Origin of the sequence: Nonomuraea sp. NPDC050663, assembly GCF_044456985.1 — a bacterium.
Taxonomy (GTDB): domain Bacteria; phylum Actinomycetota; class Actinomycetes; order Streptosporangiales; family Streptosporangiaceae; genus Nonomuraea.
Genome location: NZ_JBITGL010000001.1, coordinates 164,783 through 274,595, shown reverse-complemented (window position 1 = coordinate 274,595; position 109,813 = coordinate 164,783). Strand labels below are relative to the sequence as shown.

Annotated in this window: 126 protein-coding genes, 1 tRNA gene and 1 pseudogene (2 of these 128 cut by a window edge); 26 read left to right on the top strand and 102 right to left on the bottom strand. The window is 69.0% G+C overall.

Annotated elements, in window-relative coordinates; translation table 11 throughout:
- On the top strand, positions 1-430 hold the 3' end of the coding sequence (locus ACIBH1_RS01500) for a 1-phosphofructokinase family hexose kinase (RefSeq protein WP_397311571.1). It extends 536 nt beyond the left edge of the window; 430 of the gene's 966 nt are visible here — the last part of the coding sequence; the start codon falls outside the window, past its left edge; its stop codon occupies positions 428-430.
- A 1-nt stretch (position 431) separates the two neighbouring features.
- Positions 432-1,247 (top strand): class II fructose-bisphosphate aldolase, encoded by an 816-nt coding sequence (locus ACIBH1_RS01495; RefSeq protein WP_397311570.1) that lies wholly within the window; start codon positions 432-434, stop codon positions 1,245-1,247.
- Here ACIBH1_RS01495 and ACIBH1_RS01490 read toward each other — a convergent pair.
- The gene (locus ACIBH1_RS01490) at positions 1,244-1,810 is read right to left on the bottom strand and encodes a TetR/AcrR family transcriptional regulator (RefSeq protein ID WP_397311569.1); all 567 of its coding nucleotides are present in this window, start codon (positions 1,808-1,810) and stop codon (positions 1,244-1,246) included. The genes ACIBH1_RS01495 and ACIBH1_RS01490 overlap by 4 nt on opposite strands.
- A 73-nt stretch (positions 1,811-1,883) precedes the next feature.
- On the opposite strand from ACIBH1_RS01490, the gene ACIBH1_RS01485 reads away from it, so the two are divergent.
- Both ACIBH1_RS01485 and ACIBH1_RS01480 read left to right on the top strand, forming a co-directional pair.
- Positions 1,884-2,450, top strand: coding sequence for a dihydrofolate reductase family protein (locus ACIBH1_RS01485; RefSeq protein WP_397311568.1), 567 nt, complete (start codon positions 1,884-1,886; stop codon positions 2,448-2,450).
- 31 nt (positions 2,451-2,481) lie between these two features.
- Entirely contained in the window at positions 2,482-3,216 is a 735-nt protein-coding gene (locus tag ACIBH1_RS01480) for a hypothetical protein (RefSeq protein WP_397311567.1), read from the top strand.
- Here the strand turns inward: ACIBH1_RS01480 and ACIBH1_RS01475 are convergent.
- Genes ACIBH1_RS01475 through guaB form a run of 4 tightly spaced genes read right to left on the bottom strand, consistent with a single transcriptional unit; the run spans position 3,127 to position 6,731 of the window.
- On the bottom strand, positions 3,127-3,849 hold the full coding sequence (locus ACIBH1_RS01475; RefSeq protein ID WP_397311566.1) for a tRNA-dependent cyclodipeptide synthase: 723 nt from the start codon (positions 3,847-3,849) through the stop codon (positions 3,127-3,129). The two genes, ACIBH1_RS01480 and ACIBH1_RS01475, sit on opposite strands and share 90 nt — an antisense overlap.
- Positions 3,777-4,046: a 2Fe-2S iron-sulfur cluster-binding protein gene (locus tag ACIBH1_RS01470; protein WP_397312177.1), complete on the bottom strand. Its 270-nt coding sequence runs from the start codon at positions 4,044-4,046 to the stop codon at positions 3,777-3,779. The genes ACIBH1_RS01475 and ACIBH1_RS01470 overlap by 73 nt, the downstream gene beginning before the upstream one ends.
- A gap of 27 nt (positions 4,047-4,073) precedes the next feature.
- Positions 4,074-5,195 (bottom strand): GuaB3 family IMP dehydrogenase-related protein, encoded by a 1,122-nt coding sequence (locus ACIBH1_RS01465; RefSeq protein WP_397311565.1) that lies wholly within the window; start codon positions 5,193-5,195, stop codon positions 4,074-4,076.
- A 54-nt stretch (positions 5,196-5,249) separates the two neighbouring features.
- Positions 5,250-6,731: an IMP dehydrogenase gene (gene guaB / locus ACIBH1_RS01460; protein WP_397311564.1), complete on the bottom strand. Its 1,482-nt coding sequence runs from the start codon at positions 6,729-6,731 to the stop codon at positions 5,250-5,252.
- A gap of 484 nt (positions 6,732-7,215) precedes the next feature.
- Here guaB and ACIBH1_RS01455 point away from each other — a divergent pair, with 484 nt between their 5' ends.
- Together ACIBH1_RS01455 and ACIBH1_RS01450 are read left to right on the top strand one after the other, a co-directional pair.
- On the top strand, positions 7,216-8,229 hold the full coding sequence (locus ACIBH1_RS01455) for a helix-turn-helix domain-containing protein (protein ID WP_397311563.1): 1,014 nt from the start codon (positions 7,216-7,218) through the stop codon (positions 8,227-8,229).
- A 91-nt stretch (positions 8,230-8,320) separates the two neighbouring features.
- On the top strand, positions 8,321-8,698 hold the full coding sequence (locus ACIBH1_RS01450) for a DUF5319 family protein (protein WP_397311562.1): 378 nt from the start codon (positions 8,321-8,323) through the stop codon (positions 8,696-8,698).
- A gap of 10 nt (positions 8,699-8,708) precedes the next feature.
- Here the strand turns inward: ACIBH1_RS01450 and ACIBH1_RS01445 are convergent, their stop codons facing one another.
- The 5 genes from ACIBH1_RS01445 to ACIBH1_RS01425 all read right to left on the bottom strand — a co-directional run bounded on the left by ACIBH1_RS01445 (position 8,709) and on the right by ACIBH1_RS01425 (position 12,965).
- Positions 8,709-8,972 carry a hypothetical protein gene (locus ACIBH1_RS01445; RefSeq protein ID WP_397311561.1) on the bottom strand — a complete coding sequence of 88 codons (264 nt, stop codon included), beginning with the start codon at positions 8,970-8,972 and terminating at the stop codon, positions 8,709-8,711.
- Complete coding sequence (locus ACIBH1_RS01440; protein ID WP_181616023.1) at positions 8,969-9,604, bottom strand: sigma-70 family RNA polymerase sigma factor; 636 nt, start codon at positions 9,602-9,604, stop codon at positions 8,969-8,971. The genes ACIBH1_RS01445 and ACIBH1_RS01440 overlap by 4 nt, the downstream gene beginning before the upstream one ends.
- A gap of 395 nt (positions 9,605-9,999) precedes the next feature.
- Positions 10,000-11,622, bottom strand: a complete 1,623-nt coding sequence (gene groL, locus ACIBH1_RS01435) for a chaperonin GroEL (protein ID WP_181615928.1) — start codon at positions 11,620-11,622, stop codon at positions 10,000-10,002.
- A gap of 70 nt (positions 11,623-11,692) precedes the next feature.
- The gene (gene groES, locus ACIBH1_RS01430) at positions 11,693-12,007 is read right to left on the bottom strand and encodes a co-chaperone GroES (RefSeq protein WP_206184850.1); all 315 of its coding nucleotides are present in this window, start codon (positions 12,005-12,007) and stop codon (positions 11,693-11,695) included.
- 157 nt (positions 12,008-12,164) lie between these two features.
- Positions 12,165-12,965: an NAD-dependent epimerase/dehydratase family protein gene (locus ACIBH1_RS01425; protein ID WP_397311560.1), complete on the bottom strand. Its 801-nt coding sequence runs from the start codon at positions 12,963-12,965 to the stop codon at positions 12,165-12,167.
- A 94-nt stretch (positions 12,966-13,059) separates the two neighbouring features.
- Between ACIBH1_RS01425 and ACIBH1_RS01420 the strand changes: the two genes are divergently transcribed.
- The 5 genes from ACIBH1_RS01420 to ACIBH1_RS01400 all read left to right on the top strand — a co-directional run bounded on the left by ACIBH1_RS01420 (position 13,060) and on the right by ACIBH1_RS01400 (position 17,640).
- Complete coding sequence (locus ACIBH1_RS01420) at positions 13,060-13,551, top strand: MarR family winged helix-turn-helix transcriptional regulator (protein ID WP_397311559.1); 492 nt, start codon at positions 13,060-13,062, stop codon at positions 13,549-13,551.
- 56 nt (positions 13,552-13,607) lie between these two features.
- Positions 13,608-13,955 (top strand): DUF1801 domain-containing protein, encoded by a 348-nt coding sequence (locus ACIBH1_RS01415; RefSeq protein ID WP_397311558.1) that lies wholly within the window; start codon positions 13,608-13,610, stop codon positions 13,953-13,955.
- A 38-nt stretch (positions 13,956-13,993) separates the two neighbouring features.
- Positions 13,994-14,608, top strand: coding sequence for a Uma2 family endonuclease (locus ACIBH1_RS01410; protein WP_397311557.1), 615 nt, complete (start codon positions 13,994-13,996; stop codon positions 14,606-14,608).
- 11 nt (positions 14,609-14,619) lie between these two features.
- Positions 14,620-15,816, top strand: a complete 1,197-nt coding sequence (locus tag ACIBH1_RS01405; protein ID WP_397311556.1) for a methyltransferase domain-containing protein — start codon at positions 14,620-14,622, stop codon at positions 15,814-15,816.
- 144 nt (positions 15,817-15,960) lie between these two features.
- Entirely contained in the window at positions 15,961-17,640 is a 1,680-nt protein-coding gene (locus tag ACIBH1_RS01400; protein WP_397311555.1) for a hypothetical protein, read from the top strand.
- Positions 17,641-17,719: 79 nt separating this feature from the next.
- Here the strand turns inward: ACIBH1_RS01400 and tsaD are convergent, their stop codons facing one another.
- The 16 genes from tsaD to ACIBH1_RS01320 all read right to left on the bottom strand — a co-directional run bounded on the left by tsaD (position 17,720) and on the right by ACIBH1_RS01320 (position 30,787).
- Positions 17,720-18,751 carry a tRNA (adenosine(37)-N6)-threonylcarbamoyltransferase complex transferase subunit TsaD gene (gene tsaD / locus ACIBH1_RS01395; RefSeq protein WP_397311554.1) on the bottom strand — a complete coding sequence of 344 codons (1,032 nt, stop codon included), beginning with the start codon at positions 18,749-18,751 and terminating at the stop codon, positions 17,720-17,722.
- Positions 18,744-19,175: a ribosomal protein S18-alanine N-acetyltransferase gene (rimI, locus tag ACIBH1_RS01390; RefSeq protein ID WP_181616021.1), complete on the bottom strand. Its 432-nt coding sequence runs from the start codon at positions 19,173-19,175 to the stop codon at positions 18,744-18,746. Before rimI ends, tsaD begins: the two co-directional genes overlap by 8 nt.
- An 11-nt stretch (positions 19,176-19,186) precedes the next feature.
- Positions 19,187-19,825 (bottom strand): tRNA (adenosine(37)-N6)-threonylcarbamoyltransferase complex dimerization subunit type 1 TsaB, encoded by a 639-nt coding sequence (gene tsaB / locus ACIBH1_RS01385; protein ID WP_397311553.1) that lies wholly within the window; start codon positions 19,823-19,825, stop codon positions 19,187-19,189.
- An 11-nt stretch (positions 19,826-19,836) separates the two neighbouring features.
- Positions 19,837-20,760, bottom strand: coding sequence for a phosphotransferase family protein (locus tag ACIBH1_RS01380; RefSeq protein ID WP_397311552.1), 924 nt, complete (start codon positions 20,758-20,760; stop codon positions 19,837-19,839).
- A complete protein-coding gene (locus tag ACIBH1_RS01375) occupies positions 20,757-21,308 on the bottom strand; it encodes a class F sortase (protein WP_397311551.1) in 552 nt (183 codons plus the stop codon). The genes ACIBH1_RS01380 and ACIBH1_RS01375 overlap by 4 nt, the downstream gene beginning before the upstream one ends.
- A gap of 3 nt (positions 21,309-21,311) precedes the next feature.
- On the bottom strand, positions 21,312-21,878 hold the full coding sequence (locus ACIBH1_RS01370; protein WP_181615919.1) for a hypothetical protein: 567 nt from the start codon (positions 21,876-21,878) through the stop codon (positions 21,312-21,314).
- 266 nt (positions 21,879-22,144) lie between these two features.
- Positions 22,145-22,576, bottom strand: coding sequence for a tRNA (adenosine(37)-N6)-threonylcarbamoyltransferase complex ATPase subunit type 1 TsaE (gene tsaE, locus ACIBH1_RS01365; RefSeq protein WP_397311550.1), 432 nt, complete (start codon positions 22,574-22,576; stop codon positions 22,145-22,147).
- Entirely contained in the window at positions 22,573-23,622 is a 1,050-nt protein-coding gene (locus ACIBH1_RS01360; RefSeq protein WP_397311549.1) for an alpha/beta fold hydrolase, read from the bottom strand. Before ACIBH1_RS01360 ends, tsaE begins: the two co-directional genes overlap by 4 nt.
- Entirely contained in the window at positions 23,619-24,734 is a 1,116-nt protein-coding gene (alr, locus tag ACIBH1_RS01355) for an alanine racemase (RefSeq protein WP_397311548.1), read from the bottom strand. The genes ACIBH1_RS01360 and alr overlap by 4 nt, the downstream gene beginning before the upstream one ends.
- A gap of 17 nt (positions 24,735-24,751) precedes the next feature.
- Positions 24,752-26,188 carry an NAD(P)H-hydrate dehydratase gene (locus ACIBH1_RS01350; RefSeq protein ID WP_397311547.1) on the bottom strand — a complete coding sequence of 479 codons (1,437 nt, stop codon included), beginning with the start codon at positions 26,186-26,188 and terminating at the stop codon, positions 24,752-24,754.
- A 10-nt stretch (positions 26,189-26,198) separates the two neighbouring features.
- A complete protein-coding gene (locus tag ACIBH1_RS01345; protein WP_397311546.1) occupies positions 26,199-26,549 on the bottom strand; it encodes a holo-ACP synthase in 351 nt (116 codons plus the stop codon).
- Positions 26,550-26,657: 108 nt separating this feature from the next.
- Entirely contained in the window at positions 26,658-28,076 is a 1,419-nt protein-coding gene (locus tag ACIBH1_RS01340) for an alkaline phosphatase PhoX (protein WP_397311545.1), read from the bottom strand.
- A gap of 82 nt (positions 28,077-28,158) precedes the next feature.
- Positions 28,159-28,518 (bottom strand): hypothetical protein, encoded by a 360-nt coding sequence (locus ACIBH1_RS01335; protein WP_397311544.1) that lies wholly within the window; start codon positions 28,516-28,518, stop codon positions 28,159-28,161.
- A 2-nt stretch (positions 28,519-28,520) separates the two neighbouring features.
- Positions 28,521-29,318 carry a heavy metal-binding domain-containing protein gene (locus ACIBH1_RS01330; protein WP_397311543.1) on the bottom strand — a complete coding sequence of 266 codons (798 nt, stop codon included), beginning with the start codon at positions 29,316-29,318 and terminating at the stop codon, positions 28,521-28,523.
- On the bottom strand, positions 29,315-29,977 hold the full coding sequence (locus ACIBH1_RS01325) for a hypothetical protein (protein ID WP_397311542.1): 663 nt from the start codon (positions 29,975-29,977) through the stop codon (positions 29,315-29,317). Before ACIBH1_RS01325 ends, ACIBH1_RS01330 begins: the two co-directional genes overlap by 4 nt.
- Before the next feature lie 72 nt (positions 29,978-30,049).
- Positions 30,050-30,787: a heavy metal-binding domain-containing protein gene (locus ACIBH1_RS01320; RefSeq protein ID WP_397311541.1), complete on the bottom strand. Its 738-nt coding sequence runs from the start codon at positions 30,785-30,787 to the stop codon at positions 30,050-30,052.
- Between the two features lie 45 nt (positions 30,788-30,832).
- On the opposite strand from ACIBH1_RS01320, the gene coaA reads away from it, so the two are divergent.
- A complete protein-coding gene (coaA, locus tag ACIBH1_RS01315; protein WP_397312176.1) occupies positions 30,833-31,735 on the top strand; it encodes a type I pantothenate kinase in 903 nt (300 codons plus the stop codon).
- Here coaA and ACIBH1_RS01310 read toward each other — a convergent pair.
- Entirely contained in the window at positions 31,707-31,835 is a 129-nt protein-coding gene (locus ACIBH1_RS01310; protein WP_281389969.1) for a hypothetical protein, read from the bottom strand. The genes coaA and ACIBH1_RS01310 overlap by 29 nt on opposite strands.
- Positions 31,836-31,906: 71 nt before the next feature.
- Between ACIBH1_RS01310 and ACIBH1_RS01305 the strand changes: the two genes are divergently transcribed.
- From ACIBH1_RS01305 to ACIBH1_RS01285, 5 genes are read left to right on the top strand one after another with little or no spacing between them, the layout of a single operon-like run.
- Positions 31,907-32,842 (top strand): DUF389 domain-containing protein, encoded by a 936-nt coding sequence (locus ACIBH1_RS01305; RefSeq protein WP_397312175.1) that lies wholly within the window; start codon positions 31,907-31,909, stop codon positions 32,840-32,842.
- Positions 32,843-32,882: 40 nt separating this feature from the next.
- The gene (locus ACIBH1_RS01300; RefSeq protein WP_397311540.1) at positions 32,883-33,791 is read left to right on the top strand and encodes an ABC transporter ATP-binding protein; all 909 of its coding nucleotides are present in this window, start codon (positions 32,883-32,885) and stop codon (positions 33,789-33,791) included.
- Complete coding sequence (locus tag ACIBH1_RS01295; protein ID WP_397311539.1) at positions 33,784-34,647, top strand: ABC transporter permease; 864 nt, start codon at positions 33,784-33,786, stop codon at positions 34,645-34,647. Before ACIBH1_RS01300 ends, ACIBH1_RS01295 begins: the two co-directional genes overlap by 8 nt.
- Entirely contained in the window at positions 34,644-35,558 is a 915-nt protein-coding gene (locus ACIBH1_RS01290) for an ABC transporter ATP-binding protein (protein ID WP_397311538.1), read from the top strand. Before ACIBH1_RS01295 ends, ACIBH1_RS01290 begins: the two co-directional genes overlap by 4 nt.
- On the top strand, positions 35,558-36,274 hold the full coding sequence (locus tag ACIBH1_RS01285; RefSeq protein ID WP_397311537.1) for an ABC transporter permease: 717 nt from the start codon (positions 35,558-35,560) through the stop codon (positions 36,272-36,274). The genes ACIBH1_RS01290 and ACIBH1_RS01285 overlap by 1 nt, the downstream gene beginning before the upstream one ends.
- A 415-nt stretch (positions 36,275-36,689) precedes the next feature.
- Here the strand turns inward: ACIBH1_RS01285 and ACIBH1_RS01280 are convergent, their stop codons facing one another.
- The 7 genes from ACIBH1_RS01280 to rplM all read right to left on the bottom strand — a co-directional run bounded on the left by ACIBH1_RS01280 (position 36,690) and on the right by rplM (position 43,437).
- Complete coding sequence (locus tag ACIBH1_RS01280; protein WP_397311536.1) at positions 36,690-37,190, bottom strand: hypothetical protein; 501 nt, start codon at positions 37,188-37,190, stop codon at positions 36,690-36,692.
- 32 nt (positions 37,191-37,222) lie between these two features.
- A complete protein-coding gene (locus tag ACIBH1_RS01275; protein ID WP_397311535.1) occupies positions 37,223-38,845 on the bottom strand; it encodes a class I adenylate-forming enzyme family protein in 1,623 nt (540 codons plus the stop codon).
- Positions 38,842-39,798 (bottom strand): hypothetical protein, encoded by a 957-nt coding sequence (locus ACIBH1_RS01270; protein WP_397311534.1) that lies wholly within the window; start codon positions 39,796-39,798, stop codon positions 38,842-38,844. Before ACIBH1_RS01270 ends, ACIBH1_RS01275 begins: the two co-directional genes overlap by 4 nt.
- Positions 39,799-39,911: 113 nt before the next feature.
- A complete protein-coding gene (locus tag ACIBH1_RS01265) occupies positions 39,912-41,003 on the bottom strand; it encodes a hypothetical protein (protein WP_397311533.1) in 1,092 nt (363 codons plus the stop codon).
- Positions 41,004-41,115: 112 nt separating this feature from the next.
- Entirely contained in the window at positions 41,116-42,450 is a 1,335-nt protein-coding gene (gene glmM, locus ACIBH1_RS01260) for a phosphoglucosamine mutase (protein ID WP_397311532.1), read from the bottom strand.
- 2 nt (positions 42,451-42,452) lie between these two features.
- Positions 42,453-42,974 (bottom strand): 30S ribosomal protein S9, encoded by a 522-nt coding sequence (rpsI, locus tag ACIBH1_RS01255; RefSeq protein ID WP_181615901.1) that lies wholly within the window; start codon positions 42,972-42,974, stop codon positions 42,453-42,455.
- A 19-nt stretch (positions 42,975-42,993) separates the two neighbouring features.
- A complete protein-coding gene (rplM, locus tag ACIBH1_RS01250) occupies positions 42,994-43,437 on the bottom strand; it encodes a 50S ribosomal protein L13 (protein ID WP_397311531.1) in 444 nt (147 codons plus the stop codon).
- 379 nt (positions 43,438-43,816) lie between these two features.
- Here rplM and ACIBH1_RS01245 point away from each other — a divergent pair, with 379 nt between their 5' ends.
- From ACIBH1_RS01245 to ACIBH1_RS01235, 3 genes are all read left to right on the top strand, one after another.
- Complete coding sequence (locus ACIBH1_RS01245; RefSeq protein WP_397311530.1) at positions 43,817-44,467, top strand: CAP domain-containing protein; 651 nt, start codon at positions 43,817-43,819, stop codon at positions 44,465-44,467.
- Between the two features lie 35 nt (positions 44,468-44,502).
- Positions 44,503-45,336: a hypothetical protein gene (locus tag ACIBH1_RS01240; RefSeq protein WP_397311529.1), complete on the top strand. Its 834-nt coding sequence runs from the start codon at positions 44,503-44,505 to the stop codon at positions 45,334-45,336.
- A 449-nt stretch (positions 45,337-45,785) separates the two neighbouring features.
- Positions 45,786-48,284, top strand: coding sequence for a hypothetical protein (locus ACIBH1_RS01235; protein WP_397311528.1), 2,499 nt, complete (start codon positions 45,786-45,788; stop codon positions 48,282-48,284).
- Between the two features lie 138 nt (positions 48,285-48,422).
- Here ACIBH1_RS01235 and truA read toward each other — a convergent pair whose 3' ends face one another.
- From truA to ACIBH1_RS01030, 41 genes are all read right to left on the bottom strand, one after another.
- Entirely contained in the window at positions 48,423-49,274 is an 852-nt protein-coding gene (truA, locus tag ACIBH1_RS01230) for a tRNA pseudouridine(38-40) synthase TruA (RefSeq protein WP_397311527.1), read from the bottom strand.
- Between the two features lie 83 nt (positions 49,275-49,357).
- On the bottom strand, positions 49,358-49,903 hold the full coding sequence (rplQ, locus tag ACIBH1_RS01225; RefSeq protein WP_397311526.1) for a 50S ribosomal protein L17: 546 nt from the start codon (positions 49,901-49,903) through the stop codon (positions 49,358-49,360).
- Between the two features lie 148 nt (positions 49,904-50,051).
- The gene (locus tag ACIBH1_RS01220; protein ID WP_181615895.1) at positions 50,052-51,068 is read right to left on the bottom strand and encodes a DNA-directed RNA polymerase subunit alpha; all 1,017 of its coding nucleotides are present in this window, start codon (positions 51,066-51,068) and stop codon (positions 50,052-50,054) included.
- Between the two features lie 123 nt (positions 51,069-51,191).
- Positions 51,192-51,818 (bottom strand): 30S ribosomal protein S4, encoded by a 627-nt coding sequence (rpsD, locus tag ACIBH1_RS01215; RefSeq protein ID WP_397311525.1) that lies wholly within the window; start codon positions 51,816-51,818, stop codon positions 51,192-51,194.
- Between the two features lie 17 nt (positions 51,819-51,835).
- Positions 51,836-52,240, bottom strand: coding sequence for a 30S ribosomal protein S11 (gene rpsK, locus ACIBH1_RS01210; RefSeq protein WP_020542285.1), 405 nt, complete (start codon positions 52,238-52,240; stop codon positions 51,836-51,838).
- 45 nt (positions 52,241-52,285) lie between these two features.
- On the bottom strand, positions 52,286-52,666 hold the full coding sequence (gene rpsM / locus ACIBH1_RS01205) for a 30S ribosomal protein S13 (protein ID WP_397311524.1): 381 nt from the start codon (positions 52,664-52,666) through the stop codon (positions 52,286-52,288).
- Between the two features lie 190 nt (positions 52,667-52,856).
- Positions 52,857-52,970 (bottom strand): 50S ribosomal protein L36, encoded by a 114-nt coding sequence (gene rpmJ / locus ACIBH1_RS01200; RefSeq protein ID WP_003956441.1) that lies wholly within the window; start codon positions 52,968-52,970, stop codon positions 52,857-52,859.
- Positions 52,971-52,994: 24 nt separating this feature from the next.
- Entirely contained in the window at positions 52,995-53,216 is a 222-nt protein-coding gene (gene infA / locus ACIBH1_RS01195) for a translation initiation factor IF-1 (RefSeq protein ID WP_030508344.1), read from the bottom strand.
- A gap of 198 nt (positions 53,217-53,414) precedes the next feature.
- Complete coding sequence (locus ACIBH1_RS01190; protein WP_397311523.1) at positions 53,415-53,942, bottom strand: class F sortase; 528 nt, start codon at positions 53,940-53,942, stop codon at positions 53,415-53,417.
- A 274-nt stretch (positions 53,943-54,216) separates the two neighbouring features.
- On the bottom strand, positions 54,217-54,720 hold the full coding sequence (locus tag ACIBH1_RS01185; RefSeq protein ID WP_397311522.1) for a hypothetical protein: 504 nt from the start codon (positions 54,718-54,720) through the stop codon (positions 54,217-54,219).
- Positions 54,721-54,906: 186 nt separating this feature from the next.
- A complete protein-coding gene (locus ACIBH1_RS01180) occupies positions 54,907-55,311 on the bottom strand; it encodes a hypothetical protein (protein ID WP_397311521.1) in 405 nt (134 codons plus the stop codon).
- A 104-nt stretch (positions 55,312-55,415) separates the two neighbouring features.
- Positions 55,416-55,820 carry a DUF1707 domain-containing protein gene (locus ACIBH1_RS01175; RefSeq protein WP_397311520.1) on the bottom strand — a complete coding sequence of 135 codons (405 nt, stop codon included), beginning with the start codon at positions 55,818-55,820 and terminating at the stop codon, positions 55,416-55,418.
- A 38-nt stretch (positions 55,821-55,858) separates the two neighbouring features.
- A complete protein-coding gene (map, locus tag ACIBH1_RS01170; protein WP_397311519.1) occupies positions 55,859-56,668 on the bottom strand; it encodes a type I methionyl aminopeptidase in 810 nt (269 codons plus the stop codon).
- 102 nt (positions 56,669-56,770) lie between these two features.
- Positions 56,771-57,421, bottom strand: a complete 651-nt coding sequence (locus ACIBH1_RS01165; RefSeq protein ID WP_181615888.1) for an adenylate kinase — start codon at positions 57,419-57,421, stop codon at positions 56,771-56,773.
- Entirely contained in the window at positions 57,422-58,732 is a 1,311-nt protein-coding gene (gene secY, locus ACIBH1_RS01160; protein ID WP_397311517.1) for a preprotein translocase subunit SecY, read from the bottom strand.
- 224 nt (positions 58,733-58,956) lie between these two features.
- Entirely contained in the window at positions 58,957-59,412 is a 456-nt protein-coding gene (gene rplO, locus ACIBH1_RS01155) for a 50S ribosomal protein L15 (protein ID WP_397311516.1), read from the bottom strand.
- Between the two features lie 2 nt (positions 59,413-59,414).
- On the bottom strand, positions 59,415-59,597 hold the full coding sequence (gene rpmD, locus ACIBH1_RS01150; RefSeq protein WP_181615885.1) for a 50S ribosomal protein L30: 183 nt from the start codon (positions 59,595-59,597) through the stop codon (positions 59,415-59,417).
- Between the two features lie 2 nt (positions 59,598-59,599).
- On the bottom strand, positions 59,600-60,232 hold the full coding sequence (gene rpsE, locus ACIBH1_RS01145) for a 30S ribosomal protein S5 (protein WP_181615884.1): 633 nt from the start codon (positions 60,230-60,232) through the stop codon (positions 59,600-59,602).
- Between the two features lie 25 nt (positions 60,233-60,257).
- Positions 60,258-60,641 carry a 50S ribosomal protein L18 gene (gene rplR, locus ACIBH1_RS01140; protein ID WP_181615883.1) on the bottom strand — a complete coding sequence of 128 codons (384 nt, stop codon included), beginning with the start codon at positions 60,639-60,641 and terminating at the stop codon, positions 60,258-60,260.
- A gap of 2 nt (positions 60,642-60,643) precedes the next feature.
- Entirely contained in the window at positions 60,644-61,183 is a 540-nt protein-coding gene (rplF, locus tag ACIBH1_RS01135; protein ID WP_397311515.1) for a 50S ribosomal protein L6, read from the bottom strand.
- 18 nt (positions 61,184-61,201) lie between these two features.
- On the bottom strand, positions 61,202-61,600 hold the full coding sequence (gene rpsH, locus ACIBH1_RS01130) for a 30S ribosomal protein S8 (protein WP_181615881.1): 399 nt from the start codon (positions 61,598-61,600) through the stop codon (positions 61,202-61,204).
- Between the two features lie 165 nt (positions 61,601-61,765).
- A complete protein-coding gene (locus tag ACIBH1_RS01125; protein ID WP_181615880.1) occupies positions 61,766-61,951 on the bottom strand; it encodes a type Z 30S ribosomal protein S14 in 186 nt (61 codons plus the stop codon).
- 2 nt (positions 61,952-61,953) lie between these two features.
- Positions 61,954-62,523: a 50S ribosomal protein L5 gene (gene rplE / locus ACIBH1_RS01120; RefSeq protein ID WP_181615879.1), complete on the bottom strand. Its 570-nt coding sequence runs from the start codon at positions 62,521-62,523 to the stop codon at positions 61,954-61,956.
- On the bottom strand, positions 62,523-62,816 hold the full coding sequence (gene rplX, locus ACIBH1_RS01115) for a 50S ribosomal protein L24 (RefSeq protein ID WP_312895050.1): 294 nt from the start codon (positions 62,814-62,816) through the stop codon (positions 62,523-62,525). Before rplX ends, rplE begins: the two co-directional genes overlap by 1 nt.
- Positions 62,817-62,827: 11 nt before the next feature.
- A complete protein-coding gene (gene rplN / locus ACIBH1_RS01110) occupies positions 62,828-63,199 on the bottom strand; it encodes a 50S ribosomal protein L14 (protein ID WP_132617254.1) in 372 nt (123 codons plus the stop codon).
- Positions 63,200-63,478: 279 nt separating this feature from the next.
- Positions 63,479-63,754: a 30S ribosomal protein S17 gene (gene rpsQ, locus ACIBH1_RS01105; RefSeq protein ID WP_181615877.1), complete on the bottom strand. Its 276-nt coding sequence runs from the start codon at positions 63,752-63,754 to the stop codon at positions 63,479-63,481.
- Positions 63,747-63,986, bottom strand: a complete 240-nt coding sequence (gene rpmC, locus ACIBH1_RS01100; RefSeq protein ID WP_181615876.1) for a 50S ribosomal protein L29 — start codon at positions 63,984-63,986, stop codon at positions 63,747-63,749. The genes rpsQ and rpmC overlap by 8 nt, the downstream gene beginning before the upstream one ends.
- Positions 63,986-64,405, bottom strand: a complete 420-nt coding sequence (gene rplP / locus ACIBH1_RS01095; protein ID WP_397311514.1) for a 50S ribosomal protein L16 — start codon at positions 64,403-64,405, stop codon at positions 63,986-63,988. The genes rpmC and rplP overlap by 1 nt, the downstream gene beginning before the upstream one ends.
- 2 nt (positions 64,406-64,407) lie before the next feature.
- Positions 64,408-65,244 carry a 30S ribosomal protein S3 gene (gene rpsC, locus ACIBH1_RS01090; RefSeq protein ID WP_181615874.1) on the bottom strand — a complete coding sequence of 279 codons (837 nt, stop codon included), beginning with the start codon at positions 65,242-65,244 and terminating at the stop codon, positions 64,408-64,410.
- Positions 65,244-65,597, bottom strand: coding sequence for a 50S ribosomal protein L22 (rplV, locus tag ACIBH1_RS01085; RefSeq protein WP_397311513.1), 354 nt, complete (start codon positions 65,595-65,597; stop codon positions 65,244-65,246). Before rplV ends, rpsC begins: the two co-directional genes overlap by 1 nt.
- 22 nt (positions 65,598-65,619) lie before the next feature.
- Positions 65,620-65,898, bottom strand: coding sequence for a 30S ribosomal protein S19 (gene rpsS / locus ACIBH1_RS01080; RefSeq protein WP_181615872.1), 279 nt, complete (start codon positions 65,896-65,898; stop codon positions 65,620-65,622).
- A gap of 11 nt (positions 65,899-65,909) precedes the next feature.
- Positions 65,910-66,746 (bottom strand): 50S ribosomal protein L2, encoded by an 837-nt coding sequence (rplB, locus tag ACIBH1_RS01075; protein WP_397311512.1) that lies wholly within the window; start codon positions 66,744-66,746, stop codon positions 65,910-65,912.
- 241 nt (positions 66,747-66,987) lie between these two features.
- Entirely contained in the window at positions 66,988-67,290 is a 303-nt protein-coding gene (gene rplW, locus ACIBH1_RS01070) for a 50S ribosomal protein L23 (RefSeq protein WP_397311511.1), read from the bottom strand.
- A complete protein-coding gene (rplD, locus tag ACIBH1_RS01065; RefSeq protein WP_397311510.1) occupies positions 67,290-67,940 on the bottom strand; it encodes a 50S ribosomal protein L4 in 651 nt (216 codons plus the stop codon). Before rplD ends, rplW begins: the two co-directional genes overlap by 1 nt.
- Entirely contained in the window at positions 67,937-68,587 is a 651-nt protein-coding gene (rplC, locus tag ACIBH1_RS01060; RefSeq protein WP_397311509.1) for a 50S ribosomal protein L3, read from the bottom strand. The genes rplD and rplC overlap by 4 nt, the downstream gene beginning before the upstream one ends.
- Positions 68,588-68,600: 13 nt before the next feature.
- Positions 68,601-68,909, bottom strand: a complete 309-nt coding sequence (gene rpsJ / locus ACIBH1_RS01055; protein WP_012887830.1) for a 30S ribosomal protein S10 — start codon at positions 68,907-68,909, stop codon at positions 68,601-68,603.
- Between the two features lie 270 nt (positions 68,910-69,179).
- The gene (tuf, locus tag ACIBH1_RS01050) at positions 69,180-70,373 is read right to left on the bottom strand and encodes an elongation factor Tu (RefSeq protein ID WP_397311508.1); all 1,194 of its coding nucleotides are present in this window, start codon (positions 70,371-70,373) and stop codon (positions 69,180-69,182) included.
- A 132-nt stretch (positions 70,374-70,505) separates the two neighbouring features.
- On the bottom strand, positions 70,506-72,605 hold the full coding sequence (gene fusA, locus ACIBH1_RS01045; protein WP_397311507.1) for an elongation factor G: 2,100 nt from the start codon (positions 72,603-72,605) through the stop codon (positions 70,506-70,508).
- Between the two features lie 36 nt (positions 72,606-72,641).
- Positions 72,642-73,112: a 30S ribosomal protein S7 gene (gene rpsG, locus ACIBH1_RS01040; RefSeq protein WP_181615865.1), complete on the bottom strand. Its 471-nt coding sequence runs from the start codon at positions 73,110-73,112 to the stop codon at positions 72,642-72,644.
- Entirely contained in the window at positions 73,112-73,489 is a 378-nt protein-coding gene (gene rpsL, locus ACIBH1_RS01035) for a 30S ribosomal protein S12 (RefSeq protein WP_181615864.1), read from the bottom strand. Before rpsL ends, rpsG begins: the two co-directional genes overlap by 1 nt.
- A gap of 354 nt (positions 73,490-73,843) precedes the next feature.
- Positions 73,844-74,491: a TetR/AcrR family transcriptional regulator gene (locus ACIBH1_RS01030; protein ID WP_397311506.1), complete on the bottom strand. Its 648-nt coding sequence runs from the start codon at positions 74,489-74,491 to the stop codon at positions 73,844-73,846.
- A 41-nt stretch (positions 74,492-74,532) separates the two neighbouring features.
- Between ACIBH1_RS01030 and ACIBH1_RS01025 the strand changes: the two genes are divergently transcribed.
- Positions 74,533-76,680 carry an excinuclease ABC subunit UvrA gene (locus tag ACIBH1_RS01025; protein WP_397311505.1) on the top strand — a complete coding sequence of 716 codons (2,148 nt, stop codon included), beginning with the start codon at positions 74,533-74,535 and terminating at the stop codon, positions 76,678-76,680.
- A 100-nt stretch (positions 76,681-76,780) separates the two neighbouring features.
- Positions 76,781-77,877, top strand: a pseudogene (locus ACIBH1_RS01020) (IS630 family transposase).
- On the opposite strand, the gene ACIBH1_RS01015 reads toward ACIBH1_RS01020, so the two are convergent.
- Together ACIBH1_RS01015 and ACIBH1_RS01010 are read right to left on the bottom strand one after the other, a co-directional pair.
- Positions 77,874-78,677 (bottom strand): endonuclease/exonuclease/phosphatase family protein, encoded by an 804-nt coding sequence (locus ACIBH1_RS01015; protein WP_397311504.1) that lies wholly within the window; start codon positions 78,675-78,677, stop codon positions 77,874-77,876. The pseudogene ACIBH1_RS01020 and the gene ACIBH1_RS01015 overlap by 4 nt on opposite strands.
- Positions 78,674-79,651: a sigma-70 family RNA polymerase sigma factor gene (locus tag ACIBH1_RS01010; RefSeq protein ID WP_397311503.1), complete on the bottom strand. Its 978-nt coding sequence runs from the start codon at positions 79,649-79,651 to the stop codon at positions 78,674-78,676. The genes ACIBH1_RS01015 and ACIBH1_RS01010 overlap by 4 nt, the downstream gene beginning before the upstream one ends.
- A 38-nt stretch (positions 79,652-79,689) precedes the next feature.
- Between ACIBH1_RS01010 and ACIBH1_RS01005 the strand changes: the two genes are divergently transcribed.
- Positions 79,690-79,962 carry a DUF1905 domain-containing protein gene (locus tag ACIBH1_RS01005; protein ID WP_397311502.1) on the top strand — a complete coding sequence of 91 codons (273 nt, stop codon included), beginning with the start codon at positions 79,690-79,692 and terminating at the stop codon, positions 79,960-79,962.
- A gap of 12 nt (positions 79,963-79,974) precedes the next feature.
- Here the strand turns inward: ACIBH1_RS01005 and ACIBH1_RS01000 are convergent, their stop codons facing one another.
- A complete protein-coding gene (locus ACIBH1_RS01000) occupies positions 79,975-80,571 on the bottom strand; it encodes a TetR/AcrR family transcriptional regulator (protein WP_397311501.1) in 597 nt (198 codons plus the stop codon).
- Positions 80,572-80,654: 83 nt separating this feature from the next.
- On the opposite strand from ACIBH1_RS01000, the gene ACIBH1_RS00995 reads away from it, so the two are divergent.
- Positions 80,655-81,446, top strand: coding sequence for a class I SAM-dependent methyltransferase (locus tag ACIBH1_RS00995; protein ID WP_397311500.1), 792 nt, complete (start codon positions 80,655-80,657; stop codon positions 81,444-81,446).
- A gap of 3 nt (positions 81,447-81,449) precedes the next feature.
- On the opposite strand, the gene ACIBH1_RS00990 is transcribed toward ACIBH1_RS00995, so the two are convergent.
- The gene (locus ACIBH1_RS00990) at positions 81,450-82,553 is read right to left on the bottom strand and encodes an acyltransferase (RefSeq protein WP_397312174.1); all 1,104 of its coding nucleotides are present in this window, start codon (positions 82,551-82,553) and stop codon (positions 81,450-81,452) included.
- Positions 82,554-82,579: 26 nt separating this feature from the next.
- Entirely contained in the window at positions 82,580-84,346 is a 1,767-nt protein-coding gene (locus tag ACIBH1_RS00985) for an AMP-dependent synthetase/ligase (RefSeq protein ID WP_397311499.1), read from the bottom strand.
- Positions 84,347-84,579: 233 nt separating this feature from the next.
- On the opposite strand from ACIBH1_RS00985, the gene ACIBH1_RS00980 reads away from it, so the two are divergent.
- Complete coding sequence (locus ACIBH1_RS00980) at positions 84,580-85,110, top strand: hypothetical protein (RefSeq protein ID WP_397311498.1); 531 nt, start codon at positions 84,580-84,582, stop codon at positions 85,108-85,110.
- 518 nt (positions 85,111-85,628) lie between these two features.
- Here ACIBH1_RS00980 and ACIBH1_RS00975 read toward each other — a convergent pair.
- From ACIBH1_RS00975 to ACIBH1_RS00875, 21 genes are all read right to left on the bottom strand, one after another.
- On the bottom strand, positions 85,629-89,504 hold the full coding sequence (locus tag ACIBH1_RS00975; protein ID WP_397311497.1) for a DNA-directed RNA polymerase subunit beta': 3,876 nt from the start codon (positions 89,502-89,504) through the stop codon (positions 85,629-85,631).
- A 16-nt stretch (positions 89,505-89,520) separates the two neighbouring features.
- Positions 89,521-92,997 carry a DNA-directed RNA polymerase subunit beta gene (rpoB, locus tag ACIBH1_RS00970; protein WP_397311496.1) on the bottom strand — a complete coding sequence of 1,159 codons (3,477 nt, stop codon included), beginning with the start codon at positions 92,995-92,997 and terminating at the stop codon, positions 89,521-89,523.
- A 422-nt stretch (positions 92,998-93,419) separates the two neighbouring features.
- Positions 93,420-93,890: a hypothetical protein gene (locus tag ACIBH1_RS00965; protein WP_397312172.1), complete on the bottom strand. Its 471-nt coding sequence runs from the start codon at positions 93,888-93,890 to the stop codon at positions 93,420-93,422.
- Between the two features lie 5 nt (positions 93,891-93,895).
- A complete protein-coding gene (locus tag ACIBH1_RS00960; protein WP_397311495.1) occupies positions 93,896-94,378 on the bottom strand; it encodes a hypothetical protein in 483 nt (160 codons plus the stop codon).
- Positions 94,360-95,490, bottom strand: a complete 1,131-nt coding sequence (locus ACIBH1_RS00955; protein WP_397311494.1) for an MCE family protein — start codon at positions 95,488-95,490, stop codon at positions 94,360-94,362. The genes ACIBH1_RS00960 and ACIBH1_RS00955 overlap by 19 nt, the downstream gene beginning before the upstream one ends.
- Positions 95,472-96,431, bottom strand: a complete 960-nt coding sequence (locus ACIBH1_RS00950; RefSeq protein ID WP_397311493.1) for an MCE family protein — start codon at positions 96,429-96,431, stop codon at positions 95,472-95,474. The genes ACIBH1_RS00955 and ACIBH1_RS00950 overlap by 19 nt, the downstream gene beginning before the upstream one ends.
- Positions 96,428-97,387: an MCE family protein gene (locus ACIBH1_RS00945; protein ID WP_397311492.1), complete on the bottom strand. Its 960-nt coding sequence runs from the start codon at positions 97,385-97,387 to the stop codon at positions 96,428-96,430. The genes ACIBH1_RS00950 and ACIBH1_RS00945 overlap by 4 nt, the downstream gene beginning before the upstream one ends.
- A complete protein-coding gene (locus ACIBH1_RS00940) occupies positions 97,384-98,355 on the bottom strand; it encodes an MCE family protein (protein WP_397311490.1) in 972 nt (323 codons plus the stop codon). Before ACIBH1_RS00940 ends, ACIBH1_RS00945 begins: the two co-directional genes overlap by 4 nt.
- Complete coding sequence (locus ACIBH1_RS00935; protein WP_397311489.1) at positions 98,352-99,383, bottom strand: MCE family protein; 1,032 nt, start codon at positions 99,381-99,383, stop codon at positions 98,352-98,354. The genes ACIBH1_RS00940 and ACIBH1_RS00935 overlap by 4 nt, the downstream gene beginning before the upstream one ends.
- A complete protein-coding gene (locus ACIBH1_RS00930) occupies positions 99,380-100,156 on the bottom strand; it encodes an MlaE family ABC transporter permease (protein WP_397311488.1) in 777 nt (258 codons plus the stop codon). Before ACIBH1_RS00930 ends, ACIBH1_RS00935 begins: the two co-directional genes overlap by 4 nt.
- Positions 100,153-100,929 (bottom strand): MlaE family ABC transporter permease, encoded by a 777-nt coding sequence (locus tag ACIBH1_RS00925; RefSeq protein ID WP_397311487.1) that lies wholly within the window; start codon positions 100,927-100,929, stop codon positions 100,153-100,155. Before ACIBH1_RS00925 ends, ACIBH1_RS00930 begins: the two co-directional genes overlap by 4 nt.
- Positions 100,930-100,937: 8 nt before the next feature.
- Positions 100,938-101,939 (bottom strand): ABC transporter ATP-binding protein, encoded by a 1,002-nt coding sequence (locus tag ACIBH1_RS00920; protein ID WP_397311486.1) that lies wholly within the window; start codon positions 101,937-101,939, stop codon positions 100,938-100,940.
- A 39-nt stretch (positions 101,940-101,978) separates the two neighbouring features.
- Positions 101,979-102,665: a GNAT family N-acetyltransferase gene (locus tag ACIBH1_RS00915; protein WP_397311485.1), complete on the bottom strand. Its 687-nt coding sequence runs from the start codon at positions 102,663-102,665 to the stop codon at positions 101,979-101,981.
- An 81-nt stretch (positions 102,666-102,746) separates the two neighbouring features.
- Positions 102,747-103,136, bottom strand: coding sequence for a 50S ribosomal protein L7/L12 (gene rplL, locus ACIBH1_RS00910; RefSeq protein ID WP_397311484.1), 390 nt, complete (start codon positions 103,134-103,136; stop codon positions 102,747-102,749).
- A 53-nt stretch (positions 103,137-103,189) separates the two neighbouring features.
- On the bottom strand, positions 103,190-103,714 hold the full coding sequence (gene rplJ / locus ACIBH1_RS00905) for a 50S ribosomal protein L10 (protein WP_397311483.1): 525 nt from the start codon (positions 103,712-103,714) through the stop codon (positions 103,190-103,192).
- Between the two features lie 230 nt (positions 103,715-103,944).
- Positions 103,945-104,787: a DUF1396 domain-containing protein gene (locus tag ACIBH1_RS00900; protein ID WP_397311482.1), complete on the bottom strand. Its 843-nt coding sequence runs from the start codon at positions 104,785-104,787 to the stop codon at positions 103,945-103,947.
- Positions 104,788-104,972: 185 nt separating this feature from the next.
- Entirely contained in the window at positions 104,973-105,692 is a 720-nt protein-coding gene (rplA, locus tag ACIBH1_RS00895) for a 50S ribosomal protein L1 (protein ID WP_181615843.1), read from the bottom strand.
- A gap of 62 nt (positions 105,693-105,754) precedes the next feature.
- A complete protein-coding gene (rplK, locus tag ACIBH1_RS00890; protein WP_181615842.1) occupies positions 105,755-106,186 on the bottom strand; it encodes a 50S ribosomal protein L11 in 432 nt (143 codons plus the stop codon).
- 87 nt (positions 106,187-106,273) lie between these two features.
- On the bottom strand, positions 106,274-107,065 hold the full coding sequence (nusG, locus tag ACIBH1_RS00885) for a transcription termination/antitermination protein NusG (RefSeq protein ID WP_397311481.1): 792 nt from the start codon (positions 107,063-107,065) through the stop codon (positions 106,274-106,276).
- Between the two features lie 60 nt (positions 107,066-107,125).
- Complete coding sequence (secE, locus tag ACIBH1_RS00880; protein WP_312895035.1) at positions 107,126-107,365, bottom strand: preprotein translocase subunit SecE; 240 nt, start codon at positions 107,363-107,365, stop codon at positions 107,126-107,128.
- A 77-nt stretch (positions 107,366-107,442) separates the two neighbouring features.
- Positions 107,443-107,515, bottom strand: a tRNA-Trp gene (locus ACIBH1_RS00875).
- Between the two features lie 159 nt (positions 107,516-107,674).
- On the opposite strand from ACIBH1_RS00875, the gene ACIBH1_RS00870 reads away from it, so the two are divergent.
- The gene (locus tag ACIBH1_RS00870) at positions 107,675-108,877 is read left to right on the top strand and encodes a pyridoxal phosphate-dependent aminotransferase (RefSeq protein WP_397311479.1); all 1,203 of its coding nucleotides are present in this window, start codon (positions 107,675-107,677) and stop codon (positions 108,875-108,877) included.
- A gap of 41 nt (positions 108,878-108,918) precedes the next feature.
- On the opposite strand, the gene ACIBH1_RS00865 is transcribed toward ACIBH1_RS00870, so the two are convergent.
- A protein-coding gene (locus tag ACIBH1_RS00865; RefSeq protein WP_397311478.1) for a hypothetical protein crosses the window boundary here: on the bottom strand, positions 108,919-109,813 show its 3' portion. 257 nt of this gene lie beyond the right edge of the window; the window shows 895 of its 1,152 coding nt (coding positions 258-1,152); its start codon lies beyond the right edge, outside the window — the gene reads right to left on this strand; it ends in the stop codon at positions 108,919-108,921.

Sequence of the window (109,813 nt, the reverse complement as noted above, 5' to 3'; positions counted from 1 at the left end):
CACGATCGTCAAGCCCAACGCCTCCGAGCTCGCCGGAGCCCTGCCGGAGCTCCCCGACCCGCCCTCCCCCACGTCCTCGCGCGTCCCGGCCGATCTGCTCGGCCATCTCCACCGCGCCGAGCACCTCCGCGATCGAGGTGCCGGCTCCGTCGTCGTCTCCCTCGGCGCCGAGGGCCTGCTCGCGGTCACCGGCGAGGGCGTGCTGCGCGCCCGCCTGCCGTACCGGGTCGAAGGCAACGCCACCGGCGCGGGTGACGCCCTGGTCGCGGGGCTGGCCCTGGGGCTGGCCGAGGGTACGGCCTGGCCGGAACGGCTGCGCAGGGCCGCCGCCCTGGGCGCGGCGGCGGTGGCGGCTCCGGTCGCCGGAGGGTTTGACGAGGCGGTCTACGCCGAAATTTCACCGGAAATCGTGATTGAAGGAGCCTCCTGACATGCCCCTGGTCGGAACCGGCGAGATCCTCGCTTCCAGCACGAACGGCGTCGGCGCGTTCAACGTGATCCTGCTGGAGCACGCCACCGCGATCGTCGCCGGCGCCGAGGCCGCGGGCCTGCCGGTGATCCTGCAGATCAGCGAGAACTGCGTGCGCTACCACGGCGCCCTCGAACCCATCGCGCTCGCCTCCCTGGCCGTCGCCCGCGCGGCCAAGGTGCCGGTGTCGGTGCACCTCGACCACGCGACCGACCGCGCTCTCGTCGAGGAGGCCGTCGAGCTCGGCGTCGGCTCGGTGATGTTCGACGCCTCCAAGCTCTCCGACGCCGACAACGTCGGCCAGACCGCGTCGGTCGCCGCCTGGTGCCACGATCGCGGCGTCTGGGTCGAAGCCGAGCTGGGCGAGGTCGGCGGCAAGGACGGCGTGCACGCCCCCGGCGCGCGCACCAAGCCGCACGAGGCCGTCGCCTACGTCGCCGAGACCGGCGTCGACGCGCTGGCCGTCGCGGTGGGCACCTCGCACGCGATGACGACCAAGGACGCCGTGCTCGACCTCGACCTGATCGCCGAGCTGCGCGCCGCCGTCGCGGTGCCGCTGGTGCTGCACGGCTCGTCGGGGGTGCCCGACGACATGCTGGGCCAGGCCGTACGGCACGGCATGAAGAAGATCAACATCGCCACGCACCTGAACAAGGCCTTCACCGGCGCGGTCCGCGAGCACGTCGGCAGCTCGGTCGACCCGCGCAAGTACATCAAGCCGGGCCGCGAGGCCGTCGCCCGCGAGGTCGCCCACCTGCTCGGTGTCCTGGCCGGTTAGATCACCCGGTCCACCGCCTCCTCGACGAGGCGGTGGATCTCCTGCTCGTCATACAGATCAGGCAGCGTCAGCCGCTCCAGGATGAGCCAGTTGAGCGCCAGCATCAGCAGCTTCACCGACGTGTCGTCACCCGGCAGTCCGGACTCCCGGTGGTTGGCGACGTTGAAGTCGACGTCGGCCCTGATCCGCTGGGTGAGCACCGCGCGCAGCTCCGGCCGGCGGGTGGCCTCCAGCCGCAGCTCCAGCAGGGCCACGAAACCGGTGGGGAACGCGGAGACCCGCCCCACCACCTCGTGCATGAGCTCCTTCAGCCGCGCGGCGTCTCGCGCGCCCTCGTGCACCGACTCCAGCGTGTCGTCACCCGGGGTCAGCCGCTCGTAGATGCGCCCTCCCACCTGCGTGAACAGGTCGTCGCGGCTGGAGAAGTAGTTGGAGGCGGTGCCCGTCGGCACCTTGGCCTGCGTGTCCACCGCCCGGAAGGTCAGACCCCGCGCGCCCTCGCGCGCCAGCACCTCGATCGCGGCGTCGATGAGCGCCTGCCGCCGTTCCGGATTCGTCCGCATGTTGACACCACTCCGTCTGTAGTACTAAGTTGAGAGCACTGCAAACACAGTACTACATACGGAGCAAATACAGATGCGAAAGCTTGTCTACTACGTCGGCGTCTCGATCGACGGCTACATCGCCGGTCCCGACCACGACATCTCGTTCTACCCGGTCGAGCACATGCTGCCGTGGATCGCGGCGGAATACCCCGAGACCCTGCCCGTCATGGCCCGGCCGCACCTGGGCATCGCCGATGCGCCCAACAAGCACTTCGACACCCTCGTGATGGGCCGCGGCACCTACGAGCCCGCCATGCTCGCCGGCATCGCCAGCCCCTACCCGCACGTCAAGCAGTACATCGTGTCCAACTCCATCGCCGGGATCGACGACCCCGACGTCACCCTCGTCAAGGGCGACCCCCTGGAGCTGGTGCGCTCGCTCAAGCAGGAGGACGGCATGGACATCTGGCTCGCCGGCGGCGGCAACCTGGCCGGGCAGCTGCTGCCGGAGATCGACGAGCTCGTGGTCAAGAGCTACCCCGTGGTGGCCGCCAAGGGCACCCGCGCCTTCGACGGCGACTTCCAGCCCACCGCCTTCACCGTCACCGACACCCACGCCCTGCCCGACGGGTGCCGCATCACCTGGTTCAAGCGTTGAACCGAACGGATCAGTCCCGCGTCGTAGGGTCATGAGACTGCTCGCAGTCCTCGCTTTCGTCGCGGGGCTGATCCTCGTTCCGGCCGGCGCCGCGTGCGCCTGCTCCTGCGCACCCTTCGAAGCCCGCCGCGCGGTCGCCGAGGCCGAGGCGATCGTCGCCGGCACCGTCGTCGACGTCCGCAGCACCGGCGGCCAGTGGGACCCGGTCGTGGCGACCATCCGCCCCGACCAGATCTACAAGGGAGCGCCGCCCCGCGACACGTACGAGATCTCCACCTCGTCGAACAGCGCCGCCTGCGGCTTCGAGTTCGTCAAGGGCACCCGCTACCTGCTCTTCGCCCACGCCAACACCGGCGAGGACCACCCGTACTACGCCAAGGGCATCGACCTGGCGACCCTGCTCTGCTCGGGCAACCAGGTGCTCAAGGCGGGCACCGCCCCGATCACCAAGGCGGACCTCCCTGCCGACCTCAAGGACGCCGACACCCTCCTCACCGCCCTCGGCACCCCCACTGCCCCGCCGTCACCCAACGCCTCACCGTCGGTCAGCGCCTCACCGTCGGTTAACGCCTCGCCATCGGCCAACGCTTCGCCGCCGCCCAACGCTTCGCCGCCGCCCAACGCCTCGCCATCGGCCAGCGCCAGCCCGGTGCCCGTGGCGCCGGTCTCCAGCGAATCACCCCTGCCCGCCATGGGCATCGGCATCGGCATCGGCGCCGCGATCCTGCTCGCCCTGATCCTCGTCCTGCGGCTGCGCAGGTCCTAGCCGCCTGCGGAAGTCGACCTGGACGCTCCGCCGCGCCAGGAGGCCAGGCGGAGCGCCGTCGAGGACGCGACAACCCTCCATCGCCAGGCCCAGCGAGCCCGGATACACCTCCGCCGCCTGCAGCACCAGCGAGAACAACTCCATGCAGGCCAGCTCCTCCACCAGGTAAGCGGTGTAACCCGCACGGTCCCCCGCCCTCACACCCCTGGACGCCAGCCGGTTCACGATCGTGGTGACGTGCCGGTCGACCAGCTCGGCGAAGAGCAGCTGGTCGGCGAGGAACCGGTCGATGCGGCGACGGGCCTCCGCGTAGCCGGGGTGGGCCAGCCAGTCGTCCCATCGGTGGATCGTCGCCGCCCCGAGCACGACGCGATTGCGCTCCAGCCACGCGTCGCCACGTCGCCGGGTCTCGGCCACCTCTCCCCCGCCCAGCTCGCGGCCGTTGTGGCGGTAGAGAGTGTCGGCGACGGTCACATGCACGCCGGCGAACCGCGCCTCCACCCAGCCAAGCAGCGCACCCAGCTTGTCACCCTCGTGGTACGGCTGGCCGACCGAGATGATCAGGTGACAGGAGTCGCACTGCCGCCAGTCGGGCCCCTCCTGACGGGCGACCCGCACCCGGTGGCGGACCATGCCGCCCACCGCACCACACGCCAGGGCGCTACGAGATCACGAGACACCCATCCTTCGACCAAGCGCCCGGCGCATTTGGCACAACGCCCACGCCCACACGACGCACGAGCCCCGATGCCCTTGAATCCCGATGCTCGATCTCCGAGCGGCCCCGAACGCCGACGCCCGAACGCCGAAGTGGCGGGGTCGTTTCGCACGACGCCCGCCACCCCCTCGTGACTCCTCTACCGCTGCGGAGGCGCCACGACGACCTCGACCCGCTGGAACTCCTTGATGTCGGAGTACCCCGTCGAAGCCATCGTCCGACGCAGCGCGCCCATGAGGTTCATCGACCCGTCCGCCGCGCTCGACGGTCCGTGCAGGATCTGCGCCAGGGTCCCCACCGTGCCGAAGTGCACCCGCTTGCCGCGCGGCAGGTCGGCGTGGTGTGCCTCGGAGCCCCAGTGGAAGCCGTGGCCCGGAGCCTCGACGGCGCGGGCCAGGGGGGAGCCGACCATGACGGCGTCGGCGCCGCAGGCGATGGCCTTGGCGATGTCGCCCGAGGTGCCCATGCCGCCGTCGGCGATCACGTGGACGTAGCGGCCGCCTGACTCGTCCATGTAGTCGCGGCGGGCCGCGGCCACGTCGGAGATCGCGGTGGCCATCGGCACCGCGACGCCCAGCACGTTGCGGGTGGTGTGGGAGGCGCCGCCGCCGAAGCCGACGAGCACGCCCGCGGCGCCGGTGCGCATGAGGTGGAGCGCGGCGGTGTAGGTGGCGCAGCCGCCGACGATCACCGGGACGTCGAGCTCGTAGATGAACTGCTTGAGGTTGAGCGGCTCGGCGTTGGACGACACGTGCTCGGCCGAGACGGTGGTGCCGCGGATGACGAAGATGTCGACGCCCGCGTCGATGACGGCCTTGTAGTACTGCACGGTCTTCTGCGGCGACAGCCGTACGGCGGTCGTCACCCCGGACTCGCGGATCTCCTGGATGCGCCGCCCGATCAGCTCCTCCTGGATGGGGGCGCTGTAGATCTCCTGCAGCCGCCTGGTGGCCGCGGCGTCGTCGAGGGTCGAGCACTCCTCCAGCAGCGGCAGCGGGTCTTCGTAGCGGGTCCACAGGCCTTCGAGGTCGAGCGGGGCCAGCCCGCCGAGGCGGCCGATCTCGATGGCGGTGGCCGGCGAGACGACGCTGTCCATGGGCGCCACGACGACCGGCGACTCGAAGCGGTAGGCGTCGATCTGCCAGTTGATCGAGACCTCTTCGGGGTCGCGGGTGCGGCGAGAGGGCACCAGGCCGATCTCGTCGAGGGCGTAGGCACGGCGCCCGGACTTGCCGCGGCCGATCTCCACCTGCTGAGTCATCTGTCTTGCCTATCTTCCGTGGTGCCTGCTGGAGCGCTGGGGTGCCTCGACCGGTCAGCGGCCGTGGTAGTTGGGGGCCTCGACGGTCATCTGGATGTCGTGGGGGTGGCTCTCCTTGAGCCCGGCCGCCGTGATGGGCATGAGCTGGCCCTTCTCGTGCAGCTCGGCGATCGTGCGGGAGCCGGTGTACCACATGCCCTGGTGGAGGCCGCCGACCAGCTGGTGCACCACGGCGGAGACGGGGCCGCGGTAGGGCACCTGGCCCTCGATGCCCTCGGGGATGTACTTCTCCTCGCTGGAGACCTCGGCCTGGCCGTAGCGGTCCTTGCTGAAGGAGGCGCCGCCGCGCTCGCGGTTGCGCACCGCGCCGAGCGAGCCCATGCCCCGGTAGGACTTGAACTGCTTGCCGTTGATGAAGATGAGCAGGCCGGGCGACTCTTCGCAGCCGGCGAGCAGGGAGCCGAGCATCACGGTGTCGGCGCCCGCGGCGATGGCCTTGGCGATGTCGCCGGAGTATTGCAGGCCGCCGTCGCCGATCACCGGGACGCCGGCGGGCGCGCAGGCGAGGGAGGCCTGGTGGATGGCGGTGATCTGCGGAGCGCCGACTCCTGCGACCACGCGGGTGGTGCAGATCGAGCCGGGACCGACGCCGACCTTGACGGCGTCGGCGCCCGCGTCGACGATCATCTGGGCGCCCGCGCGGGTGGCGATGTTGCCGCCGATGACCTGGACCTTGCTGTTGGCCTTGAGCTTGCCGATCATGTCGGCCAGGCCCTTGGAGTGGCCCTGGGCGACGTCGACGACGATCACGTCGACCCCGGCGTCGATGAGCGCCTTGGCGCGCTCCTCCGCGTCGCCCGCCACGCCGATCGCCGCGCCGACCATGAGGCGGCCGTCGGCGTCCTTGGTGGACAGGGGGTACTTCTCGCTCTTGGTGAAGTCTTTCACCGTGATGAGGCCGCGCAGCCGGCCCTCGGAGTCGACCAGCGGAAGCTTCTCGATCTTGTTCTTGCGCAGCAGGTCGAACGCGCCGTCGCTGGAGACCCCGACGGGGGCGGTGACCAGCGGCATCGGCGTCATGACCTCGCGCACCGGCCGGTTCTGGTCGGTCTCGAAGCGCATGTCGCGGTTGGTGACGATGCCGACGAGCCTGCCGTCGGCGTCGGTGACCGGGACGCCGGAGATGCGGTAGGTCGCGCACAGCCGCTCGACGTCGGCCAGGGTGTCGTCGGGGGTGCAGGTGACCGGGTTGGTGACCATCCCGGCCTCGGAGCGCTTGACCAGGTCGGCGTGGGTGGCCTGCTCCTCGATCGACAGGTTGCGGTGGAGGATGCCGATGCCGCCCTGGCGGGCCATCGCCACCGCCATGCGCGCCTCGGTCACGGTGTCCATGGCCGCGGAGACCAGCGGGATGTTGAGGGTGATGCCGCGCGACAGGCGGCTCTGGGTGCTCGCCTCGCCCGGTTGCATGTCCGAATACGCGGGCACCAGAAGCACGTCATCGAACGTGAGACCGGTTTCGGTGAATTTGGACATGCGGGCTGACCCCTCCCCGACGCTGATGATGCTTCTCAGTTTAGGGGCGGCCCGCTCGTGCCCGAGGGGCGGCTGCGCACTTTGTGGATAACCGGAGGCAGGCGCGTGCCGTACACACCCATGGCGAGGGCGGCGACCCCCACGATGCGCCGCCGCCCTCCCGAAGGCCCGCAGGCCCATGAGTGCCAGGGGATCGGCCGGCCGGTGATCCGGCCGATCCCCCAGCCACCGGCACTCGCGCGGGGCGCGATCGGGCCACCGAACCCCCCTCCGCGTCCTGATGGCCACGCCACTCGCGTCCGAATGCCGACGCTGGGTTAAGCCTGCGTTACGCGGAGAGACACCGCAATGTCAAAAGGTGCAAGTGCACGAAGTTGCACCCCAGTCCTCTCAACACGCGGACAGCGCGCCATGACCGGGTTATCCTCGCGGCACGCCCGTTGGGCGGGCCCCTGGCCTGCCCCGACCCCCAACGGAGCTACGCATGCGCAACGAGTTCACCACCGCGACGGACGACCCGCTGGAAACACTGGGCCTCGACCACGCGCAGGCCGCCTTGTACACAGCGGTCCTGCGGTTGCACCGGGCGACGCTCAACGAGCTCGCGGAAGCCATGGACGGACCGGTCGACAAGGTCGGCCGCCAACTGCAAGAGCTCGTACGGCTCGGCGTGGTCGACGAGCGCTCGGGCGAATACCTGGCCCGCCATCCCGCCGCCGCGCTCGGCCGGCTCATCGCCGAGCGGCTCGACCGCCTGGCCGAGGAGAGCCGCCGCATCGACTCGGCGCTCGGCTCCATCCGCGGCCTGATCCGCGACTACGACGCCGGACGCGACTACCAGGACGGACCGTTCCCCGTCGAGCTCGTCAGCGGCGCCGACATCCTCTACGAGAGCGTCGTCGGCATGGCCGTCCAGGCGCCGCGGATGGACATCTGCACCGTGGTCCCCGACGAGCGCACCATGAACGACTTCGTCAGGAAGTTCGCCGATCCGTGGATCGACGCCCAGGAGCGCGACCTGCTGACGGTGCACGTGCTCATCCCCGTCGCCACCCTGGCCCTGCCCGGCGTGCGCGCGCAGCTCCAGCGCCTGGTCACCACCGGCGGCAGGGTGCGCACCATGGACCGGCTGCCGAGCTGGTTCATGACCGCGGGCACCAGCGTGGCGGGCCTGCCCGCGCAGTGGGGCGGCAACCTGCCCGACCACGCGTACAACTTCTACCTCGTGCGCGCGCACATCGTCGTGGGGGTGCTGCGCTCCCTCTTCGACGAGTTGTGGAACCGGGCGGTGCCGCTGCCGTGGGGCCGCAGGGGCGACGGCATGATGCAGGTCATCCGGCTGGCCGCCCAGGGCATGTGCGACGAGTCGATCGCCCGCCAGCTGGGCGTCTCGGTGCGCACGGTGCGCGCCAGGTTCGCCGACGCGATGACCGAGCTGAGCGCGCAGTCACGCTTCCACGCGGGCGTCGAGGCGGCCCGCCGGGGCTGGCTGGGCTGAAACAGGGCCGAGATCGGGTCTTTGTCGGCCACATGCGCACGGCGACACGCTTATTGGTGCCCTCAGGTCGTTGGGTCACTATGGTGGAAAGGTGCTGGAAGATGTCCCACGCGACCCGTTCGCGGACGATCCCGATGACCCGGCCGCCGAGCTGGGTGAACTCGACGACCCCGTCCCGCTGACCGCGTCCGAGCGCGATGAGGCGATCACGGATCTGGCCGACGTCGAGGTCTTCCGGTCGCTGCTCGAACCCCAGGGAGTGCTGGGTCTGGTCCTCGACTGCCCGGAGTGTGGCGAACAGCACTATTTCGACTGGGAGCTGCTGCGCGGCAACCTGCGCCAGATGATCGACAACGGGCGCCCGCAGATGCACGAGCCCGCCTTCCACCCCGACCCGTCCGACTACGTGAGCTGGGAGTACGCCAGGGGATACGTCGACGGGGTCATCGACACGGAAGAGCGCAACTGAGCCACCGGCTCTACACGAGCGCGTGAGGCGGACCGCCCAGCTGCTCGCACGACTGTCTCCCGCGGCCCTCGGAGGCCGCCTTCGGTTCCCCTCGCCTCACGTCGGCCGCCAGCGCGGCCAGCAGCCGCACCGCGGCATCGCCGTCGCCGGCGGACTCACCGGCCGCCAGCGCCGTGAGCAGGTCGTCGGTCTGGGCCAGATCTTCCAGATAGGCCACCTTGCGGCCGCTCTCGGTGGTCGCGGCCGCCCGCCCTCGCCGGAGCTCCGGCGTCAAGCCGACTCCAGCTCGGCCATCTGCCGCAGTCTGGCCAGCGCTCGATGCTGGGCCACGCGGACCGCTCCTGGTGACATGCCAAGTACATTACCGGTCTCCTCGGCCGACAGGCCCGACACGACCCGCAGCAGGAGCAGCTCCCGCTGGTTGTCGGGCAGCCGGCTGAGCAGCATGCGGGCGTGCTCGACCTCGATGTAGCGCACCACGGTCTCCTCCGGCCCCGGGCCCTCGTCGGGCCCGTCGGGGAGGTCTTGAGTGGGTACGGCGGAGCGCACGGAGCTGCGCAGCGCGTCGGCGACCTTGTGGGCGGCGATCCCGAAGACGAAGGACGCGAACGGCCTACCCATATCCCGATATCTGGGCAAAGCGGACAGAACCGCAATGCATACCTCTTGGGCCACGTCGTCGGCTATGTGATATTGCCCGGAAACGCGCCCCAGCCTGGCGCGGCAATAGCGCACGACCATCGGACGCAACTCACCGAGCAGGGATTCGATCGCACTGCGATCTCCCTGGACGGCCAGGTTGGTCAGTTCCCTTAGCTCGGAGTCATCCGTTCGTGCCGGAAGTCTCGACGCGAGCCTTACCCCAATTTTGGCGTCGGCGACGCTTCCCTCGCTCACGATAGGCATGATGCCCGCGCTGATCCGCCCTGTCGTCATAGCGAACGGCTACGGATTGGTCACATTGAGGAGACGATAACGCGCCGTAATCAAATGGCCACACTAAGCCTTTCAGCCTCGTCCATTATTTCACGAGATATGCTGAAATTGCGGGCAATTGTCAGATCGGCTAGACGCTTTACGACCACGTTTGGTTTACCGGAGAAAACACTTTTCAGTCCTACGAGGCTAGCTGCCGCTCTCCTCCACGAATCAGCGGGGGCTCCCCGAGCGTTACAGCGCCTCAGACGGCGCCTGCCGTACACCGACCCGGTCACGCGCGCCCAGCCCGCCCGGCGGCCCCTCAGACGACGAGAGGCCCGCCCCCGCGCGGCGGGGACGGGCCTCTACGGAGAGCGCGAGGCTCAGTGGCCGTGGCCGTGACCGTGGCCGTGACCACCGGCGGCCGGGGCCTCCTCCTCGGGCTTGTCGACGACAAGCGCCTCGGTGGTGAGCAGCATGCCGGCGATGGACGCGGCGTTCTGCACGGCCGAGCGGGTGACCTTGACCGGGTCGATGACGCCCTGGGCGATCAGGTCGCCGTACTCGCCGGTCGCGGCGTTGAGGCCGTGGCCGACGGGCAGCTCGGTCACCTTGGAGGTGATGACGTAGCCCTCGAGGCCGGCGTTCTCGGCGATCCAGCGGGCCGGCTCGACCAGCGCGCGGCGGACGACGCCCACGCCAGTGGCCTCGTCGCCGGACAGGCCGAGGTCGTCGATCTCCTTGGCGACGTGGATCAGGGCGGAGCCACCGCCGGAGACGATGCCCTCCTCGATCGCGGCGCGGGTCGCGGAGATGGCGTCCTCGAGACGGTGCTTCTTCTCCTTGAGCTCGACCTCGGTGGCCGCGCCCACACGGAGCACGCACACGCCGCCGGCGAGCTTGGCCAGGCGCTCCTGGAGCTTCTCGCGGTCCCAGTCGGAGTCGCTCTGCTCGATGGCGAGCTTGATCTCGCGGACGCGGTCCTCGATCGCCTTGGCGTCACCGGCGCCGTCGACGACGGTCGTGGTGTCCTTGGTGACGACGACACGGCGGGCGGTGCCCAGCACCTCGAGGCCGACGTGCTCCAGCTTGAGGCCGATCTCCTCGGAGACGACGGTGCCGCCGGTGAGGATGGCCATGTCCTGCAGCATCGCCTTGCGGCGGTCGCCGAAGCCCGGCGCCTTGACGGCGACGGAGGTGAAGGTGCCGCGGATCTTGTTGGTCACCAGGACGGCCAGGGCCTCGCCCTCGACGTCCTCGGCCACCACGACGAGCGGCTTCTTGGTCTGGGCGACCTTCTCCAGCAGCGGCAGGAAGTCGGCGATGGAGCCGATCTTGCTCTGCGTGAGCAGGATGTAGGCGTCCTCGAGGACGGCCTCCATGCGGTCGGGGTCGGTGACCATGTAGGCCGACAGGTAGCCCTTGTCGAACTGCAGGCCCTCGGTGAACTCGAGCTCCATGCCCATGGCGTTGGACTCTTCGACGGTCAGCACGCCGTCCTTGCCCACCTTGTCGAACGCCTCGGCGATGAGCTCGCCGATCTTGGCGTCCTGGGCGGAGATGGTGGCGACGCTGGCGATCGACTTCTTGTCCTCGACCGGCTTGGCGGAGGCCAGCAGCTTCTCGCTGATGCTCTTGGCGGCCTTGTCGATGCCCCGCTTGAGGTCCATCGGGTTGGCGCCGGCGGCGACGTTGCGCAGGCCTTCCTTGACCATGGCCTGGGCCAGGACGGTCGCGGTGGTGGTGCCGTCACCCGCGATGTCGTTGGTCTTGGTGGCGACTTCCTTGGCGAGCTGGGCGCCGAGGTTCTCGTAGCGGCCCTCGAGCTCGATCTCGCGGGCGATGGTGACACCGTCGTTGGTGATGGTCGGCGCACCGAACTTCTTGTCGATGACCACGTTGCGGCCGCGCGGGCCCAGGGTCACCTTGACGGCGTCCGCGAGTGCGTTGACGCCCCGCTCAAGTGCGCGGCGGGCGCCCTCGTCGAACTCCAGAATCTTCGGCATTGCAGATAAGTCCTCTCCAGGCGTCGAAAGCCCCGGGCGCTAGAGCGACCCGGGGCCCGACATATCCGACTTACTTCTCGATGATGGCGAGAACGTCGCGGGCGGAGAGCACCAGGTACTCCTCGCCGCCGTACTTGACCTCGGTGCCGCCGTACTTGCTGTAGAGGACGATGTCGCCCTCCTTGACGTCAAGCGGAATCCGCTTGTCGCCGTCCTCATCCCAGTTGCCCGGGCCCACAGCGAGGACCTTGCCCTCCTGCGGCTTCTCCTTGGCGGTGTCAGGGATGACAAGCCCGGAAGCGGTCGTCTGCTCAGCCTCAAGCGGCTGAACCACGATGCGGTCGCCGAGCGGCTTAACGGGAACCTTGGTGGCGGTCGTCACGATCGGACCTCCCCTTCAGATTTGACTGATCTAGAAGAGGCGACCAGCGGCCTGCCGTCGCGGGTGTCAGACCTGCCTCGTCGCTTTATTGGCACTCTCAAGGGGAGAGTGCCAACAGGAAACATATGCAAGAGGGGCTTGACAGTCAACACGAACGGCTTCAGGCCGTGTACGAGCCTTCTTCCAGGTCGGACAGGATGCCAGGCCGGTTCGGGTGCCATCCGAGGGTGGTGCGTGTTCGCGCGGAGCTGACACGCTGGCTCAGCGCGAGCGCTTCGGCGAACGCGGCGCCCACGACCTGGGCCGCCTCGGAGACCGGCCAGGGCCGGGGATCCGGCGCGATCGCACCGGCCACCACGTCCAGGGAGACCGCCTCGCTCACCCCATGGAACACCTGACCGGAAGCCTTATGTTCCACTGCGGCCACAATCAGGTCCACCAGATCGTCGACGTGCACGAACGACCAGGTCGGCACCCGCCCGTCCGCGCTCACGTAGACGCCGTGACCACGCTCGGCCGCCCAGGCCCTGAGCAGCGCGGGGATGCCCTGTCCCCGCCCGTGCACCACGCCGGGGCGGATCACCGAGCCGCCGCCGTCGAGCACCAGCCGCTCCACCGTCGGCCGGTAGCCGACGATCGCGATCGGGTTCACGGGGCTGTCCTCGGCGCCGTCCTCGGTGTCGCCCAGGACCCAGACCCCGCTGACGTAGTGCACCCGGCCCAGCTTCCCGATCGTGGCCACGTCGGTCGGCTCGTCGCCGGTGAGCTGCCCGGCGTGCACGATCGCGTCGAACTCCTCCGACGGAAGGCTCGCCGGGTCACCCAGATCCCCCACCCGCTCCTCGTACGGCACGCGGCCCGCCTGCCGTACGAGGGCCACCACCTGGTGCCCGCGTCCCGCCAGCCGCTCGGCCACCACCGAGCCGATGTATCCCGTCGCGCCCACAACCAAGATCTTCATGACCCAACCTTTCGACATCGAATCTTTCGACGTCGCAGACGTTAGCCCTTCCCATCGAAAAGTTCAACCTCGAAATGTTTGGTATCGTCGCACCATGCGTGACGCAGTCGACGGCATCAGCGACCAGTGGGCCCAGGCCCTCCCCGACCTGGACGTCACCCCCATGCACGTGGTCGGCCGCCTCTCCCGCGCCTCCCGCCTGCTGGAGCGCGGCATCAAGGAACACCTCGCCACCCGCGACCTGGAGCCCTGGGAGTTCGACTCCCTGCTGACGCTCCTGCGCAGCAACCCCGAGCACACCATGTGCATGAAGGACGTCACCGCGGCCATGCTCGTCAGCCCCGCGACGCTCACCAATCGCATGGACCGCCTGGTCGAGCGCGGCCTCGTCACCCGCTCCCAGGCGCCGGGCAACCGCCGCATGGTCCTGGTCACCCTCACCGACGAGGGCGCCCGCCTGGCCACCGAGATCGTCTACAGCCACGTCGACAACGAGCAGCGCATGCTCGCCGCCCTCGACCCGGCCGAGCAGGACCTGCTGGCCGGACTCCTGCGCAAGCTCCTGCACTCCCTGGGCGACGGCTGAGGTTCCGTGGTTTCCACGGATGCCGCTCCGTGGAGCGCGTCGGCAGACTCACTGCCATGGACAACGCCATCGAGCAGTACATCGCCCAGCTCCCCGCCCACCAGCAGGAGATCGTCGAGGCCCTGCGCACCGTCGCCGCCTCGGCCGCGCCCAGCGCGTCGGAGGTGATCCACTACGGCTCGCCCGCGTGGCGCATCACCAAGGGCCACATCGCGATCGTGCGGCCCTCCAAGGCCCACGTGCTGCTCGCCTTCGACCGCGGCGCCGACTTCACCGACGGCCACGGGCTGCTGGAGGGATCGGGGTCGCGCTCGCGCCACGTCAAGCTCAGGAGCCTGGACGATGTCGACGAGAGGGCGTTGCGCGACTACTTCACCCAGGCGGTGGAGAATGTGGTTCGATGACTACGAACGGTGATCAGACCGACGCTACAGTGAGTGATGTGACCAGCACGATGGAGCACACCCGAGACGTTCTGAAGAACTGGCCCTTTCCCCCCGAGGGCGGCTGGGAAGCCGACGACCTGGACCTCCTCCCCCCGGACGGCCCGAACGGCGAGCTCGACATCTTCAAGCGCGTGGAACTCATCGATGGAGCCCTCATCCTCATGTCCCCCCAGCGTCGTTTCCACGATCGAGCGATCAGGGGCCTGGCCAATCTCTTGGACAGCCAGGCTCCTGAAGAATTCGGCATCGCAACCCAGATGACCGTGACGATCGCCAAACACCAGCGGCCCGATCCCGATCTGATCGTCATCAACGCGGCGGTCGACGACGACAACCGCACTTCCTACGTGCCCAGAGAGGTGTTCTTGGTGGTCGAGGTGGTCTCCCCGGAATCCGTCTACCGCGACCGCAAGGTGAAGCCGCGGATCTACGCGTCCGCGGGCATCAAGCACTACTGGATCATCGACGACGAGGACGGCAAGCCAGTCGTCACCACCCTCGAACTCGACCCCGACACCGGCACCTACGACCACACCGGCACCTACCACGACTCCTTCTCCCAGAACGAGCCGTTCCCCCTGGAAATCCACTTCGCGGAGCTGCTGCAGTAACGTCGGATGGCGTGGACCTCGACGCCTTCCTCGCCCTGCTGACGCCTCTCGGACAGAAGGCGCTGGCCGAGGCGTCGGAGCTGGCCGGCGCCGATCCGGTCGCCGCCGCCACGCGGCTGCGCCGCACCTACGACGCCTCGCTCACCTCCGCCGCCCTCACCCAGGCCGGGCTGCGCGCCCGTGCGAAGGTCAAGTTCGGCGCCGACGCCGAGCTCATGTACTTCACCCCTCACGGCCTCGAGCAGTCGACCCACGCCGACGTCGCGGCCCATCGCGCCGCGCGGCTGACCGGCTCGCTGCGCGTCGTGGACGTCTGCTGCGGCGTCGGGGGCGACTTCCTGGCGCTGGCCCGCGCCGGGCACACGATCGACGCCGTCGACCTCGATCCGCTGACCGCCGCCGTGGCCGCCGCCAACGCCGACGCGCTGGGGTTGTCGTCGCGGGTCACGGTGCGCACGGGCGACGCGGCCGACGTCGATCCCTCGGGTCACGACGTGCTCTTCGCCGATCCCGCGCGCCGTACGTCGCGGGGGCGCACCTTCGACCCGCAGTCGTACTCTCCGCCGTGGCCGGTGGTGCTCGGCCTGCTGGAGCGCTCGCGGGCGGCCTGCCTGAAGGTGGCGCCCGGGCTGCCGTACGAGTTCATCCCCGAGGACGCCGAGGCCGAGTGGGTGTCGCACCGGGGCGAGGTCAAGGAGGCCGCCCTGTGGACCGGCGCCCTCGCCCGCCGTACGGCGCAGCGGACCTCGGACGAGCACCCGTGGCGGCGGGCCACCCTGTTGCCCGGCGGGCACACGCTCACCCCCACCGGCGCCACGGCGGCGGTCGGCCCGATGGCGCGCTACGTCTACGAGCCCGACGGTGCGGCGATCAGGGCGCACCTGGTCGCCGAGGTGGCCGACCTCGTCCAGGGCCATCTCGCTGACCCGATGATCGCCTACATCACCTCCGACGCCGCGGTGGGCACTCCGTGGGCGGCGCGCTACGAGGTGCACGAAACGCTCCCCTTCTCCCTCAAGCGCCTGAGATCGACGCTCAGAACGCGCCAAATAGGAAATGTCACCATCAAGAAGCGCGGGTCTGCCGTCGATATCGAGCGTTTGCGCAGCGACCTCCGACTTTCCGGCGACAAATCGGCGGTTGTCATCCTGACGCGGATTATGGACAAGCCATTCGCCCTGCTCTGCTCCCCCTGTCCACCTGCGTAAACAGGAATATCGACATCTTTTATCGTCGCCCAGAAGTATCTTGATCCACTGGCTAAGGTGGACGTGCGGGAGTTTTCCTCCCATGCGAACCGGACCAATCCCACCGCCGCGCAGAAAGCCGTAGGCGAGTGCAAGGAGTTTTCGGTGGATCATTCCAACCACACGGCCCTTCTGCAGGCTAGCGGCCAGGCAGCCATCTCCGACCGGATGCGGGAGCTCCTGGCGCGCGCCGCCCAGGATCACGTCTACGAGCAGCGCACCCAGGGGGCCGTGCTCGACGAGATCCGCCAGCGTCTCGAAGGCATGGAGTGGCTGCTGCGCGAGGTCCGCGAGCGCGAGCTCGGCGGCCTCAGCGGCGCCCTCGACACCGTCAGCGGCCGGCTCGACGACATCACCACCCGCCCGCCGTCGTGGGCCGAGAGCCTCGCCGAGCACGTCGAGGCGGTCCGCGACCGCGTCGGCCTCGTCGGCGACCAGGTCGGCACGGTCGGCGAGCGTGTCACCCCCATCGGGGAGCTGCCCAGCCTGTGGGCCGACGTCGGCACCATGGGCGAGAACGTCGACGAGGCCCTGCGCCGCCTCCAGGCCGTCGTCGACGGCACCGAGGGCATCGCCAAGCGCGTCACCGACGTCGTCACCCACCTCGGCCAGCTCGGCAACCAGATGGAGGCCGCGGCCAACCGCTTCTCGCGCCTCGACAAGTCACTCGGCGAGCTGGCCGGCCGCACCGACCGCATCGAGGGCGGCCTGATCGAGCTGTCCGAGCGGCTCGACGAGAAGGTCGACGCGGCCGCGGCCCAGGTCGAGCAGAAGGTCGAGCAGAAGGCGACCCAGCTCGATCAGCGGGTCACCCAGCTCGACCAGAGGCTGGGCTCGGCCGCCGACCGCCTCGACCAGCAGCTGGCCGCCACGACCGAGCAGCTCGACGACAAGGTCGGCGCCACGGCCGAGCGGCTCGAAGGCAACCTCGCCGCCGCCACCGAGCTCCTGTCGGCCGCGGTCGAGCAGGTCAACGCCAGGGTCGACGCCGGCGAGCAGTCCCTGTCCGGCCGCCTCGACCTTCTCGACAGCCGGGTCGACCGCGTCGACGGCCGCCTGGTCGCCGTCGACAACCGGCTCGGCAGCGTCGACAGCCGCATCGAGACCGCCGACGAGTGCCTGGCCGACATCGACACCCGTCTCGACGGCGTCGACACCCGCCTGGGCGCCCTCGACGGCCGCTCGGCCTCCCTCGACAAGCGCCTGGCCGTCGTCGACGGTCACCTGCGCCGCCACGACGACCGCTTCGACTCGCTCGACGGCCGGGTCGACAGCCGCTTCACCTCGCTCGACGAGCGGGTCGGCAACGCCGACGGCCGCCACGAGGCCCGGTTCAACAACCTCGACTCCCACCTCGGCGCGCTCGACGAGCGGCTCGTGGAGGTCGAGGAGCACATGGTCAGCCGCTTCGACGGCGTCGACCTGCGCGCCGAGCAGGCGCGCGAGCAGCTGGAGTCGGTCGACGACCACGTCGAGGCCGTCAACCAGCGCATCGGCCAGCTGCCCGCCACGCTCGGCGTCGGCCAGCAGGTCGGCGAGCTCCTCGACGGGGTCACCACCGAGCACGTCAAGCGGCTCGACGCGATCGACGAGCGGCTGTCGACGGCGGCCACGACTCTGGCCGAGATCGTTCAGGCCCGGCCCGACCGCGACGAGGTCAGCGAGACGGTGACGGGCATCGTGGAGCCCGCCACGAGCGACCTGACCAAGCGGCTGAGCGCGCTCGAGGAGACGATGCTGGCGCTGGCCGAGGCGCTGCTGCGGCCGTCGCGCCCGAAGGACTGAGCCGCCGCACGACCGCCGTGCCCCCTGGTTCACCGCCAGGGGGCACGCGCATGTCAGGGGAAGCGCGGCAGGACCGGCCTCAGACGTGCACGGTGGTGATCGGCATCGACGAGTCGGCCGGGATCTCCAGCGTCGACGGCGTGACGCCCGCCGCCACCAGGTCGGACCCCAGCGCCGCCACCATGGCCCCGTTGTCGGTGCACAGCCCCGGCCGGGGCACCCGCAGCCGGACCCCCGCCGCGTCGCACCGCTCCTGGGCCAGCGCCCGCAGCCGGGAGTTGGCCGCCACGCCCCCGCCGATCAGCAGGTCGTCGACCCCGTACTTCTTGCACGCCTGCAGCGCCTTGCGCGTCAGCACGTCGACCACGGCCTCCTGGAAGGACGCCGCCACATCGGGCACGTGGATGGACTCCCCGGCGGAGGTGCGGGCCTCCACCCAGCGGGCGACGGCGGTCTTGAGCCCCGAGAAGGAGAAGTCGAGCGTGCCGTCGTCGATCTTCCCGCGCGGGAAGGCGATGGCGGTGCCGGACCCGGAGGTGGCGGCGCGGTCGATGTACGGGCCGCCGGGGAAGGGCAGCCCGAGCACGCGGGCGACCTTGTCGAAGGCCTCGCCCGCGGCGTCGTCGACGGTCGATCCGAGAGAGATCACGTCGGCGGCCACGTCGGGCACGAGCAGCAGCGACGAGTGCCCGCCGGAGACGAGCATGGCGATGCACGGCTTGGGCAGCGGCCCGTGTTCGAGCTGGTCGACGGCGACGTGCGCGGCGAGGTGGTTGACGCCGTAGAGGGGCACGCCGAGCCCGAGGGAGTACGACTTGGCCGCGGCCACGCCCACGAGCAAAGCGCCCGCCAGGCCGGGCCCGGCGGTGACCGCGATGGCGTCGATGTCGGAGAACTTCAGCCCGGCGTCGGCCAGGGCGCGCTCGACGGTGGGCGTCATGGCTTCGAGGTGGGCGCGGGAGGCGACCTCGGGCACGACGCCGCCGAAGCGGGCGTGCTCCTCGACGCTGGAGGCGATCGTGTTGGCCAGCAGGGTGTGCCCGCGCACGATGCCCACGCCGGTCTCGTCGCAGGAGGTCTCGATGCCCAGCACCAAGGGTTCGTCAGCCATGGAGCTTCCTCTTCATCACGACGGCGTCGGTGCCGTCGTCGTAGTAGCGGCGGCGCATGCCGATCTCCTCGAAGCCGAAGCGTTCGTAGACCGACCTGGCGCCGGGGTTGTCGGAGCGGACCTCGAGGAAGATCTCGATCGCGCCGCGTTTGCGCGCCTCGTCGAGCAGCACGGTGAGCATGGCGCTGCCGATGCCGCGGGTGCGGTGGGCGGCCAGCACGGCGATGGTCTGCACGTCGGCCTGGTCGGCGGCGGCGGCCATCCCGGCGTAGCCGACGATCTCGGAGTCGACCTCGGCCACGACGTAGTGCCTGGTGCGCGGCTGCTCGGCCAGCTCGCCGCGCATCATGCCCTCGCTCCAGGCGTCGAGCGGGAAGGTCTCGCGCTCGATGGCCATGACCGCGGGCAGGTCGTCGAAGGTCATCTGCCGGATGTTCACTGGATGACCTTCTTGGGCGCTCCCGGTTCCACCGCGTCGGGCCTGCGCAGGTAGATCGGGCGCGGCTCGTCGAGCCGCTCTCCCGCCGCGAGGCGCCCGGCCGCCAGGGCGGCCAGGAAACCGGCCAGGGGGTACGGCGGAGCCTGGGGTTCGCCCAGGATCTCGGGATACAGCGAGGGGCCGACGACCGGCAGCCCGTTGACGGGCACGTCGGCGGGCTTGTCGACGTGGGGCCCGTCGAGGCGGTCGTCGAAGGAGGAGTAGCGCGCCCAGAAGACCTCCTTGCGCCGCGCGTCGGTGGCGACGAGGAACTCCTCCCGCAGGCCGGAGCCGTAGGCGAGGGCGTCGAGGGTGCAGACGCCGTAGGCGGGCACCCCGAGCGAGGTGGCCAGGCCCTGAGCGGTCACCAGGCCGACGCGCAGGCCCGTGTAGGGCCCGGGGCCGGTGCCGGCGACCAGGGCGGTGACGTCGCGGATGGAGGCCCCGGCGTGGGCCAGGGTCTTCTCGATGAGGGGGGCGAGCAGCTCACCGTGCCGCCGGGCGTCGATGGTGGTGGACTCGGCGAGCACCCGCTCACCGTCGTGCAACGCGGCGGTGACGGCAGGCGTCGCGGTGTCAAAGGCCAGGAGCAGCACGAATAGTTAGCCTACTGCCACCCGGTGCGGTGCTTCAGCCACTCGATCGCGACAGCGCCCTGGGCACGCTGGAATGCTCGCAGGGTGGGCAGGCCGGGAGGGTCGGGCAGGCGGCCCTGCCGTACGAAATAGCCGGCCAGGGCGACGAGCCCGACGGTGATGTCGTGGGAGGGGTCGGGCAGCAGTTCCTGCGGTGGCGGACCGCCCTGCATGCGCACCGAGGGCAGCATGGCCAGGAGGTCGAACCAGGCCGCCCCGATGCAGGCGTGCGGCCAGTCGACGACGTAGACGCGGTCGCCCGCCAGCAGGATGTTGTCGGCGCGCAGGTCTGATTGGAGCAGGGTGTCGCCCTTGGTCGCCTCGGCCCAGCCCGCTTCGAGCGCGGCGAGCCGCTCCAGCCACCGCAGCGCCCACGGGTCGAGCCCGGTGGTGTCCTCGGTGACGAGCCGGCGCCAGCCTCGGAAGTTCTCGTCGTAGTAGTCGGCCATGGCGGGCGCCTCGACCGGGGAGGGGGTCAGGGCGGTGTTCATCGCCCGTACGGCCTCCACGATGCGGTCGAGTTCGTCGCGCTCCCATGGCGTCGCCGGGTGCCTGCCCTCGATGTCCTCGAAGACGAGCGCCACCCAGCCGTCGTGCTCGAAGGTCGTCAGCAGCCGCGGGGCGGGCACCGAGGCGGGCAGCCGGGAGGCGATCCTGGCCTCGTTGCGGTAGATCTCGACCGAGTGCGGGTTGGGGTCGGGCCCGCAGGCCTTGACGAAGGCGCGCGTGCCGTCGGCGGTGACCAGGCGTACGGCTGCCGCTGGGGAGAAGCCGCCGGTCTGGGTGACGGCCCGGGCGATCGGGGAGCCCAGGAAGTCCTCGATGCGCTGCCGTACGCCTGCGGGAACGTGCTCCCAGGGCACGCGGACGCCTGACGCGGGCGGGTTGTCACTCATGCGTCCGACATTAGCGAGGCGTAGACGATCACGTTGTCGGCGTACTCGTTGCGGTCGTAGTCGAACCGCCCTCCGCACGTGACCAGCCGCAGCCCGTCCTGGTCGTAGACCCGCTCGGCGGGGAAGCGGTCCTTGTCGATCTGCTCGATCGAGGTGACCTTGTACTCCACGGTCCTGCCGTCGCTGCGCTCGACCCGCACCACCGAGCCCTTGCGCAGTTGCCGCAGCTTGTAGAAGACGGCGGGCGCGGTCTGGGTGTCGACGTGGCCGACGATGACGGTGGCACCCTTCTCCCCCGGCACGGCGCTGCCCTTGTACCAGCCCGCCACCTTGGGCTTGGAGTACGGCGGCAGTTCCATCTCCCCCGACTTGGTCACGCCGAGCTTGATGAGCGGCGCCTCCAGGTCGAGCGAGGGGATGTCGAGGCTCTTGGGGACGACGTCGGCGGCGGCCGGTGCGCTCTGCTGCGAGCGCACCACGTTGCCGAACGCCACCATGACCAGGCCGGTGACGGCTCCCGCGACCACCACCCGGCTGAACTTCGCCACGGCCTATCTGCTGCGGCGGCGGCGCAACGCCAGGCCGATGCCCGCGGCCAGGGCCAGGCCGACCACGACGCCGGCGCCGCCGATCGGCACGACGCCGGACTCCTCCTCGGCGACCGGCTTGCCGTAGGTGCCTCCGCCTCCGGCGCCGATGCGGGTGGGCCGGGAGGTCGCGGTGCGCGTGGGCGCCGGGGTGTCGGGCGCCTCGGCGACGATCCTGAGGGTGGCGCGGCCGGTGTCGTTGGTGCCCTCGCACCTGACGTCGACCGTGTAGGTGCCGGGCCTGGCGGTGGTCAGCACGTCGGCCTGTCCGCGGACCCAGGGCAGCGGCACCGTGGTGGTCGCGGGGGTGGCGGTCGTGGCGGGGGTGGGGGTGACCGTGGTGGCGGGCGCCGGGTTGAGCGTCACCGCGGAGACGAAGGCGTCGGAGGTGGCGCGCCCGATGTGCGCGGGCCCGCCGGACGGGACGGGGCAGTTGGCCAGGATCCACACCTTGGACGGGTCGCCCTCGGTGACCCGGTCGGGGTCGAGGCGCACGGGGATGTTCAGCCGCGAGGCCGAGGCCGTGGGCACCGCGCTCCCGCTCGCCGTCGGTGAGGCCGTCGGATTCGGCGACGCCTCAGCCGTGCACCCGGTTAACCCGAGCGCGAGGATGGCACCCGCATAAGCGACACGCCTGAGCCTGAGCACCGCCGCACCCCACTTTGCCTGTTGCACCCAGCATCCATCGAAACCCGATGAAACGCCTCACGTTATGCCCAGATTTTCTACGGGCAACCCATGATCCATATGGTGTCAGGAATGCCGGGACGTGGCGGGACTTTGACGATTCCCCCGGATCAGTCGGCGTGTCGGCCGATCTCGGTCATGGTGATCTCACGGGTCTCCCCGGAGTCGGAGCGCGAGATGTGGATCTCCAGCCGCTCCTCCGACAGGCCCTCGACCTTGCCCTCGCCCCACTCGACGATGGTCACGGAGTCTTCCAGCGAGGCGTCGAGGTCGAGGTCGTCGACCTCGAGATCGCCGCCGAGCCGGTAGGCGTCGACGTGCACGAGCGCGGGACCGCCGCAGAGCGACGGGTGCACGCGGGAGATGACGAACGTGGGCGAGGTGATGGGCCCGCGCACCTTCAGCCCTTCGGCGATGCCCTGCACCAGGGTGGTCTTCCCGGCGCCCAGCGGTCCCGAAAGGATCACCAGGTCGCCGGCGCCGAGCCGCTGCGCCAGCCGTACCCCGAAAGCCCGCATCTCCTCGGCCGTGGCCACGATCATGTGTCAACCCTCTTCAGCAGGTCCTGCAAGGCCTCGTTGACCGCGTCAGGACGCTCCAGCTGGATCAGGTGCGAGGTGCCGGGCACCTCGGTCAGCTGGGCCCTGGGCAGCGCCGCGGCGATCGCCTTGCTGTGGTCGGGCGGGGTGAGCCAGTCACGGTCACCCACCATGATGGCGGTCGGGACGTCGTCGAGGACGGCGAGCGCGGAAAGCTTGTCGTGGTTCATCAGCGCGGAGTAGAAGTTGGCGACCACCTCGGTGGGGGTCGCCCTGATCATCGACTCGACGAAGTCGACCAGCGTCGGGCTGACGTTGCGCGAGTCGCCGAAGCCGATGTAGCGGGTGATCAGGAAGGCGATGTCGCTGCCGGCGTGGCGGGTCCTGTCGACCAGCGCGCCCCGGCGGCCCAGCAGCGAGACGGTCGGCGGCGTCACCTTGTGCACGACCTTCGACAGCAGCGCGGGCAGGCCCAGCGTCAGCTCGGCCAGCTTGCCCGCCGAGGTGGCGATGAGCGCGGCGCCGCGGATCTTGTCGTCGAACAGCGACGGGTGCCGGTCGGCCAGGGCCATCATGGTCATGCCGCCCATGGAGTGGCCGACGAGCACGCAGGGGCCCGGCACGAAGGTGTCGATCACTTCGGCCAGGTCGTCGCCGAGCCTGTCGATCGTGCTCTGGTCGGCGGGGGCCATCTGGGAGCGTCCGTGGGAACGCTGGTCCCACAGCACGATGCGGTGCTGCTCGCGCAGGGCCTGGCGCTGGTAGTGCCAGGATTCCATGTTGAGGCAGTAGCCGTGGGACAGCACGATCGTCAGGGGGGCGTCCTCCGGACCGTCGACCTCCACGTGCAGCGCGATGCCGTCGGAGGTGATCAGTGTGCGCTCGCGGCCGCGCAGTTCGCCGAAGGGTTCGCCGGCCTCGGCGTCGGGGCGCAGCCGGATGCGCCCGACGGCGTAGCGCTTGGCCAGCGCGACCGCCGCCACTCCTGCGGAGGCGGCGCCCACGATCGCACCGGCGATCCCGGCCTTCCTGGCGGCAGTCGTCGTCATCCGTCCACTCCGTAAACCCGAGGCACCCTCGCGCCTATCCTCGTCACGATCTCATGAGTGATCGTGCCGAGGTTATCGGCCCACTCCTGGCAGGTCGGCTCGCCCCTGTCTCCAGGGCCGAACAGGAGGACCTCGTCGCCGGATCGCAGCTCGTCGGAGCCCATGTCGATCATGAACTGGTCCATGCAGACCCGGCCGGCTATCGGCCGCCTTCTTCCCCCCGCGAGCACGTCCACCCGTCCCGTCGCGTGCCTGAGAACCCCGTCCGCATACCCGAGAGGGACGAGCCCAAGCGTCACTTCTCCCTCAGTCGTGTAGTGATGCCCGTAGGAGACGCCCGATCCGCTGGGCACGGCCTTGGCCAGGCCGACCTGCGCGGCCAGCGTCATGGCCGGGCGCAGGCCGAAGTCGCCCATCTCGGGGATCGGCGATAGGCCGTACATGGCGATGCCCGGCCGTACCAGGTCGAAGCGGGCCTGCGGGAGCGTCACGATCGCCGCGGAGTTGGACACGTGCCTGATGACGTGCGACGGGGCGTCGGCCATCTCCAGGGCGGCGTGGAAACACTCCAGCTGCGCCTGGATCGAGGGGTGGCCGGGGATGTCGGCGCAGGCGAAGTGGCTCCACAGGCCCACCAGCTCGACGGTGCCCTCCGCCTGGAACTTGCGCGCGGCGTCGAGCAGGCCCGGCCAGGCGGCCAGCGGCGAGCCGCCACGGCTCATCCCGGTGTCGGCCTCCAGGTGCATCCTGGCGGTCGCGCCGGTGCGGCGCGCGGCCTCGGCGATCGCCGACAGCGTGCCCTCGTCGGAGGCCGACAGCTCCAGCCCGGCCGTCAGCGCCTCGTCGAGGGGCTCGCCGGGGGTGACGATCCACGACAGCACCGGGGCCGTGATGCCCGCTTCCCGCAGCGCCAGGCCCTCGCGGATGTAGGCGGTGCCCAGCCGTGAGGCGCCGCCCTCGAGGATCGCCGCCGAGGTCGCGGCCAGGCCGTGTCCGTAGGCGTCGGCCTTCACCGCGCCCATCAGCTCGACGTGGCCGGCGCGCTCCCGCAGGAGCGCCACATTCCGTCTGATCGCGGCCAGGTCGACGCGCGCCTCGGCAGGGTAATGCATCTTTCCAGTCTGGCAGTTCAGCCGCGTGCTCGTCGCAGACTCCGCATGGCCTCCGGGATCGCCGTGGCGACGTCGGCCGACACGAGCGGCGCTCCGTCGGCCGCCAGCGTGCCCGCCAGGCCGTGCAGGTAGGCGGCGCAGGAGGCGGCGTCGTAGCCGCCGAGCCCGCCCGCCAGCAACGCGCCCGCCACTCCCGACAGCACGTCGCCGGTGCCGCCCGTGGCCAGCCACGAGCTGCCCGTGACGTTGACCCGCACCGGCCTGTCGGCCTCGGCGATCACCGTGGTCGACCCCTTGAGCAGGACCGTCGCGTTCAGCTCCGCGGCGGCCCTGCGCACGAACTCCAGCCGCGAGGCCTCGATGCGCTCACGCTCGACCCGCAGCAGCCGCGACAGCTCACCCGCGTGCGGAGTCAGCACGACGGGGGCACTGCGGCGCAGCAGCGAGTGGTCGCGGGCGACCAGGCTCAGCCCGTCGGCGTCGATCAGCACGGGCACGTCGCTCGACAGCACCTGGGCCGCCAGCTCGTGCGCCCAGTCGTCGGTGCCCATGCCGGGGCCGAGCACCCAGGCCTGCACCCGGCCCACCCCGGCCAGCGAGGGCCGGTCGAGCTCGGTGATCACCGCTTCCGGCCAGTGGTTCCTGACCTGGGCGACCGGAGCGGACGGCCCGGCGTAACGCACCATGCCCGCCCCGGCGCGCAGTGCCCCGCCGACCGCGAGCACCGCGGCCCCGGTGTAGACCTGGCTGCCCGCGGCGATGCCGACGACCCCGCGCCGGTACTTGTCGGATTCGGGCCCGGGCGAGGGCAGCAGCGCCGCCACGTCGCCGTCGGTGAGGGCCGCCAGGTCGGGATCGGGCAGGTACGGCCCCAGCCCGATGTCGACCAGCTCCACATGTCCCGCATAGGAGGCTCCAGGATCGACCAGCAGCCCGCTCTTGAGTGCTCCCACGGTGACCGTGACCTGCGCCGTGACGGCCGCGCCCGCGACCTGGCCGGTGCTCGCGTCGACCCCGCTCGGCACGTCGACGGCGACGACCGGCCCGCCCGCCCGCTCCACCAGCCCGGCGTACGGCTCGCGGAGCGCCCCCGTGCCGCCGATCCCCACCAGCCCGTCGACCACCAGGTCCGCCTCGCCGGCATCGGGCGCCACCCGTCCGCCGGCCAGCAGGAAGGCGGCCAGTCCCGCCTCGTGCGCCTTGGCCCCCGCCAGGACCGCCGACACCCGGGCACCGCGCCTGGCCAGCAGCGCGCCCGCGTAGAGCGCGTCGCCCCCGTTGTCGCCGCTGCCCACCAGCAGCAGCACGCGCGAGCCGTACACCCTGCCCAGCATCCCGGCGCAGACCGCGGCCAGACCGTGGGCCGCGCGCTGCATCAGCGTGCCCTCGGGGAGCGTCGCCATCAGCGCCTGCTCGGCGCCCCTGATCTGGTCGGCCGTGTACGACGTGCGCATAGCCAGCAAACTAACCTTCGGCGATCACGTAGGCCACCGCGACCCCCGCGTCGTGGCTGAGGGAGATGTGCCAGCGTTTGACGCCGAGCTCGTAGGCGACCTCCGCGGCCTTGCCCGTCACGTGCAGCGACGGCCTGCCGTTCTCGTCGCAGCGCACCTCGGCCTCCAGGTGGCCCAGCCCCTTCGGCGCGCCCAGCGCCTTGGCCACCGCCTCCTTGGCCGCGAAGCGGGCGGCCAGCGAGTGCATGGGCCGCTCGCGTTCGTGCTCGGTGAACAGCCTCGCGGCCAGCGCCGGGGTACGCTCCAGCGCCGCCGTCAGCCGGGCGATGTCCACGACGTCCACACCGATGCCAAGGATCATCCACCCACAGTAACCCTGGCGGCATGTCCTTTCCGCGTACGAGGTGGTCGCCGGGGAGACCGGCGACCACGTCGTGTCCGGTGGCGGTCCGGAGAAGTGGATGAGCTCCTAGAAGCCGCCCCGGTGCCAGGGGCCCCAGATCGCGAAGGAGCGGCCCTGGGAGGACTGCACGTTGACGTACAGCGTGTGCCCGCCCGGCCCGAAGCTGGAGCCCGCGAACTCGGCGCCGGAGTCGCCGGGGACCGCGGCCAGGCGCGAGAAGTCGAAGATCTCGCCCTTGCGGGTGAGGCCGCGCAGGTAGTTGTCGCCTCCGCCGTCCTCGCAGAGCACGAGCGTGCCCCGGTTGCTGGTGGTCACGTTGTCGGGCAGGTCGAGGACGGTCGAGCCGGGCGACTCGTAGACCAGCTTGAGCGTGTTGCTCCAGGTCTCGTAGGCCCACACCTGGCCGCGGCCCTTGCCGAACCCCGACGGCGGCGTGTCGCCGGGGGCGGTGGCGCCGCCCTGCGTGGAGACGAAGTAGATCGTGCCGTGGTGGAAGATCGCGCCTTCGAGCCGGGAGAAGCCCGCCGCGCCCTTGGCCCGTCCCTGCAGGCCGACGGCCTGGATGGCGGTGTCGTTGCTGGGCGTGCCGGTGAAGGTGGGATCGGGGTCGTCGATGTCCACCCAGGTGACCTTGTAGCTGGCGCCCGGCTGCTGCCCGACCGACAGGTCCTTGTTCGGCTCGCCCTTCACCGCCAGCATCTGCAGCCTGCCGCCGTCGAGCAGCCTCCTGGCGGCCATCGGGTGCTTGGGCGGCAGGTAGCGGTAGAAGCCGCTGGGGAAGGCGAAGTTGTCCTCGCTCAGGAACAGCGCCCCCGAGCCGGGGTCGAAGGCCACCGACTCGTGGGCGAAGCGGCCGGCCGACCGGATCGGCTGCGCGCTGGCCCTGCGGTCCGTCGGCACCTCGAAGATGTAGCCGTGCTTCTGGGCGAGCTTGGAGTTGTCGCCACCGGAGAAGTCGTTGCCCACGTCGGGGCCGTTGACGGTCTCCTCGCACGTCACCCACGCGCCCCACGGCATGGGGCCGCCCGAGCAGTTCATCATGGTGCCGTTCAGCGACGGGCCGCTCCTGATGACCTCGCCGTAGCGGGTCACCTCCAGCGTCGCCGTACCGCCGCCCGCCGCCGGGTCGTAGGCCTTGGCCGGGTCGCCGAACGCGCCGACCGGACCGTTGACCTCGTGGTTGCGCACCAGGATCGCGTGGCCGCGCCTGCCGTGGAAGGCGGCCATGCCGTCGTGCCGCCCCGGGGTCGTCGAACCTTCGGTGAAGGCCTCGCCCGCGGCGTTGAAGGAGCGGTACTTGAAGCCCTGCGGGAGGTGGAGGCGGACGACGCCGTCCCGCTCGTCGGGCACGGGCAGCAGCGGGCCGTACCCGGGGCCGGGCCTGAGGCCTCCGTTCACCCCCGCCTGGGCGACGCCTGCGAACGGCCCGGCGACGCCGGCCGCGGCGAGGGCTCCGGCACCGGTGATGAAGCTCCGACGATCCATGGGTGCTGCCTTTCCGAGCGCGGTTGTTCACCGCACGTTAATCGTCGCCCACCTGATCGCCATATGTCGCAATTCGCCAAAGTCACTGAACCATCCGCCGCAGGGCCTCCGCCGCCTGCGCATCGACCCGCGCCCGCTCCACCAGCAAACCGCTCAGCTTCTCGATCCAGGCGTCCAGCGACACCGTGCGACGCGACAGGGTGACACCGTGCACCTCATGGCAGATCTCGGCCACCGGCCGCCCGTCTGCCGGGGTGAGCGTCAGGAGCCAGTCGCCGAGCCGTACGGCAAGGCGTTTGATCTTCTTCGACAGGCGGGCGCGCCGCACCACCACGCAGTCACCCGGCAGGATCTCCTCCAGGGAGCTGAGCAGCACGGCCGCGTAGATCGCGACGTCGGCGGAGTCCTGCCGCAGCGCGGCCGTGACCAGATGAAGATCCATCGTCAGTCCAGGGGGAGCACGAGCTGCGGGCGGTCGATGACATGGTCGGGTCTGAGCGGCCTGATCGCCGTGCCGACGGCGAAGAACTCCATCGTGTGCGAGCCCCAGCTGTGGTGCAGGTGCTTGAGATCCACACCGACGATGCCCTCGGCGTCGAGCTGCTTGGCCTCGCTCTGCATGCGGTCCATGGCCAGTTCCCGGGCGTTGTAGAGCGCCTGCGTGAACTCCGGGATCTCCACATTGCGCCCGAGATTGCCCATCAGCGCGCCGATCCTGCGGTGCGCGACGTGATAGACACACGTCCCCATGACCAGCCCGAGCGGCGCGTAACCCGCCCTGATCAGGGTCCAGAAATCCTGGCCAGACAGGTCGCTGGTGAACGGCTTGCCCCGGTTGTTGAGCCACTCGCCGGGCTCGTCGGCCCTCACCGCCGTGCCGATGGCGATGAACTCCGCGATGTGCTCGCCGAAGTCGCGCAACTCCATCTCCAGGCGCACACCCACGATCCCGTCGGCGCCGAGCATGTCCGCCTCGGCCTCCATGCGGTTCATCGCCAGCTCCCTGGCGTGGTACATCGCCTCGGTGAGCTGGGTGAGCTCCATGTTCTTGCCCCAGCGGGCCATCTGGAAGCCGACGTGGTAGATCGAGGTGCCCAGGACGAGGCCGAGGGGACGGAAACCGGCCTCGCGCACGAGGAGGAACTCGTTGACGGACAGGTCGCTGGTGAAGATCGAGCCCTCGGTGGTGGGCTGCAGGTTCCGCAGGCGGTGGACGGCGTCGGCGGACAGGTCTTCGCTCACGTCAACCTCATGATGGTCAGCGCCTTGGAGGGGGCGACGGCGGCAGGGAGCGGGGAGATGGCGGTGCCCAGGAAGAAGGACTCGGCCACGATGTCGGCCGAGCCCCGCGGCTCGCAATCTCGCTCGTGGTGGCGGCTCCACCGCGTGGCCATGACGAATCCTTCACCCCGCCAACGGGCGATGTCCGTCACGAGGTCCCGTCGCGCCAGGTCCTTGCTGCGGGCCAGCGCCTCGGTCTGCCATCCCAGCTCGGACCTGCCGTTGCCCTGCGGGCGCACCCCGTGAACGGCCAGCAGGCTGGTGGCTCTCGCGATCCCGACCGGGATCCAACCGGCGACGACCAGCCTGGCGAAGTCCTGACCGCTCAGGTGCGCCAGAAAGGGCTTTTCGGTACGGCCCGTGGCGGATCGCACCGCCGTGCCGAACGCCACGTACTCGATCCCGATCGAGAGGTCCCTGGTCGTCACGGTGATCCCGATGACGCCTTCTGCATCCAGCGCCACGCATTCGGCGACCAGGGCCTTCAGGACCCTGTCGTACGGGTCGAGCCGTCGTCTGATGAGGCCGATATGGGAGTACGAGCCGCACTGCACGTGCTTCTTGCGAAGCGGGGTGCGTATCGACGTCCCCATGACCTGCCCGACCGGCTCGAACCCCACCGACCGGATAGCAGCGAATTCCCCCGCGGAAAGATTAGATGTGAACGGTAACCCATCCCCCACGAGATCACTTTACAGCGGCATCACCGTCAGCGTCTTGGGCGAAAGAGGGGACTTCGTGCGGAAGGGCACGATGGCGGTGCCCAGGAAAGAAGACTCGAGGACGAGGTCCTCGCGGCCCTCCCGCATCACGCACTCATGAAGGTGGCGCTCGTGATCGTGCCTGGCCAGGACGAAGCCGACGCCTCCCTGGCGGGCGATGTCGGCGACCAGCTGTTTGCGCGCCGCCTGCCTGACGCGCTGGACCAGGCCGGTCGTCACCCGCATCTCGGTGTTCGGCTGCCATCCCCAGGGGGCGTAGGCGTGGACGATGTCGACCGCGAAGCCGTAGGCCGTTCCCACGGGCATCCAGCCGGAGGCGACCAGCTTGGCGAAGTCATGGCTGTTCAGGTGGGCGATGAACGGGGTGTACAGCCTGCGGGCGCCGGTGGCTCGTACGGCGGTTCCGATGGCGGTGGTCTCGACGGCTCCCGCCACCGTCCGCCTGCGGATGGTCGCGCCGACGACACCGTCGGCGCCCAGCGCGAAGCATTCCTGGCGCAGGCGCAGCAGCACCCTGTCGTAGGGGAGGCTCAGCCTGGCCGCATAGGCGTCCTGCGAGCGGGCCATGCAGTCGAGCTGGCCGCGTTTCGTCACGGGCGAGTGCACCGATGTGCCCATGACCTGCCCGACCGGCTCGAACCCCACCGAGCGGATCGCGGCGAACTCCCCCGCGGACAGGGCGGAGGTGAAGGGTGACCCGTCCCCCATGAGGTCAAGCTAGCTCGTTAGGCTGCCTGCGTGAATAACGGCTACGTGGAACTGAGCAGGGAGCAGTGGAGCGAACTCCGCAAGAACACGCCCTTGACTCTCACCGCTGACGAGCTGGAAGACCTGCGCGGCCTCGATGACCCCATCGACCTGGCCGAGGTCACCGACATCTACCTCCCCCTCACCCGGCTGCTGAACCTGCACTTCACCGGGTCCAAGCAGCGGAGCACCGCGCTCAACGCCTTCCTGGGCGGGCCCGAGCGGCGCGTGCCGTACATCCTGGGCATCGCGGGCAGCGTCGCCGTCGGGAAGTCGACGACGGCGCGGTTGCTGCACACGTTGCTCAAGCGCTGGCCGGAGCACCCGAACGTGGCGCTGGTGACCACCGACAGCTTCCTGTACCCGAACGCGGTGCTGGAGGCCAGGGGCATCATGCAGCGCAAGGGCTTCCCGGAGAGCTACGACCGCAGGGCGCTGGTGCGTTTCGTGGCCGAGGTGAAGGCGGGCGCCGCCGAAGTGCATGCGCCGATCTACAGCCACTTGGAGTACGACATCGTCCAGGGTGAGACCCAGACGGTGAAAAATCCGGACATCCTCATTCTCGAAGGGCTGAACGTGCTCCAGCCCGCTCCTCCGACCGCCCTGGCGGTCTGCGACTACTTCGACTTCTCGATCTACGTCGACGCTCGCGTGGAGGACATCCGCGACTGGTACGTCGCCCGCTTCCACAAGCTGCGCCAGACCGCCTTCGAGGATCCCCAGTCCTACTTCAGGTTCATCGCCGACCTGTCGCACGAGGAGGCGAGCACGTTCGCGCGCAACGTGTGGCGCGACATCAACGAACGCAACCTGGTGGAGAACATCCTGCCGACCCGCGGCAGGGCCGGGCTGGTGCTGCAGAAGGGCGCCGACCACTCCATCAGACGCGTACGGCTCCGCCGTACCTGACCTCCTCCATGAGGTAGGTGGCCAGGCGCCCCCAGCACTCGCGGTCGTCGATGGCGGCGAACCAGCACTGCTCGCCGTGTTCATGGCAGGTGGGTCTCATGGGGGCAGCCTGGCGCGGCGCCATCAACGTTCCGTCAACGCCGGATACACGACAATGGCGTGGTGCTGCATATGCGAGTGGTCAGCCCGCCCGGCCGGACCGACGAGGTGCTGGAGACGCTGGAGAGCTGCACCGGTGTCACCAACATCGCGGTCCTGCCGGGCGCGGCGCGCCTGCCCAAGGGCGACCTGATCTTCTGCGACCTGGCTCGCGAGTCCGCCAACACGGTCATCGGCCGGTTGAAGTGGCTGGAGGCCGAGGGGTCGATGGCCGTCGAGCAGGTCGACCTGTCGATCTCGCGGGTGTCGGAGGAGGCCAAGGAGGATGCGCCGGGCGAGGGCGACGACGCGGTGATCTGGGAGGAGCTGCGCCAGCGGGTCCAGGGCGACTCCCGGATAACCTGGGCCTATCTGGCCTTCTTCGCCATCGCCACACAGCTGGCGGGCATCGGCGTGCTGCTGAACTCTCCCATCCTGATCGTCGGCGCGATGGTGCTCGGCCCGGAGTTCGGCGCGGTGGCGGCCATCTGCTTCGGGTTGACGCTGCGCAGGTGGCACCTGATCGGCAGCTCGTCGGTCACCCTGATCGTCGGGTTCTCCGTGGGCATCGCGGTGACCTTCGCGTGCGCCCTGGTCTCCTCATGGCTCGGCTGGGTCAACCACAGCATGCTGGAGCTCAACGCCGAGGTGCAGTTCATCGTGCTGCCCGACAAGTTCTCGTTCATCGTGGCGCTGCTCGCGGGCGTGGCGGGCGTCCTGTCGGTCACCGCCGGCAAGTCGTCGTCGCTGGTCGGCGTCTTCATCTCGGTCACCACCATCCCGGCGGCGGGCTACGCGGCCGTGGCGGTGGCCCTGGCCGACTGGGGCGCGGTGGGCGGCGCGGCGGCGCAACTCGCGATCAACATCTCGGGCATGGTGCTCTCAGGTACGGCGACGCTGATCGTCCAAAGGACCTTCTGGCCTCAGGTTGGTCAATCCGCGGGACGAGGCGGGAAATCCTCCGTGTGACGGAGGCCCTGATCAAGGGCCTGCGGGTAGGGTCCGGATCATGCACATCCTCGTCACCGAGGGGCTGACCAAACGCTTCCCCGGCGTCACCGCGCTGGACCAGCTCACCGTCACGACCGGACCCGGCGTGACGGGTCTGGTCGGGGCGAACGGGGCCGGCAAGTCCACGCTCATCAAGATGCTGCTCGGACTGCTGCCGCCCTCGTCAGGACGCGCGCAGGTCCTCGGCCTCGACATCGCGACCCAAGGCGCGCAGATCCGCCGGGTCGTCGGGTACATGCCCGAACACGACTGCCTGCCCCCCGACGTGTCCGCCACCGAGCTGGTGGTCCACCTCGGACAGATGTCCGGTCTGCCCCGTACGGCTGCGCGCGAGCGAGCCGCCGACGTGCTGCGGCATGTGGGCCTCTACGAAGAGCGCTACCGCCCGATCGGCGGCTACTCCACAGGCATGAAGCAGCGCGTCAAGCTGGCCCAGGCCCTGGTGCACGACCCGCAACTGGTCTTCCTCGACGAGCCCACCAACGGGCTCGACCCGCAGGGACGCGACGAGATGCTGGCCCTGATCAGGCGCATCGGCAGCGAGTTCGGCATCAGCGTGCTGGTCACCTCGCACCTGCTGGGCGAGCTGGAGCGGGTCTGCGACCACGTGATCGTCATCGACTCCGGGCGGCTGCTGCGCTCCAGCGCGATCGGCGACTTCACCCAGGCCACCTCCGTGCTGACGGTCGAGGTCGAGGAGGGCACCGACGCCCTGCTGGCCAAGCTCACCGAGGCCGGCCAGACCGTCACCTCGCAGGGCCGCGCGCTCCTGGTCAAGGTCGACGGGCCGGGCACCTACGACGCCGTCCGCGACGCGGCGGTCGAGCTCGAACTCTGCCTGATCCGTCTGGAGCAGGGCCGCCAGCGCATCGAGGACGTCTTCCGCGAGGAGGTGGCAGGTGTCTGAGGGAGTCATCCACGACATCGGTTACCGTCACTACGACGGTGCCAGGCTCGGTTCCGCGTACGGCACGCGCGCGCTGTTCGTCTTCACCCTGCGCGGCATCTTCGGCCTGGGGCGCCCGGCGCGCAGCAAGGTGATGCCGTTCTTCCTGGCCACGGTGATGCTGCTGCCCGCGGTCGTCTCGATCGTCGTCATGGCGCTCATGAACGAGACCGCGATGACCTACACCTCGATGCCGACCATCATGCAGGCCGTACCCGCGATCTTCCTCGCCTCCCAGGCGCCCACGGCGGTCGCGCCCGACCTGCGCTACAAGGTGCTGCCCCTCTACCTGTCGAGGCCGGTGGGCGTCACGCAGTACGTCCTGGCCAAGTACGCGGCCATGGTGCTGGCGCTCTTCCTGCTCATGGCGGTGCCGCTGGTGCTCATGTTCGTCGGCGAGCTGCTGGTCGACATGCCCGACGAGCCGCTGCGCACCCAGCAGTTCGTCGCAGGGCTCTTCACCTCGCTGGTGCTCGCCGTCCTCCTGGCCGGCGTCGGGTTGCTGCTGGCCTCGCTGACCCCGCGGCGCGGGCTCGGGGTGGCCTCGGTGATCGCCGTCTACATGTTGTGCCTGGCCGTCTCGGGCGCGCTCGTGGGCACCTTCGAGTCCGTGGGGCGCACCACGGCCGCCGAGTGGGCCTGGCTGATCAACCCGTTCTTCCTGGTCGACGCGGTGCGGGTGTGGCTGTTCGGCGGCGAGGTGGCCAGCGGCGGCGCCTACCCGCCGGGGCCGGGCCCCGCGCTGATCGTGGTCGCGCTGATCGCCCTGGTCCTCGGCGCGCTGTTCCTGCGATACCGGAAGGCGGCGGCCCGATGAAGATCGAGCTCTCCCAGGTCTCCCGCTGGTACGGCAACGTCGTGGCGGTCAACGACGTCACCATGACGATCGGGCCGGGCGTCACCGGCCTGCTGGGACCCAACGGCGCCGGAAAATCCACGCTTCTTCACATGATGGCGGGCTTTCTCGCCCCGTCCAATGGCACCGTCACCCTCGACGGTAACCAGGTATGGAAGAACCACCACATTTACCGGAACATCGGCCTGGTCCCCGAACGCGAAGGCGTCTACGGCTTCCTCACCGGCTGGCAGTTCGTCCTGTCCGCCGCAAAGCTCCACGGCATGTCCGACCCCGTCTCCGCCGCCTCCAAGGCGCTGGCCGTCGTCGACATGGAAGCCGCCCGCGACCGGCGCGTCGAAACCTACTCCAAGGGCATGAAGCAGCGCGTCAAGGTCGCCGCCGCCCTCGTCCACGACCCCGCCGTCCTCCTGCTCGACGAGCCGTTCAACGGCATGGACCCGCGCCAGCGCCTGCACCTGATGGACCTCATCCGCCAGATGGGCGCCTCCGGCAAGACCATCCTGTTCAGCTCGCACATCCTCGAAGAAGTCGAACGAGTCGCCCAGCACATCGAGGTGCTCGTCGCCGGACGGCACGCCGCCTCCGGCGACTTCCGCGAGATCCGGCGGCTCATGACCGACCGGCCCCACCTGTTCCGCATCCGCTCCAGCGACGACCGCAAACTGGCCGCCGCGCTCATCGTCGACGGCAGCACCGGCGGCGTCACCCTCGGCCCCGACGGACTCGAGGTGCAGGCGCTGGAGTTCCGCCGCTTCACCTGGCTGCTGCCACGCGTCGCCCAGGCCAACGACATCCACCTGCAGCAGGTCTCGCCCGCCGACGAGGACCTGGAGAGCGTCTTCGCCTACCTGATCAACCGGAGCGCGTGATGAACACCGTGGTCGCAGGGATCACCTTCCGCGCCATGCTCGGGCGCCGCCGCATCGTCCTGCTCATCCTGCTGCCGGTCTTCCTCATCGGCATGGCCTTCGCCCTGCGCCTGCTCGGCGACGCCGACCAGGCCACCGCCGTCAGCCTGCTGCAGGCCTTCTCCATCGGCACCATGTTGCCGCTGCTCGGCCTCATCGCCGGCACCGGCGTCATCGCCCCGGAGATCGACGACGGGACCATCATCCACCTGCTGTCCAAGCCGATCTCGCGGCCGGTCATCGCACAGACCAAGTTCCTCGTGGCGGCGACCATGCTGGTGCTCTTCGCGGCGATCCCCACCTATGCGGCCGCCTGGATCCTCATCCGCGAGGAGGCGGGCATCGCCCTCGGCTTCGCCATCGGCGCCACCGTCGCGGGCTTCGCCTACGCGGCGGTGTTCTTGCTGCTGGGGGTGGTGACCAAGCACGCGGTGGCCATCGGGGTGGTCTACGCGCTGATCTGGGAGGGGCTGATCGGCAACTTCGTGCCGGGGGCGCGGAAGTTCTCGATCCAGCAGTGGGGGCAGACGATTGCGGACCAGTTGACGGACGTGCCGTTCTTGAAGTCGGACGTGGCGATCGGCTTCGCGGTGCCGGCGCTGGTGATCGTCACGGTGGGGGCGGTGGTGCTGGCGGGACTACGGCTACGGTCGTTCTCGCTCACGGGGGACGAGTAGGAGGGCGACGGGGCGGGCTTGGTTCAGCACGGCACAGCACGGCACGGCACGCTCAGGACGGCTCCCTTGCCTCGCCCGCTCGCCCCGCCCCGCCTTGCCCCGCCTCGCCCCACCTTGCCCCGCTCTCCTTGCCTCGCCCCGCTCGCCCCGCCCGACTCCGCTCTCTACGCCCCGCCTCGGTCGCCCCACCTCGGTCGCCCCACCCCGGGTCGGCCTGACCCGTCCCGGCACGGTTGTCCGGCGCGGTTTGTCCCGATGCGGCGGCGTTGGTGCGGCGGCCTTGGAGCGGCGGCCAGCGAATGGCGTACCTGGCGGCGACGACGAGCGCCGCCGCCCAGGTCGCCTCGCCGGCAGACCGAGGGGCACCAGAGCGGCCCCAAGTCAGACCGGAACCCGGGAGAAGCCCCGACGCGGGTCAGACGGGGAAGTCCTTCGGATTCACCCCACTGGTGGACGCGTTACCGCCCACCACCGGCTGCAGGGTGAGCGTCCAGATCGAGTAGCTGGTCGAGCTCGTGCTGAACCGCAGCCTGTCATCGAACCGCTGGTAACTCGCGCTCTTCGTGAACCGCCGCTTGCTGGTGCTGTAGCGGTACCCCGACGTGAAGTAGATCCGGTAAGTCCCGTCCACCACGGACGAGACCTTGGCCGTCGACTTGGCCCGGATGTAGATGCTGATCGCCTTGCTCTTGCCCCTCACCAGCGTGACCACGGCGTCCCGCTTCGTGCCGTTCTTGACCTTCAGCACCCCCGACCCGCCGGAGATGCCCGCGTAGAGGATCTTCCCGTTGGCCGGCCTGGCCAGCGCCTCCGCCTGCACGGATACCGAGGTCGCGGCCTCCGCCGGCACGGTGGACGCACCGGTCACTAAGGCCGCCGCGAGCGCTACGCCCGCCACAGATCGTTTCAGAGTCATCGCAGCAGCATTGCCAAGAGTCGAATGCCCCGTCAATTCACTATCTCCCGCAAAGCGGCCCGATCGAGCTTCTGCGACCGCCCTGACACAGGGAGTTCCGGCAGCACGACGATCCGGTCGGGCAACGCGCCGGCGTCCATGAGATCGGGCAGGCGCCTGCGCACCGCCCCCTCGTGGAAGCCCTCATCTGCCACCAGCGCGAGCACGACCTCCTCGTCACCGGTCTCGGGATCGGCCAGCCCCACGATGGCCGCCTCACGCACGCCCGGCAGCGCGGCGATGGACGGTTCGTACAGGCTGGGGTAGATGTTGAACCCGTCGCGCAGCAGCATGTCCTTCTTGCGGCCGAGCAGGACGAGGTTGCCGTCGGCGTCGAGGCGGACCAGGTCGCCGGTGGGCACCTCGGTCAGCGGCGGCTCGCCCAGGTAGCCGCGCGCGATGTGCGGCCCGCTGACAACCAGCTCCTGCTCTTCCGTGAAGCGCACCCCCACCCCCGGTAGCGGCGGGCCGAGCAGATCGCCCTGCGGGTAGTCGAGCTTCTCCTCGGCGCTCGCCACCGAGATGGGCAGGGCTTCGGTCATCGCGTAGATGCTGTGCACCTGGCCGCCGGTCAGCGTCATGCACTTCCTCAGCACGGCGGGTGGCGCCGGCGCCGAGCCGAGGAGCAGGTGGCGCACCGACGGCGGGATGCTCTCCAGCCTGGCCGCCTCCACGGGCACCTGGTAGAGGTGGGTGATCTCGCGGCCCTGCATGGTCGCGCCCGGCATGGACCAGGTCGCCCCGCCGATCAGTGCGGGCAGGCCGAGCATCAGGCCGTCGGTGTGGACGACGTCGCCGGGCTGCAGGGGGAAGCGGGTGCGGAAGATCTCCAGGCCGGCGGCCAGCGAGGCGCGGGTGTGGACGACGCCACGGGGGTGGGCCGTGGTGCCCGAGGTGAAGATCACGGCAGCGGGCGACTCGAGGTCAGGCCCGTGCGTTTCCACGGCAGCGGGCGGCTCAAGGCCCGGGCCGTACGTCTCCACGGCAGCGGGCGGCTCAAGCCCGGGGCCATACATCTCCACGGCAGCGGCCGACTCCAGGCCGAGCCCGTGCGTCTCCGAGGCGCCGCCATCGGCCCCAGGGCCGCCATCGGAAGCGCCACCCCTCGCACCCCGCCGAGGCGACCCCGCCCGTCCCCCGTCGAGCCGTAGCGCCCCGCCCGGCACTCCCGGCAGCCACGGTCCCGTGTACGCGTGCCGTACCGCGGCCCGTCCCAGCGCGGGCAGCAGCACCCCGCGTCGCCGTGCCAGCCCGCGCAGCGGCCGGGCCGACGTCACCAGGTACAGCAGCGACTCCGCCACCACCCACCCCGGCGCGGCCAGCCGCAGCCGCGCCTCCAGCACGCCGGGAGCCAGGCCCGGGTCGGCGAGGATCAGCGTCCCGCCGGCACCCACCACTCCCAACGCCACGGCGATCGCCTCCGGCGAGGGCCGCACGGCGTAGAGCACCCCCTCGCCCGCCCGCAGCCCCGCCGAGACCAGCGCGTCCCGCACCCGCAACGACCGCTCCCGCAGCGCCCCGAACGTCACCTCCCGCCCCTTGGCGTCGATGATCGCCGTAGCCCGCGGAGTCCTGGCGCAGGAGGCCAGCACCTCGGCGACCAGGTCCACGCTCACCACCCCTCCCTGCGCATCATCGGCACCACGAACCTCCCCAGAATCGCCTCCAGCACCACCCATGCCGCCCGCCGCCGCCACGGCAGGTGCTCGACATACGCCGCCCGATACTCGATCTGCGGCTCGGCCCCGCGCAGCCGCTTGAAATGCCCCGCCCCCGCGCTGTCGTTGACCTTCAGTCCCCGCTCCTCCGCGATCTCGTAGAGCAGCGCGCTGAGCATGCGATACAGCCCCTCCTCACGCGGCCGATCGGTGTCGTAGCCGAACACCGGCGTCGTGATCACCCCGTCGCGCTCGTAGTAACCGAGCACCGCCTCGACCCTCCCGTTCTTGGCCAGGGCCCGGTAGGTGAACGGCAGCTCGGCCACGAAACGCTCGCTGAACTGCGGATTGTTGCGTGAGTACTTGTCGAGGTAGAGCTTGTCGTACAGCTCGACGACCCGTTTCGGATCGTCGGGCACCACCACCTCGTAGCCCTCACGCTCGATCATCCGCAGCTCCCGCCGCCACCGCTTGCGCGCCCTGGAGACCGTCTTGCCGGGTTCGATCAGGTAGATCTGCCGCCCTGGAACGTTCACGCACCCCGGGATCGGCTCGTTGACCGAGCAGAACACGATCGCGTGATCGGGGAACTCCTCCCTCAGCCTCTCGATGGCCGCCTCGACCTGGCCCTCCCTCATCCGCGGATACAGATTCGTGGACAGCAGCCAGTTGTTGACCAGCACCACCCGGTTGACCCGCGAGAACTTGCACAACCACCCCAGCACCCCCAGCGCCGCCCGCAGGACGGCACGCAGCACCCCACTTTCGACGAGATACAGCTCCTCCCCCGCATAGGTGACGTAGTGCGTGTACGGCGAGCACACCCACGCGTTGCCGTACTCCCCGTCGTTGACGGTGACGGGCAGAATGGTCTCACCATCCACCAGCAGGGTCCGGACGTCAGTCCGCACGTTGTGGATAAACTCCGCCGTCTCCCCGCCCATCAGCGGTTCGAGATACTTCCTGGCGAATTGACCATCGGGCGTATCCGGCCATGGCACCTGCCCGCCGTACAGCTGCGCCCTCACCGCCCGTCCCATTCGATGTCATAGGTCGAGCACTCCACCAGTGACCGCCCCGTCCACATCGAGCGCAGCCAGTTGCGCCACACCACTTCGAACTGGGACAGGAACGGCCCCCTGTCGCCCGGCACCGCGATCACGTCCTCCGCCTCGCGCACGACCCGGAGCCACCGCCGGGGCTCCCGCACCATGCCCGCCAGCCCGAAGCTGAGCATCGCCGTAGCGATCATGGCCCGCCGGCCCGCCTCCGGCCGCAGCACCCCCTCGGCCCGCCCCGGATCCGCCATCACCGCGGCCAGCTCGGGCCCGAACAGGTGCACCCCGCTCGTGGCCCGCGGATTGCACTCCAGCGGCCGCCCGTCGATGAAGTCGAAGGCCACCTGCCCCGAGAAGCGCTCTCCTGCCAGGAACGCCGTGACCCACCGCTCCGTCCCGGTATCCTCCACGGGCGCGAAGTTCACGCACGCCCCCGAAGCGGTGAAGTCCACCTCATAGGCGGCATGCGCCACCAACCGCCCCCGATCGGCCACCGAGTAGGTGCACAACTGCCGCCCTTCGAGCAGCTCCTGCGCCACCCACCCCTTCGGGACCGGCCCGGCCTTCCGCACGGTCCGCACCTTCGTGGCGAACCTGGAGAACTCCGGCTTCACGATGTACGGCAGGCGGTCCATCGCCTCGCCCAGCCTCGTCTCCGGTACCGGCAACCCGTGCTCACGAGCTTTCTGAACGAATTCCCACTTGCTGTGCAGTCCCCGAAGCTCCCGCAGCCCCGCCACCAGCACCCGGCAATGCTCGGCCAGCTCGTCCCGGCCCCTGGCCACCCAGAAGATCTCCTCGCAGGTGGGCACCAGCAGCTCCACGCCCTCGCGCCGGACGATCTCCACCAGCGCGCGGACGAACCGCTCGGGCGCCCTGTTCGGCGGCGGGACCCTGAACACCCCCGCCACGGCCCTGGACCGGCCGCACAGGGTCGCGGCGGCGCTCTCCGCGACCAGCACGCGGGCGCCTCCGGCGGCGAACTTCCTCGCCAGATCGAGCGCCACCGGCGCCCGGCCCCCGGTGATGAGCACCACCTTGTCCCGCAGCGTCGTCATGCGGCGAGCCTAGAGCGCACCGATTGCCGTCAGATCAAGGCCCCGCGACACGAGAAGAGGGCACGGCCTCCATCAGGAAGCCGTGCCCTCAACCACGCACGAACAGCAAAACTCAGACGCAAGCCACCCGGACCACGTCGGCCAGCCGGGAGGCCACGCTCGACGCCTGGTCCTCCGAAGCGGCCTCCACCATGACCCGGATCATCGGCTCGGTCCCGCTGGGACGGATCAGCACCCGCCCCGTGTCACCCAGCTCGGCCTCGGCCACGGCCACGGCCTCGGCCAGCTCGTCGGCCCCCGCCTTGCCCCGATCGACACCCTTCACGTTGATCAGGATCTGCGGCATCGGCGTCACCACGGAGGCCAGCTCCGCGAGCGACTTGCCGGTGCGGGCCACGACGGACGCCAGGTGCAGCGACGTGAGCAGCCCGTCGCCGGTGGTCGCGTGGTCCAGCATGATCACATGCCCGGACTGCTCACCACCGAGGTTGTAGCCGTCGGCCTTCATACGTTCCAACACGTACCGGTCGCCCACGGCGGTCTCGACGACCGTGATCCCGGCCTCGCGCATGGCGAGCTTGAAGCCGAGGTTGGACATGACGGTCGCGACGACGGTGTCCTGCGCCAGGCGCCCCTGGGCGTGCAGGTCGAGCGCGAGGACGGCCATGATCTGGTCACCGTCGACGATCCGCCCGTCGTGGGTGACGGCCAGGCAGCGGTCGGCGTCGCCGTCGTAGGCCAGACCGAAGTCGGCGCCACGGGAGATGACGACCTGCTGCAACTTGTCGAGGTGGGTCGAGCCCACGCCGGAGTTGATGTTGAGCCCGTCGGGACGGCACCCGATCGTCTCGACCGAGGCCCCGGCACGCACCAGGGCCTCGGGGGCGACCATGTAGGCGGCGCCGTGGGCGCAGTCGGCGACCACGTTGAGCCCCTCGAGGCTGCCGGACAGGGTGGCCAGGACGTGCGAGATGTAGCGGTCCGCTTCGCCGTACGCGTCACGGACCCGGCCCACCTTGGCGCCGGACGGCCGATCCCAGGGTTCCCGCAGCCGCTGCTCGATCTCGTCCTCGATCGCGTCGGACAGCTTGACGCCGCCGCGGGCGAGGATCTTGATCCCGTTGTCGGGTGCGGGGTTGTGCGAGGCCGACAGCATGACGCCGAAGTCGGCCCCGAGCGCGGAGGTCAGATAGGCCACCGCCGGGGTGGGAAGCACGCCGAGCCTGAGCACGTCCACCCCAGACGACGCAAGGCCGGCGACCACCGCTGCCTCCAGGAATTCACCTGAAGCGCGAGGGTCCCGGCCTACGACGGCAACAGCTCGTTTGCCGTCAGAAGCGTCTCCAAGGACGTGCGCGGCCGCCACGGACAGGTCCATGGCGAGCTCGGCCGTGAGGTCGCGACCCGCGACCCCACGTACCCCGTCGGTGCCGAACAAGCGGCCCAAAATTAACGCTTGCTGTACTGGGGAGCCTTACGGGCCTTCTTGAGACCGTACTTCTTCCGCTCCGTGGCGCGGGCGTCACGGGTGAGGAAGCCGGCCTTCTTCAGCGGCGGGCGGTTGTTCTCGACGTCGAGGATCGCCAGCGCGCGGGACAGGCCCATGCGGAGCGCACCGGCCTGGCCGGTCACGCCGCCGCCGTCGATGCGGGCGATGACGTCGAAGGCCTCCTCGGCACCGAGCACCACGAAGGGCTCGTTGACGATCTGCTGGTGGACCTTGTTCGGGAAGTAGGTGTCAAGCGAACGCCCGTTGATCGTCCACTTGCCGGTGCCAGGGACGATGCGCACGCGGGCGATCGCCTCCTTGCGGCGGCCGGTGCCGTACGAGTTGCCGGTGGTGACCGGACGACGCACGGGGGCCTCGGCGAGGGCGCTCGACTCGGTGGTGTACTCGGACGGGAAGTCCTCGCCGGAGAACTCTTCCACCTCGGCCTCGACGGCCGTCTCGATACCGGTGGTCTCAGCCACGGTTTGTCCTCAAATCCTTCTACTGGGCGATCTGGGTGATCTCGAACGGCACGGGCTTCTGGGCCTGGTGCGGGTGCTCGGACCCGCTGTAGACCTTCAGCTTCTTGGCCATCTTCCGGCCGAGGGAGTTCTTGGGCAGCATGCCCTTCACGGCCTTCTCGACGGCCTTGTCGGGCCGCTTGTCCATGAGCTCGCCGTAGGTCACGGAACGCAGACCGCCCGGGTAGCCCGAGTGGCGGTAGGCCTTCTTCTGCTCCAGCTTGTTGCCGCTGAGCGCGATCTTGTCGGCGTTGATGATGATGACGAAGTCACCGGTGTCAACGTGGTTGGCGAAGATCGGCTTGTGCTTGCCGCGGAGCAGGATCGCGGCGTGGCTGGCCAGCCGGCCCAGGATGATGTCGGTGGCGTCGATGACGTACCACTGACGCTCCACCTCGGCGGGCTTCGGTGTGTAGGTGCGCACGGTCGTAAGCCTTATCTTGCTTGCGTCTACGGCGCTGTCGGAAACAGACAGCTTGGGGTCGGTCGGTGCGGGCGCACGACAGCCCGGACCTTCCGTCTCCGCTCAGAAATGGGAGATGACGCCGGACGCGCCGCGCATTGGTCGCGTCGGACCAGTGCACACAACGACCAACACCATAGCCGACCTGCGCGGCCAAGGCAAAACGACGGACGACAGAACGGTTCTATTTCGGTTCCCTGCAATCCCTTCTTTCCCACCACCCCCCTTCCCTATCGTTGACTGCGGTATGTGGCAGACCCCTCACACCCGGCAGACCCAGCGGCGCGCACGGCGCAGGAGCCTCCTGGGTCCGTTGGCCTGTCTGCTGACAGTCCTGTTCGTGGGCGTGCTCATCGGCCGCCTCAGCAGCGGCACCCCCGATCCGGCCGCCCAGATCTACCTCAAGAACACCCAGCCGTCGCCGACGGTCGCGGCCGCCAGCCCGCCGCCCGAGCCGCAGGCCTTCGCCGAGCCGATCCCCCGCGAAACCCCAAAGAACCCCCGCGTACGGCGGAGCGCCACGCCGAAGCCGACGCCCTCCACCGGCGGCCAGGTGGCCGGCGACATGAACGACCCCACCAAGGTCTTCGGCGGCGACGACCTCGACGTGTCGACCCCGCTGGCCACCCAGGTCGTGCAACTGACCAATTCCGTACGGCGGAGCCACGGTTGCCGCCCGCTGCGCACCGACCAGCGGCTGACGAGGTCGGCGGAGCTGCACTCCCTGGAGATGGCGCGCTCGGGCCAGTTCTCCTTCGACTCCCCCGACGGCTCCTCTCCCTGGGACCGCATGGCGCGCGCCGGCTACACCCAGGGCGCGGCCGAGAACATCGGCCGCGGCTACGTCACCGCCGAGGAGGCCGTGCAGGGCTGGATGGCCAACCGCGACCACCGCAAGAACATCCTGAACTGCGAGATCCGCGCCATCGGCGTGGGCGTGGTCGCCGACGCCGGCGGACCCTGGTGGACTCAGGATTTCGGCTACTCCTGAGGCTTGTGGGGTCACCGAGCGGCTAATCTCTCCGCATGGGTTTTCCCAAGAAACGTGAAAGCAGTTCGGAACCCTCTCCGCCGGAGCAGCAGCAGCCGCAGGACCAACCGCAGCAGCAGCAAGCCCGGCAGATGTGGAGCCCTTACGACGAGGGGCGGCGCAACCGCGGGCCGCTCTGGGCCGTCTTGGGTGGACTCGGCGTGCTCGGCCTGCTGGCCGGCGGCCTCGTGGTGATGTTCAACGCGGAGACGTCCGCACCGGCCACCACGGCGGCCCGCCAGACCTCCGACCCCCTGCCCTCAGCGCCGCCGGGCGAGTTCGCCTACCTGGAGCAGCGCGAGACCGATCCCGAGCCGCTCACGGTCAAGGAGGTCTTCGCCGGCAAGAAGATCACCATCGACGGCCGCAAGTACACCATGACCACCTCGCGCAAGGACACCAAGTGCGCGGAGGCAGTCGAAGGTGCGAAGCTCGAGAAGGCACTCAAGTCCGGCAAGTGCACGATGATCATTCGTGGGAGCTTCAAGAGCTCCGACGACAAGATCATCGGCACCATCGGCGTCGCCAATCTCCTCGACACCGCCGCCTCCAAGAAGGCCGAGTCCGCCGGCGGCAAGGGCGAACGCCAGGACTACCTGAAGGCCCTGCCCGGCAAGGACGAGATCACCAAGTTCCTCGGCGCCGGAGAAGCGGGCGCGGAGGTCTGGCCTTATGGCCACTATGCCGTCATGATCTGGTTCCAGTTCAAGGACGGCCACAAGCCGTCGTCCAAGGAGAGCAAGCAGCTGGCCCAGGCGGCCAACGACGTCGCGAAGGCCACCGTCTTCAAGGCCCTCGACGCACGCCGGCTCACCGGTTACCCCGCCTAACTTTTCGGGAAAGGGTGCACAAATGGGACGAGTGATTCGACTGGGAACAGTCATACCGGCATGACGATCTTCTGACTCTCGCTAGGCTCCCGTTTATGCGTGGCCAGGAATCTGGGTCTGAGCACGAGCGCGACGCAACCGACGCCTCGGCCGCTCCGGCGACGCCACCGCCGAGCTTCGGCCAGCTGCCGCCCTCCGGTGAGGCGCAGCCCACTCCGGCGTTCCCCGACGCCGAGCCCGGTGCCGCATGGACCCCCTTCGGTGCACAGACTCCCGACCAGCGTCCGCCTATCCCGATCTACCAGGGACCCCCACCTGGGCTCCCCGAGCCCGAGCAGGCGGCCGACCACAGCCTGACGACCCCGGCCCAGGGCATGCCCATGCCCCGAGCCCTGGGCTCCGAGGCGCCTGGGGCTGAAGGCTCGCGCCCTCCGGGCTTCGGAGGTGCGATGGATGCCTCCCAGCCTGCCGACGCGCCCTTCGCACAGGGCCCCCACAGCGGGCCCCAGCCACTGGCACCGCCCGACGGCGGACCGCAGCCCACCGACGCGCTCAACGCGGCTCACGGCGGCGACAGCGGGACTCAGCACATCCACCCGGCGTTCCCGCCCCACGAGCGCCACAACGAGCCACAGCCGATCGATGCGCCGTACACGTCGCACGGCGGCAATAGCGGACCTCAGCCCATCGATCCGCCGTACGCGTCGCACGGCGGCGACAGCGGACCCCAGTCGTCGAGTCCGGCGTATCCATCACAGGATCGCCGCAGCGGCCCTCAGCCGATCGGCTCGCCCTTCGCGCCGCCCGGCGGCCCCGAGGTCTCCTCGCCCAACGGCTTCGGCGGGTCCTACCTCGTCCAGCCGCCTCCCTTCGGCGGCTCGGGTCACGACATCCTCGACTTCGACCAGCCCGAGCACGAGGCGAACACGACGGTCGACTGGCGGAACCTGCCCTTCGACGTGCGGGCCGACCAGCCGCGCGCCGAATCCCCGGCATCGGCCGCCGAGCGGGAAGAGCCCGCCGTGCCCCCGATCGCCCAGACCCCGGGTCCCCAGGCCGACCAGCACGACCCCCTTACGGCTCCGCGCGCCGACCAGCACGACCCCCTCGCGGCTCCCCGCGCCGACCTGCCCGACGCGGGCCAGGCCTTCCCGGGCGACCACCCACTCAACACCCCCGGTGCCTTTCCGATGAACGGCGAGCGCTCGGAGGCTGCGCAGGAGGACCTCCCCGCCCTGCCCGCCTTCCCCGGCGCATATCCCTGGGAACTCACCGAAAAGGACGCTGGGCCGTACGACTGGTTCGTCGACCCGGAGCCCGGCGAGCACCCCGTGCCGCCGTCCTCCGGCCAGCCCGAGACGCAACCCGGCAGCGCTCACCCCGAGCTGCCGCCGGTGGTGCCGGGCGCGCCCCCGTGGCAGCCCCCGCCCGGTTTCACCGCGGCCGCCGCAGGCATGCGTGTGTGGCCCGCCCCGGTCTCCGACAGCCCGTCCATGCCCCCGTGGCCCGCCGCGACCGGCGAGCCCGTGGCGGATGACGCGGCCCCCTACGACGCGGCCACCTTCGACGCGGCCACCTTCGACGCGGCCCCCTTGGACGCGGCCATCCGCGACGTGCCCGCATACGACGCCCCCGCATACGACGCCACGATTGACGACCCCGCGTCGGCCACCGTCACGCCGACCGACGCTCAGCGGGACACGCAGCTTCACGGCCAACCGAGCACCCAGCCACAGGCCCAGCAGGACACCCAGCCCCACGCCCTGCCGGACACCCAGCCCCACGCCCAACCAGACACCCAGCCGAACCCCCACGTAGGCCCCCAACTCGGCACCCAGTGGACCGAGGCGCGCCACGACGCGCCGCCGTCCCCTGACGCGGACACCCCGATCCTCGAGGGCACCCCCGTCGACCCGTCGGTGACGATCGCCGTCCCCCGCCCGGCCGAGCCCAGCGACGTGCCCGTCTGGCCCCCCATGCCCCACCAGACGCCGGCGCCCCTCCCCGCCCCCGAGCAGACGGCTCCGGAGCCGGTCGGCGAGCACCCGCAGGAGCACGAGCAGCCGCCCCCCAACCTCCCCGAGCTCCCCTTCGGCCCCGAGGTCTGGGGCCCCAAGGCTGAGAACGCCCCCACCCCGCCCCAGGGCTTCCAGCTCCCCGAGCCCTCCTACGCGCAGTGGGCCCCGGCCGAGCCCCCGCCGCCTGTCGTCGAGACCCCGGCGGCGGGCGGCAAGGGCAAGAAGGTGGCCTTCGCCGCCCTGGGCGTGCTCGTCGTGGCCGGGGTCGCGACGGGCGGCGTGCTCGTCTACCGCACGATGAACACCTCCAACGAGGCCGCGGGAGCCGTCGCCACGGCCCCGGTGCCCAGCGCCACCCAGCAGGCCCCCAGCGAGCAGCCGACGACCGACGAGACGACGACGATCCTCAACTCCGAGGAGACGGACCCGAAGACGCTGGCTCTGTCGGAGGCGTTCCCCGACAAGAAGATCAAGATCGGCAAGACCGTCTACACGCGGGTCAAGGCCGAGGTGGCGGAGGACTGCTCGAAGGCGGCGTCCGGCCCGTTCGCCGACGCGCTGCGCGATCAGCAGTGCAGCAGGGTGCTGCGCGCCACGTACGTCGACGCCAAGCGCAAGTACGCCGTCACGACGGGCCTGGCGGTGCTCCCGACCAAGGACGCCGCGATGCAGGCCGACCAGGCCAAGAACCTGGGCCGCAACCTGTGGTTCCGCGCGCTCCCCGGCCCGTCGGGCTCGGGCGCCGACCGCGTGCACATCGCGGGCGGGTACGCGGCGGGCCTGGTGTGGGGGCGTTACATCGTGTTCAGCTACGCCACCTACGCCGACGGCCATACGCCGGAGGCGAAGGAGAAGGGCCTGGGCACGATCAGCGGCGCCTTCCGCGACCACACCTCGACGGTGCTCGAACGCCGCGTGAGCACCGGCTGAGCGGCTCGTCGCCCAAGCCGCCCCCGCCCGCACGCTGAGGCGGGGGCGCGTCGGCACGAAGTGTGCCTGAAGCCGTACACCGTCCCGGCAAGCGTCCTAGTCCCCCGCCGGCGTCCGAACCGGACGCTGGCAGGCGTCCTAGTCCCCCGCCAGCGTCCGAACCCGCCGCGTCATCCGCGCCCGCTCCGCCAGCTCTCGAGCGTCGGCCGGATACCCGACCTCCTCCAAGCACAACCCGTGCGCCGCCGCCACCTTCACCCCCGGGTCCCGTACGGCACGCGCCAGCACCTGGCCCGCCCACTCCGCCGGCATCCGCCCCTCGCCCACGGCGAGCAGGCACCCCACGAGCGCCCGGACCATCGAGTGGCAGAACGCGTCCGCCATCACCGTCGCCTCCAGCACCCCGCTCCCGGGGTCCCGCACCCACGACAGCCGCTGCAGCTCGCGGATGGTCGTCGCGCCCTCCCGCTTCTTGCAGAAGGCCGCGAAGTCGTGCTCGCCCAGCAGCAGCGCGGCCCCGGCGTTCAGCGCCTCCACGGACAGCGGCCGGTTGTGCCACAGCACGTCGCGCCGGCGTAGCGGGTCGACCCCGCCGGGCTCGTCGCTCACCCGGTACACGTACCGCCGGTACAACGCCGAGAAGCGCGCGTCGAAGCCCTCAGGAGCCACGCTGACGCGCTGAACGCGTACATCCGGATCCAGCACCCCCGCGAGCCGTCGCAACAGCGCAGCGAGCCGCTCATCGACGCTCGCCTCCTCCGACTCCCGGTTGCCCAGCACCCCGCTGAGCGACTCCACGTCGACGTGCGCGACCTGACCGCGGGCGTGCACCCCCGCGTCGGTGCGGCCGGCCACGGTCAGCTCGACCGGTGTGCGCAGGATGCGGCCGAGCCCGTCCTCCAGGCAGCCCTGGACGGTGCGCAGGCCCGGCTGGCGTGCCCAGCCGGAGAAGTCGGTGCCGTCGTAGGCCAGATCGAGCCGGAGCCGCATCACGATGAACCTTCCACGAAACGAGACAAGGCCCGGCACCCCGAGAGACGGGGAGCCGGGCCGATGTCACGGAGCCTGACGGATCAGGCCTCGTCCTTCTTCTCCTCGGAGGACTTCTCCTCGGAGGAGGTCTCCTCAGAAGCGGCGGCCTCCTCGGAAGCGGTCTCCTCCGAAGCGGTCTCCTCGGAAGCGGTCTCCTCCGAAGCGGCGGCCGGAGCAGCCGCAGGGGCGGCCTCGGCGGCCGGAGCCTTGGAGGTGCGGACCGGGTTGAGCGCCTCGCTCACGAGCTCGATGACCGCCATCGGGGCGTTGTCGCCCTTACGCGGACCGATCTTGGTGATGCGCGTGTAGCCACCGGGACGCTCGGCGAACTGCACGGCGATCTCGGTGAAGAGGTGGTGGACGACGCCCTTGTCCCTGACCACGGTCAGCACCTGGCGACGGTTGTGCATGTCGCCCTTGCGGGCCTTGGTGATCAGCTTCTCGGCCAGCGGGCGAAGGCGCTTGGCCTTGGCCTCGGTGGTGCGGATCTTGCCGTGCTTGAACAGCTCGGTGGCGAGGTTCGCCAGGATGAGCCGCTCGTGAGCCGGGCTGCCGCCGAGGCGAGCACCCTTAGTGGGCCTGGGCATTTCGTTCTCCTTGAGAGTCAACCCGCCCCGGCCGTGTCAGGTACCGGGATCGGGCCGCCAGGCTCCCCGCAGGGAGCCCGCGATAGTCAGAGTGCGACCCGGGGCGCGGGCCCCGGGTTTCGCGGGCGACCGGAGGCCGCCCGACGTCTTAGTACTGCTCCGTCTCCACGTACGCGGAGTCGTCGTCGTCGTAGCCGCCGCCGGCCACCGCGCTCGGGTCGAACCCGGGCGGGGAGTCCTTGAGCGCCAGCGACATCTCGTGCAGCTTCTGCTTGACCTCTTCGATGGACTTCGCGCCGAAGTTCCTTATGTCGAGAAGGTCCTGCTCGCTGCGGGCCACGAGCTCACCCACGGTGTGGATGCCCTCGCGCTTGAGGCAGTTGTAGGAACGAACCGTGAGGTTCAGCTCCTCGATCGGCAGCGCCAGGTCGGCGGCCAGGGCCGCGTCCGTCGGCGACGGGCCGATGTCGATGCCCTCGGCCTCGACGTTCAGCTCGCGGGCGAGGCCGAACAGCTCGACGAGGGTCTTACCGGCGGAGGCCACCGCGTCGCGGGGCTTCATGGCCGGCTTGGTCTCGACGTCGAGGATGAGGCGGTCGAAGTCGGTGCGCTGCTCGACTCGGGTGGCCTCGACCTTGTAGGTGACCTTGAGCACCGGCGAGTAGATCGAGTCGATCGGAATGCGACCGATCTCCTGGCCAGGCTGCTTGTTCTGGGCGGCGGAGACGTAGCCGCGACCGCGCTCGACGGTCAGCTCCATCTCCAGCTTCGCCTTGCCGTTCAGCGTGGCGATCTTGAGGTCGGGGTTGTGCACCTCGACGCCGGCCGGAGGCGCGATGTCGGCGGCGGTGACCTCACCGGGGCCCTGCTTGCGCAGGTACATGACCACGGGCTCGTCGTGCTCGGAAGAGACGACCAGCTCCTTGAGGTTCAGGATGATGTCGGTGACATCCTCCTTCACGCCCGGAACGGTCGAGAACTCGTGCAGCACGCCTTCGATGCGAATCGACGTCACCGCGGCGCCCGGGATGGACGACAGCAGCGTACGGCGAAGCGAGTTGCCGATGGTGTAACCGAAGCCCGGCTCCAGCGGCTCGATCACGAACCGGGAACGGAACTCGTCGATCGACTCCTCGAGAAGAGTCGGACGCTGAGCGATCAGCATGGTTGGGATCTCCCCTGATCAGTGTGGCGACCGCTATATGACGCCACCCATGATTTGTGTACGGCGAGCCGTACACAGCCCCAAACCCCCGGCCGATGAGACCGGGGGTTCGAGAACGAGCCGCTACTTGGAGTAGAGCTCGACGATCAGCTGCTCCTGCACCTGCGTGTCGATCTGCTGACGGACCGGCAGCTGGTGGATCAGGATGCGCATCTTGTCCGGCACGACGCCCAGCCACGCGGGGACGGTGCGGTCGCCGGCGGTGGCGCGGGCCACCTCGTAGGGCAGAAGGTTGCGCGACTTCTCGCGGATCTCCACGATGTCGTGCTCACGCACGCGGTACGAGGGGATGTCGACCTTCTTGCCGTTCACCAGCACGTGGCCGTGGCGCACCTGCTGGCGAGCGGCGTCGCGCGACTGCGCGAAGCCGGCGCGGAAGACCACGTTGTCGAGGCGCGACTCCAGGATCTGGAGCAGGTTCTCGCCGGTCTTGCCGCCCTTGGTGTTGGCTTCCTCGTAGTAGTTGCGGAACTGCTTCTCGAGGATGCCGTAGATGCGACGCGTCTTCTGCTTCTCCCGGAGCTGAGTGTTGTACTCGGTCTCCTTCGGACGGCCGCGACCGTGCTCACCCGGGGGGTAAGGACGGATCTCGATGGGGCACTTGGCGGATTCGCACTTGCTGCCCTTGAGGAAGAGCTTGGTCTTCTCCCGACGGCAGAGCTTGCAGTCCGCACCCGTGTAACGAGCCATTTCTCAATATCTCCTGGTCAGACGCGGCGGCGCTTGGGCGGGCGGCAGCCGTTGTGCGGCACGGGGGTGACGTCCTGAATGGAGCCAACCTCGAGGCCGGTCGCCTGCAGCGAACGGATCGCGGTCTCACGGCCGGAGCCGGGACCCTTGACGAACACGTCGACCTTGCGCATGCCGTGCTCCATGGCGCGGCGAGCGGCGTTCTCGGCAGCCATCTGCGCGGCGAACGGGGTGGACTTACGGGAGCCCTTGAAACCCACGTGGCCGGCCGAGGCCCAGGAGATCACGTTCCCGTTCGGGTCGGTGATCGAAACGATCGTGTTGTTGAACGTGCTCTTGATGTGGGCGTGCCCGTGAGCGACGTTCTTCTTTTCCTTACGACGCACCTTCTTCGGTGCGCCCTGACGGCTCTTAGGAGGCATTCTTTGCCTTCACTCCTGAGTTCATCGGTCCCGCGGCTGCGAGGACTACTTCTTACCGGGCTTCTTCTTGCCGGCGACGGTCTTCTTCTTGCCCTTACGGGTACGCGCGTTGGTCTGCGTGCGCTGTCCGTGGACCGGAAGACCCTTCCGGTGACGGATGCCCTGGTAGCAACCGATTTCGATCTTGCGACGGATGTCGGCCTGCACCTCGCGGCGGAGGTCACCTTCGATCTTGAAGTTGCCCTCGATGTAGTCACGCATCGGGACGAGCTCAGTGTCGCTCAGCTGGTGGACCCGCAGGTCGCCGCTGATGCCGGTGGCCTGGAGGATCTCCAGAGCGCGGGTACGGCCGATGCCGTAAATGTAGGTGAGAGCGATCTCCAGCCGCTTGTCGCGGGGGAGGTCGACGCCAACCAGGCGAGCCATGGTCGGGCATTCTCCTTCGTGTGGCGGAGGTCCTGCGCCTTGCTCCCCTCCCCATGCCCGGGGCGAGGGCCTCGGCCTCCGACCGAGGGTGATTCACCTGGCGGTGAATGCTTGGCGCGCTATCAGATTGCAGGCTTTCCATGCGTAGAGCCCGCTACTGGAGCGGACTCTCGGAAAAGCCTTGTGGCGACTAGCCCTGGCGCTGCTTGTGGCGCAGGTTGTCGCAGATCACCATGACGCGACCGTGCCGGCGGATCACCTTGCACTTGTCGCAGATCTTCTTGACGCTCGGCTTGACCTTCATAGTCCTTCGTGTCCTCAGACGCTCTTACTTGTACCGGTAGACGATCCGCCCACGACTGAGGTCGTAAGGGCTCAGTTCCACGACAACCCTGTCGTCAGGCAGGATCCGGATGTAGTGCATCCGCATCCGTCCGCTGATGTGGGCCAGGACCTTATGGCCGTTGTCGAGCTGCACCCTGAACATGGCGTTCGGGAGCGACTCGATAACAGTGCCCTCGATCTCGATGGCGCCGTCTTTCTTGGCCAAAATCCCTCGCGTTTCACTGATCGGTCGTCTGAGGCATCGGTTCACTAGCAGCCGCGACCATGCGCAACGCTTGAGAGAGCGGTAACCAGCTAGGTCACTCACGCACAATGGTCATAGTGAGCCGACTAAGGAGTGTACGACACCTTGGCGGAAAACGCGAAACGCGCGCCGGGTGTCCCGACACAACCATGCTCCAGACTACCTCAGATCGGTTGCCAGGTACGCCGCGCTGAACAACGCGTGCACGATCACGTTGTGGCTGTACGAACGTTTGGCGCTGTCGAAGTCGCCGCCGCATGTCACCAGCCGCAGCTCCCGCCCGTCCGCCGGGCCGTACACCCGGTCGGCGGGGAACTCGGCCTTGGGCGTGCGCTCCAGACGCCGCACCTCGAAGACCGCGACCGTCCCGTCCGCGCGGGCGACCCCGACGACGTCTCCCCTGGCCAGCTCGCCGAGCCGGGCGAAGACCGCGGGCCCCGTCCTGGTGTCGAGGTGCCCGGCGATCACCGCCGAGCCCCACTCCCCCGGCGTCGGCCCGCCGCTGAACCAGCCGGCGACGTTCGCGTGGTCGAGTGGCGGTACGGCGAGCGAACCGTCGGACTCGATGCCCAGCACGACGAGCGGCGCGCTCACCTTCAGCCTCGGGATGATCACTCGGGTCGGCTCCGCACGGCCCAGCTCCCCGCCATACGGCCGCGGCCAGTCCCCCTCAGCCCGCGAAGGCATGGAGGCAGGCAGCGACGCAGGCATGGAAGCAGGCGCGGCCAGGGGCATGGACACGGGAGCGGGCGCAGGCGCAGACACGGGCACGGGCACAGGCGCGGGCACGGGTACGGCGGCCCGCTCAGGAGGTACGGCACTCGGAACGGGCAGGCAGGCGGTCAGCATCAAGAGCGCCGGCACCACCCACCCGCCGGCCCGCGCTTTCACGTGCCTGCCCCGCACCGCAAGCCGCCGACATGCGGCGCGGGGCAGGCACGAGTCTTCGTGACCACCGGTGCTACTGTCCGCGCCGCCTGCGCGCGGCGACGATCCCCAGGCCGCTCGCCGCGATCAGTGTGCCGACCGCGGCCATCAGCCAGATGGTGCGCACCGACTCGCTCTCGGCGGCCGACATGGCCAGCCCGCCGCCACCGGTGTCCGGTCCGACGCGCGGGTAGCCTCCCCGCCCGTTCACCGTCAGGTAGGCCTTGATGTAGCGGTTGGAGCACCTGACGACCACCTCGTGCGCGGCGGAGTCGGCCTCGTCGTCGATCTCGACGCTGCCCATCCAGCCGCCCTGGCCGCCGTTGCGCGCCAGTTGCACGTGGCGGCCCTCGAACGCCATCGACGAGGCGTAGATGTCGGTCGTCGTCGTGCTGCACTCGTGCACGTAGATTCTGACCTTGTCCCCGGCCTTGGCGTTGGGGGGATAGATGGTGACCCGCGGGTCGCCGGCGGACGCACCGGTCGCGAACGTGGCACTTGCCAACACACCCAGCGCGACCTGTACGACTCCGCCCATCGTTTCCCCCATACGACGGTTGACCTCAAAGATCACCTACCCGACCTCACCACCGCCAACTATGGCGAGCAGTAAAGAGTCCGTCTTTTGCCTGCCGTACTGGGACAGACGTCGAGCGACCCGCCGGCGATGTGCGCCGGCGGGCCGCTCGTGAAAGTTCAGGACCCCCCTGAAGACCGCTGCGACTTACTTGTAGATCCAGTGCTTGCCGCCGCAGTTGGAGTGGGAGCCGCCCCAGCAGGTGTAGGTGTAGATCTTCTTGATGCCGTGGCCCGACCAGTGCTGCTTGCCGGTCTTGCCGTCCCAGGAGTACAGCTTCTTGAACCAGTGTCCGTTCTTGTAGTACCAGAACCAGACGTAGCCCTTCTTGCCGAACTTCTTGTCGACGCCGTACCAGTAGGTGTGGACGACACCGCTCTTCTTGAAGGTGTTGCCGAAGGTGTAGGCCTTGCCGTCGCTGGAGAAGTACTTGCCCCAGGATCCGGCGCTCGTGGAGGGGGCGGCGGTGGCGGCCTGGGCGGCGGGCGCGACGGCCATGCCGGTCAGCGCGATGGAGCCGGTAAGGGCGGCCGCTGCGAGAATCTTGCGCATCTTCTGATCCTTCGGTGTGGGTGCCGGCTTGTTCCGACACCGCACACGTTAGGAAGATTCGCTTTCCACTTCTGTGGAGGAATGCACAGAACGTATTAGTGCACTCAACGCTTCTGGGGGCCGGTACCGAACAGCGTGCTAACCAGGAGGATCGCGCCCCACGGGCCCATCACCCACAGCGGCCACGGGTAGATGAAGTCGCCGGTCGACAGGCTGATGATCAGCCAGATCACCCAGTTGACCGCGCTGGCCGCGGCCCAGGCCGCCCAGGCGGCGCGCATGCCGGTGTGCGCTTCCTTGTTCGCGATCGGCGCCGGCGTGCGGGCGGGCCGCGCGCGCATGTCGACGTCGGGCAGGTCGGCCGTCACCCTGGCCAGCTCGCCGTAGGTCTTGGCCTTGTAGACGTCTTCCAGCCGCTCGTTGAACTCGTCGACGGTGATGCGGCCCTCTGCGGTGTGCTCGCGCAGCACCGCGGCCACCCGGTCACGATCGACATCGGAGGCACGCATCTCGGGGCTCTGCGCCATTGCCACCACTCCCGGCGGATCTAGTTCAGCAGGGTCGAAAGGCGCCCTTCGCCCCCATCTATGGCGGTGAGCACCCAAGGACCATTATGTGTCACGGCGACGCTGTGTTCGAAGTGTGCGGAGGCCTTGCCGTCGATCGTGACGACGGTCCAGTCGTCGGCCAGGACGCGCGTGCGGTGGGTGCCCAGGTTGACCATCGGCTCGATGGCCAGGCACATGCCCGCCTCGAGCACCGGTCCCCTGCCCGGCCTGCCGTGGTTGGCGACCCACGGGTCCATGTGCATCTCGGTGCCGATGCCGTGTCCGCCGTACTCCTGCGGGATGCCGTACTTGCCCTGCGAGCGGATGTACTTCTCGATCTCGTAGCCGATGTCGGACAGGTGGCGGCCGACGGTCAGCGCCGCGATCCCCCGCCACATCGACTCCTCCGTCACCCGCATGAGCTCGGTCAGAGCGGGGTCGACCTCACCCACCGGGACCGTGATCGCGGAGTCTCCGTGCCAGCCGTCGAGGATGGCGCCGCAGTCGATCGAGATGACGTCGCCGTCGGCGAGCTTGCGCGAGTCGCCGGGGATGCCGTGGACGACCTCGTCGTTGACCGACGCGCAGATCGTGGCGGGGAACCCCTGGTAGCCCTTGAACGACGGGATCGCACCCTCGTCGCGGATCGCCTTCTCGGCGATGGCGTCGAGGTCGAGCGGGGTCATCCCCGGCTGGACCGACTGCCGCAGCAGCTCCAGCGTGCGCCCCACGACCAGTCCGGCGGCACGCATCTTCTCCAGCTGCTCGGCCGACTTGATCTGGATGCCATGCCTGTTCTTCTTGAACACCTTGCGGCCACCCCCCATCGGGCTAATCCCCCAACAATAACGGCATCAACAGAAAGGTCCCTCGCGCAATCCGCGAGGGACCTCTCTCACAAACAACGAACGTCAGTCCTGGAAGGGCCTCAGCGCGTCCATGGCGCGCCGGGTGATCTCCTCCACCGGTCCGGTGGCGTCGACCCCGACCAGGATGCCCTCATCGGCGTAGAACTCGATGAGGGGAGCGGTCTGCTCCTGGTAGACCTCCAGGCGGTGCCTGACGGTCTCCTCCTTGTCGTCGTCGCGCTGGAAGAGCTGGCCCCCGCACGCGTCGCACTTGTCGTCCTTCTTGTCGTCGAACTCGACGTGCCAGATGCGACCGCACTGGCTGCAGGTGCGGCGACCGGCGAGCCGGCGCACGACCTCCTCGTCGTCGACGATCAGGTTGAGGACGATGTCGAGCGGACGACCCCATTCCTCGAGCATCTTCTTGAGGACCTCGGCCTGCGGCACGTTCCGGGGGAAGCCGTCGAGCAGGAAACCGTCCTGCGCGTCGTCCTCGGACAGCCGGTCACGGACCATGGCGACGGTGACCTCGTCGGGCACCAGGTCGCCCTTGTCCATGTAGGACTTGGCGAGCTTGCCGAGCTCCGTGCCGCCAGAGACGTTGGCACGGAAGATGTCACCTGTCGAGATTTTCGGGATCGACAGATTCGATGCGATGTACTGGGCCTGCGTCCCCTTACCCGCTCCGGGGGGCCCAACCAGAACCAGACGCATCTACCGCAGGAAACCTTCGTAGTTGCGCTGCTGGAGCTGGCTTTCGATCTGCTTCACGGTGTCAAGTCCAACGCCGACCATGATCAGAATGCTCGTCCCTCCGAACGGGAAGTTCTGGCTCGCGCCTGCGATCGACAGCGCGATGATCGGGACCATGGAGATCAGACCCAGGTAAAGCGAACCGGGGGCGGTCAGGCGGTTGAGCACGTAGCCCAGATATTCGGCTGTCGGCCGGCCCGGACGGATGCCCGGGATGAACCCACCGTACTTCTTCATGTTGTCAGCGACTTCAACGGGGTTGAAGGTGATGGAGACGTAGAAGTAGGTGAAGAAGATGATCAGCGCGAAGAAGATGCCCATGTACCACGGACCCGTGCCGGTGGCCAGGTTGGTCGCGATCCACTGGATGACCGGGTTGGGGTCTTCCGTGTTGGCGAACAGCGAGGTCAGCAGCTGCGGGAGGTAGAGCAGCGACGAGGCGAAGATGACCGGGATGATGCCGGCCTGGTTGACCTTCAGCGGGATGTAGGTGGAGGTGCCGCCGTACATCCGCCGGCCCACCATGCGCTTGGCGTACTGCACCGGGATGCGGCGCTGCGCCTGCTCGACGAAGACGACCGCGGCGATCATGAAGATGCCGACGATCAGAACCGCCGTGAAGGTGAACGGGCTCTGCTGGAAGATGCTGGCCAGCTCGGACGGGAAGACCGCCACGACCTGGGTGAAGATCAGGATGGACATGCCGTTGCCGACGCCGCGGTCAGTGATCAGCTCACCCAGCCACATGATGACCGAGGTGCCGGCCGTCATGATGACGACCATGGTGATGATCTGGAAGACGTCGTCGGGGTTGAGCAGCACGTCGAGGTTGCAGCCCTGGAACAGCTGGCCGCTGCGGGCCAGGGCGATGAAGGCGGTCGACTGCAGCACCGCGAGACCGATGGTCAGGTAACGGGTGTACTGCGTGATCTTCGTCTGACCGGCCTGGCCCTCCTTCTTGAGGGCCTCGAGTCGGGGGATCACGACCACGAGCAGTTGCAGAATGATGCTTGCCGTGATGTACGGCATGATGCCCAGCGCGAACACCGACAGCTTCAGGAGAGCGCCGCCGCTGAAGAGCTGCACCATCCCGTAGATGTTGCTAGCGGAGCTTTCACGCGCGATGGCGTAACACTCTCTGATGTTGTTGACGTCAACACCCGGAGTCGGGAGAACCGAGCCGAAGCGGAACAGCGCGATGATGCCCAAAGTGAAGAGCAACTTCTTGCGCAGGTCCGGCGTCCGGAACGCCCGGGTAAACGCGGTCAGCACGGTCCCTCCTGCGCGCCTGGAAGGCGATATGGGTCTGCGATGGTGCGGGGATCTGCCATCTGATTTCTCGGGTCAGACAAGACGGCAGTAATGCCGTCTCGGCGAACTCTAACGCACTACGGGCGCGGGAGCCCATTGCAGAACCCCCGCGCCTCGTAACCAATGGGAAACGTGGGCCGAAGCGCGCGGACGCGCTCCGGTGGCCACGTTTCCCGTGGCTGCTGTTACAGCTCGGTGGCGGAACCACCGGCAGCGGCGATCTTCTCCTTCGCCGAGGACGAGAAGGCGTGAGCCGTCACGTTCACAGCGACAGAGATCTCGCCGGTGCCAAGGACCTTGACCGGCTGGTTCTTGCGCACGGCACCCTTGGCGACCAGCGTCTCCACGGTGACGTCGCCACCCTGGGGGAACAGCTCGCCGAGCTTGTCGAGGTTGACGACCTGGTAGGTCGTCTTGAACAGCGCGTTGCTGAAGCCCTTGAGCTTCGGCAGGCGGCGCTGCAGCGGCACCTGGCCACCCTCGAAACCGAGGTGGACCGTGTTGCGGGCGTGCGTGCCCTTGGTGCCGCGACCGGCCGTCTTACCCTTGGACGCCTCGCCGCGACCCTTGCGGATCTTGGCCTTGTTGGCGCCAGGGGCCGGACGGAGGTCGTGAATCTTGAGCGGAGCCTTGTCAGTCATGACTAGTCGACCTCTTCCACGTCGACGAGGTGCGTGACCTTGTGGACCATGCCGCGGATCTCCGGGCGGTCCTCCTTGACCACGACGTCGCCGATTCGCTTCAGGCCAAGCGAACGCAGCGAGTCACGCTGGTCCTGCTTGCCACCGATCTTCGAACGAACCTGAGTGATCTTCAGGCGCCCCATGACTAGCTCACCGCCTTAGCCGCCGCGGCAGCCTCGGCCAGACCGTCGGCGCGAGCCTTCAGCATGGCCTTGGGAGCGACGTCCTCGATCGCCAGACCACGACGGGCGGCGATCGCCTCGGGGGTCGACAGACCCTTCAGCGCCGCCACGGTGGCGTGGACGATGTTGATCGGGTTGTCGGAGCCGAGCGACTTCGACAGCACGTCGTGAATGCCGGCGCACTCCAGGACGGCGCGGACCGGACCACCGGCGATGACACCGGTACCGGGCGACGCCGGACGCAGGAACACCACGCCGGCCGCCTCCTCACCCTGCACGGTGTGCGGGATGGTGCCCTGGATGCGGGGCACGCGGAAGAAGTGCTTCTTGGCCTCTTCGACGCCCTTGGCGATGGCCGCGGGAACTTCCTTGGCCTTGCCGTAGCCGACGCCGACCATGCCGTTGCCGTCACCGACGACGACCAGGGCGGTGAAGCTGAAGCGACGACCACCCTTCACGACCTTGGCCACTCGGTTGATCTTTACTACGCGCTCGATGTACGAGACGCCCTTGTCGGCGGCGCCGCCGCGGCGGTCGTCACGACGGTCCCGCCGCTCGCCACCGGTGCCGCCACCGCGACGCGGAGCTGCAGCCATCAGTGGTTCCTCATCTCAGTAGCCATTAGAACTCGAGCCCACCTTCGCGGGCGCTGTCCGCCAGGGCCGCGATGCGGCCGGCGTACCGGTTTCCGCCACGGTCGAAGACGACCGCGGAGATACCGGCTTCCTTGGCCCGCTGAGCGAGAAGCTCGCCGACCTTCTTGGCCTTAGCCGTCTTGTCGCCCTCGACCGTGCGCAGCGAGGCGTCCATGGTGGAGGCGCTCACCAGCGTGTGGCCGGCGTTGTCGTCCACGATCTGGACGAACATGTGACGGGTCGAGCGGTTGACGACGAGGCGCGGGCGCTCCGCCGTACCGAAGACCTTCTTGCGGATCCGGCTGTGGCGACGGGCCCGCGAGACGGCGCGAGCAGCGGTGTGCCTGCCGTGTGCGATCTTGCCAGCCATCGTTACTTACCAGCCTTTCCGACCTTGCGGCGGATCTGCTCACCCTGGTACCGCACACCCTTGCCCTTGTAGGGGTCGGGCTTGCGGATCTTGCGGATGTTCGCGGCGATCTCGCCGACCTTCTGCTTGTCGATGCCGTCGACGTGGAAGAGCGTCGGCTTCTCCACGCGGAAGGTGATCCCCTCAGGGGCATCGACGATCACCGGGTGGCTGAAACCGAGAGCGAACTCCAGCTGCGTCGGGCCCTTGGCCGCGACGCGGTAACCGACACCGACGATCTCAAGCGTCTTGGTGTAACCCTGCGTGACACCCTGCACCATATTGGCGATCAGCGTGCGAGACAGGCCGTGCAGAGCACGCACCTTGTTCTCGTCGGTCGGGCGGGCGACGGTCACAGAGCCGTCCTCCAGCGCCACCGTGATCGGGTCGGCCACCGTGTGGTTCAGGGTGCCCTTGGGACCCTTCACCTCGACACTCTGGCCGTCGATCTTCACCTCGACGCCGCCTGGCACGGGGATCGGCAGTCGTCCGATTCGCGACATGCTAAGTACCTCCCCTCGTTACCAGACGTAGGCGAGGACTTCGCCGCCCACGCCACGCTTGCCGGCCTGCTTGTCGGTCATGAGACCGGCGGACGTCGAGATGATCGCGACGCCCAGCCCGCCCAGGACTCGAGGCAGGTTGTCCTTCTTCGCGTATACACGCAGCCCGGGCTTGGAAACCCGGCGCAGCCCCGCAAGCGAACGCTCACGGCTCGGCCCGAACTTCAGCTCCACGACGAGCTGCCTCGCAGGCTTGGCTTCCTCAACGGTCCAAGACTGGATGTAGCCCTCCTGCTGGAGGATCTCGGCGATGTGCGCCTTGATCTTCGAATACGGCATCGTCACGGAGTCGTGGTATGCCGAATTCGCGTTGCGCAGACGTGTCAACATGTCTGCGATCGGGTCGGTCATCGTCATGGCCAACGGCCTTCCTCGCCGCGGTTTCCAGTCGGCCGAGCAGAGCTCTACCGGTGGACCTACAGCGTGGTCACGGTCGCGGAAGCGACCTGATTTACATAACCAGCCCGGAGAACCGGGCATATGTGCCCCGGCGCCTTCGCAGGCGCCGGGACATGCAAGCTGTTACCAGCTGGACTTGGTGATGCCCGGCAGCTCGCCGCGGTGCGCCATCTCACGGAAGCACACGCGGCACAGGCCGAACTTCTTGTAGACGGCGCGCGGACGGCCGCAGCGCGAGCACCGGGTGTAGGCGCGCACGGAGAACTTCGCCTTGCGCGCGGCCTTCACCTTCAGGGACGTCTTAGCCATGATCAGGCCTCCTTGAACGGGAACCCGAGGTGCTTGAGCAGCGCCCGGCCCTGGTCGTCGGTCTTCGCGGTGGTCACCAGAGTGATGTCCATACCGCGGGGCCGGTCGACCTTGTCCTGGTCGACCTCGTGGAACATGACCTGCTCGGTCAGACCGAAGGTGTAGTTCCCGTTGCCGTCGAACTGCTTGGGCGAAAGGCCGCGGAAGTCACGGATACGCGGCAGCGCCAGCGACAGCAGCCGGTCCAGGAACTCCCACATGCGGTCGCCACGCAGGGTGACGTGGGCGCCGATCGGCATGCCCTCACGCAGCTTGAACTGCGCGATGGACTTGCGGGCGCGGACCACGGCGGGCTTCTGGCCGGTGATCACGGTGAGGTCGCGCACGGCGCCCTCGATCAGCTTGGAGTCGCGAGCGGCCTCGCCGACACCCATGTTGACCTTGATCTTGGTCAGGCCGGGCACCAGCATGACGTTCTCGATGCCGAACTCCTCGCGGAGCTTGGCGATGATCTCCTCGCGGTACTTCGTCTTCAGGCGAGGGGTGGGACGCTCGACAGTCGTCTCAGTCATTACTTGTCCTCACCCTCCGACTCCTTGGCCGGCTTGTCGGCCTTCTTGTCGGCAGGCTTGTCGTCCTTGGCCTTCTTCACGTTGCTCACGTGAATAGGAGCCTCCATGCGCTGCACACCGCCGCTCTTGGCGCCGCGCGGGCCCTGGAAGTTCTCCTTCTGGTGCTTGGTCACCATGTTGACGCCCTCGACCACGACGCGCTCGGCGGCGAGGTGAACGGCGATGACACGGCCCTTGGCGCCCTTGTCCTTGCCAGCGATGACCTGGACCAGGTCACCCTTCTTCACGTGCAGAGACTTCGGCATCACAGCACCTCCGGAGCGAGCGAGATGATGCGCATGAACTTCTTGTCGCGCAGCTCACGGCCGACCGGGCCGAAGATGCGGGTGCCACGGGGGTCGCCACTGTCCTTGATGATGACGGCGGCGTTCTCGTCGAAGCGGATGTAGGAACCGTCGGGACGACGGCGCTCCTTGGTCGTGCGAACGACGACCGCCTTGACGACGTCGCCCTTCTTCACACCGGTCGAGCCGGGAAGGGCATCCTTGACGGTGGCGACGATGATGTCACCGATGCCGGCGTAGCGACGGCCGGAGCCACCGAGAACACGGATGCAAAGGATCTCCTTGGCACCAGTGTTGTCGGCGACCTTGAGCCGCGACTCCTGCTGGATCACGTCTACTCCTGTTGGTCTCCGCCGGTTCTCACGCGTGCGCGAGCCTTGCGGAACTTCATGGTCTTGGTCCCACGGCGACAACCTGCTCTGCCGTACGGCACAGCGGATCGCCCCGCAGGCGGCGGGCTCGAGGACCCTGCCCTTGGACGCCTCCATGGGGACAGCCCCACGCAGGCGCGATAACGCGCCTCCCGGGCCGACAGCCCACTGGAGGCGCGAAATCTCAGCTTACCGTTAGAGCCGGTGTGCTCATTACCACAAGCACACCGGCTCCAGGTACTACTTGGCCTTCTCGAGGATCTCCACGACGCGCCACCGCTTGGTGGCCGACATCGGACGGGTCTCCATCAGAAGGACACGGTCGCCGACGCCGCAGGCGTTCTGCTCGTCGTGCGCCTTGTACTTCTTGGTCCGGCGGATGACCTTGCCGTACAGCGGGTGCTTGACGCGGTCCTCGACGGACACGACCACGGTCTTGTCCATCTTGTCGCTGACGACCAGACCCTCACGGGTCTTGCGGTAGCTCCGCTGGGTGGTCTCGGTAGCCTCAGACATCGCTCGACTCCTTCTCGACCGTCTGGATGATGCCGAGCTCGCGCTCACGCATGACGGTGTAGATTCGGGCGATCTCACGGCGGACAGCGCGGAGCCGCCCGTGGCTCTCCAGCTGACCGGTGGCTGCCTGGAAGCGGAGGTTGAAGAGCTCCTCCTTGGCTTCCTTCAGCTTCTGGACCAGGCCCTCCTGGTCCTCTTCACGCAGATCGCCGGCGGTCAGACCCCTAGCCATCACGCCTCCCCAACTTCACGCTTGACGATCTTGCACTTCATCGGGAGCTTGTGGATCGCGCGCTTGAGCGCCTCACGAGCCACGGGCTCCGCGACACCGCTGAGCTCGAACATCACGCGACCGGGCTTGACGTTGGCGATCCACCACTCCGGCGAACCCTTACCGGAACCCATGCGGGTCTCGGCCGGCTTCTTGGTCAGCGGGCGGTCGGGGTAGATGTTGATCCACACCTTTCCGCCTCGCTTGATGTGACGGGTCATGGCGATACGAGCGGACTCGATCTGACGGTTCGTCACGTAGCTGTGCTCGACAGCCTGGATGCCGAACTCGCCGAACACGACCCTGGTGCCGCCCTTGGCAGCGCCGCTGCGGTCAGGACGGTGCTGCTTGCGGTGCTTGACCCTGCGAGGGATCAGCATGGTCAGCTCCCTTCAGCGACCGGCTGAGCGGCCTGGGACTCAGAGGCCTGGGCCTCGGAACGGGGGGCGCGGCCCGCGCCGCCACCGCGACGCTCGCCACGACCGGCACCACCGCGACGCGGACGGTCTCCACCGCCACCGCCACGACGGTCGTCGCGCTCGCGACGCTGACCGGCACGAGCGCCGGCGGCAGCCGCCTCACGCTCGGCGCGGCTGGTCGGAGCCTCACCCTTGTAGATCCACACCTTCACGCCGATGCGGCCGAAGGTGGTACGGGCCTCGTAGAAGCCGTAGTCGATGTCCGCGCGAAGGGTGTGCAGCGGCACGCGACCCTCGCGGTAGAACTCCGACCGGGACATCTCAGCGCCGCCGAGACGACCGGAGCACTGGACACGGATGCCCTTGGCGCCGGACTTCATGGCGGACTGCATCGCCTTGCGCATGGCGCGGCGGAACGAGACACGGCTGGACAGCTGCTCGGCGACACCCTGGGCGACGAGCTGCGCGTCGATCTCGGGGTTCTTGACCTCGAGGATGTTCAGCTGGACCTGCTTCTTGGTCAGCTTCTCGAGGTCGCCACGGATACGGTCCGCCTCAGCGCCGCGACGGCCGATGACGATGCCGGGACGCGCGGTGTGGATGTCCACCTGCACGCGGTCCGTCGTGCGCTCGATCTCGACCTTGGAGATGCCGGCGCGCTCCATGCCCTTCTGGAGCATGCGGCGGATGGCAACGTCCTCTGCGACGTACGACTTGTAGAGCTTGTCGGCGTACCACCGGCTCTTGAAGTCGGTCGTGATGCCGAGGCGGAACCCGTGCGGGTTAACCTTCTGGCCCACTATCGGGTCCTTCCCTTCGGCTCGCGGGATTCCACGATCACAGTGATGTGGCTGGTCCGCTTGTTGATCCGGTAGGCACGACCCTGGGCGCGCGGACGGAACCGCTTCAGCGTCGGGCCCTCGTCGACCCACACGCGGCTCACGACGAGCGTGGCCGGGTCGAGGTCGAAGTTGTGCTCGGCGTTCGCCATGGCGGAGCTGAGCACCTTGTAGATCGGCTCGCTCGCGGACTGCGGAGCGAACTGCAGCACGGCCTGCGCCTGCGAAGCGGGCAGTCCGCGAATGAGGTCCACCACACGGCGGGCCTTCTGGGGCGTGACACGGACGAACCGCGCCTGAGCCCTGGCTTCCATCGCTTTCTCCTACTTCTGCTGGCTACCGCCGGCTGCGGCGGTCTTCCTTGACGTGGCTGCGGAACGTGCGCGTCGGCGCGAACTCGCCGAGCTTGTGGCCGATCATCGAGTCGGTGACGAACACCGGCACGTGCTTGCGGCCGTCGTGGACGGCGATCGTGTGACCGATCATGGACGGCACGATCATGGAGCGCCGCGACCACGTCTTGATGACGTTCTTCGTGCCCTTCTCGTTCTGGACGTCGACCTTCTTCTGAAGGTGGCCGTCCACGAAGGGACCCTTCTTAAGGCTACGAGGCATACTGGCTGCTCCTACCGCTTCTTCCTCTTAGAACGACGGCGGATGATCAGCCTGTCGCTGGCCTTGTTCGCCGCGCGGGTACGGCCCTCGGGCTTACCCTTCGGGTTGACCGGGTGGCGACCACCGGAGGTCTTACCCTCACCACCACCGTGCGGGTGGTCCACAGGGTTCATCGCGACACCACGGACGGTCGGGCGCTTGCCCTTCCACCGCATACGGCCGGCCTTACCCCAGTTGATGTTGCCCTGCTCGGCGTTGCCGACCTGGCCGACCGCGGCGCGGCAGCGGACGTCGACCATGCGCATTTCGCCGGAGGGCATACGCAGCGTGGCGTACTGGCCTTCCTTCGCGAGCAGCTGGATCTGAGCGCCCGCGGACCGGCCCAGCTTCGCGCCACCACCCGGACGGAGCTCCACCGCGTGGATGAAGGTACCGGTCGGGATGTTGCGCAGCGGGAGGCAGTTGCCCGGCTTGATGTCAGCGCCGGCGCCGTTCTCGACGCGGTCACCCTGCTTGAGGCCGGTCGGCGCGATGATGTAGCGCTTCTCGCCGTCGGCGTAGTGCAGCAGAGCGATGTTGGCGGTGCGGTTGGGGTCGTACTCGATGTGAGCGACCTTGGCCGGGATGCCGTCCTTGTCATGCCTGCGGAAGTCGATGATCCGGTAGGCGCGCTTGTGGCCACCGCCCTGGTGGCGAGCGGTCACTCGACCGTGAGCGTTGCGGCCGCCCTTGCTGTGAAGGGGAGCAAGCAGCGACTTCTCGGGCGTGCTGCGGGTGATCTCGGAGAAGTCCGAGACACTCGAGCCGCGGCGACCCGGGGTCGTCGGCTTGTACTTACGGATGCCCATCTTTTTCGTTCATCCTTTGTCGGTGAGACTCAGAGCCATGAGGCTCCTCGCCTCTTCTTTCACTACAGTGCGCATGCCACGACCCCTGCCGGGTGCCACCTGGGCGGCCCCGGAGGGGTTCGCTGGTCAAGCGCGCCTCCTCGTCCGCTGGTCGCGGTCGTGGAGGCCTCTCCCGGTCAGGCCGGGAGGGGTGGGCCGGGGATCCGTGGATCCCTGGCCCGATTCAGCCCCCTGAAGGGCTTCAGCCGACCGCACCGAAGATGTCGATGCGGTCACCCTCGGCCAGGCTCACAATCGCGCGCTTGGTGTCGGGACGCTTGCCGAAACCGGTGCGGGTGCGCTTGCGCTTGCCCTGCCGGTTGATCGTGTTCACGCTGGTGACCTTGACCTCGAAGATCTTCTCGATCGCGATCTTGATCGCGGTCTTGTTCGCGGTCTTCTTCACCAGGAACGTGTACTTGTTGTTCTCATCGATCAGGCCGTAGCTCTTCTCGGAGACCACGGGCTTGATGATGATGTCGCGCGGGTCGGCGATCTTCTCCATCAGGCGTCTTCCTTCCCAGCGCCCTGGCTCAGCCGAGCCACGACCTGGTCGTACGCCTCCTGGGTGAAGACCACGTCATCGCTGCAGAGCACGTCATAGGTGTTGAGCTGCCCGGCGTCCAGCAGGTGGACCTCCGGGGCGTTGCGCAGGCTCAGCCAGGTCAGCTGGTCGGTCTCGTCGACGACGACGAGAACGCGCACACCCTGGGTGATCTTGCGCAGGGCCTCCAGAGTCGCCTTGGTCTTGGGCGTGTCACCCGTGACCAGGCTGCTCACCACGTGCACGCGGTTGCCGGACGCGCGGTCCGACAGCGCGCCACGCAGAGCGGCGGCCTTCATCTTCTTGGGGGTCCGCTGCGAGTAGTCGCGCGGAACCGGGCCGTGGACGGTGCCACCGCCGGTGAACTGCGGCGCGCGGGTCGAACCCTGACGGGCGCGACCGGTGCCCTTCTGGCGGTACGGCTTCTTGCCACCACCGCGGACTTCGCCACGGGTCTTGGCCTTGTGGGTGCCCTGCCGGCGAGCGGCGAGCTGGGCCACGACCACCTGGTGGATCAGCGGAACGTTGACCTTGGCGCCGAAGATGTCTTCGGGAAGGTCGACGGAGCCCGTCTTGGAGCCGCTGGCGTCGAGGACGTCGATGGTGCTCACTTGGCCCCCTTCTTAGCAGCGGTGCGGACGAGAACCAGGCTGCCGTTCGCGCCGGGGATCGCACCCTTGATCAGGATGAGGCCCTTCTCGGCGTCGATGGCGTGAACCTTGAGGCTCTGCACGGTGGTGCGGACGTTACCCATCCGGCCAGCCATGCGCAGGCCCTTGAAAACGCGGCCCGGGGTGGCGCAGCCACCGATGGAACCCGGCGAGCGGTGCTTGCGCTGCGTACCGTGCGAGGCGCCTAGGCCCTTGAAGCCGTGGCGCTTCATGACACCCGCGAAACCCTTGCCCTTGGACTTGCCAGTCACGTCGACGTACTGGCCGGCCTCGAAGGTGTCGGCGAGGAGCTCCTGGCCGAGGGTGTAGTCGCTCGCGTCGTCGGTACGGATCTCCGTGAAGTAACGGCGCGGGGTGATGTCGTGCTTACGCAGGTAGTCGCCGAGCGGCTTGTTGACCTTCCGGGGGTCGACCTGACCGAAGCCGAGCTGGATGGCGGAGTAGCCGTCCTTCTCAGCGTTGCGGATACGGGTCACCACACACGGACCGGCCTCGACCACGGTGACCGGAACGAGCCGGTTGTCCGCGTCGAAGACCTGGGTCATGCCGAGCTTCTTGCCCAGGACGCCCTTGATCGTCTTAGCCATGTCAGTGTGTCCCTCAGAGCTTGATCGAGATGTCGACGCCAGCCGGCAGGTCGAGTCGCATGAGCGAGTCGACGGTCTTGGGCGTCGGGTCGATGATGTCAATCAGCCGCTTGTGCGTGCGCATCTCAAAGTGCTCGCGGCTGTCCTTGTACTTGTGCGGCGAGCGGATGACGCAGTACACGTTCTTCTCGGTCGGCAGCGGCACCGGGCCAGCGACCTTCGCTCCAGTCCGCGTCACAGTCTCGACGATCTTCTTGGCCGAGCTGTCGATGACCTCGTGGTCATAGGCCTTGAGCCGAATGCGGATCTTCTGTCCCGCCATAGTGGCCTCGGTGTCCTTCACTGTCGTCTGAAAAAGTAACGAGCGGCAGGTTGCCGCGTGGGAGAGGTTACCGCCTGTGAGCAGATGCTCGGGCCAAGCACTTTCTCTCCCGGGTGACCCCACATGACAGACGTTGTCGATCTGCCGTTTCATTCCGTGATCCGGCAGTTACTTCGGAATCTGTGACCGAACTAACTGCTGGATCACGGCTCTCAGTGGAGCCTTCTACAGAGAGGCGGCCGGTTCCCGGAGGAACCGGCCGCTTCCCACCTACTTGAGGATCTTGACGACGTTGCCGGCGCCGACGGTCCGGCCACCCTCACGGATGGCGAACTTGAGGCCTTCCTCCATGGCGATGGGCTGGATCAGCTCAACGCGCATCTCGGTGTTGTCGCCGGGCATGACCATCTCGGTGCCCTCGGGCAGGTTCACAACGCCGGTCACGTCAGTCGTACGGAAGTAGAACTGAGGACGGTAGTTGTTGAAGAACGGCGTGTGACGGCCGCCCTCGTCCTTGCTCAGGATGTAGACCTGGGCGTCGAACTCGGTGTGCGGGGTCGTGGTGCCCGGCTTGATGATGCACTGGCCGCGCTCGACGTCCTCGCGCTTGATGCCACGGAGGAGCAGACCGACGTTGTCGCCCGCCTGGCCCTCGTCGAGCAGCTTGCGGAACATCTCCACACCGGTGACGGTGGTGGTGGTCTTCGTCTCCTTGATACCGATGATGTCAACGGTCTCGTTGACCTTCACGATACCGCGCTCGATACGACCGGTGACGACGGTGCCACGACCGGTGATCGAGAAGACGTCCTCGATCGGCATCAGGAACGGCTTGTCAACGGCGCGGGCCGGCTCCGGCACGCTCTCGTCGACAGCGGTCATGAGCTCGATGATGCTGTCTTCCCACTTGGTGTCGCCCTCGAGCGCCTTGAGCGCGGAGACGCGAACCACGGGCAGGTCGTCGCCGGGGAACTCCTGAGCCGAGAGCAGCTCACGGACCTCGAGCTCGACGAGCTCCAGGATCTCCTCGTCGTCCACCATGTCGGACTTGTTCAGAGCCACGACGATGTAGGGGACGCCGACCTGGCGGGCCAGGAGCACGTGCTCCTTGGTCTGCGGCATCGGGCCGTCGGTGGCGGCGACCACCAGGATGGCGCCGTCCATCTGGGCGGCACCGGTGATCATGTTCTTCACGTAGTCGGCGTGACCGGGGCAGTCCACGTGAGCGTAGTGGCGCTTCTCGGTCTGGTACTCGACGTGCGCGATGGAGATCGTGATGCCACGAGCCTTCTCCTCGGGCGCCTTGTCGATCTTGTCGAACGGAGTCGCCTCGTTGATGTCGGGGAAGCGCTTGTGCAGCACCTGGGTGATCGCCGCGGTCAGAGTGGTCTTGCCGTGGTCGATGTGCCCAATGGTGCCGATGTTCACGTGCGGCTTAGTCCGCTCGAACTTGGCCTTGCCCACTGGTTCTCTCCTTAGAGAATCTGACTGACTTACTTCAGACTCGGGCCCGGGAAGCCCCGAACCCCTATAGCGGTACGGCTTGCGCCGTACCAGGTGGCCGGGGTTTGACGCCCGGCCACCAGGGTCCAGGAACTATTCGCCCCGGGCCTTCGCGACGATCTCCTTGCCGATGCCCGGGGGCACCTCCGCGTAGGAGTCGAACTGCATCGAGTAGCTCGCGCGCCCCTGCGTCTTGCTACGCAGGTCACCCACGTAGCCGAACATCTCAGACAGCGGCACGAGCGCCGTGATGACACGGGCGCCTGCGCGCTCGTCCATCGCCTGGATCTGCCCGCGGCGACCGTTGAGGTCACCGATGACGTCACCCATGTAGTCCTCGGGCGTGGTGACCTCGACGGCCATCATCGGCTCCAGCAGGACGGCGTCCGCCTTACGAGCGGCCTCCTTGAAGGCCATCGATCCGGCGATCTTGAAGGCCATTTCCGAGGAGTCGACGTCGTGCGCGGCACCGTCGGTCAGCGTCACCTTCACGCCCACCATCGGGTAACCGGCCAGCACGCCGAACTCGGCCGCCTCCTGGGCGCCCGCGTCGACCGAGGGGATGTACTCCCTCGGGACACGACCACCCGAGACCTTGTTCTCGAACTCGTAGCCGTCGTTGCCGTCGCCCAGAGGCTCGAGGTTGATGATGACCCGCGCGAACTGACCGGAACCACCGGTCTGCTTCTTGTGGGTGTAGTCGACCTTCTCCACCTTGCGGCGGATGGTCTCGCGGTAGGCGACCTGCGGGCGACCGACGTTGGCCTCGACCTTGAACTCGCGGCGCATACGGTCGACGAGGATCTCCAGGTGGAGCTCGCCCATGCCGTGGATGACGGTCTGGCCGGTCTCCTCGTCACGACGGACCTGGAAGGACGGGTCCTCCTCGGCCAGCCGCTGGATCGCGGTCGACAGCTTCTCCTGGTCGCTCTTCGTCTTCGGCTCGATCGCGACGCTGATGACCGGCGCCGGGAACGTCATCGACTCGAGGACGACCTGGTTGGACGGGTCGCACAGGGTGTCACCGGTGGTGGTGTCCTTCAGACCCATGACGGCGACGATCTGACCGGCGTGCGCGGACGGGCGCTCTTCGCGCTTGTTCGCGTGCATCTGGTAGATCTTGCCGATCCGCTCCTTCCGGCCCTTCACCGAGTTGACGACCCCGGTGCCGGTCTCGAGCGTGCCCGAGTAGATGCGGATGTAGGTCAGACGGCCCAGGTGCGGGTCGCTCATGATCTTGAAGGCGAGCGCGGAGAAGGGCTCCGTGGTGTCCGCGTGACGCTCGATGACCTCGTTCTCGTCGCCGACAGCGTGTCCCTTGAAGGCGGGGATGTCGCTGGGCGCCGGCAGGTAGGCCACGATCGCGTCGAGCAGGGGCTGCACGCCCTTGTTCTTGAACGCGGTGCCGGTGAGGACCGGGTTGATGGCGCTGGCCAGCGTGGCGCGGCGGATGGCCGCGACCAGCTGCTCCTCGGTGGGCTCGTTGCCCTCGAGGAAGAGCTCCATCAGCTCGTCGTCGTTCTCCGCGACGGTCTCGACCAGCTTGTCGCGCCACTCGCGAGCGGCGTCGGCGTGGTCGGCCGGGATGTCGACGGTCTCGTACATCTCGCCCTTGGCGGCCTCTTCCGGCCAGAGCAGACCCTTCATCTTCACCAGGTCGATGACGCCCTTGAAGCCGGCCTCAACACCCCAGGGAAGCTGGATGACAGCCGGGGTGGCGCCCAGGCGGCTGATCATCATGTCGACGCAGCGGTGGAACTCCGCGCCGACCCGGTCCATCTTGTTCACGAAGCAGATGCGCGGCACGCCGTAGCGGTCGGCCTGACGCCACACCGTCTCGGACTGCGGCTCAACACCCGCGACACCGTCGAACACCGCGACCGCGCCGTCGAGGACGCGGAGCGAACGCTCCACCTCGATGGTGAAGTCGACGTGGCCCGGGGTGTCGATGATGTTGATGGTGTGGCCGAGCCACTCACAGGTCGTCGCGGCAGACGTGATCGTGATGCCGCGCTCCTGCTCCTGCTCCATCCAGTCCATCGTGGCAGCGCCGTCGTGGACCTCACCGATCTTGTAGTTGATACCGGTGTAGAACAGGATGCGCTCGGTCGTGGTGGTCTTGCCCGCGTCGATGTGGGCCATGATCCCGATGTTGCGGACCTTGGCCAGGTCAAGGGCAGCTGTGCTGGCCACTTCTCTCGCGTCCTCGTCGTCTCGTCGTAACCGCTGTTACCAGCGGTAGTGGGCGAAGGCCTTGTTGGACTCGGCCATCTTGTGGGTGTCCTCGCGCTTCTTGACGCTCGCCCCGAGGCCGTTGCTGGCGTCGAGGAGCTCGTTCATGAGGCGCTCGGTCATGGTCTTCTCGCGGCGGGCCCGGGAGTACTGCACCAGCCAGCGCAGCGCCAGAGTGGTGCTGCGGGAGGCGCGAACCTCGACCGGGACCTGGTAGGTCGCGCCACCGACACGGCGGCTGCGGACCTCGAGGGTCGGCTTGACGTTGTCGAGCGCACGCTTGAGCGTGACGACCGGGTCGTTGCCGGTCTTGTCACGGCAGCCCTCGAGGGCGCCGTAGACGATCGACTGCGCGATGGAGCGCTTGCCGTCGAGGAGGACCTTGTTGATCAGCGCGGTGACCAGCGGCGAGCTGTAGACCGGGTCGGCCATGAGCTGGCGGCGGCCAGGAGAACCCTTACGAGGCATTACTTCTTCTTCTCCAACTTCGCGCCGTAACGGGAACGAGCCTGCTTGCGGTTCTTGACACCCTGGGTGTCGAGAGTGCCGCGGATGATCTTGTAGCGAACACCCGGCAGGTCCTTCACGCGACCGCCACGGACGAGCACGATCGAGTGCTCCTGCAGGTTGTGACCCACACCGGGGATGTAAGCCGTGACCTCGATGCCGTTGGTGAGGCGAACACGGGCCACCTTGCGCAGAGCCGAGTTCGGCTTCTTGGGCGTGGTGGTGTAGACGCGCTGGCAGACGCCGCGGCGCTGCGGACTCCCCTTCAGAGCAGGAGTCTTGGTCTTGGAGACCTTGTCCTGCCGGCCCTTTCGGACCAACTGCTGGATAGTGGGCACTGCCACTCCATTTCGTGCTTGGCCGGTACTACGTCAAAGGTCGTGCATTTCGCAGGTACTGCCGGTGTCATGACCTGCTGTTCTCTCCCCCGCTTCGACCCACGCGGTCGGGCGTGTCGCGCTCTGTGAGAGCCACGCCCCGCGCGGTCTTTCGCTGGGGGATGTCACGCGGCACCAACCACTTGATCGATTGCACGCGTGAGAGCCCATGAGTCCACGGGCACGAAGAGCAAGGCTACCCAGCCCAGCACGGCACGTCAAAACGGCCGCGTTTCCTCGGCCGCCGCCGGGACGGCCGCATCTCCGTGTCGTGGTCCGCGGTCGGTTTACGCCTAACCGCTATCAGACCCTGGACTAGTTTACCCGCTCTCCCGGCATCTTCCGACCTTTTCCGCGGCACGGATAGGACGCCGCGAAGATCCCCGGCAGCCTCGGCACCAGCCTGGTGTAGGCGCCGTCCTCGTAGCCCGCCTCCGGCTGGTTGGCCAGCTGCTGCGAGACCACGCCCGCGATCAGGCTCGCCGCCAGCGCCAGGCCCTCCTCACCCGCGGCGTCCTGGTGGACCTCGCCCCGCGCCACCGCCCCCTCGATGAGCCCCTTGAAGTGCGCGTGGATACCGAGCGCCGGGGCGTAGGCCTGCTCGCTGGGGCGGAATCCGGGGACCGGCCGCCAGAACAGCAGCTGCGCGAGGACCTGGTTGCCCATGATCCAGCGCGCTCCCGCCTCCAGCGACGCCCCCATCGCCTCCAGCCCCGGCTCCATGCCCTCGGCCGCCTGCCGTACGGCATGCAGGTAGCCCAGCTGGCCGCGCTCGAAGAGCGCGTCGTACACGGCGGCGCGCGACGGGAAGTACTTGTACAGGGACGGTGGCTGAACGCCCAGGCGCCGCGCGACGGTCGCCATGGTCAGCGCGGCCACGCCCTCCTCCGCCATCACGTCGAGGGCGATGCGGAGGATCTCCTCCTGTGTCTCCGCCCGCCTGCGGGCCCGCCGATCTTTCATACCCGTAGCTTAAGCTAATGGTATTAGCTGGAGGTGCGACATTGGATATCGTCCTGACCGGTCTGCGGCAGAACAACCTGAAGAACATCTCGCTACGCCTGCCCAAGGAACGCCTCACCGTCTTCACCGGCGTCTCGGGCTCCGGCAAGTCGTCCGTCGTCTTCGGCACCATCGCCACCGAGTCACAACGGCAGCTGAACGCGACCTACAACGCCTTCATCCGCAACCGCCTGCCCAAGTACGAAAGGCCGCTCGCCGACAAGCTCGCCCATCTGACACCCGCGATCGTGGTCGACCAGAAGCCCGTCGGCGGCAACGCGCGCTCGACCGTCGGCACGATGACCGAGATCCACTCGGTCCTGCGGGTGCTGTTCTCGAGGTACGGCACGCCGTCGGCCGGACCGGCGAGCGCCTACTCCTTCAACGACCCCCACGGCATGTGCCCCGAGTGCGACGGCCTGGGCAAGACGGTCAGGCTCGACCTCGACCGCGCGATCGACCGCTCGTTGTCGCTTAACGAGGGCGCGATCAGGTTGTGGCCGGTGGGCTCGTGGACCTGGCGGCTCTACGAGCAGTCGGGGCTGTTCGACATGGACAAGCCGGTGCGCGACTTCACCGCGCAGGAGCTGCGCACGCTGCTGCACGGCGAGGGCTTCAAGCTGGAACGCGGCACCTACGAGGGCGTGGCCGACCGCTTCGAGCGGCTCTTCATCAAGGGCGACCGCGACAGGGCCAGGGACATGATGGTCGAGGGGCCCTGCCCGGCCTGCGGCGGAGCCCGGCTCAACGCCGCCGCCCTCGCCTCGCGGATCGGCCCGCACTCCATCGCCGACCACGCGGCCATGGAGGTCGGCGACCTGCTGGCCGTACTGAAGGGCCTGCGCAACCCGGTGGCCGAGCCCGCGATCGAGGCGCTCGGCCGGATCGAGGCCATCGGGCTGGGCTACCTCAGCCTCGACCGGCAGACCGGCACCCTGTCGGGCGGCGAGGCGCAGCGGCTGAAGACCGTGCGCCATCTCGGGTCGTCGCTGACCGGGATGACCTACATCTTCGACGAGCCCAGCGCCGGCCTGCATCCGCGTGACGTGCACCTGCTCGGCGAGCTGCTGCTGGAGCTGCGCGACAACGGCAACACCGTCATCGTCGTCGAGCACGACCGCGACATCATCGAGCTGGCCGACCACATCGTCGACATGGGTCCGGGCGCGGGCCTCTCGGGCGGACGGGTCGTCTACGAGGGCACGGTGGCCGGGCTGCGCCGCTCCGGCACGCTCACGGGCCGCATGATGAAGCGGGCCACGCCGCTGAAGCCGTCGCCGCGCACGCCGTCGGGCTGGCTGGCCATCGAGGGCGCCTCGCTCCACAACCTGCGCGAGGTCTCCGTGCGCGTGCCGCTGGGCGTGCTCACCGCCGTCACCGGCGTCGCCGGGTCGGGCAAGAGCACCCTGATGACCTTCGCCGACGGGGTGCTGCTCGACCAGTCGGCCATCACGGGCTCGATCCGCTCGACTCCCGCGACCTACCTCAACGTCATGGACGGCATCCGCAGACGGTTCGCCGCGGCCAACGGCGTCGACGCGGGCTGGTTCAGCTTCAACGCCGCCGGCGCCTGCCCGGCGTGCGAAGGCCGCGGCGTCATCAAGACCGACCTGGCCTTCATGGACCCGGTCACCTCGGTCTGCGACAGCTGCGGCGGCTCCCGCTACAACCCGACCGCGCTGTCGTACCTCCACGATGGCAGGACGATCGCCGAGGTCCTGGCCATGACCGCCACCGAGGCCGCAGGGTTGTTCGACCTCGAAGGGCTGCGCACGCTCGGCGAGCTCGGGCTCGGCTACCTGACGCTGGGACAGCCGCTCAGCACGTTGTCGGGCGGGGAACGCCAGCGGCTCAAGCTCGCCCACCGGCTGCGCGAGACCGGCAACGTCTACGTGTTCGACGAGCCCACCACCGGCCTGCACCTGGCCGACGTCGACACGCTGCTCGCGCTGCTCGACCGGCTCGTCGACGCGGGCAACTCCGTCATCGTCGTCGAGCACGACCTCGACGTCGTCAAGCACGCCGACTGGGTCATCGACCTGGGCCCAGAGGCGGGCCAGCACGGCGGCACCGTGGTGTTCGAGGGCACGCCCGCCGACCTGGCCGCCGCCGACACCCACACCGGGCGGTACCTGGCCAAGTCGCTCTAGTGTCCCGGTCTTGAGGTGAGTAGTCGCCTCATGAGCCGTCAGGCGTCCCACTTTCGGCAGACCTGCTGCGCGACCCTGCTGGAGGTTGTGTGCTGGCCTCATGGGCGACACCAGACTGGAACCGGTGGAGTTGACCACCCAGGAACAGCAGATCCTGCGCGGCTGGGCGGCACGCCGCTCGACCGCTCAAGGCCTGGCCGTGCGGGCTCGGATCGTGCTGGAATGCGCCGAAGGCCGCAGCAACACCGCCGTGGCGGCCCGGCTGCGGGTCAACCGCAGCACGGTGACCAAACGGTGACCAAGTGGCGGGCCCGGTTCCTGGCCCGCCGCTTGGACGGGTTAAGCGACGAACCACGCCCCGGAGTGCCTCGCACCATCACCGACGCCCAGGTGGAGGAGGTGGTGGTGCGGACCTTGGAGGAGATACCGCAAGGGTTCACGCATTGGTCCAAGCGCGAGATGGCCAAGAGGGTGGGCATCTCGGCTACCAGCGTGCACCGCATCTGGCGCGCCTTCGGTCTGCAACCCCACCGGGTGGAGACCTTCAAGATCTCCCCCGATCCGCTGCTGATCGACAAGATTCGTGACATCGTCGGGCTCTACCTGGCGCCGCCGGCCAAGGCCGCGGTGTTCTGCGTGGATGAAAAGCCGCAGATCCAGGCGCTTGAGCGCACCGCCCCAGTGCTGCCGATGATGCCCGGGACCCCTGAGCGGCGCAGCTTCGACTACATCCGGCACGGCACCGTGGACTTGTTCGCCGCGCTGAACGTCGCTACCGGTCAGGTGATCACCACACTCTCGGCCCGGCACGCCGCCGAGGACTTCCGTGACTTCCTCGATGTGATCGACCGCCAGGTCGAACCGGGGCTGGCGGTCCACGTGATCTGCGACAACCTCGCGGCGCATAAGGCGCCGCCGGTGCAACGCTGGTTGGTCGCGCATCCCCGCTTCCACCTGCACTTCACCCCGACCTACTCCTCATGGATCAACCAGGTCGAACGGTGGTTCGCCGAGTTGGAGCGCAGGTGTCTGGAACGCGGGGTGTTCTGCTCGCTGGATGCCCTCAAGACCGCGTTGGAGGAGTGGATCAAAACCTGGAACGAGCAGGCGCGACCCTTCCACTGGACCAAGACCGCAGATCAGATCATCGACCGGATCTGTCGATACTGCTCACGCATCTCCGGACCGGGACACTAGTACCTGAGCTCGGCCAGCAAGCCGAAGTGGTCCGACGGGTACGGCAGCCGCGCGCCGATCACCTCGCACCGCACGGGATGCCCCGCACCCCCCGCCCTCGGCCAAGCGCTGAAGACGTAGTCGAAACGCCGGTCGGGCAGCAGCCCGGGAGCCGCCCACGGGTTGGCGTTGCTCCAGGTGTGCCCTGGGCCGCCGTCACCGGCCACCTCCCAGGCGTCGTAGAAGGCGACCCTCTCGACCGCGGGAGCCGCCCGGCCGGTGAGCATCCGGATCTCGTCGCTGTCGGGCGGCGCGTTGAAGTCGCCGCACACGATCGTCGGGTGCTGCCTGGACGTCGCCGCCGTGACCTGCTCGACGAGCTGCCTGACCTGCTGCTGCCGTACCTCGCTCTCGGCCAGGTGGAACGAGCCGATGATCGTGCTGGCCACCTGGAGCGTGCCGCGCGGCCCGTCGATCTCGGCCAGCAGTGCCGTGCCCGGCATCCTGCCGCCCGCCAGGCCGTAGGTCTCCCGTCTGACCACCGGCCACCGCGACAGGATCGCGCACGCGAGCGCCTCCTCGTCGCCGCCCTTGGCCAGCGCGACGTGGCCGAACCCGAGCCGCGAGGCCAGTTCCCCCGCCTGCCCGCCGTCCGTCCACTCCTGCAGGGCGATCACGTCGGGCTCGCACCGCGCAAGCTCCAGCTTGAGCGCCTCGAACCGGTCCGGCCACGACGTGAACCCGCCCCACACGTTCCACGTGACGAGCCTGACCGTGGTGTGGACGAGGGGCCCGTACGGCTGGGCCGGATCGATGGTCACTCCCCGATCATCACCGGCAGGCCGAGCATGCGGAAGTGCTCGACCCCGATGAACGACGTCAGCGCCGCGATCCGGTCACCGCGCAGGGTCAGCACCGTGACCGACCAGGGCAGGTGGCGTCCTTCCCGCTCGTTCCACAGGTAGGCGGCCATGGCGGGCTGCCCGTTCGCGCTCGCCTCCACGATCCGCCACGACCCGCACGAGGTGAGCGGCACCCGGATCGCGAAGTCCATGACGGCCTCGACGCCGGTGTACCAGCTCGGCAGCGGCGGCATCGACCAGGTCACGTCCTCGGTCAGCAGCGCGACCAGCTTGCCGGCGTCGCCCTCCTCCATCGCGGCGGTGTACTGCTCGACGATCTGCCGCAGCCGCCCGTCGTTCAGCTTGCGCAACGTCTGCTGCTGGCTCGGCTCCGGCACCCTGTCGGCGACCAGCCGGCGCGCTCGCGACAACGCCGAGTTCACCGAGGTGACCGTGGTCTCCATCATGGTGGCGATCTCGGCCGCGGAGAACCCGAGCACCTCGAACAGCAGCAGCGCCGCCCGCTGGTTGCCCGGCAGATGCTGCAGGGCCGCCACGAAAGCCAGCTCGACCGTCTCCCGCCGCTCGTACCCCGCGTCGGGGTACGGCTCCAGCCAGCGCACCTCCTGCAGCGGCTCCGCGTCGGCGACCACCTGCTCACTGGCCGGGCCCAGATCGACCGGCAGCGCCCGCCTGCCCCTGGCGTTGACGGCGTCGATGCACGTCCTGGTCGCCACGGAGTACATCCACGCGCGCAACGAGCCGCGCTCCTCGAAGCCGCGCAGGCCCTTCCAGGCCCTGACCATCGCCTCTTGGAGCGCGTCGTCGGCGTCGTGCGGCGAGCCGAGCATGCGGTAGCAGTGCGCGTGCAGCTCCCCTCGCAGCGGCCCCACCAGGCGCGCGAAGGCGTCGTCGTCGCCCTCTCGCGCCTTCTTCAGAAGAACTTCGCTCACAAGCGACGATTCTCGCTCAGCTCGCCGGTCATGGGGGTATGACTGCTCTCGACTACACCTTCACCGCCCCGCTCGAGAAGGACGGCGCCTTCACGACCTTCGTGACGGTGCCAGGTTCCGCCGAACTCCTGGGCACCCGCCGGCCGGTCAAGGTCAGCGGCACCATCGACGGGCACCCGTTCGCGGCGACGCTCATGCCGTCCGGGGAGGGCCCGCACTGGCTCCCCGTGAAGAAGGCCCTGTGCAAGCTCATCGGCAAGGAGGCCGCGGGCGAGGAGGTGCGCTTCCACCTTCAGGAACGGCTGAGCTGAGCCGTGTGACGTTCACAGAAGGCGGCGTTGGACGACGTCGGCGATGACCGCCTCGACGACCTTGTGCAGGTCGCCGGGCCGCTCCGCCTCCCGGTCGGCGTACACCAGGTGCGCGGCCCCGATGAGCGAGAGCGCGAGCGCGTCCACGTCGGCGTCCGCGGCGATGCGTCCCATCTCGCACTCGTCTCGCAGGTAGGCGGCGACCACGCCCGCCGCCTGCGTCAGCACGGGGATGCCGGGCGCGGTCCCGGCCCTGCGCAGCCGGGCCCGCAGCCCGTCGCGGAAGATGACGAGGCCGACCACGGACACGGTGACCGGGTCGAACAGCCGGATCAGCGCCTCGGTGAGGTGCCCCGCGACCGGTCCGCTCCCCGCCGACGCCCGCAGTTCGGCGCCCTCGGCGTCGAGCCGGGCGATGCGCGCCAGCACCAGCTCGGCCAGGAAGTCGTCGAAGTCGGCGAAGTGCCGGTGCAGCACGCCCTTGGCCACGCCCGCCTCGTCGGTGACGGCCCTGCTGGTCAGGCCGTTCGCCCCGTCGCGGAGCAGCACCCGCTCGGCGGCCTCGAACAACTGCTGCCGCACGTCCCGCAGAGCCACTCCCGTCGGCACCGCACGTCCTTCCCGTGAATCCTTCGCGCTAGGCGAAACGTTATCCCGTTGGCGAGTGGGCAGACGCCCACTAGAGTGGGCACATGCCCACTCCTCCTCCTGCGCATACGGCCAGGCAGATCGCCGAGTCCTTCGGCAACGACGCGGAACGCTACGACCGGGCCAGGCCCGCCTATCCCGAGGCGATGGTCCAGCGGATCGTCGCCGCCAGTCCCGGTCCCGATGTCGTCGACGTCGGCTGCGGCACCGGGATCGAAGCCCGCCAGTTCCTCGCCGCCGGGTGCACGGTGCTCGGGATCGAGCCCGACGCCAGGATGGCCGCCTTCGCCCGCCGTACCGGAGTCGACGTCGAGGTCGCGACGTTCGAGTCGTGGCAGGCCGGCGGGCGCACCTTCGACGCCGTGATCGCCGGCCAGTCGTGGCACTGGGTGGAACCCGTCGCAGGCGCCGCGAAGGCCGCCGCGGTGTTGCGCCCGGGCGGGCTGCTGGCGTTGTTCGCCCACGTCTACGACCCTCCGGAACCGATCGTGCGGGCGCTGACCGACGCCCTGCGCCGGGCCGTACCTGACGCGCCCTTCGGCGACGTCCGCGCTCCGGCGCGGCAGCTGTACCAGCAGATGTTCGCCGGATTCGCCGACGGCGTGCGGGCCTGCGGCGCGTTCGCCGAACCGGAGATGTGGGAGGTGCGGTGGGAGCGGTGGTACACCCGGGACGAGTGGCTCGACCTGCTGCCGACCACCGGCGGGCTCACGCGGCTGACGCCAGGGCAGCTCGCCGAGGTGCTGGCCGCCGTCGGCGCCGCGATCGACGCCGCCGGGGGCGGCTTCACGCTGCCGTTCACGACGCAGGCGCTCACCGCCCACCTTGGGAGCTGAGCGCTACCTGGGCCGGCGGGCGGCCAGCTCCACGCGGGCGAACAGCGCGACCAGCACGGCGAGCACGGCCGACGGGGCCAGGAGCCAGAGCCAGCGCTGGGCCCACCACTCGGCGGTGGGCTGCGCCGGCAACGTGCCGCCCACCCCTTCGAAGACCCACACCACCACCAGGTACGCGGTCATGTGCCAGAGGAAGATGGTCAGCGCGACCACGTTGAGCGCCACCACCGGCTTCCAGGCGCCCGGACGGCGCAGCAGGCGCTCGGCGGGCGGCGTGATCAGGATCAGCAGACCGAGCTGGAAGACGGCCAGGGCGGCGATCGTGGCGTTGGTCGGGAAGATGTTGGATTCACCACCGCCGACGGTGCTCACCATCGAGGCGGGATACCCGGCTCCCCACGTCAGCCCGACCAGCCCCGCCAGCCCGGCCCCGGCGATCGCCAGCCGCTGCCGGAGCGGCCGATGCCCCAGGTCCCAGCCGCGCCAGGCGTAGCCGAGCTGGTGACAGAACACCCACACCACCGCGGAGGTCACCCAGCCCGCCCAGCCCAGTCCGGCGCCCCGGTGCGCCACGCTGCCGAGCACGATCAGCAGCACGAGCCACACCAGGACCCAGACTCCGTAGCGGAGATGCAGACCGGCGGTGAACGGCACCATGGCGATCAGCACGCCGTACACGCCGAGGAACCACATCGGCGTCAGGTAGCCGGGAAACCACTCCCACATCCACCTGTGCGGGCCCGGCAGGGCGGCGGCGACCAGCTCGACGGCGAGCCACACCAGGGCCCAGACGGCGGTCGGCCAGAGCAGCCGGCGCAGCCGGACGCGGACGAACTCGCCTGCGGACGAACCGCGTGATCGCGCCCGCTCCCAGCCGACCAGGTTGGCGTACCCACCCACCAGGAAGAAGACCGGCATGATCTGCAGCACCCAGGTGGCCAGCCAGCCGCCTGGCACGGTGTGGATCGGGTTGGGCATGCCGAGGCTGCCGTCGGGGGTGCGGTGCGTGACCGACAGGGTCCAGTGCCAGAGCGTGACGACCACGATGCACAGGGCGCGGGCAGCGTCGACGACCCGGTCGCGGGACGCCGGTGTGGCCTCGACCAGCCGGTCCAGCTGCGAACGTGGACCGCTCAGCGGTACAGCTCCTCGATGTCGTCCGCGAAGTCCTTGTGGACCAGGGAACGCTTGACCTTGAGCGTCGGGGTCAGATAGCCGTTCTGCTCGGTCAGGTCGATGGGCAGGATCCGGAACTTCCGCACCGACTCCGCCCGGCTCACCGACGTGTTGACCTCGTCCACCGCCTTCTGCAGCTCGGCCAGCAACTCCGGATCCTCACGCACCTCGGCCCCCGGCCGCCGTCCGGCGGCCCGCTTCCAAGACGCCAGCGCCCCCGCGTCCAGGACGAGCAGCGCGGCGATGAACGGGCGCCGGTCGCCGACGACGATCGCCTGCTTGATGAGCGAGTGGGCGCGCAGGCGGTCCTCGATCGGCTCCGGGGCGAGGTTCTTGCCGCCGGCGGTGATGATGATCTCCTTCATGCGGCCGACGATCGTGAGGAACCCGTCCTCGTCGACAGTGCCCAGGTCGCCGGTACGCAGCCAGCCGTCGGGAGTCATGACCTCCCTGGTCTTGCCCTCGTTGCCCCAGTAGCCCTGGAACACGACCGGGCCCTTGATCAGGATCTCGCCGTCGTCGTCGATCCGGATCTCGACGCCGGGCAGGGGCGGCCCCACCGTGCCGATCTTCTGTCCGTGCGGCGGGTTCACGGTCGCCGCGGCGCTCGTCTCGGTCAGTCCGTACCCTTCCAGCACGGGGACGCCGATACCGCGGAAGAAGTGGCCGAGCCGGGCACCGAGCGGCGCTCCGCCGGAGATGGCGTAGCCGACCCGCCCACCGAGCGCGCCCCGCAGCCGCCGGTAGACCAGCCGGTCGGCCAGCCGGTGCGCCAAGCGCAGGCGCAGGCCCGGCCGCCCGTTCTCCAGCGCCTGGCTGTAGGCGACGGCGGTCCGGTCGGCCCAGTCGAAGATCTTCCTCCTGCCCTGCTTGTAGGCCCGCTGCTGGGCCGCGTCGTGGACCCGCTCGAACACCCTGGGTACGGCCAGCAGGAACGTCGGCCTCAGCACCCGCAGATCCGCGGTCAGCCGAGAACGGTCGGCGCTGTGCGCCAGGCACACCCCGCGCTCCACGGCGGCCACCTGGATCACCCGTGCGAAGACATGCGCCAGCGGCAGGAACAGCAGGGTCGACGCGTCCTTGGTGAAGATCTGTTCCAGGCCGGCGATCGCGGCGCGGGCCTCGTGCAGGAGGTTGCCGTGCGTCAGCATGCAGCCCTTCGGACGGCCGGTGGTGCCCGAGGTGTAAATGATCGTCGCCAGGTCGTCGGCCGACACCGCCCGGCGGCGTTCGAGCAGTTGGGCGTCACCCACGTCCACGCCGCCCGCGCGCAGCCGGTCCAGCCCGCCGCGGTCGATCTGCCAGATCTTCGGGGACCCGGGCGCGCTCTCGACCAGCAGGCGATGAGCCTCGGTCTGGACCACCACCGCGACCGGGCCCGAATCCTCCAGCACCCAGGCGACCTGCTCGGCCGAGGAGGTCTCATAGATCGGGACGGGCACCGCCCCCACCGTCCACAGGCCGTAGTCGACCAGGGTCCACTCGTAGCTGGTGGCGGCCAGCAGCGCGACCCGATCGCCCGGCTGGATCCCGGCCGCGATGAAGCCCGCCGCCATCGCGCGCACATCGGCCGCGAACCGCCCACTCGTGACCGGCCGCCAGCTTCTGTCACCCGAACGGCGCCGGAACAGAACCCGATCGCCGTCCACCCGGTCGTCGGCGAACACCACATCGGCGAGCTGGGCGTCGGCGTCAACGGTGGCCGGGGCCGCGAGAACACGCATCGGTCATCTCCCCGTACAGGACCAGAACGGTGATTGGCCTGTTTCCTCAGGTCATAGGGCACAAACTCGGCATTCGTCACCATCGCCGAGACATGACCATCCGGTGAACCGACCCGCCCATCTGGCACCTGGGCCCCGGCATCTACCGGTCGCGCCAGCCATCGCGCACCTCACCCTCCGCGCGGCTCGCGGCGGGAACCACCGTCGAAGCCGCCAAGGGCTGCTCGCACAGCGTGATCGTGATCGCCCTCACCGGCGTACGCGCTAAGGTTCTCGTCATGGTCATGTTCACGTGCAGCCAGTGCGGGACGGCGGTGACGCTGGACCTGGTGGAGACCGCCTACCAGCCCGCCCGCCGGCCGCCTCCACGTGAGCGCCACGAAGACGCCCCGCAACTGATCCCGCGCGGCCGGTTCGCCATCGACCCGGAACCCTTCAGCGTCATGACGTTCGTTCCCGGGATCGAGCGGATGGTGTCGGACGAGGGGCCGCGCAGGACGATCCTGATGAACGTCGACGATCTCATCGCGGTGGAGCCCCATCCAGACCCCGGAGCCATGGGATTCGGCTGTTGCGGCTTGGACCCGCACGGGCCCAATCTCAACTGTGCGGGATGTGGCCAAGGGGTCGCCGCCGAGGCGAACGACTGTGGCATGCCTTGGCACTGGGTGAGGCTCTTTCCCGACGCGGTGCTGGGTGCCCCTCCCGCTCCCGCGCCTGACACGGTGCGGCGCAGGCACGACAGGCGCCGTGGGAGGCGTTAGCGTCTCGCGGTCCTGAGCATCGCACCATGCTGCCTCTCCCTGAGGCTGCCTAACATGATCAACCGGTCGTCCTGCGCACCATCACGGTGATCGGTTCCGGTCGTTGCGCCAGAGGAGCACGCCTGGAGCGCGACTCAACCCCGTGTGGGTGTCGATGGCTCGGGCGTTAGGGACCACCCCCTCCGCACAGCCCATACCCGCCATCGCCGGAAGCGCCCGATGCGCAAGGCCCGAGCCGTGGCAAGCATGCGCGCCGTGAGAACCCCGTGCGGGGTGTCGATGGCCGCCAGGCCATCGACCTTGGGGGTGTGGGGGTGGGCCGAAGGACCACCCCCACCAGGCACAGCCCGAGCTCGACTAGCGCCGAAGGCGCACGATCCGCGAGGCCCAAAGCGCCGAAGGCGCACGACCAGCGAGGCCCAAAGCACTGAAGGAGGACGACAAGCGAGGCCAAAGAAAAGGCGCCCTCCGAGGAGAGCGCCTTTCCAGGGGGTCAGCCAGAAGCCGACCAATATGTGTTAGCGGTTGTACTGCCCGAAGTCGTACTCCTCCAGCGGAACGGCTTCGCCGCTCCCGGTGCCGAAGGTGTAGTCGGCCGCAGATCCGTCGTAACCGCCGACGGTGTACATGGCGGCCTTGGCTTCCTCGGTAGGCTCCACCCGGACATTGCGGTACTGGGGCATACCCGTTCCCGCCGGGATGAGCTTACCGATGATGACGTTCTCCTTCAGGCCAAGCAGGGAGTCCGACTTGGCGTGGATGGCCGCGTCGGTGAGGACGCGGGTCGTCTCCTGGAAGGAGGCCGCCGACAGCCACGACTCGGTGGCCAGCGACGCCTTGGTGATGCCCATGAGGACCGGACGGCCGGAGGCGGGGGTGCCACCCTCGGCGACGGTCTCGCGGTTCATCTGCTCGAAGCGCGGACGCTCGACCAGTTCACCGGGCAGCAGGTCGGCGTCGCCGGACTCCAGCACGTTCACGCGCTTGAGCATCTGGCGGACGATGATCTCGATGTGCTTGTCGTGGATCGACACACCCTGCGAGCGGTACACCTGCTGGACCTCGGCGACCAGGTGCAGCTGGACCGCACGCGGGCCGAGGATGCGCAGCACCTCGTTGGGGTTGACCGCACCGGCGATGAGCTGCTGGCCCACCTCCACGCGCTGGCCTTCGCCGACGAGCAGGCGCGACCGCATCGAGACCGGGTAGGCGACCTCGTCGGAGCCGTCGTCGGGAGTGACGACGACCTTGCGGGTCTTGTCGGTCTCGTCGATCCGCACGCGGCCGGAGGCCTCCGAGATGGGCGCGACACCCTTGGGGATACGCGCTTCGAAGAGCTCCTGGACACGGGGCAGACCGTGGGTGATGTCGGCGCCCGCCACACCACCGGTGTGGAAGGTACGCATCGTCAGCTGGGTGCCGGGCTCACCGATCGACTGGGCGGCGATGATGCCGACCGCCTCGCCGACGTCGACGAGCTTGCCGGTGGCCAGCGAGCGGCCGTAGCAGGTCGCGCAGACACCGATCTTGGCCTCGCACACCAGCGCGGAGCGGGTGCGCACGGTCTCGATGCCGGCTTCGACGAGGTCGGTGACGTGGATGTCGTTGATGTCGACACCGGCCTGGGCGATGAGCTTGCCGTCGACCTCGACGTCCTCGGCGAGGATGCGGCCGTGGACGTTGGACTCGGCGTTCTCCGCCTTGACCAGGTTGCCCGACGAGTCGCGCTCACCGACGTGCAGCGGGACGGCGCGGTCGGTGCCGCAGTCGATCTCGCGCACGATGACGTCCTGCGCCACGTCGACCAGACGTCGGGTCAGGTAACCCGAGTCGGCCGTACGCAGGGCGGTGTCGGCCAGACCCTTTCGCTGACCGTGGGTGGAGATGAAGTACTCCAGCACCGACAGGCCTTCACGGAAGGAGGCCTTGATCGGACGCGGGATGGTCTCACCCTTGGTGTTGGACACCAGACCACGGATACCGGCGATCTGACGCACCTGCATCTTGTTACCGCGCGCACCGGAGTTGACCATCATCCACACGGGGTTGGTGGCCGGGAACGCGTTGACCATGTCGGTCTCGACGTCGGCGGTGGCGTGGGTCCAGATCTCGATGAGCTCCTGACGGCGCTCGTCGTCGGTGATCAGGCCGCGCTCGTACTCGCGCTGGACCTTGTCGGCCCGGCGCTCGTAGTTCTCCATGATCTCCGCCTTGTTCGGCGGGGCCACGACGTCCTCGATCGAGATGGTGACGCCGGAGCGGGTCGCCCAGCGGAACCCGGCGTCCTTCAGCGCGTCGAGCGCCGTGGCCACGTCGATCTTGGGGTAGGTCTCGGCCAGCTCGTTGACGATCGCGGAGAGCTGCTTCTTGCCGATCTGGAAGTTGACGTACGGGTAGCTCGCCGGGAGCGTGTCGTTGAACAGCAGGCGGCCGAACGTCGTCTCCAGGCGGATCGGGTCACCCTGCTCCCAGCCCTCGGGAGCGACCCATTCGCGCGGCGGCAGGACGTCCTTCATCCGGATCTGGATCTTGGCCTGGATCTCCAGCTCGCGGCGGTCGAAGGCCATCTGGGCCTCGGCCACCGAGCCGAAGACGCGGCCTTCGCCGGCTGCGCCGTCCTTCTGCGTGGTCAGCCAGTACAGGCCGATGACCATGTCCTGGGTGGGCATCGTCACGGGCTTGCCGTCGGCCGGCTTGAGGATGTTGTTGGTCGAGAGCATCAGGATGCGTGCCTCGGCCTGGGCCTCAGCCGACAGCGGCAGGTGCACGGCCATCTGGTCGCCGTCGAAGTCCGCGTTGAACGCGGTGCAGACGAGCGGGTGGATCTGGATGGCCTTGCCCTCGACCAGCTGCGGCTCGAACGCCTGGATGCCCAGACGGTGGAGCGTGGGCGCGCGGTTGAGCAGCACGGGGTGTTCGGTGATGACCTCTTCGAGGACGTCCCACACGACCGGCTTGGCCCGCTCGACCATCCGCTTGGCCGACTTGATGTTCTGCGCGTGGTTCAGGTCGACCAGGCGCTTCATCACGAACGGCTTGAACAGCTCCAGCGCCATCTGCTTGGGCAGACCGCACTGGTGCAGCTTGAGCTGCGGGCCGACGACGATGACCGAACGGCCGGAGTAGTCGACTCGCTTGCCCAGCAGGTTCTGACGGAATCGGCCCTGCTTGCCCTTGAGCATGTCGCTCAGGGACTTCAGCGGCCGGTTGCCGGGCCCGGTGACCGGGCGGCCACGGCGGCCGTTGTCGAACAGGGAGTCGACGGCCTCCTGGAGCATCCGCTTCTCGTTGTTCACGATGATCTCGGGGGCGCCGAGGTCAAGGAGACGCTTGAGGCGGTTGTTCCGGTTGATCACACGACGGTAGAGGTCGTTGAGGTCGGAGGTCGCGAACCGGCCACCGTCGAGCTGCACCATCGGGCGCAGGTCCGGCGGGATGACCGGGATGCAGTCGAGCACCATGCCGTTGGGCGTGTTGGTGGTGTTCAGGAACGCCGACACGACCTTGAGCCGCTTGAGGGCGCGGGCCTTCTTCTGGCCCTTGCCCGAGCGGATGGTCTCGCGCAGGTTCTCGGCCTCGGCGTCGAGGTCGAAGCTGACCAGACGCTCCTGGATCGCCTGAGCGCCCATGCCGCCCTTGAAGTAGCGGCCGAAGCGGTCGCGCATCTCGCGGTAGAGCATCTCGTCGCCCTCGAGGTCCTGGACCTTGAGGTTCTTGAAGCGGCTCCAGACCTCTTCGAGGCGGTCGAGCTCGCGCTGGGCGCGGTCGCGCAGCTGGCGCATCTCGCGCTCGGCGCCCTCACGGACCTTGCGACGCTGGTCGCCCTTGGCCCCGGAGGCCTCGAGCTCGGCCAGGTCGGCCTCGAGCTTCTTCTGGCGCGCCTCGACGTCGGCGTCACGGCGCTGCTCGATGTGCTGCCGCTCGACGGAGACCTTGGCCTCCAGCGACGGCAGGTCACGCTCGCGCATGTCCTTGTCGACGTGCGTGATCATGTAGGCCGCGAAGTAGATGACCTTCTCGAGGTCCTTCGGGGCCAGGTCGAGCAGGTAGCCCAGACGCGAGGGCACACCCTTGAAGTACCAGATGTGGGTGACGGGAGCGGCCAGCTCGATGTGGCCCATCCGCTCACGACGCACCTTGGCGCGAGTGACCTCGACGCCGCAGCGCTCGCAGATGATGCCCTTGAACCGGACGCGCTTGTACTTACCGCAGTAGCACTCCCAGTCGCGGGTCGGGCCGAAGATCTTCTCGCAGAAGAGTCCGTCCTTTTCCGGCTTGAGAGTCCGGTAGTTGATGGTCTCCGGCTTCTTGACCTCGCCGTGCGACCACTGGCGGATGTCGTCGGCAGTGGCGAGGCCGATGCGGAGCTCGTCGAAGAAGTTGACGTCGAGCACTTGTTCCCCCTATTCCTCAGACCTCGTCGACGGACATCGCGCCCTCATTGGGACGCCTGGCAAGATCGATGCCGAGCTCTTCCGCGGCGCGGAAGACATCCTCGTCCGTGTCCCGCATCTCGATGGACATGCCGTCGCTGGAGAGCACCTCGACGTTCAGGCACAGCGACTGCATTTCCTTGATGAGGACCTTGAAGGACTCGGGGATGCCGGGCTCGGGGATGTTCTCGCCCTTGACGATCGCCTCGTAGACCTTCACGCGGCCGAGCACGTCGTCGGACTTGATGGTGAGCAGCTCCTGCAGGGCGTAGGCGGCGCCGTACGCCTCCAGGGCCCACACCTCCATCTCACCGAAGCGCTGGCCACCGAACTGCGCCTTACCACCGAGCGGCTGCTGGGTGATCATGGAGTACGGGCCGGTCGAGCGAGCGTGGATCTTGTCGTCGACCAGGTGCAGCAGCTTGAGGATGTAGATGTAGCCGACCGAGATCGGGTACGGGAACGGCTCGCCTGAGCGGCCGTCGAACAGCCTCGCCTTGCCGGTCTCCTGGACCATGCGGTCGCCGTCGCGGTTGGGCGTGGTGTTCTTGAGCAGACCGACGATCTCCTCCTCGTGGGCGCCGTCGAAGACGGGCGTGGCCACGTTGGTGAAGGCGTCGATCTGGCCGAAGCCGTTCTCGGTGAGCCTCTCGGCCCACGCCTCCTTGATCCCGGTGACGTCCCAGCCTCTGGCGGCGATCCACCCGAGGTGGGTCTCCAGCACCTGGCCGACGTTCATTCGGCCGGGCACGCCCAGCGGGTTGAGGATGATGTCGACCGGCGTGCCGTCCTCGAGGAACGGCATGTCCTCGACGGGCAGGATCTTGGAGATGACGCCCTTGTTGCCGTGGCGGCCGGCGAGCTTGTCACCGTCGGTGATCTTACGCTTCTGGGCCACGTAGACGCGGACCAGCTCGTTGACACCGGGGGGAAGCTCGTCGCCCTCTTCGCGGCTGAACACGCGGACGCCGATGACCTTGCCGGACTCGCCGTGCGGCACCTTCAGGGAGGTGTCGCGGACCTCGCGCGCCTTCTCACCGAAGATCGCGCGGAGCAGGCGCTCCTCCGGGGTCAGCTCGGTCTCGCCCTTCGGGGTGACCTTGCCGACCAGGATGTCGCCGGGGACGACCTCGGCGCCGATCCGGATGATGCCCCGCTCGTCGAGGTCGGCGAGGACCTCTTCCGAGACGTTGGGGATGTCGCGGGTGATCTCCTCGGGGCCCAGCTTGGTGTCGCGGGCGTCGACCTCGTGCTCCTCGATGTGGATCGAGGAGAGGACGTCGTCCTGCACCAGACGCTGGGAGAGGATGATCGCGTCTTCGTAGTTGTGACCCTCCCACGGCATGAACGCCACGAGGAGGTTCTTGCCCAGCGCCATCTCACCGGTGTCGGTGCAGGGGCCGTCGGCGACGACCTGTCCGACCTCGATGCGGTCGCCCTCGGCGACGATCGGCTTCTGGTTGAAGGAGGTGCCCTGGTTGGACCGCTTGAACTTGGCGACGCGGTAGGTGATCCGGGTGCCGTCGTCGTTCATGACGGTCACGTAGTCGGCGGAGACCTCCTCGACCACACCGGCCTTCTCGGCGGTGATGACGTCGCCGGCGTCGGTCGCGGCTCGGTACTCCATGCCGGTTCCGACCAGCGGCGCCTCGCTCCGCAGCAGCGGCACGGACTGCCTCTGCATGTTGGAGCCCATGAGCGCGCGGTTGGCGTCGTCGTGCTCGAGGAAGGGGATCATCGCGGTGGCGACCGACACCATCTGGCGCGGCGACACGTCGATGTAGTCGACCTCGGAGGCACGCGCGAGCTCGGTCTCGCCGCCCTTGGTGCGGACGAGGACGCGGGCCTCGGCGAAGGTGCCGTCGGCGTTGAGCACCGTGTTGGCCTGCGCCTTGACGAAGCGGTCCTCCTCGTCGGCGGTGAGGTAGTCGATCTGGTCGGTGACCTTGCCGTCGACGACCTTGCGGTAAGGCGTCTCGACGAAGCCGAAGGCGTTGATCCGGCCGTAGGAGGCCAGCGAGCCGATCAGACCGATGTTCGGGCCTTCGGGGGTCTCGATCGGGCACATCCGGCCGTAGTGGGACGGGTGCACGTCTCGGACCTCGAAGCCCGCCCGCTCGCGGGACAGACCACCGGGGCCCAGCGCGGACAGACGGCGCTTGTGCGTCAGTCCGGCCAGGGGGTTGGTCTGGTCCATGAACTGCGACAGCTGCGAGGTGCCGAAGAACTCCTTGATCGACGCCACGACCGGGCGGATGTTGATCAGGGTCTGCGGCGTGATGGCCTCGACGTCCTGCGTGGTCATGCGCTCGCGGACGACGCGCTCCATGCGGGCCAGGCCCAGGCGGACCTGGTTCTGGATCAGCTCGCCGACGCTGCGCAGGCGGCGGTTGCCGAAGTGGTCGATGTCGTCGGTCTCGACGATGACCTCACGGCCCTCGGCTCCGGCCATCGACTCCTCGCCGGCGTGCAGCCGGACGATGTACTCGATGGTGGCGACGATGTCTTCCTCGGTCAGCGTGCCCTGCGTGATCTCGCTGTCGACCCCGAGCTTCTTGTTGATCTTGTAACGACCGACCTTGGCCAGGTCGTAACGCTTGGGGTTGAAGTAGAGGTTCTCCAGCAGGGTCTGCGCGGACTCCTTGGTCGGCGGCTCGCCCGGACGCAGCTTGCGGTAGATGTCGAGCAGCGCGTCTTCCTGGCCGGCCGTGTGGTCCTTCTCCAGGGTGGCGCGCATCGACTCGTACTGCCCGAAACGCTCGAGGATCTGCTCGTTGGTCCACCCCAGTGCCTTGAGAAGCACGGTGACGGCCTGCTTGCGCTTGCGGTCGATGCGGACGCCGACGCTGTCGCGCTTGTCGATCTCGAACTCGAGCCAGGCACCACGCGAGGGGATGACCCGGCACCCGAACAGGTCCTTGTCGGAGGTCTTGTCGACGCTGCGGTCGAAGTAGACGCCCGGCGAGCGGACCAGCTGGGAAACGACGACACGCTCGGTGCCGTTGATGATGAAGGTGCCCTTCGGGGTCATGAGCGGGAAGTCGCCCATGAACACCGTCTGGCTCTTGATTTCACCTGTCTCGTTGTTGATGAACTCCGCCGTGACGAACATCGGGGCGGAGTAGGTCATGTCCTTGTCTTTGCACTCCTCGACGGAGTACTTCGGCGGCTCGAACCGGTGGTCGCGGAACGACAAGGACATGGTCCCCGAGAAGTCCTCAATGGGACTGATCTCTTCGAAAATCTCTTCGAGGCCCGACTGAGTCGGGACGTCCTTTCGCCCGGCCTGGCGAGCCGCCTCGACCCGGGCCTTCCACTTCTCGTTGCCGAGCAACCAGTCGAACGATTCGGTTTGCAGGGCAAGAAGGTCAGGAACCCCAAGGGGCTCCTGGATACGCGCGAAAGTGACGCGACGGGGACCGGATACGGCGGAGGCGTTGCGCGAGGCTGCCAACAGATGTCCTTCCGAGGGCTCGCGGCGGACTGACTACACGCACGCCAGACGACCTCGCTCCGTGAGCAGCAAAACGGGTCGTCAAAGGGCAGCGCAAAAGGGCAGTGTAGCCTACCGGCCCACGCCTGTCCACTCCGCTCTCGCTGCATGCTCCACGTTGCTCGCAGCATCGCCCGTCCAGGCGGAAACGTCAAGCCCGTGAGCCGGACTTTCGCCGTATTCGTGGCCCAGACGCTGGGATTTCTTCCCTGAGAGACACTGTGCGAACCGTCGCGCCCAGACGATACCCGCGATCAAGGACGGCTAACGCAGCGTTACAACCAAGGCAGAACCCAGGTGGAACTGTGACGGTGGTACCCGCTGGAGCGCCCTGGCCAAACCTGAATTTAGATAACAATTGAAGGACGCGGCGCGCCCGAGACTCAGGCCTTGCCCACCAGGGTCGAGAGTTCGGCCACCAGCCAGCGCGAATCGGTGCGGACCATCGTCAGCCGGGCACGGTTTTGACTGAACTGTTGTTCGGCGCCGACCGCGATGCCCATGTTCACGAAGACGAGCACGTCGACCCGGTCGGGCGTGGCCCGTTCCACGGCGGCGCCGGCGACCGCCGCCTGCTGCACCTTCTTGTCGGCCCGCGCCTGCCCGACCAGCGTCTTGGTCAGCTCGGCGTAGTGCTTCGACAGCTCGCCCGTGGTGTGCTCGCCGGCGCGGGCCAGGTCCTGCTCGATCGTGCGGTAGTTGTACGACAGCAGGTCGGGCGTGACCGCCCTCGCGGCCGCCACGGCCTCGGCGCCCGCCGCGTCGGCGGCCCGCATGCGGCCCAGGTCGGTCGCCATCACCGCGACCGCTCCCCCCAGCCCAAGGACGGCCAGGCCGAGCACGACGATGATCATCCATCTCACAGGACCTGCACCGCCTTGGCCACCAGCCACGATCCGCCGACCTTGATCAACTCCATCGACCACCGGTAGAACCGTTTCTGCGGCGGGGAGTTCGAGCCCTCCCACCGGATGTCCACGTCGGCCACCACGAGGATCTTGGCAGAGCCCGGTTTCATGGACTCGAGCCCGGTCGCCCGCAGCACCCCGGTCTGCACGACCTTGTTGGCCAGCGTGGTCTCCTTCAGCTTCGCCGCGCCGGCCGAGTATTCGGAGCGCGCGGGCCCGGTGGAGGTCGCCAGGATGCGCTGGATGTCGGCGTCGACCGTCGTGTGGCTGATCGAGATGAGATTCATCGCATGCGTGCCCGCCGCGTCGAGGGCGGCCTGTCGCTCGTCGGCCTGGGCATGGGCCTCGCGCACCTGCCCGCCCGTCCACAGCGCGGCGCCGGCCAGCAGCGCGACCAGCACTGCCAGCGAGGGGATCAGGAGCCGTCGCGCCATGTCACGGGATCATAACCGGCCAGCCAGGCTCGCAAGCCAGGAATCCCGGGCGTGGGGAGCGGATCGGGCACATTGCGCGAGCCACGGACATCCGTCTCGCTCGATCGCGAGGCCTTGCAGTGGGTGTCGAGCCGGGCCGCCCTGACGGAGACGTCCTGCGGATATCGGCGCTCGACCAGGTATCCCTCCCGGCACGGCGGAGGCACGTTGAGGTTCAGGTTGAGCCCGAAGTGCAGCCCGTCGTCCCGGACCACGGTGAACGCGCCGGCGATCCCGGCGGGGTAGCCGATCATCAGCTGGCGCAGGGCGTGGGCGCGGGACGAGGCGGCCTGCCCGCCGATGACGAGGTTGGTCAGCAGGGGCCGCAAATGGGGCGAGATCCCGTCGACGAGCTTCTCGATGGGCGGGACGACGGCCGCCGAGGCGTCGATCGCCCCGTCGAGGTCCCGGGCCTCCAGGGCGTCGGTGAAGGCCGCCAGGTCCCTTGAGAACGCCTGCAGCTCCCCTCCGAGCTCCCGCTGGGTGCCCAGGACGGTCTCGCCGTGCCGTACCAGCGAGATCGTCTCGGGCAGGACGGCGGCGGCCGAGTCGACGAGCGTGGAGCCGGCCTCCAGCAGCCGGCGCAGGTGCGGGCCGTCGAGCGCCTGCTGCAGCTCGGTCACCATGATCTCCACGTCGCGCGGGTCCACGGAGCGCAGCAGCCCGTCGGCGCTCTCCAGGAGTCGCGCGGTGGAGACGGGCAGGAGGGTGCGCTCGCGCGGGATCACGTCGCCGTCGGCCAGGTACGGCCCCGCCGTACCCTCCGGGCGCAGGTCGAGGTACTGCTCCCCCACGCCGGAGCGGTTGGCGACCACGGCCCGCGTGCCCGCGCCCGGCACCGGGATCTCCAGCCGCAGCCGCGCTCGCACGCCGTCGGCGGTCAGGCCCAGCGACTCGACCCTGCCCGCCGGGACGCCCCGGTAGGTGACCTCGGCGTTCTCGAACAGCCCGCCCGTCTCGGCCAGGTCCACCGCGACCAGGTAGCCGCCGGGCAGCACCCGGGCGTACTCCACGAGCGTGTAGGCCGTGGCCGTCACCGTGACCACGAGGAAGATCAGCAGTTTGAGCCGCATCCCAGCAGGTTCTCCAGCGTCGTCGAGGGGCTCAGGTCGAGGGTCACGTCCACGTTGCCGTAGTCGCCCCTGACCATGCCGGCGGTCGGGAAGGGGAAGGTGATCGCGGTGCCCAGCCCGCGCGCGATGTCGCGTTTGGCCCGGTCCAGCTGGGCCAGCAGGGCGCGCAGGTGGCGCAGGTTGGCCAGGGTGTCGTCGTGCGAGCGGCGCACCACCCGCTCGGCCGTGCGCCCCAGCTCGCCCAGGCCGCGTACGAGCCCTGTCAGGTCCTCGCGCTGGCGCCTGAGCTGGTTCACCGCCGGGCCGATGCGGGTGGCGACCGCGTCGATCGTCCCGGTCCGCGCGGCGAGCGTGGCGGCCACCTGGTCGAGGTCGCCGATGAGCCGCACGATGTCGCCCTTGGACCGGTCGAGGCCCGCGGCGAAGGTGTCCAGCCGGCGCAGCAGGCTCCTGAGCCGTCCGGTCCGCCCGCCGAGCACCTGGTCGAGCTCCCTGGTGATGGTGCCGAGTTGTTCGAGGCCGCCGCCGTTGACCACCAGGGAGGCGGCGGCGAGCACCTGCTCGACCTCGGCGCCCTGGCCGGTGCGCGCGATCGGGACACGCGTGGCCGCCGGTCCCCGGCCCGCGGGTTCGAGCCGGACGTACTTCTCCCCCAGCAGGCTCGTCTGCGCGATCGCGGCGCCGGTCGCGGGCGGGAGCTCCACGTCGCCGCGGACCGTGCACACAACCTCGGCGCGCCACGACACCAGCTCGATCGAGGTCACCTTGCCCACGGTCACGTCGTCGACCTTGCACAACGACTGCGGCACCAGGTCGAGGGCGTCGGCGAACTCGATCGTCACCTCGCGCGGCCGCTCCCCCAGGTCGGCGCCGCCGGGCAACGGCATGTCCTGGACCGCGCACCCCGCCGCGGCCAGCAGCACCACCAGGAGCGCTCTCACGGCACCAGCCCTCCCAGGCTCGGATCGGGCCCGGCGCCCGCCGGTAGCGGCACCAGGTTCTGCACGATCGCGTCGAACCACCGGCCGTTGCCCACCGCGTCGGCGAACTGCCGGGTGTACGGCACCAGCAGGCGCAGCGTGCGGTCGAGGTTCTCCTCGTTGCGCCGCAGCAGCGCCACGAACGATCTCAGCTCCCTGAGCGCCGGTCCCAGCCGGGCACGGTTGTCGGCGATCAGGCCGTCGATCTGGCCGGTCAGGGCGACGGTATTGATCAACAGGCTGTGGATGACCGCCCGCCTGGCCAGGATCTCCCGCAGCAGCAGGTCGCCGTCGGCGGCCAGGTCGCTCAGGCGCTCCCTGCGCTCGCCGAGGAGCCCGGTGACCCGTTCCGCGTGCCGTACGAGCTCGTGGAGGCTGTCGTCGCGCTCGGAGACGGTCCGCGCGAGCCTGCCGAGGCCGTCGAGCGACGAGCGGATCTCCTCCGACGAGCCGTCGATCGTCGTGGCGAGCACCTGCATGGCCCGCCTGAGCGCGCCGGCGTCGAGCCGGTCGGCGCTGCGGGTGACGTCGCCGACCGCGGGCACGATCTCGTACGGCACGCTGGTGCGCGTCAGCGGGATCGGTCCGGCCAGCCTTCCCGGTCCGCCCGGTTCGAGCACGACGGAGTGCGAGCCGAGCAGCGTGGCCAGCCGGATGTGCGCCCGGGTCGCGGAGCCGAGCGCGACCGCGTCCTCGACCCGCAGGTCGACGCGGACCCTGGCGCCGTCGAGCTCGACCGCCTCCACCTCGCCGACCCGCACGCCCGCGATCAGCACGGGCTCGCCCGGCCGCAGCCCGGCCGACTCGGCGAAGTGCGCCGAGTAGGCGGCGCCCGACGGCAGGCGCACCCCGAGCGCCACGACCACCGCCGCCACCACGACGGCCACGGAGGCCAGGCCGAGCGGAGCGGGGTTCATCCTCCTGAACATCGTGCGCTCGCATTCTCGATCTTCACGCCCACCCGCAGCGAGCACAGGTAGAAGTTGAACCAGGAGCCGTAGGAGACCGCGCGGGTGAGCTGGTTGAGCCGCAGCGGCACGGCGTCGAGCGCGGCGTCGACGCGCTCGCCGTCGGCGTTGAGCCCGGCCAGGAAGCTTTCGGTGTGGGCGAGGTCGGCCTTGAGGTCGGGACGTGCCCGCGTCAGGAACCCGGCGGTGACGCCCGTCAGCCTGTCGAGCGTGACCAGCGACTCCCCGATCGCCCTGCGGTCGCCCGCCAGCCCCTTGACCAGGGCGTGCAGGTCGTCGATCAGCCTGGCGTACTCCTCGTCTCGGGCGGCGACGCGGCCGAGCACGGTGTTCAGGTTGCCGATTACGCGGCCGATCACGGCGTCGCGATCGGCGAGCGTGGTGGTGAGCGAGGCGATGTGGCCCAGGAGGCTCTCGACCGTGCCGCCTTCGCCCTGCAGCACCTGGACGATCTGCCAGCTGAGCCGGTTGACCTGCGCGGGGTCGACGGCTTCGAGCAGCGGGCGGAAGCCGTTGAACAGCGCGGTCACGTCGAGTGCCGGCCGGGTGTCGTGGATGGTCCCGCCCGCCGCGAGCGTGCCCGGCCCGCCCTTGCCGGTGGCGAGCGCCAGGTAACGCTCCCCGATGAGGTTGCGCCAGCGGATCGCGGCGGTCACGCCCTTGGGCAGGCTGTGGCGCCGCTGGACGCTGAAGCGCACCTCCGCCCTGCCCGCCACCAGCGCCACACCCTCGACGCGGCCCACGCGCACGCCCGCGATGCGCACGTCGTCGCCCTCGCGCAGGCTGCTCGCGTCGGTGAACAACGCCCGGTAGTCGCTGGTCTCCACGAACTGCACGCCGGAGATGGTGATCGCCAGGACGGCGACGCAGGAGCCGGTGAGCAGCATGAAGAGGGCCAGCTTGACCGCCGTTTTCATGGGCGGGTCCCGTCGTCGAAGGCGACGCCGGGGAAGGGCACGGGCGGGTTCGGCAGGCCGTAGCAGCTCGGGCCGCGGGTGTCGGCGTAGCGAGGTGCGTCGCTCCCCGGCTGGTACGGCCTGGCGGGACGGACGAGCTCCAGCACCGCCCTGACCCTGCCGCCGGCGAACACGCGCTCCAGGCGGGGCCGCAGCCGCTCCAGCCCTCGGAAGGAGCAGGGGATCGCGGGGGCGTAGCGCGCGGTGACGCCCAGGGCGGGCCTGATCACGTGCTGCAGGCCGACGATGCCCGGCTCGTGCTCCTTCAGCAGCGCGTCGAGCTTGCTGACGAGCTTCTGCCCGGTCAGCGTGTCGAGGGCGGCGCGGTTGGCGGTGACGGCCTGGCCGAGCTCGGCGCCGTTGTTGAGGAGCCTGAGCAGGTCGGGGGCGGCTTCGCCGTACAGCCGCAGGACGTCGGCCAGCGCGGTGATGTCGCGTCTGATGGCGGGAAGGTGGGGTTCGAGTGCCGTGAGGTAGGCGTCGGCCCTGTCGATGGTCGTGCCGATCGCGGCGCCGCGGCCGTCGAGCGTGGTGGCGAGCTGGGTGAGCGCGGCGCTGAGCCGATCTGGCCGCACGCCGCGCAGCGCCGGGAGCAGGCGGTCGAGGAGCTGGATGGTCTCGACCGGGTTGCCGGTGGCGGTGAGCACGTCGCCGTTCCTGACCGGCGCGGTGGGACGCGCGGGCGGGATCAGGTCGACGTACTTCTCGCCGAACAGCGTCTTGGGCAGCAGCCTGGCCGTGGAGGCGCGGTCGACCGGTTCGTCGAGCGCCAGGAGCAGCTCGGCGCCGCCGGGCACCTGACGGACGCGTGACACCTCGCCGACGATCACTCCGCGCACCTTCACGTCGGCGCGCGGGCCGAGCTGCAGCCCGGCGCTGGGCGTGCGCAACGTGACCTCGGTGGCACCGGAGAGGACCTTGAAGTAGGCGCCGAGCGTGACCGCCACGAAGGCGGCCATCAGGGCGACGAGGGCGGCTGCGTACCTCATCCGGCCAGCCTCACCGTCGTCGTGGTCCCCCAGATGGCCAGCCCGAGCAGGACGTTGGCCACGTTCACGGTGACCAGGACGGCCCGTACGGCCCGGCCGACCGCCACGCCCACGCCCGCGGGCCCGCCGGAGGCGTGGAAGCCGTAGAAGCAGTGGATGAGGATCACCAGCACCGAGAAGACCATCACCTTGCCGAAGGACCACAACACGTCGTAGGGCACCAGGAAGAGCCCGAAGTAGTGGTCGTAGGTGCCGCTGGACTGGCCGTAGAACAGCGTGGCGACGGTCCGGGTGGCCAGGTAGGAGGCCAGCAGGCCGAGCACGTAGAGCGGGATGACGGCGCAGAATCCGGCGATCAGGCGGGTGCCCACCAGGAAGGGCCGCGACGGGATCGCCATCACCTCCAGGGCGTCGATCTCGTCGCTGATGCGCATCGCGCCGAGCTGGGCGGTGAATCCCGAGCCGACCGTGGCCGACAGCCCGATCGCGGCGACCAGGGGCGCGATCTCGCGGGTGTTCACGTAGCTCGACAGGAAGCCGGTGAAGGCCGAGGTGCCGATCTGGTCGAGCGCGGTGTAACCCTGCAGCCCCACCTCGGTGCCGGTGAAGAACGTCATGAACGCGACGATCGCCATCGTGCCGCCCACGACGGCCAGGCCGCCGGTGCCCAGGCTCACCTCGGCCAGCAGCCGCAGCACCTCCCTGCGATATCTGGCCGCGCGAGGAAGGCTGCCCAGAGCCTTGGCGTAGAACTCGGCCTGCTCGTTGATCACGTGGTCACCGCGCTGATGAGGAAGTTCTCGGCGAACAGGGCCATCGCGGAGAAGACCACCGTCTGGTTGACCGCGTCGCCGACGCCCTTGGGCCCCCCTGCCGCCGTCAGGCCCTTGAAGGAGGCGATCAGGCCTGCCGTACCCCCGAAGACCAGCGCCTTGATCTCGGAGACCCACAGGTCGCCGACCTCGGCCAGGGAGTTGAACGATTGCAGGTAGGCGCCGGGCGAGCCGCCCTGGGCGACGACGTTGAACAGGTAGCTGGCGATGAGCCCCACGGTGGTGACCAGGCCGTTGAGGAAGGGCGCCACGACGGCGCACGCGACCACCCTGGGCACGACCAGCCGCTGAAGCGGATCCACGCCGAGCACCTCCAGAGCGTCGATCTCCTCGCGAATCTTCCGCGCGCCCAGGTCGGCGCAGATCGCGCTGCCCGCGGCGCCCGCGACCATCAGCGCGGTGACCACCGGGCTGGCCTCGCGCACGATGCCGAGCACCGCGGTCGCCCCGGTGAAGGACTGGGCGCCGAACTGGCGGATGAGGTTGCCCGCCTGCAGGGCCAGGACCGCGCCGAACGGGATCGCCACCAGGGCGGTCGGCAGGGCGCTGACGCTGACGATGAACCACGCCTGCTGCAGGCACTCGCGCCAGTGGAAGGGGCGTTTCAGCGTCGCCCGCGCGGTGTCCAGCGACAGGGCGACGAATCGCCCGATGTGAGCGACTGGACGCGGAGAGTGACGGTCGATGGCCGCGAGAAAGGAGAAGCCTGGCATGAGCTGATTTACCTGACGCCGTCGAGATGGGCGCTGAGAAGGCGGGGATACTCCTGCAGCCAGTCGCGCCCGCGCTCGTCGACGAATGAGCCGGGCGGAGCGGCGACCCCGTTGGCCGCCAGCCACGTGCCGGGGGCCTGCTGGCTGCGGCGCAGCCGGCCCGCGGTCGGCATGAGCTGCGGCGGGATCGGCGGCAGCGCGCCGGGGTCGTGACCCTGCTGGGCCTCGGCCTCCAGCTCGGAGACGTCCTTCTCCTCCGACATGCCGATGGGCCCGTGCCTGCGGGCGTTGAGGAACTGCCGCACGACCGGCTCGCCGCTGGAGAGCATCATCTCGCGCGGGCCGAACATGACCAGCTCGCGGCGGAACAGCAGCCCGATGTCGTCGGGCACGGTGCGAGCGGTGTTGATGTCGTGCGTGACGATCAGGAAGGTCGCCTCGATCTCGGCGTTGAGGTCGACGATCAGCTGGTTCAGGTAGGCGGTGCGCACCGGGTCGAGGCCCGAGTCGGGCTCGTCGAACAGGATGATCTCCGGATCGAGCACGAGCGCGCGCGCCAGCCCCGCGCGCTTGCGCATGCCCCCGGAGATCTCCCCCGGCAGCTTGCTCTCCGCCCCCATGAGGCCGACCAGCTCGATCTTCTCCATGACGATCCGGCGGATCTGCGACTCGTTCTTCTTGGTGTGCTCGCGCAGCGGGAAGGCGATGTTGTCGTAGATGTTCATCGAGCCGAACAGCGCGCCGTCCTGGAAGAGCACCCCGAACAGCCGGCGCAGCTCGTAGAGCTTGTTCTCGCTGCAGTTGGCCAGGTCGTGACCGTCGATCCAGATGTGGCCGCGGTCGGGGCGCAGCAAGCCGACGAGCGTCTTGAGGAAGACCGACTTGCCCGTGCCCGACGGGCCCAGCAGCACCGAGATACCCCCGGCGGGCAGGGTGAGGGTGACGTCCTCCCAGATGACCTGCCGGCCGAACGACTTGGTCAGGCCCTCGACGACAACCTCGACGCCCACGGTCACCTTCCCTTCGCTGGGGGTAACTTGGCGTGCACTTTACTCTTCAGTGCTGCGCTGAAAGCGACCTTCCCACAAATTGGACTCGATTCCAATAAGCTGCGCTGAGGTCAGCGGGCACTCGGTGCGCCATCCCAGACTGGTGTAAAGCGCCCGGCCTTCGACCGTGCCGCCCAGGACCGCGCGACGCGCTCCCCGCTCGTGGGCGTGGTTCTGCAGGGTCCTCATGACGACGCTCCCCAAGCCGCGGCGCCGGTGGTTCCCGTCGGTCTCGATCTTGTCGGCCACGGCCACGGCGCCGTGCGCGATCTGCCCCCAGGCGGCGGGCTCGCCGTCCTTGGTGACCCACGCCTTCGTCGCGTGCGGCGACAGCTCCTCCAGCGCGACCTCGTAGCCCGGCGGGCAGACCACCTCCTGCGGCTCCAGCGTGACGCTCATCATGAAGCCGGGCGCCGTGATCTTCCACGCGTCGCTCAGGTACGGGGCCACTTCGGCCTCCGGGACGAACAACTTCAGCCAGGTGCCCCGCCCGGTGATCGTGGGCACCACCTGCTCCAGCAGGACCGGGTCGACGACGACGTGCCTGCGCGGCATGTCCGGCAGGCCCACTTCCATGCGATAGCCGTACGGCTCGGCGACAGGCGTCTCGGTGGCGCGGGACAGGGCCCAGCCGCTCACCCAGGCGCGCACGAGGTCTTGGAGGGAGAATCCGTCGAGTTCCGTCATGCCCCGCAGCCTATGGACATGCGAAAGGGGCGGCACACCCGGCACCTGGGTGTGGCCGCCCCTCTCGGAGACGCGTGAAAGTTACTTCACGGTGACGGTCGCGCCGGCGCCCTCGAGGGCAGCCTTGGCCTTCTCCGCCTGCTCCTTGTTGACCTTGCCGTCGAAGACCGGCTTCGGAGCGCCGTCGACCAGGTCCTTGGCCTCCTTCAGGCCGAGGGAGGTCAGCGCGCGGATCTCCTTGATGACCTGGATCTTCTTGTCGCCGGCAGCCTCGAGGATGACGTCGAACTCGTCCTGCTCCGCGGCCTCTTCAGCAGCCGGGGCGCCGGGGGCGGCAGCGGCGGCGACGGCGACCGGGGCGGCGGCCTTGACGTCGAAGGTCTCCTCGAAGAGCTTCACGAACTCGGAGAGCTCGAGAAGGGTCATCTCCTTGAACGACTCGAGCAGCTCGTCGGTGCTGAGCTTCGCCATGATTGTTTCCTCCGTATGGATCTAACTAAAAGTGGGTGACAATCCCCGGGCTGTTACTCGCCCGACTCGTCGCGCTTGGCGCGCAGAGCCTCGGCCAGCTGCGCCATCTGCGTGGGCAGCGCGGCGAACATGGCGGCAGCAGCGGACTGCTTGGCCTTCATCGCACCGGCCAGCTTCGCGAGGAGAACCTCGCGGGACTCGAGGTCAGCGAGCCTGGTGACCTCGGCGGCATCGAGGGTCTTGCCCTCCATGAAGCCGCCCTTGATCACCAGAAGGGGATTGGCCTTGGCGAAGTCACGCAGGCCCTTGGCGGCCTCGACGACGTCACCCTTAACGAAGGCGACGGCGGTCGGGCCGGTCAGGAGCTCGCCCAGACCCGTCACGCCGGCCTGCTCGGCGGCGATCTTGGTCAGAGTGTTCTTCGCCACGGCGAACTGCGCGTTCCCACCGAGCGCGATACGCAGCTGCTTGAGCTGCGCGACGGTGAGACCGCGGTACTCGGTCAGAACGGCGGCGCTGCTGCTCTCGAACTCACTCTTGAGCTCGGCAACGGCCGTCGCCTTATCTGCCCTCGCCATGGGCCTCCTTCCAGATGTGCCGCCAGCCCCCAGACATGAAGAAAGCCCCGTGCGCAGGCGCAACGGGACTTCATGGCAAAGCCGATGAACTCACATCACCTGCGCGGGCCATCCACATGAAGTGGATCCTTAGGTCATGCAAACATGACGACCGGCGGTCTTTGGCATCAGCCAGAGTACGCGTACTTCTGTCAAGATGCCAAATCGGCCCGCGCGATGGTGACGAAGCCCTAGCTGGTCGGGGATGCCGACGGCTGCACGGGCGGGTTGGTGGGCAGCGGACCCGTCTGGTCGGCGGGCGGCGCCTCGATCGACACCTTCTCGTTGAAGCCCTTGAAGAACAGGTTCGCGTTCAGCGTCGCACCCTCGTGCGCGCCGTTGAGCGCCAGCTTGCGGGGCAGGCCGTCGGAGCCGACCCAGATGTCGAACTTGACGTCCTTCAGCTCGGCCAGGTTCTGGCGAGCACGCTCCTGCTGCTCGGCGGGCAACTGCTGGAGGGCCAGCTCGACCGGGAAGGTGCCGCTGTACCGGGTCGTGTCGACCCCGTTCACCGACTCGGTTCCGGCCTGCTTGACGTCCTTCGAAGCGGTCACCATGGCCGTCACGGTCGCCAGGTCGAACTGGCGCACCTGGTCGAGGTACTTCTGCACCTCGGCCGCCGGACCCATGTCCGTCAGCTTCACCTGCACCCACGGCTTGGCGGAGCCCAGCATCTGGTTGAGGGCGTCGACCTTGAAGTAGGCGGTGTCACCGCGAAGGATCGCCCGGGCGCCGCCAGGCAGGCTCTGCCCGCCGAAGTCGACGGTGTCGAGCGTCAGGTCCACGGCCAGCTCGGGCTGGCTCTGGTATGTCATGCGGCCCTGGACCTTGCCCGCGCCCTGCTGCGGGTGGGTCACATCGGCCACCAGGTCGACGGAGTAGCTCGTGACCTGCTGCGTCTTCTGCGCGGCCTGCTGGAGCACCTCGCTGGCCGCCAGGTTCGCCTGGATGGGCTGCGCGACCGTGCCACAAGCGGCGACTGTGAACAGCGCGCCCGCGGAGACCGCCGCGGCCGCGATCGTCTTCTTCAGCATGCTTTCGACCTTACGTCGTCGATTCACGCCCACCCGACTTCCCCGCCATATCTCCGGGAAACGTGCGGGGAATCCGCACATGATCTTGCGTGGAAATCAGGGAAATCTCAGGGGGGCAAGGGGGTACACGACGAAGCGCCCGCCCCGAACGAGTCGGAGCGGGCGCTTCTGAGAGCTCAGGAAGCTCAGGCCTCGAGCTCGGCCGTGAGGCCGCGCGTGAGGTTCGGGTCGACCGGCACGCCGGGGCCCATGGTGGTCGAGAAGGTGACCTTCTTCAGGTAACGACCCTTCGCGGCCGACGGCTTGAGACGCAGCACCTCGTCGAGAGCGGCAGCGTAGTTCTCGATGAGCTGACGGTCATCGAAGGACGTCTTGCCGATGATGAAGTGCAGGTTCGCCTGACGGTCGGTGCGGAACTCGATCTTTCCGCCCTTGATCTCGGTCACGGCCTTGGCGACGTCGGGGGTCACCGTGCCGGTCTTCGGGTTCGGCATGAGACCACGCGGACCGAGCACGCGGCCCAGGCGGCCGACCTTGCCCATGAGGTCGGGAGTGGCCACGACGGCGTCGAACTCGTTGAGCCGGTTGCCCTTGGCGATCTCGTCGATCAGCTCGTCGGCGCCGACGATGTCGGCGCCCGCCTCGCGGGCGGCCTCGGCACGGTCACCGGTCGCGAAGACCAGGACCCGGGCGGTCTTACCGGTGCCATGCGGAAGGTTGACCGTGCCGCGCACGATCTGGTCCGCCTTGCGAGGGTCGACGCCGAGGCGGAAGGCGACTTCCACGGTGGCGTCGAACTTGGTGGTGGTCGTCTCCTTGGCCAGCTTCGCGGCCTCGACCGGAGAGTACAGCTTCGCGCGGTCGATCTTCGCCGCTGCGTCCTTGTGCGCCTTGCTGCGCTTCACTTCTTGACTCCTTGTGGTTCGGCGGGCCGTGTGACGGGCCCTCCCACGACGTTCGGAAAGGGTTACTCGGCGACCGTGACGCCCATCGACCGGGCAGTGCCGGCGATGATCTTCTCGGCGGCCTCGATGTCGTTGGCGTTGAGGTCGGGCATCTTCTGCTCGGCGATGGCGCGCAGCTGCTCGCGGCTGAGCTTGCCGACCTTGTCCTTGTGCGGGACCGCGCTGCCCTTGTCGATGCCGAGAGCCTTGAGGATCAGGCGCGGCGCCGGCGGCGTCTTGGTGACGAAGGTGAAGCTACGGTCTTCGAAGATGGTGATCTCGACGGGGATGATGTTGCCCCGCTGAGCCTCCGTCGCAGCGTTGTACTGCTTGACGAAGTCCATGATGTTGACGCCGTGCGGACCGAGGGCGGTACCGACGGGCGGGGCCGGGGTCGCCTGGCCAGCGGGGAGCTGGACCTTGACGAGCGCGGCGATTTTCTTCTTCGGAGGCATGTCCTACTCCGGGTCCTGATCGGGTGATAACACGCCGGAGCCCCGCCCTATCGCGATGGGACGGGGACCCGAACGACTCAGTGTATGTCAGATCTTGGAGACCTGGTTAAACGAAAGCTCGACCGGGGTCTCCCGACCGAAGATCGAAACCAGCACCTTGAGCTTCTGCGACTCGGGGCTGATCTCGTTGACGGTCGCCGGCAGGGTGGCGAACGGGCCGTCCATGACGGTGACCGACTCGCCGATCTCGAACTCCACGGAAGGTCCGGCGGCCGCCTTGCTCTTGGCCTGCTTGACCTCCTCGCTGGGCTCGGGAGCCAGCAGCTTGGCGACGTCGTCGAGGCTGAGCGGGCTGGGCTTGTTGGACAGGCCCACGAAGCCGGTCACGCCGGGCGTGTTACGCACGGCGGCCCAGGACTCGTCGGTCAGCTCCATGCGCACCAGGACGTAGCCGGGCAGCACACGCTCGCGGACCGGGACCTTCTTGCCGCTCTTGAACTCGTCGCGGGTCTGCGTCGGCACCTCGGTCTGGAAGATGTAGTCCTCCATGTTGAGGGAGACGGTGCGAGTCTCGATGTTGGACTTCACACGGTTCTCGTAGCCGGCGTAGGAGTGGATGACGTACCAGTCGCCGAGCTGGCCACGCAGCGACTGCTTGAACTCCTCGACCGGGTCGACGTACGCGGCCTCGGCCTCGTCGTCGTCCTCGGCGGCGTCGTCGTCACCGTCTTCGTCCGCGTCGGCTTCCTCGACGTCGTCGGCCTCCTCAGCGGCCTCGTCGTCTTCGAAGTCGTCCTCGGCAGCCTCTTCCGGCTCCGACTCCCACGTGTCCCCGAACTGGTCGCGGGACTCGTCGGCGGGCACTGAAGACTCGGACACGGTGGCTCTTCCTCTTCCGTCGAATTGAACGGGCATCCGAAGAGGATGCCCACTTCACGCCTAGCTGAAGACCCGGAGGACGAGCTCGCCGAGCGCCCAGTCGAGGGCGTACACGATCCCGACCACGATCAGAACGAATATCAGAACGACCGTGGTGTAGGTGATGAGGTCTTTGCGTGTCGGCCAGATGACCTTGCGAAGCTCGTTGACGACCTGCCGGTAAAACAGCGCGGGAGTGGTCCTGGACTTCTTCTCACCGCTCGGCTTGTCTGCGCTCTCGGCGCGGGTGTCGATCGCCACAGTCCTCACCTGAATCTGTCGTCGGGTCCAGCACATCGCGGCGCGCTTTCACGCCTTGGTGCGCGGACCGCAACTCGCAGGGCAAGAGGGACTCGAACCCCCAACCGCCGGTTTTGGAGACCGGAGCGCTACCAATTGCGCCATTGCCCTATGTCGTCAACCAGACTACCTGGTTGTCGTCGCTGCCCGTACCTATCCGCACTTCGACATGCGGTAGCTCGGCCAGGCCAGAGTGTATCGGGACATTGACCCGTACGTCGAACCGGAACCCGATCGCCCAGCTCACGGCCCTATGAAAGCATGGGAGACATGTCCACCCGACCTCGTATCTCCGCACGAATCTCCGCCATCGCCGAGTCCGCGACCCTGGCCGTGGACGCCAAGGCGAAGGCCATGAAGGCCGCCGGGCGCCCGGTGATCGGCTTCGGCGCCGGCGAGCCCGACTTCCCCACGCCCGGCTACATCGTCGAGGCCGCCGTCGAGGCGGCGAAGACGCCGAAGTTCCACAAGTACACCCCCGCGGGCGGCCTGCCGGAGCTCAAGCAGGCGGTCGCCGACAAGACGCTGCGCGACTCGGGCGTGCAGGTGTCGGCCGATCAGGTGCTCATCACCAACGGCGGCAAGCAGGCCGTCTACCAGGCCTTCGCGACCCTGCTCGACCCGGGCGACGAGGTCCTGGTCGTCGCGCCGTACTGGACGACCTACCCCGAGGCGATCAAGCTCGCGGGCGGCGTGCAGGTCGACGTGGTCACCGACGAGTCCACCGGCTACCTGGCGAGCGTCGAGCAGCTGGAGGCGGCGCGCACCGAGCGCACCAAGGTCCTGCTGTTCGTCTCCCCCTCGAACCCGACCGGCGCCGTCTACAGCCGCGAGCAGGTCGAGGCCATCGGCCGCTGGGCGGGCGAGCACGGCCTGTGGGTCGTGACCGACGAGATCTACGAGCACCTGGTGTACGGCGGCGCGGAGTTCACCAGCATCGTCCACTACCTGCCCGCCGACCACTGGGTCATCCTCAACGGCGTGGCCAAGACCTACGCCATGACCGGATGGCGGGTGGGCTGGCTCATCGGCCCGAAGGACGTGGTCAAGGCGGCGACCAACCTGCAGTCGCACGCCACCTCCAACGTCTCCAACGTGGCCCAGGTGGCCGCGCTGGCCGCCGTGCGGGGCGACCTGTCGGCCGTCGAGGAGATGAAGACCGCCTTCGACCGGCGCCGCAAGACGATGGTCCGGATGCTCAACGAGATCCCCGGGGTGCTCTGCCCCGAGCCCGAGGGCGCGTTCTACGTCTACCCGTCGGTCAAGGAACTGCTCGGCAAGGAGATCCGCGGCAAGCGGCCGCAGACCTCCGCCGAGCTGGCCGAGCTGGTGCTGGAGGAGGCGGAGGTCGCCGTCGTCCCCGGCGAGGCCTTCGGCACTCCCGGCTACTTCCGCCTGTCGTACGCCTTGGGCGACGACGACCTGGCCGAGGGCGTCAGCCGCATCGCCAAGCTGCTGTCAGAGGCCCGCTAGACGACCCGGCGCGGGACCCCTGACACCGGGGTCCCGCCCGGTCACCTCCCGCAGGTCTCCACGGCGAGGACCAGCCCGAGCCGTTCCAGGGTGCAGCCGGTCCGCGCGTGTTCCGGCAGCCCGCTTCCGCGGTGGACGGTGACGGTCGTGCCGCCGGTCCAGGCCTGGGCGCTGGTGGTGCTCTTGTCGTGCAGCGTGCGCTTCACCGGGCCCTGCGGCCGGCCATGGGGCACGGCGACGCCGTCCACGTCCTGGCCTGGCGGGTCGATCCGCTCGACACCGGCCATGATGCGGTCGAGCTCCTGCTCCGCCCCGCCGCCCGCACTGAGGACGAACGCCGCGCCAGGCTCCTCCAGCCACAGCAGGGCACGTCCCCGGTAGCCGGGGGCCTCGACGTCGGCCAGGTAGGCCTGCCTCCCCCGCCACGTGATCCGCTCCAGGCCGGAGTAGGCGTCGCCCACCTGCGCGATCACCGACTCGAGCGTCTCGACCTGCGATCCGCGCGCCGACGACAGCCACAACCAGCGGCCCTGGTCGCCCTCCCACGCCGGGTAGGCCAGCCAGCTCGTGTCCTTCGGGGGCTGCTGCGCCGACAGGGTGAGCCCTCTGGGCACGTAGCCGAGCTTGATCACGTCCGCCGCCGCGTCGCCCACGTTGGTGAAGCGCATCCCGGCCGCGATCTTCTCCGCCTGGCCGACGGGCGCGGTGACCTTGACGAGCCGGGTCGGGTGGGGCTGCCAGAAGACCTGGCGCCGGTCCTTGGAGACCACCGCGAGCCTCCCGCTGTGCACCAGAGGCAGGGGGTCGGGGTCGGACACCTGCTCCAGCTGCCGCAGCCCCGCGTAGTCGAGGGCGGCGGAGCGGTTCTCGTGGACGGTGACCGTCACGGTCCTGCCCCAGCGCACCCCGTCGCCTTCGCGCACCGGTTCCCCGAGT

Bases quoted from the DNA above. Each gene is read 5' to 3' on its own strand.
- rpsG (WP_181615865.1), bottom strand. From the start codon at position 73,112: ATGCCTCGTAAGGGTTCTCCTGGCCGCCGCCAGCTCATGGCCGACCCG.
- ACIBH1_RS01495 (WP_397311570.1), top strand. From the start codon at position 432: ATGCCCCTGGTCGGAACCGGCGAGATCCTCGCTTCCAGCACGAACGGC.
- ACIBH1_RS01480 (WP_397311567.1), top strand. From the start codon at position 2,482: ATGAGACTGCTCGCAGTCCTCGCTTTCGTCGCGGGGCTGATCCTCGTT.
- rpmJ (WP_003956441.1), bottom strand. From the start codon at position 52,970: ATGAAGGTCAAGCCGAGCGTCAAGAAGATCTGCGACAAGTGCAAGGTG.
- rimI (WP_181616021.1), bottom strand. From the start codon at position 19,175: ATGACCTTCGACGACCTGCCCGCGGTCATGGCCATCGAGCGCGAGACC.
- ACIBH1_RS01125 (WP_181615880.1), bottom strand. From the start codon at position 61,951: ATGGCTAAGACGTCCCTGAAGGTGAAGGCCGCGCGCAAGGCGAAGTTC.
- ACIBH1_RS00955 (WP_397311494.1), bottom strand. From the start codon at position 95,490: ATGCGGCTCAAACTGCTGATCTTCCTCGTGGTCACGGTGACGGCCACG.
- rpsS (WP_181615872.1), bottom strand. From the start codon at position 65,898: ATGCCTCGTAGCCTTAAGAAGGGTCCCTTCGTGGACGGCCACCTTCAG.
- ACIBH1_RS01185 (WP_397311522.1), bottom strand. From the start codon at position 54,720: ATGGGCGGAGTCGTACAGGTCGCGCTGGGTGTGTTGGCAAGTGCCACG.
- ACIBH1_RS01345 (WP_397311546.1), bottom strand. From the start codon at position 26,549: ATGATCCTTGGCATCGGTGTGGACGTCGTGGACATCGCCCGGCTGACG.
- rpsH (WP_181615881.1), bottom strand. From the start codon at position 61,600: ATGACGATGACCGACCCGATCGCAGACATGTTGACACGTCTGCGCAAC.
- rplQ (WP_397311526.1), bottom strand. From the start codon at position 49,903: ATGCCCAGGCCCACTAAGGGTGCTCGCCTCGGCGGCAGCCCGGCTCAC.
- ACIBH1_RS01420 (WP_397311559.1), top strand. From the start codon at position 13,060: ATGCGTGACGCAGTCGACGGCATCAGCGACCAGTGGGCCCAGGCCCTC.
- ACIBH1_RS01490 (WP_397311569.1), bottom strand. From the start codon at position 1,810: ATGCGGACGAATCCGGAACGGCGGCAGGCGCTCATCGACGCCGCGATC.
- ACIBH1_RS00965 (WP_397312172.1), bottom strand. From the start codon at position 93,890: ATGATCATCGTCGTGCTCGGCCTGGCCGTCCTTGGGCTGGGGGGAGCG.
- ACIBH1_RS01165 (WP_181615888.1), bottom strand. From the start codon at position 57,421: ATGCGTCTGGTTCTGGTTGGGCCCCCCGGAGCGGGTAAGGGGACGCAG.
- ACIBH1_RS00900 (WP_397311482.1), bottom strand. From the start codon at position 104,787: ATGCTGAAGAAGACGATCGCGGCCGCGGCGGTCTCCGCGGGCGCGCTG.
- ACIBH1_RS01440 (WP_181616023.1), bottom strand. From the start codon at position 9,604: ATGCCTATCGTGAGCGAGGGAAGCGTCGCCGACGCCAAAATTGGGGTA.
- ACIBH1_RS01265 (WP_397311533.1), bottom strand. From the start codon at position 41,003: ATGACGACGCTGCGGGACAAGGTGGTGCTCATCACCGGGGGCCGGGCG.
- rplV (WP_397311513.1), bottom strand. From the start codon at position 65,597: ATGGAAGCCAGGGCTCAGGCGCGGTTCGTCCGTGTCACGCCCCAGAAG.
- ACIBH1_RS01415 (WP_397311558.1), top strand. From the start codon at position 13,608: ATGGACAACGCCATCGAGCAGTACATCGCCCAGCTCCCCGCCCACCAG.
- rpmD (WP_181615885.1), bottom strand. From the start codon at position 59,597: ATGGGGCGCCTGAAGATCACTCAGGTTCGTTCGAAGATCGGTGGCAAG.
- rplE (WP_181615879.1), bottom strand. From the start codon at position 62,523: ATGACTGAGACGACTGTCGAGCGTCCCACCCCTCGCCTGAAGACGAAG.
- ACIBH1_RS01190 (WP_397311523.1), bottom strand. From the start codon at position 53,942: ATGCCTTCGCGGGCTGAGGGGGACTGGCCGCGGCCGTATGGCGGGGAG.
- rpsQ (WP_181615877.1), bottom strand. From the start codon at position 63,754: ATGTCTGAGGCTACCGAGACCACCCAGCGGAGCTACCGCAAGACCCGT.
- ACIBH1_RS01475 (WP_397311566.1), bottom strand. From the start codon at position 3,849: ATGGTCCGCCACCGGGTGCGGGTCGCCCGTCAGGAGGGGCCCGACTGG.
- ACIBH1_RS01425 (WP_397311560.1), bottom strand. From the start codon at position 12,965: ATGAAGATCTTGGTTGTGGGCGCGACGGGATACATCGGCTCGGTGGTG.
- ACIBH1_RS01220 (WP_181615895.1), bottom strand. From the start codon at position 51,068: ATGCTGATCGCTCAGCGTCCGACTCTTCTCGAGGAGTCGATCGACGAG.
- ACIBH1_RS00925 (WP_397311487.1), bottom strand. From the start codon at position 100,929: ATGCCAGGCTTCTCCTTTCTCGCGGCCATCGACCGTCACTCTCCGCGT.
- rplJ (WP_397311483.1), bottom strand. From the start codon at position 103,714: ATGGCGAGGGCAGATAAGGCGACGGCCGTTGCCGAGCTCAAGAGTGAG.
- tsaD (WP_397311554.1), bottom strand. From the start codon at position 18,751: ATGGCTGACGAACCCTTGGTGCTGGGCATCGAGACCTCCTGCGACGAG.
- ACIBH1_RS00985 (WP_397311499.1), bottom strand. From the start codon at position 84,346: ATGCGTGTTCTCGCGGCCCCGGCCACCGTTGACGCCGACGCCCAGCTC.
- guaB (WP_397311564.1), bottom strand. From the start codon at position 6,731: ATGTCCAAATTCACCGAAACCGGTCTCACGTTCGATGACGTGCTTCTG.
- ACIBH1_RS00915 (WP_397311485.1), bottom strand. From the start codon at position 102,665: ATGACGGAACTCGACGGATTCTCCCTCCAAGACCTCGTGCGCGCCTGG.
- ACIBH1_RS01320 (WP_397311541.1), bottom strand. From the start codon at position 30,787: ATGGGGGACGGGTCACCCTTCACCTCCGCCCTGTCCGCGGGGGAGTTC.
- ACIBH1_RS01175 (WP_397311520.1), bottom strand. From the start codon at position 55,820: ATGCGTGCCTCCGATGTCGATCGTGACCGGGTGGCCGCGGTGCTGCGC.
- rplK (WP_181615842.1), bottom strand. From the start codon at position 106,186: ATGCCTCCGAAGAAGAAAATCGCCGCGCTCGTCAAGGTCCAGCTCCCC.
- ACIBH1_RS01335 (WP_397311544.1), bottom strand. From the start codon at position 28,518: ATGGATCTTCATCTGGTCACGGCCGCGCTGCGGCAGGACTCCGCCGAC.
- ACIBH1_RS01285 (WP_397311537.1), top strand. From the start codon at position 35,558: ATGAACACCGTGGTCGCAGGGATCACCTTCCGCGCCATGCTCGGGCGC.
- ACIBH1_RS01280 (WP_397311536.1), bottom strand. From the start codon at position 37,190: ATGACTCTGAAACGATCTGTGGCGGGCGTAGCGCTCGCGGCGGCCTTA.
- rpsD (WP_397311525.1), bottom strand. From the start codon at position 51,818: ATGGCTCGTTACACGGGTGCGGACTGCAAGCTCTGCCGTCGGGAGAAG.
- rpsM (WP_397311524.1), bottom strand. From the start codon at position 52,666: ATGGCTCGCCTGGTTGGCGTCGACCTCCCCCGCGACAAGCGGCTGGAG.
- ACIBH1_RS00935 (WP_397311489.1), bottom strand. From the start codon at position 99,383: ATGAGGTACGCAGCCGCCCTCGTCGCCCTGATGGCCGCCTTCGTGGCG.
- ACIBH1_RS01235 (WP_397311528.1), top strand. From the start codon at position 45,786: ATGGATGCCTCCCAGCCTGCCGACGCGCCCTTCGCACAGGGCCCCCAC.
- ACIBH1_RS01380 (WP_397311552.1), bottom strand. From the start codon at position 20,760: ATGAGTGACAACCCGCCCGCGTCAGGCGTCCGCGTGCCCTGGGAGCAC.
- ACIBH1_RS00940 (WP_397311490.1), bottom strand. From the start codon at position 98,355: ATGAAAACGGCGGTCAAGCTGGCCCTCTTCATGCTGCTCACCGGCTCC.
- ACIBH1_RS01300 (WP_397311540.1), top strand. From the start codon at position 32,883: ATGCACATCCTCGTCACCGAGGGGCTGACCAAACGCTTCCCCGGCGTC.
- rpsK (WP_020542285.1), bottom strand. From the start codon at position 52,240: ATGCCTCCTAAGAGCCGTCAGGGCGCACCGAAGAAGGTGCGTCGTAAG.
- tsaE (WP_397311550.1), bottom strand. From the start codon at position 22,576: ATGATCGTGGCCACGGCCGAGGAGATGCGGGCTTTCGGGGTACGGCTG.
- rplB (WP_397311512.1), bottom strand. From the start codon at position 66,746: ATGGGCATCCGTAAGTACAAGCCGACGACCCCGGGTCGCCGCGGCTCG.
- ACIBH1_RS00945 (WP_397311492.1), bottom strand. From the start codon at position 97,387: ATGAACCCCGCTCCGCTCGGCCTGGCCTCCGTGGCCGTCGTGGTGGCG.
- rplP (WP_397311514.1), bottom strand. From the start codon at position 64,405: ATGCTGATCCCTCGCAGGGTCAAGCACCGCAAGCAGCACCGTCCTGAC.
- rplL (WP_397311484.1), bottom strand. From the start codon at position 103,136: ATGGCGAAGCTCAGCACCGACGAGCTGCTCGAGTCGTTCAAGGAGATG.
- rplF (WP_397311515.1), bottom strand. From the start codon at position 61,183: ATGTCGCGAATCGGACGACTGCCGATCCCCGTGCCAGGCGGCGTCGAG.
- rpmC (WP_181615876.1), bottom strand. From the start codon at position 63,986: ATGGCTAGGGGTCTGACCGCCGGCGATCTGCGTGAAGAGGACCAGGAG.
- rplR (WP_181615883.1), bottom strand. From the start codon at position 60,641: ATGGCTGGCAAGATCGCACACGGCAGGCACACCGCTGCTCGCGCCGTC.
- ACIBH1_RS01305 (WP_397312175.1), top strand. From the start codon at position 31,907: ATGCGAGTGGTCAGCCCGCCCGGCCGGACCGACGAGGTGCTGGAGACG.
- rpsJ (WP_012887830.1), bottom strand. From the start codon at position 68,909: ATGGCGGGACAGAAGATCCGCATTCGGCTCAAGGCCTATGACCACGAG.
- groL (WP_181615928.1), bottom strand. From the start codon at position 11,622: ATGCCGAAGATTCTGGAGTTCGACGAGGGCGCCCGCCGCGCACTTGAG.
- ACIBH1_RS01240 (WP_397311529.1), top strand. From the start codon at position 44,503: ATGGGTTTTCCCAAGAAACGTGAAAGCAGTTCGGAACCCTCTCCGCCG.
- rplC (WP_397311509.1), bottom strand. From the start codon at position 68,587: ATGGCTAAGACGATCAAGGGCGTCCTGGGCAAGAAGCTCGGCATGACC.
- alr (WP_397311548.1), bottom strand. From the start codon at position 24,734: ATGCATTACCCTGCCGAGGCGCGCGTCGACCTGGCCGCGATCAGACGG.
- ACIBH1_RS01005 (WP_397311502.1), top strand. From the start codon at position 79,690: ATGACTGCTCTCGACTACACCTTCACCGCCCCGCTCGAGAAGGACGGC.
- truA (WP_397311527.1), bottom strand. From the start codon at position 49,274: ATGCGGCTCCGGCTCGATCTGGCCTACGACGGCACCGACTTCTCCGGC.
- ACIBH1_RS01290 (WP_397311538.1), top strand. From the start codon at position 34,644: ATGAAGATCGAGCTCTCCCAGGTCTCCCGCTGGTACGGCAACGTCGTG.
- ACIBH1_RS01350 (WP_397311547.1), bottom strand. From the start codon at position 26,188: ATGCGCACGTCGTACACGGCCGACCAGATCAGGGGCGCCGAGCAGGCG.
- rplW (WP_397311511.1), bottom strand. From the start codon at position 67,290: ATGGAGAAGATCGCCGACCCGCGCGACATCATCATCAAGCCCGTGGTC.
- ACIBH1_RS01360 (WP_397311549.1), bottom strand. From the start codon at position 23,622: ATGACGACGACTGCCGCCAGGAAGGCCGGGATCGCCGGTGCGATCGTG.
- rplO (WP_397311516.1), bottom strand. From the start codon at position 59,412: ATGACTGACAAGGCTCCGCTCAAGATTCACGACCTCCGTCCGGCCCCT.
- ACIBH1_RS00960 (WP_397311495.1), bottom strand. From the start codon at position 94,378: ATGGCGCGACGGCTCCTGATCCCCTCGCTGGCAGTGCTGGTCGCGCTG.
- ACIBH1_RS00995 (WP_397311500.1), top strand. From the start codon at position 80,655: ATGCCCACTCCTCCTCCTGCGCATACGGCCAGGCAGATCGCCGAGTCC.
- ACIBH1_RS01180 (WP_397311521.1), bottom strand. From the start codon at position 55,311: ATGCGCAAGATTCTCGCAGCGGCCGCCCTTACCGGCTCCATCGCGCTG.
- ACIBH1_RS01030 (WP_397311506.1), bottom strand. From the start codon at position 74,491: ATGAAAGATCGGCGGGCCCGCAGGCGGGCGGAGACACAGGAGGAGATC.
- rpsE (WP_181615884.1), bottom strand. From the start codon at position 60,232: ATGGCTGCAGCTCCGCGTCGCGGTGGCGGCACCGGTGGCGAGCGGCGG.
- ACIBH1_RS00870 (WP_397311479.1), top strand. From the start codon at position 107,675: ATGTCCACCCGACCTCGTATCTCCGCACGAATCTCCGCCATCGCCGAG.
- ACIBH1_RS01310 (WP_281389969.1), bottom strand. From the start codon at position 31,835: ATGAGACCCACCTGCCATGAACACGGCGAGCAGTGCTGGTTCGCCGCC.
- ACIBH1_RS01455 (WP_397311563.1), top strand. From the start codon at position 7,216: ATGCGCAACGAGTTCACCACCGCGACGGACGACCCGCTGGAAACACTG.
- ACIBH1_RS01340 (WP_397311545.1), bottom strand. From the start codon at position 28,076: ATGGATCGTCGGAGCTTCATCACCGGTGCCGGAGCCCTCGCCGCGGCC.
- ACIBH1_RS01485 (WP_397311568.1), top strand. From the start codon at position 1,884: ATGCGAAAGCTTGTCTACTACGTCGGCGTCTCGATCGACGGCTACATC.
- ACIBH1_RS01465 (WP_397311565.1), bottom strand. From the start codon at position 5,195: ATGACTCAGCAGGTGGAGATCGGCCGCGGCAAGTCCGGGCGCCGTGCC.